This is a genomic window from Aeromonas sp. SCS5, assembly GCF_001887375.1.
In the GTDB taxonomy this organism is placed as follows: Bacteria; Pseudomonadota; Gammaproteobacteria; order Enterobacterales; family Aeromonadaceae; genus Aeromonas; species Aeromonas jandaei.
This window is the reverse complement of the sequence record NZ_LFCS01000003.1, coordinates 56887-171717: the sequence shown is the minus strand read 5'-3', so window position 1 is coordinate 171717 and position 114831 is coordinate 56887. Positions and strand designations below refer to the sequence as shown.

Annotated in this window: 113 protein-coding genes and 1 tRNA gene (2 of these 114 cut by a window edge); 35 read left to right on the top strand and 79 right to left on the bottom strand. The window is 58.2% G+C overall.

The features are described 5' to 3' along the window. On the bottom strand, nt 1-2592 hold the 5' portion of the coding sequence (locus tag BS300_RS03875; protein WP_071910898.1) for a DUF5107 domain-containing protein. It extends 696 nt beyond the left edge of the window; only the first 2592 of its 3288 coding nucleotides appear in the window; it begins with the start codon at nt 2590-2592; the stop codon falls past the left edge of the window. 119 nt (nt 2593-2711) lie between these two features. On the opposite strand from BS300_RS03875, the gene BS300_RS03870 reads away from it, so the two are divergent. Continuing rightward, nucleotides 2712-3914 (top strand): ROK family protein, encoded by a 1203-nt coding sequence (locus BS300_RS03870; protein ID WP_071910896.1) that lies wholly within the window; start codon nt 2712-2714, stop codon nt 3912-3914. 430 nt (nt 3915-4344) lie between these two features. Then, complete coding sequence (gene fdhF / locus BS300_RS03865; protein ID WP_071910894.1) at nt 4345-8535, top strand: formate dehydrogenase subunit alpha; 4191 nt, start codon at nt 4345-4347, stop codon at nt 8533-8535. Nucleotides 8536-8693: 158 nt separating this feature from the next. On the opposite strand, the gene BS300_RS03860 is transcribed toward fdhF, so the two are convergent. Together BS300_RS03860 and BS300_RS03855 are read right to left on the bottom strand one after the other, a co-directional pair. Then, nucleotides 8694-8769, bottom strand: a tRNA-Thr gene (locus BS300_RS03860). An 89-nt stretch (nt 8770-8858) separates the two neighbouring features. Further along, a complete protein-coding gene (locus BS300_RS03855; protein ID WP_071910892.1) occupies nt 8859-9599 on the bottom strand; it encodes a phosphatase in 741 nt (246 codons plus the stop codon). Nucleotides 9600-10072: 473 nt separating this feature from the next. On the opposite strand from BS300_RS03855, the gene BS300_RS03850 reads away from it, so the two are divergent. The 3 genes from BS300_RS03850 to ruvC all read left to right on the top strand — a co-directional run bounded on the left by BS300_RS03850 (nt 10073) and on the right by ruvC (nt 13767). After that, nucleotides 10073-10726, top strand: a complete 654-nt coding sequence (locus BS300_RS03850) for a TetR/AcrR family transcriptional regulator (protein WP_005334507.1) — start codon at nt 10073-10075, stop codon at nt 10724-10726. 48 nt (nt 10727-10774) lie between these two features. Further along, a complete protein-coding gene (locus tag BS300_RS03845; RefSeq protein ID WP_071910890.1) occupies nt 10775-13099 on the top strand; it encodes an acyl-CoA dehydrogenase in 2325 nt (774 codons plus the stop codon). A gap of 146 nt (nt 13100-13245) precedes the next feature. Next, nucleotides 13246-13767 (top strand): crossover junction endodeoxyribonuclease RuvC, encoded by a 522-nt coding sequence (gene ruvC / locus BS300_RS03840; RefSeq protein ID WP_043850424.1) that lies wholly within the window; start codon nt 13246-13248, stop codon nt 13765-13767. Nucleotides 13768-13911: 144 nt separating this feature from the next. Here ruvC and BS300_RS03835 read toward each other — a convergent pair whose 3' ends face one another. The 30 genes from BS300_RS03835 to sctW form a co-directional block, all read right to left on the bottom strand. Continuing rightward, nucleotides 13912-14310, bottom strand: a complete 399-nt coding sequence (locus BS300_RS03835; RefSeq protein WP_071910887.1) for a hypothetical protein — start codon at nt 14308-14310, stop codon at nt 13912-13914. A 2-nt stretch (nt 14311-14312) separates the two neighbouring features. Next, on the bottom strand, nt 14313-16322 hold the full coding sequence (locus tag BS300_RS03830; RefSeq protein ID WP_083593374.1) for a patatin-like phospholipase family protein: 2010 nt from the start codon (nt 16320-16322) through the stop codon (nt 14313-14315). A gap of 95 nt (nt 16323-16417) precedes the next feature. Continuing rightward, entirely contained in the window at nt 16418-17056 is a 639-nt protein-coding gene (locus tag BS300_RS03825; RefSeq protein WP_042031481.1) for an HrpE/YscL family type III secretion apparatus protein, read from the bottom strand. Further along, nucleotides 17035-17661, bottom strand: coding sequence for a SctK family type III secretion system sorting platform protein (locus tag BS300_RS03820; protein ID WP_071910885.1), 627 nt, complete (start codon nt 17659-17661; stop codon nt 17035-17037). The genes BS300_RS03825 and BS300_RS03820 overlap by 22 nt, the downstream gene beginning before the upstream one ends. Then, a complete protein-coding gene (sctJ, locus tag BS300_RS03815; protein WP_185430698.1) occupies nt 17661-18398 on the bottom strand; it encodes a type III secretion inner membrane ring lipoprotein SctJ in 738 nt (245 codons plus the stop codon). The genes BS300_RS03820 and sctJ overlap by 1 nt, the downstream gene beginning before the upstream one ends. 6 nt (nt 18399-18404) lie before the next feature. Continuing rightward, a complete protein-coding gene (gene sctI / locus BS300_RS03810) occupies nt 18405-18743 on the bottom strand; it encodes a type III secretion system inner rod subunit SctI (RefSeq protein ID WP_033113156.1) in 339 nt (112 codons plus the stop codon). Continuing rightward, complete coding sequence (locus BS300_RS03805; RefSeq protein ID WP_071910883.1) at nt 18743-19294, bottom strand: YopR family T3SS polymerization control protein; 552 nt, start codon at nt 19292-19294, stop codon at nt 18743-18745. Before BS300_RS03805 ends, sctI begins: the two co-directional genes overlap by 1 nt. Then, nucleotides 19291-19641, bottom strand: coding sequence for a YscG family type III secretion system chaperone (locus tag BS300_RS03800; protein WP_071910881.1), 351 nt, complete (start codon nt 19639-19641; stop codon nt 19291-19293). Before BS300_RS03800 ends, BS300_RS03805 begins: the two co-directional genes overlap by 4 nt. A gap of 2 nt (nt 19642-19643) precedes the next feature. Next, nucleotides 19644-19892, bottom strand: coding sequence for a type III secretion system needle filament subunit SctF (sctF, locus tag BS300_RS03795; RefSeq protein ID WP_071910879.1), 249 nt, complete (start codon nt 19890-19892; stop codon nt 19644-19646). Nucleotides 19893-19895: 3 nt separating this feature from the next. After that, on the bottom strand, nt 19896-20099 hold the full coding sequence (locus BS300_RS03790; protein ID WP_033113160.1) for an EscE/YscE/SsaE family type III secretion system needle protein co-chaperone: 204 nt from the start codon (nt 20097-20099) through the stop codon (nt 19896-19898). After that, entirely contained in the window at nt 20062-21363 is a 1302-nt protein-coding gene (sctD, locus tag BS300_RS03785) for a type III secretion system inner membrane ring subunit SctD (protein ID WP_071911346.1), read from the bottom strand. The genes BS300_RS03790 and sctD overlap by 38 nt, the downstream gene beginning before the upstream one ends. Further along, nucleotides 21360-23213 carry a type III secretion system outer membrane ring subunit SctC gene (sctC, locus tag BS300_RS03780; RefSeq protein ID WP_192849731.1) on the bottom strand — a complete coding sequence of 618 codons (1854 nt, stop codon included), beginning with the start codon at nt 23211-23213 and terminating at the stop codon, nt 21360-21362. Before sctC ends, sctD begins: the two co-directional genes overlap by 4 nt. Further along, nucleotides 23186-23611, bottom strand: coding sequence for a YscB family type III secretion system chaperone (locus BS300_RS03775; RefSeq protein ID WP_071910874.1), 426 nt, complete (start codon nt 23609-23611; stop codon nt 23186-23188). Before BS300_RS03775 ends, sctC begins: the two co-directional genes overlap by 28 nt. A 15-nt stretch (nt 23612-23626) precedes the next feature. Continuing rightward, nucleotides 23627-24442 (bottom strand): T3SS regulon anti-activator ExsD domain-containing protein, encoded by an 816-nt coding sequence (locus tag BS300_RS03770; RefSeq protein ID WP_071910872.1) that lies wholly within the window; start codon nt 24440-24442, stop codon nt 23627-23629. Nucleotides 24443-24562: 120 nt separating this feature from the next. Beyond that, nucleotides 24563-25378 (bottom strand): AraC family transcriptional regulator, encoded by an 816-nt coding sequence (locus BS300_RS03765; protein ID WP_042031490.1) that lies wholly within the window; start codon nt 25376-25378, stop codon nt 24563-24565. A 344-nt stretch (nt 25379-25722) separates the two neighbouring features. Further along, nucleotides 25723-26121: a YscW family type III secretion system pilotin gene (locus BS300_RS03760; protein ID WP_041208846.1), complete on the bottom strand. Its 399-nt coding sequence runs from the start codon at nt 26119-26121 to the stop codon at nt 25723-25725. Beyond that, complete coding sequence (locus BS300_RS03755) at nt 26118-26351, bottom strand: T3SS regulon translocated regulator ExsE family protein (RefSeq protein ID WP_071910870.1); 234 nt, start codon at nt 26349-26351, stop codon at nt 26118-26120. The genes BS300_RS03760 and BS300_RS03755 overlap by 4 nt, the downstream gene beginning before the upstream one ends. A 2-nt stretch (nt 26352-26353) precedes the next feature. Continuing rightward, on the bottom strand, nt 26354-26797 hold the full coding sequence (locus BS300_RS03750; RefSeq protein ID WP_033113167.1) for a type III secretion system chaperone: 444 nt from the start codon (nt 26795-26797) through the stop codon (nt 26354-26356). A 134-nt stretch (nt 26798-26931) separates the two neighbouring features. Then, nucleotides 26932-27822 carry a YopD family type III secretion system translocon subunit gene (locus BS300_RS03745; RefSeq protein ID WP_071910868.1) on the bottom strand — a complete coding sequence of 297 codons (891 nt, stop codon included), beginning with the start codon at nt 27820-27822 and terminating at the stop codon, nt 26932-26934. 12 nt (nt 27823-27834) lie between these two features. Continuing rightward, nucleotides 27835-29007, bottom strand: a complete 1173-nt coding sequence (gene aopB / locus BS300_RS03740) for a type III secretion system translocon subunit AopB (RefSeq protein WP_071910866.1) — start codon at nt 29005-29007, stop codon at nt 27835-27837. After that, on the bottom strand, nt 28988-29491 hold the full coding sequence (locus BS300_RS03735; protein ID WP_043850411.1) for a SycD/LcrH family type III secretion system chaperone: 504 nt from the start codon (nt 29489-29491) through the stop codon (nt 28988-28990). Before BS300_RS03735 ends, aopB begins: the two co-directional genes overlap by 20 nt. Before the next feature lie 9 nt (nt 29492-29500). Next, entirely contained in the window at nt 29501-30361 is an 861-nt protein-coding gene (locus tag BS300_RS03730) for a virulence-associated V antigen (protein WP_071910864.1), read from the bottom strand. Nucleotides 30362-30370: 9 nt separating this feature from the next. After that, nucleotides 30371-30658 carry a type III secretion protein gene (locus BS300_RS03725; protein ID WP_269319547.1) on the bottom strand — a complete coding sequence of 96 codons (288 nt, stop codon included), beginning with the start codon at nt 30656-30658 and terminating at the stop codon, nt 30371-30373. Between the two features lie 36 nt (nt 30659-30694). Beyond that, entirely contained in the window at nt 30695-31135 is a 441-nt protein-coding gene (locus BS300_RS03720; protein ID WP_071910861.1) for an LcrR family type III secretion system chaperone, read from the bottom strand. Continuing rightward, nucleotides 31132-33297: a SctV family type III secretion system export apparatus subunit AscV gene (gene ascV / locus BS300_RS03715; protein ID WP_275654872.1), complete on the bottom strand. Its 2166-nt coding sequence runs from the start codon at nt 33295-33297 to the stop codon at nt 31132-31134. The genes BS300_RS03720 and ascV overlap by 4 nt, the downstream gene beginning before the upstream one ends. Beyond that, nucleotides 33230-33574: a type III secretion system chaperone AscY gene (gene ascY / locus BS300_RS03710; protein WP_071910857.1), complete on the bottom strand. Its 345-nt coding sequence runs from the start codon at nt 33572-33574 to the stop codon at nt 33230-33232. The genes ascV and ascY overlap by 68 nt, the downstream gene beginning before the upstream one ends. Before the next feature lie 2 nt (nt 33575-33576). Further along, on the bottom strand, nt 33577-33942 hold the full coding sequence (gene ascX / locus BS300_RS03705; protein ID WP_071910855.1) for a type III secretion system protein AscX: 366 nt from the start codon (nt 33940-33942) through the stop codon (nt 33577-33579). After that, nucleotides 33939-34310, bottom strand: a complete 372-nt coding sequence (acr2, locus tag BS300_RS03700; RefSeq protein WP_071910853.1) for a SycN family type III secretion system chaperone Acr2 — start codon at nt 34308-34310, stop codon at nt 33939-33941. Before acr2 ends, ascX begins: the two co-directional genes overlap by 4 nt. Then, the gene (locus tag BS300_RS03695; RefSeq protein ID WP_033113178.1) at nt 34307-34588 is read right to left on the bottom strand and encodes a TyeA family type III secretion system gatekeeper subunit; all 282 of its coding nucleotides are present in this window, start codon (nt 34586-34588) and stop codon (nt 34307-34309) included. Before BS300_RS03695 ends, acr2 begins: the two co-directional genes overlap by 4 nt. Beyond that, nucleotides 34569-35447 (bottom strand): type III secretion system gatekeeper subunit SctW, encoded by an 879-nt coding sequence (gene sctW, locus BS300_RS03690; RefSeq protein ID WP_042031505.1) that lies wholly within the window; start codon nt 35445-35447, stop codon nt 34569-34571. The genes BS300_RS03695 and sctW overlap by 20 nt, the downstream gene beginning before the upstream one ends. 191 nt (nt 35448-35638) lie before the next feature. Between sctW and ascN the strand changes: the two genes are divergently transcribed. From ascN to BS300_RS21570, 12 genes are all read left to right on the top strand, one after another. Next, complete coding sequence (gene ascN, locus BS300_RS03685; protein ID WP_071910851.1) at nt 35639-36961, top strand: SctN family type III secretion system ATPase AscN; 1323 nt, start codon at nt 35639-35641, stop codon at nt 36959-36961. Continuing rightward, on the top strand, nt 36958-37419 hold the full coding sequence (locus BS300_RS03680; protein WP_071910849.1) for a YscO family type III secretion system apparatus protein: 462 nt from the start codon (nt 36958-36960) through the stop codon (nt 37417-37419). Before ascN ends, BS300_RS03680 begins: the two co-directional genes overlap by 4 nt. Nucleotides 37420-37425: 6 nt before the next feature. Then, nucleotides 37426-38679: a type III secretion system needle length determinant gene (locus BS300_RS21475; RefSeq protein ID WP_239693793.1), complete on the top strand. Its 1254-nt coding sequence runs from the start codon at nt 37426-37428 to the stop codon at nt 38677-38679. Then, nucleotides 38676-39602, top strand: coding sequence for a type III secretion system cytoplasmic ring protein SctQ (gene sctQ / locus BS300_RS03670; RefSeq protein WP_071910847.1), 927 nt, complete (start codon nt 38676-38678; stop codon nt 39600-39602). Before BS300_RS21475 ends, sctQ begins: the two co-directional genes overlap by 4 nt. After that, nucleotides 39599-40252 carry a SctR family type III secretion system export apparatus subunit AscR gene (gene ascR / locus BS300_RS03665; RefSeq protein WP_029302711.1) on the top strand — a complete coding sequence of 218 codons (654 nt, stop codon included), beginning with the start codon at nt 39599-39601 and terminating at the stop codon, nt 40250-40252. The genes sctQ and ascR overlap by 4 nt, the downstream gene beginning before the upstream one ends. 1 nt (nt 40253) lies before the next feature. Continuing rightward, nucleotides 40254-40520: a SctS family type III secretion system export apparatus subunit AscS gene (gene ascS, locus BS300_RS03660; protein WP_033113185.1), complete on the top strand. Its 267-nt coding sequence runs from the start codon at nt 40254-40256 to the stop codon at nt 40518-40520. Further along, nucleotides 40517-41305, top strand: a complete 789-nt coding sequence (gene sctT / locus BS300_RS03655; protein ID WP_033113186.1) for a type III secretion system export apparatus subunit SctT — start codon at nt 40517-40519, stop codon at nt 41303-41305. The genes ascS and sctT overlap by 4 nt, the downstream gene beginning before the upstream one ends. Further along, nucleotides 41302-42360, top strand: a complete 1059-nt coding sequence (ascU, locus tag BS300_RS03650) for a SctU family type III secretion system export apparatus subunit AscU (protein ID WP_071910845.1) — start codon at nt 41302-41304, stop codon at nt 42358-42360. The genes sctT and ascU overlap by 4 nt, the downstream gene beginning before the upstream one ends. Nucleotides 42361-42476: 116 nt before the next feature. After that, on the top strand, nt 42477-42905 hold the full coding sequence (locus BS300_RS03645) for a CesT family type III secretion system chaperone (protein WP_071910844.1): 429 nt from the start codon (nt 42477-42479) through the stop codon (nt 42903-42905). A 3-nt stretch (nt 42906-42908) separates the two neighbouring features. Further along, nucleotides 42909-44090, top strand: a complete 1182-nt coding sequence (locus BS300_RS03640; protein WP_071910842.1) for a hypothetical protein — start codon at nt 42909-42911, stop codon at nt 44088-44090. Between the two features lie 208 nt (nt 44091-44298). Next, entirely contained in the window at nt 44299-46431 is a 2133-nt protein-coding gene (locus tag BS300_RS03635) for a hypothetical protein (protein ID WP_071910840.1), read from the top strand. Nucleotides 46432-46686: 255 nt separating this feature from the next. Then, a complete protein-coding gene (locus tag BS300_RS21570) occupies nt 46687-47142 on the top strand; it encodes a DUF3142 domain-containing protein (protein WP_318528137.1) in 456 nt (151 codons plus the stop codon). A gap of 13 nt (nt 47143-47155) precedes the next feature. Here the strand turns inward: BS300_RS21570 and BS300_RS03625 are convergent, their stop codons facing one another. Both BS300_RS03625 and malX read right to left on the bottom strand, forming a co-directional pair. Continuing rightward, on the bottom strand, nt 47156-48346 hold the full coding sequence (locus BS300_RS03625; protein ID WP_071910838.1) for a MalY/PatB family protein: 1191 nt from the start codon (nt 48344-48346) through the stop codon (nt 47156-47158). A gap of 87 nt (nt 48347-48433) precedes the next feature. After that, complete coding sequence (gene malX, locus BS300_RS03620) at nt 48434-50005, bottom strand: maltose/glucose-specific PTS transporter subunit IIBC (RefSeq protein WP_071910836.1); 1572 nt, start codon at nt 50003-50005, stop codon at nt 48434-48436. Nucleotides 50006-50286: 281 nt separating this feature from the next. Here malX and BS300_RS03615 point away from each other — a divergent pair, with 281 nt between their 5' ends. Next, nucleotides 50287-51324 (top strand): Mal regulon transcriptional regulator MalI, encoded by a 1038-nt coding sequence (locus BS300_RS03615; RefSeq protein ID WP_005344074.1) that lies wholly within the window; start codon nt 50287-50289, stop codon nt 51322-51324. Between the two features lie 203 nt (nt 51325-51527). After that, on the top strand, nt 51528-51791 hold the full coding sequence (locus BS300_RS03610; RefSeq protein ID WP_005334591.1) for a hypothetical protein: 264 nt from the start codon (nt 51528-51530) through the stop codon (nt 51789-51791). A 323-nt stretch (nt 51792-52114) separates the two neighbouring features. Here the strand turns inward: BS300_RS03610 and BS300_RS03605 are convergent, their stop codons facing one another. After that, nucleotides 52115-53290, bottom strand: a complete 1176-nt coding sequence (locus BS300_RS03605) for an ATP-binding protein (protein WP_071910834.1) — start codon at nt 53288-53290, stop codon at nt 52115-52117. A 171-nt stretch (nt 53291-53461) separates the two neighbouring features. Further along, a complete protein-coding gene (locus tag BS300_RS03600; RefSeq protein WP_071910832.1) occupies nt 53462-54220 on the bottom strand; it encodes a hypothetical protein in 759 nt (252 codons plus the stop codon). A 727-nt stretch (nt 54221-54947) separates the two neighbouring features. On the opposite strand from BS300_RS03600, the gene BS300_RS03595 reads away from it, so the two are divergent. The 10 genes from BS300_RS03595 (at nt 54948) to BS300_RS03550 (ending at nt 66324) form a co-directional block, all read left to right on the top strand. Next, nucleotides 54948-56858 (top strand): fructose-specific PTS transporter subunit EIIC, encoded by a 1911-nt coding sequence (locus BS300_RS03595; RefSeq protein WP_040065284.1) that lies wholly within the window; start codon nt 54948-54950, stop codon nt 56856-56858. 502 nt (nt 56859-57360) lie between these two features. After that, a complete protein-coding gene (gene uhpT, locus BS300_RS03590; RefSeq protein WP_041208873.1) occupies nt 57361-58767 on the top strand; it encodes a hexose-6-phosphate:phosphate antiporter in 1407 nt (468 codons plus the stop codon). Nucleotides 58768-58973: 206 nt separating this feature from the next. Next, a complete protein-coding gene (locus tag BS300_RS03585) occupies nt 58974-59279 on the top strand; it encodes a fructose PTS transporter subunit IIB (protein WP_033114409.1) in 306 nt (101 codons plus the stop codon). Beyond that, complete coding sequence (locus BS300_RS03580) at nt 59279-60046, top strand: PTS sugar transporter subunit IIA (RefSeq protein ID WP_071910830.1); 768 nt, start codon at nt 59279-59281, stop codon at nt 60044-60046. The genes BS300_RS03585 and BS300_RS03580 overlap by 1 nt, the downstream gene beginning before the upstream one ends. Before the next feature lie 117 nt (nt 60047-60163). Next, nucleotides 60164-61042: a pseudouridine synthase gene (locus BS300_RS03575; protein WP_071910828.1), complete on the top strand. Its 879-nt coding sequence runs from the start codon at nt 60164-60166 to the stop codon at nt 61040-61042. Nucleotides 61043-61137: 95 nt separating this feature from the next. Beyond that, nucleotides 61138-61641 carry an NUDIX hydrolase gene (locus BS300_RS03570; RefSeq protein ID WP_043850389.1) on the top strand — a complete coding sequence of 168 codons (504 nt, stop codon included), beginning with the start codon at nt 61138-61140 and terminating at the stop codon, nt 61639-61641. A 150-nt stretch (nt 61642-61791) separates the two neighbouring features. Continuing rightward, entirely contained in the window at nt 61792-62898 is a 1107-nt protein-coding gene (gene mnmA / locus BS300_RS03565) for a tRNA 2-thiouridine(34) synthase MnmA (protein ID WP_005353619.1), read from the top strand. 23 nt (nt 62899-62921) lie between these two features. Beyond that, nucleotides 62922-63536 carry a high frequency lysogenization protein HflD gene (hflD, locus tag BS300_RS03560; protein ID WP_041208876.1) on the top strand — a complete coding sequence of 205 codons (615 nt, stop codon included), beginning with the start codon at nt 62922-62924 and terminating at the stop codon, nt 63534-63536. A gap of 121 nt (nt 63537-63657) precedes the next feature. Further along, on the top strand, nt 63658-65028 hold the full coding sequence (purB, locus tag BS300_RS03555; RefSeq protein ID WP_041208877.1) for an adenylosuccinate lyase: 1371 nt from the start codon (nt 63658-63660) through the stop codon (nt 65026-65028). 165 nt (nt 65029-65193) lie between these two features. Beyond that, a complete protein-coding gene (locus tag BS300_RS03550; RefSeq protein WP_071910825.1) occupies nt 65194-66324 on the top strand; it encodes a cupin domain-containing protein in 1131 nt (376 codons plus the stop codon). Nucleotides 66325-66393: 69 nt separating this feature from the next. On the opposite strand, the gene BS300_RS03545 is transcribed toward BS300_RS03550, so the two are convergent. From BS300_RS03545 to BS300_RS03525, 5 genes are all read right to left on the bottom strand, one after another. Further along, nucleotides 66394-67536: a heparan-alpha-glucosaminide N-acetyltransferase domain-containing protein gene (locus BS300_RS03545; RefSeq protein WP_071910823.1), complete on the bottom strand. Its 1143-nt coding sequence runs from the start codon at nt 67534-67536 to the stop codon at nt 66394-66396. A 117-nt stretch (nt 67537-67653) separates the two neighbouring features. After that, nucleotides 67654-67980, bottom strand: a complete 327-nt coding sequence (locus BS300_RS03540; protein WP_104014220.1) for a hypothetical protein — start codon at nt 67978-67980, stop codon at nt 67654-67656. Nucleotides 67981-68140: 160 nt separating this feature from the next. After that, nucleotides 68141-69688, bottom strand: coding sequence for an FAD-dependent oxidoreductase (locus BS300_RS03535; protein ID WP_071910821.1), 1548 nt, complete (start codon nt 69686-69688; stop codon nt 68141-68143). A gap of 10 nt (nt 69689-69698) precedes the next feature. Beyond that, complete coding sequence (locus BS300_RS03530; RefSeq protein WP_083593358.1) at nt 69699-71030, bottom strand: FAD-dependent oxidoreductase; 1332 nt, start codon at nt 71028-71030, stop codon at nt 69699-69701. A 414-nt stretch (nt 71031-71444) separates the two neighbouring features. Beyond that, nucleotides 71445-72203: a GntR family transcriptional regulator gene (locus tag BS300_RS03525; protein WP_041208882.1), complete on the bottom strand. Its 759-nt coding sequence runs from the start codon at nt 72201-72203 to the stop codon at nt 71445-71447. A 152-nt stretch (nt 72204-72355) separates the two neighbouring features. Between BS300_RS03525 and BS300_RS03520 the strand changes: the two genes are divergently transcribed. From BS300_RS03520 to BS300_RS03505, 4 genes are all read left to right on the top strand, one after another. Next, on the top strand, nt 72356-73378 hold the full coding sequence (locus BS300_RS03520; RefSeq protein ID WP_071910817.1) for an ADP-ribosylglycohydrolase family protein: 1023 nt from the start codon (nt 72356-72358) through the stop codon (nt 73376-73378). Nucleotides 73379-73380: 2 nt separating this feature from the next. Further along, nucleotides 73381-74763, top strand: coding sequence for a cytosine permease (locus BS300_RS03515; protein ID WP_071910815.1), 1383 nt, complete (start codon nt 73381-73383; stop codon nt 74761-74763). Between the two features lies 1 nt (nt 74764). Continuing rightward, on the top strand, nt 74765-75709 hold the full coding sequence (locus BS300_RS03510) for a PfkB family carbohydrate kinase (RefSeq protein ID WP_071910813.1): 945 nt from the start codon (nt 74765-74767) through the stop codon (nt 75707-75709). Between the two features lie 202 nt (nt 75710-75911). Next, nucleotides 75912-76331, top strand: coding sequence for a hypothetical protein (locus BS300_RS03505; RefSeq protein ID WP_071910811.1), 420 nt, complete (start codon nt 75912-75914; stop codon nt 76329-76331). 51 nt (nt 76332-76382) lie between these two features. Here BS300_RS03505 and BS300_RS03500 read toward each other — a convergent pair whose 3' ends face one another. From BS300_RS03500 to BS300_RS03475, 6 genes are all read right to left on the bottom strand, one after another. Further along, nucleotides 76383-76907, bottom strand: a complete 525-nt coding sequence (locus BS300_RS03500; RefSeq protein WP_071910809.1) for an N-acetyltransferase — start codon at nt 76905-76907, stop codon at nt 76383-76385. Between the two features lie 32 nt (nt 76908-76939). Beyond that, nucleotides 76940-78544: a GNAT family N-acetyltransferase gene (locus BS300_RS03495; protein ID WP_143241697.1), complete on the bottom strand. Its 1605-nt coding sequence runs from the start codon at nt 78542-78544 to the stop codon at nt 76940-76942. Further along, nucleotides 78544-79158, bottom strand: a complete 615-nt coding sequence (locus BS300_RS03490) for a glutathione S-transferase family protein (RefSeq protein WP_071910806.1) — start codon at nt 79156-79158, stop codon at nt 78544-78546. Before BS300_RS03490 ends, BS300_RS03495 begins: the two co-directional genes overlap by 1 nt. Before the next feature lie 36 nt (nt 79159-79194). Then, nucleotides 79195-79833 carry a pyridoxamine 5'-phosphate oxidase gene (gene pdxH, locus BS300_RS03485; RefSeq protein ID WP_071910804.1) on the bottom strand — a complete coding sequence of 213 codons (639 nt, stop codon included), beginning with the start codon at nt 79831-79833 and terminating at the stop codon, nt 79195-79197. A gap of 144 nt (nt 79834-79977) precedes the next feature. Continuing rightward, nucleotides 79978-80307 carry a hypothetical protein gene (locus BS300_RS03480; RefSeq protein ID WP_143241696.1) on the bottom strand — a complete coding sequence of 110 codons (330 nt, stop codon included), beginning with the start codon at nt 80305-80307 and terminating at the stop codon, nt 79978-79980. After that, a complete protein-coding gene (locus tag BS300_RS03475) occupies nt 80286-82262 on the bottom strand; it encodes a reprolysin-like metallopeptidase (RefSeq protein WP_071910802.1) in 1977 nt (658 codons plus the stop codon). The genes BS300_RS03480 and BS300_RS03475 overlap by 22 nt, the downstream gene beginning before the upstream one ends. A gap of 171 nt (nt 82263-82433) precedes the next feature. Between BS300_RS03475 and BS300_RS03470 the strand changes: the two genes are divergently transcribed. Continuing rightward, a complete protein-coding gene (locus BS300_RS03470; protein ID WP_043850373.1) occupies nt 82434-83645 on the top strand; it encodes a methyltransferase domain-containing protein in 1212 nt (403 codons plus the stop codon). A 106-nt stretch (nt 83646-83751) separates the two neighbouring features. Here BS300_RS03470 and BS300_RS03465 read toward each other — a convergent pair whose 3' ends face one another. From BS300_RS03465 to BS300_RS03440, 6 genes are all read right to left on the bottom strand, one after another. Further along, a complete protein-coding gene (locus BS300_RS03465; protein WP_071910800.1) occupies nt 83752-84141 on the bottom strand; it encodes a RidA family protein in 390 nt (129 codons plus the stop codon). A 69-nt stretch (nt 84142-84210) separates the two neighbouring features. Continuing rightward, nucleotides 84211-86505, bottom strand: coding sequence for a formate C-acetyltransferase (gene pflB, locus BS300_RS03460; protein ID WP_071910798.1), 2295 nt, complete (start codon nt 86503-86505; stop codon nt 84211-84213). Nucleotides 86506-86549: 44 nt separating this feature from the next. Next, the gene (gene tdcD / locus BS300_RS03455; protein ID WP_071910796.1) at nt 86550-87758 is read right to left on the bottom strand and encodes a propionate kinase; all 1209 of its coding nucleotides are present in this window, start codon (nt 87756-87758) and stop codon (nt 86550-86552) included. 206 nt (nt 87759-87964) lie between these two features. Beyond that, nucleotides 87965-89296, bottom strand: a complete 1332-nt coding sequence (gene tdcC / locus BS300_RS03450) for a threonine/serine transporter TdcC (RefSeq protein WP_041208894.1) — start codon at nt 89294-89296, stop codon at nt 87965-87967. An 11-nt stretch (nt 89297-89307) separates the two neighbouring features. Beyond that, complete coding sequence (tdcB, locus tag BS300_RS03445; protein WP_041208895.1) at nt 89308-90312, bottom strand: bifunctional threonine ammonia-lyase/L-serine ammonia-lyase TdcB; 1005 nt, start codon at nt 90310-90312, stop codon at nt 89308-89310. Nucleotides 90313-90671: 359 nt separating this feature from the next. Continuing rightward, nucleotides 90672-91016, bottom strand: coding sequence for a Grx4 family monothiol glutaredoxin (locus BS300_RS03440; protein WP_005353650.1), 345 nt, complete (start codon nt 91014-91016; stop codon nt 90672-90674). Between the two features lie 287 nt (nt 91017-91303). Here BS300_RS03440 and sodB point away from each other — a divergent pair, with 287 nt between their 5' ends. Further along, nucleotides 91304-91888 (top strand): superoxide dismutase [Fe], encoded by a 585-nt coding sequence (sodB, locus tag BS300_RS03435; protein WP_005331469.1) that lies wholly within the window; start codon nt 91304-91306, stop codon nt 91886-91888. Nucleotides 91889-92012: 124 nt separating this feature from the next. Here sodB and BS300_RS03430 read toward each other — a convergent pair whose 3' ends face one another. The 25 genes from BS300_RS03430 to flhB all read right to left on the bottom strand — a co-directional run. After that, complete coding sequence (locus BS300_RS03430) at nt 92013-92828, bottom strand: VacJ family lipoprotein (RefSeq protein ID WP_071910794.1); 816 nt, start codon at nt 92826-92828, stop codon at nt 92013-92015. 85 nt (nt 92829-92913) lie between these two features. Next, nucleotides 92914-94182 (bottom strand): c-type cytochrome biogenesis protein CcmI, encoded by a 1269-nt coding sequence (gene ccmI, locus BS300_RS03425; protein ID WP_071910792.1) that lies wholly within the window; start codon nt 94180-94182, stop codon nt 92914-92916. After that, entirely contained in the window at nt 94179-94658 is a 480-nt protein-coding gene (locus BS300_RS03420) for a cytochrome c-type biogenesis protein (protein ID WP_071911337.1), read from the bottom strand. The genes ccmI and BS300_RS03420 overlap by 4 nt, the downstream gene beginning before the upstream one ends. 11 nt (nt 94659-94669) lie before the next feature. Then, nucleotides 94670-95200 (bottom strand): DsbE family thiol:disulfide interchange protein, encoded by a 531-nt coding sequence (locus BS300_RS03415; RefSeq protein ID WP_071910790.1) that lies wholly within the window; start codon nt 95198-95200, stop codon nt 94670-94672. Then, nucleotides 95197-97152, bottom strand: coding sequence for a heme lyase CcmF/NrfE family subunit (locus BS300_RS03410; RefSeq protein ID WP_071910787.1), 1956 nt, complete (start codon nt 97150-97152; stop codon nt 95197-95199). The genes BS300_RS03415 and BS300_RS03410 overlap by 4 nt, the downstream gene beginning before the upstream one ends. Next, nucleotides 97149-97640, bottom strand: coding sequence for a cytochrome c maturation protein CcmE (gene ccmE / locus BS300_RS03405; protein ID WP_033114435.1), 492 nt, complete (start codon nt 97638-97640; stop codon nt 97149-97151). The genes BS300_RS03410 and ccmE overlap by 4 nt, the downstream gene beginning before the upstream one ends. Next, the gene (gene ccmD / locus BS300_RS03400) at nt 97637-97843 is read right to left on the bottom strand and encodes a heme exporter protein CcmD (RefSeq protein ID WP_071910785.1); all 207 of its coding nucleotides are present in this window, start codon (nt 97841-97843) and stop codon (nt 97637-97639) included. The genes ccmE and ccmD overlap by 4 nt, the downstream gene beginning before the upstream one ends. 2 nt (nt 97844-97845) lie before the next feature. After that, nucleotides 97846-98586, bottom strand: a complete 741-nt coding sequence (locus BS300_RS03395) for a heme ABC transporter permease (RefSeq protein ID WP_041208901.1) — start codon at nt 98584-98586, stop codon at nt 97846-97848. Nucleotides 98587-98754: 168 nt separating this feature from the next. Further along, nucleotides 98755-99423 carry a heme exporter protein CcmB gene (ccmB, locus tag BS300_RS03390; RefSeq protein ID WP_071910783.1) on the bottom strand — a complete coding sequence of 223 codons (669 nt, stop codon included), beginning with the start codon at nt 99421-99423 and terminating at the stop codon, nt 98755-98757. A 4-nt stretch (nt 99424-99427) separates the two neighbouring features. Next, a complete protein-coding gene (ccmA, locus tag BS300_RS03385) occupies nt 99428-100063 on the bottom strand; it encodes a cytochrome c biogenesis heme-transporting ATPase CcmA (RefSeq protein ID WP_071910781.1) in 636 nt (211 codons plus the stop codon). Between the two features lie 192 nt (nt 100064-100255). Further along, nucleotides 100256-100642: a DUF2802 domain-containing protein gene (locus tag BS300_RS03380; RefSeq protein WP_104014990.1), complete on the bottom strand. Its 387-nt coding sequence runs from the start codon at nt 100640-100642 to the stop codon at nt 100256-100258. Between the two features lie 18 nt (nt 100643-100660). Beyond that, nucleotides 100661-101149, bottom strand: coding sequence for a chemotaxis protein CheW (locus tag BS300_RS03375; RefSeq protein WP_033114441.1), 489 nt, complete (start codon nt 101147-101149; stop codon nt 100661-100663). A gap of 69 nt (nt 101150-101218) precedes the next feature. Further along, nucleotides 101219-102091: a chemotaxis protein CheW gene (locus BS300_RS03370; protein ID WP_042031556.1), complete on the bottom strand. Its 873-nt coding sequence runs from the start codon at nt 102089-102091 to the stop codon at nt 101219-101221. Then, nucleotides 102088-102882: a ParA family protein gene (locus BS300_RS03365; RefSeq protein WP_033114443.1), complete on the bottom strand. Its 795-nt coding sequence runs from the start codon at nt 102880-102882 to the stop codon at nt 102088-102090. Before BS300_RS03365 ends, BS300_RS03370 begins: the two co-directional genes overlap by 4 nt. Nucleotides 102883-102886: 4 nt before the next feature. After that, complete coding sequence (locus tag BS300_RS03360) at nt 102887-103804, bottom strand: flagellar motor protein MotB (RefSeq protein WP_071910779.1); 918 nt, start codon at nt 103802-103804, stop codon at nt 102887-102889. A 2-nt stretch (nt 103805-103806) separates the two neighbouring features. Then, complete coding sequence (locus BS300_RS03355) at nt 103807-104544, bottom strand: flagellar motor protein (protein ID WP_071910777.1); 738 nt, start codon at nt 104542-104544, stop codon at nt 103807-103809. 2 nt (nt 104545-104546) lie between these two features. Then, nucleotides 104547-105662, bottom strand: a complete 1116-nt coding sequence (locus BS300_RS03350; RefSeq protein ID WP_071910775.1) for a chemotaxis response regulator protein-glutamate methylesterase — start codon at nt 105660-105662, stop codon at nt 104547-104549. A 32-nt stretch (nt 105663-105694) separates the two neighbouring features. Next, the gene (locus BS300_RS21345) at nt 105695-108199 is read right to left on the bottom strand and encodes a chemotaxis protein CheA (protein ID WP_083593355.1); all 2505 of its coding nucleotides are present in this window, start codon (nt 108197-108199) and stop codon (nt 105695-105697) included. 11 nt (nt 108200-108210) lie between these two features. Further along, nucleotides 108211-108951 (bottom strand): protein phosphatase CheZ, encoded by a 741-nt coding sequence (locus BS300_RS03330; RefSeq protein ID WP_033114448.1) that lies wholly within the window; start codon nt 108949-108951, stop codon nt 108211-108213. A 12-nt stretch (nt 108952-108963) separates the two neighbouring features. After that, nucleotides 108964-109347 (bottom strand): chemotaxis response regulator CheY, encoded by a 384-nt coding sequence (cheY, locus tag BS300_RS03325; RefSeq protein ID WP_010634617.1) that lies wholly within the window; start codon nt 109345-109347, stop codon nt 108964-108966. Nucleotides 109348-109458: 111 nt separating this feature from the next. Beyond that, nucleotides 109459-110178, bottom strand: a complete 720-nt coding sequence (locus BS300_RS03320; protein ID WP_041208910.1) for an RNA polymerase sigma factor FliA — start codon at nt 110176-110178, stop codon at nt 109459-109461. Continuing rightward, entirely contained in the window at nt 110171-111046 is an 876-nt protein-coding gene (locus BS300_RS03315; RefSeq protein WP_033114450.1) for a MinD/ParA family protein, read from the bottom strand. Before BS300_RS03315 ends, BS300_RS03320 begins: the two co-directional genes overlap by 8 nt. Nucleotide 111047: 1 nt before the next feature. Further along, entirely contained in the window at nt 111048-112469 is a 1422-nt protein-coding gene (flhF, locus tag BS300_RS03310; RefSeq protein ID WP_071910771.1) for a flagellar biosynthesis protein FlhF, read from the bottom strand. Between the two features lie 16 nt (nt 112470-112485). Beyond that, complete coding sequence (flhA, locus tag BS300_RS03305; protein WP_071910769.1) at nt 112486-114591, bottom strand: flagellar biosynthesis protein FlhA; 2106 nt, start codon at nt 114589-114591, stop codon at nt 112486-112488. A gap of 107 nt (nt 114592-114698) precedes the next feature. Then, nucleotides 114699-114831: the 3' end of a flagellar biosynthesis protein FlhB gene (flhB, locus tag BS300_RS03300; protein ID WP_071910766.1), read on the bottom strand. The gene runs 998 nt beyond the window's last position; the window shows 133 of its 1131 coding nt (coding positions 999-1131); its start codon lies off the right edge, out of view; its stop codon occupies nt 114699-114701.

The window sequence follows — 114831 nt, the reverse complement described above, 5'->3', positions numbered from 1 at the left end:
CAGCTGACCGGTGATGTGATAGAGGCTGAGCAGTTCGGCGGTCAGGTCATCGCGCTTGAGGGCCACCTCACGATGCGCCTCCAGCAGCGCCAACCGCTCGCTTGGCGCCATAGCGCAGCGCTTGTGCAGTTGATCCAGCTCGAACAGCAGTCGCGCATCGTCCGGCTTGAGAGCAAAGGCCCGATGGAGGCACTGCTCGGCCGCCGCCATATCACCCGCCTTGTTGAAGTGGTGAATACCGAGGTTGCGCCAGACCGGGGCAAAGTCCGGTGCCTGCTCGCACACCCGCTGCCACAAGGCAATCGCCTGCACATAGTTGCGCTTGCTGTAGTGAAAGCAGCCCAGCAGGTAGCTGGCAAACCAGCTGTGTGGCAGTTGCCCCAGCATGGCCACCTCGCCTAGGGTGTTGGGGAAGCGCACCTTGCGGCCAAACGCCTGCTCGGCTCGCGCCAGCAGGGCATCCTGCGCTTCACCTTCCGGCAACAATGCAGCCTCGAACAGCAGCGGCAGGGTCTCCTCCATCGGCAGGGCTGCCAGCAGCTTGCTGGCCAGCTCGGGGCGACCCCAGCTCAGCAGTTCGCTGGTGAGGAAGCAGAGGTTGGTGCCACGCCCGTTGCACAGGGTGCGCAGCGCTTCAAGATCGTTCGGCTGCTCGCTTGCCAGCCAGCGCAAGAAGGCCAGCTGATAGTGAAGTGGATAACGAACGCGCTGCTCGTCGATATAGGCGATGGCCGCCTCCTGCTCACCAGACTCCAGCAGGGCCAACCCCTTGAGGGCGATAGCGCCGTAGTGGGTACCGTTGACGGCGAGGCTGCGCTCGACAAATTGCAGCGCTTGCGAGGCGTCGCGGCGCCCCATGGCGATACGGGCCAGCCCGAGGAAACCGCCATCGCGGCAGTTGCCGCTCCAGGTCGCCTTGTAGAAGTCATCGAAGGCGGCATCGAACTCGCCCAAACGTTCCTCAATATGGGCCCGCAGCAAGCTCGCCTTGCCACACTGGGGGTTCTTGTTGAGGCGATGGGCACGGGTCAGCGCCTGATTGACGTAGACCTGCGCCTGCTCATAGTTGGCGCGGTTGTACTCCAGTGTTGCCAGCGCCAGGTTGCAGCGATAGTCGCCGCCATCGAGCTCCAGCCCCCGCAGGTAGTAATCAAAGGGCGAGCGGCTGGCGTGCAGATACTGCTCCAGATGCTGACCGATAAAGTAGAGCTCGTCGACCGAGTCGAGATTGACGGCGGGCTCCGGCGCGGTGGCGGGATCTGGCAAGGCTTCGCCAGCGGGCTGATGCTCGAGGTAACTCAGCACGCACTGACCCTGCTCATCCAGCAGACGAACCTGTAAACGCCCCTCACTGGTGATGGCGAACGGCTCCAGCCAAGCCTGACCCGGCTGCAGATCCAGAGGTTGCGTAAACAGTTCGCCGCCTTCGTCGCTTACCTCGAAGCTGGCCCCGCGAAGTGGCGCTACCGCATAGACCCCGCAGACAAGGCCGTCATCGCTGCGCTCCAGCTTGATGGCGGCGCGGGTGTTGGCGTTTTGCAGAGTGCCGAGGGTGTTGTAGGGCAGGAAGTTTTGCACGAACACTTTCTCCTCCCCCGCATCCAGCCAGGTGAAGTCGGGCTGGTTATCGGTATAGACCCCGGTCATCAGCTCGATGTAGGGGCCGTTTTCGTCGGTCAGGTTTCGATCCCAGGCCAGACCGAAGTCACAATTGCCCCAGCTCCACTGCTTTTTGCCGGGCGAGACGTGGTGATCCGCCACATGCAACAGGCCACCCTGCTCGTCATGGCAGTAGGCGCCGACAAAGTCGTAGTCGGACTGGTCCGCCATGTAGGAGGTAGGCACCGGAATATTGCGATAGCGGGAGATATCGACCCCGGCGGAGTAGTCCACCTTGTAGTAGGTGCCGCGGGCGATGGGGAAGGCACTAACATCGCGCTTGCCGTGGTCATAGACGGCTGTCACATCGGGCGGGAAGACGCTCTGGTGGGCATCGCCTCCTTTCACCGCCGGGTTGGACCACCAGAGGAAATGGCGCGGCGTGTCATTGCCGTTGAACACCTTGCCGGTGATCTCGATAAGCGCCTTGTCGGGATAGAGGGTAAAGCCCGCCATCACCTGCAAACCGCGCATCGGCTCCACCTCGCCCAGCCAGACGGTCTTGGCGCCGCCCTCATGCTCCGCGATGGTGAAATCCACCGGCATGAAAGTAGTGGGTCTGTGATGCTGCGGCCAGTTGAACTCGATGCCGCCGGAGATCCAGGGGCCTACCAGCCCCACCAGCGCCGGCTTGATCACCTCGTTGTAATAGACGAAGTCGCGATTCATCACCTTGTCGTAGGCACGGTGGATGCGACCGCCCAGCTCCGGCAGCAGCATCACCTTGATGAAGTCGTTCTCCAGCCAGACCGCCCGATAGGACTTCATCTGCTTCTGACCGGTGAGGGTATCGATCACGCCATAGGGATAGACGGCCCCCGAGGAGCCCTGATAGACCCGCTTCTCGAGAAACATGGGGTTGGGATCTTCGGCGCCCACCTCGTAGGTCGGCAGGGTGATGGTTTCGACCCAGACCTTGACATCAGCTCTCATCAATCTCGCCTCACTTAATACTTGTTAGTAAAAATTTCAGTGAGACCAGATTAGAATGGTTAAACCACTATTAATTGCCGAAAGATCACGCAATACAGTAAGCGGAGTTTAGTGAAGTAATGAGCACAGGGTTGAACAACCAGAAGGTACGCCACCACAACAAGCAGGTGCTGCTGGCCCTGCTCTACCAGCTCAAGGAGGCGAGCAAGTCCACCCTGGCGCGCCACTGCGAGCTCTCCATCCCGGCGGTCAGCAAGATCCTCGACGAGCTGGTGGCCGAAAGGGCCATCAGCCACAGCGAACAGAACCTCTCCCAGCGCGGCATCAATGGCGGCAGCTACCGCATTGCCAGCGGCCAGGGGGCGATCCTCTGCCTCAATATCAGTCCCACCAGCCTGGAGAGCATTCTGGTGGACAACCTGATCACCCCCCTCGACGACTACGCCGGCCAGAAAATTGCGCCACAAACCCCGGACGAGCTGCTGCGCCTGATCGAGGCCTGCTACTACCAGCACAAGCGCCGCCACAAGGGGCTAGCGATCCGGCTGGCCATCGCGGTACACGGTCAGGTCAACCCGGCGACCGGGGTGTCACAGACCATGCCCCAAGCTCCCTGGCACGCGCCGGTCGAGCTCAAGTATCTGCTGGAAGAGCGCCTCGGCTGCGAGGTGATGGTGGACAACGACTGCATCATGCTGGCGCTGGCCCAGAAGTGGCAGGGAGCGGAAAACGTCGGCGATTTTTGCGTCATCAACGTCGACTACGGCATCGGTTCAGCCTTCATCATCAACGGCCAGATCTATCGAGGTGCCCTGTTTGGCAGCGGCCAGATCGGCCACACCATCATCAACCCGGATGGCAGCGCCTGTGCCTGCGGCCGTTACGGCTGTCTGGAAACGGTCGCCTCCCTCTCGGCCATCAAGAAGCGGGCCCGGGTCTTTCTCAAGCAGCAGGGGGCAGATCCCGCTGCGCTGGCGGAGGGGCGTGTCGGCACAGCCCAGCTGCTGGCACGCTATCAGCAGGGAGAACCCATGATCCGTGCCATGGTGGACGAAGGAGCCCGCGCCATTGGCCTGAGCCTCTACAACTTTCTCAACATCCTCAACATCAACCGTATCTGGCTCTATGGTCGCAGCTGCGGTTTTGGCGAGGAGTGGCTGCAGACCATCATTCACCAGACCGGAGCCAACCCGTTCGACTGCAGCGATGCCGTCAATGCCACCCACATCCGTTTTGGCCAGCTCAGCCGCGCCCAGCAAGTGATGGGGATTGGCTATCTCTACGTTGAGCGCGAGCTGGGGGCGAGTCAGCCCGCCAGATAGCGCTACACCCACGCAGCGAGTTGAATGCAGGAAAAAAGGAGTAGCCAGCACTGCCTGTTCGGCTGCTCCCGATGTCGTTTGCCTAGCCTACAAACCGAAACAAAAGTTGCACGCTTTATGATGTACTTCACCATTCCACCACGGATAAGCGCCATCAAAAATACAGTTTAAAGCTGCTTGAATAGCAATAAACATCAATACAACACCATGTTTTAACTCGACATAGGTAGCCAGCATCGGGTTATCGTTCCACAGAGTACGCAGCAGTGAAATCGTTTTCTTTTTAGACAAATAACCTGAGTTAAATCAAATAAAGTTGCATATCATCTTTGGTATGGTGAGGAGATACCAAGCGATCCTCCCTGTCGCTTCCCCTGCTGGCTCCGCCAGATGCAGCATTTTCTGCGCCTTGAAAGCGAGTTATGACGCCATGATCACCATCACCCTCGATGGGGCTCAGTTGACGGTTGACCCGACCAGAACCCTGCTCCAGATAGCCAAACAGCACCAGATCGACATCCCCTCCCTGTGCGGTGACAACACCAGCGCCCCCAAGACGCCGTGCGATCTCTGCGTGGTCGAGATTGCCGGTCTCGGCATCCGGCGCGCCTGCGAGACGCACCCCGAGGCAGGGATGGTGATCACGACCCAAAGCGATGCCCTGCACGCACACCGCCAGCAGGCGCTCGGCCGCATCCTCGCAGATCACTACGCCGATTGCGAAGCCCCCTGCCAGCGCGCCTGTCCGGCCGGAGTGGACATTCAATCCTATCTGCACCACATCGCTATGGGGGAGCACGAGGCAGCCATGGCCGTCATCAAGCAGACCCTGCCGATGCCCCTTTCCATTGGCCGGGTCTGCCCCGCTTTTTGTGAAGCAGAGTGCCGCCGCGCGCTGGTGGATGAGCCGCTGGCCATTCGTCAGCTCAAGCGCCATGCCGCCGATCTCGATCTGGCCGAGATTGCCCCCTATCAACCGGCAAAGAAGCCCGCCAAGGGCAAGCGGGTGGCCATTATCGGCAGCGGCCCGGGCGGTCTCACCTGCGGTTATTATCTGGGTTACGAGGGGTTCGAGGTCGATCTGTTCGAGGCGATGCCCGAAGCGGGTGGCTGGCTGCGCTACGGCATCCCTGAATACCGGCTGCCCAAGGCGATCCTCGATCAGGAGATCGACCTGATGTGCCAAAGTGGCATGCGGATCCACACCAGGCAGCGACTGGGCCACCAAATCACCCTCTCGGAGCTGTGCCGCGACTATGATGCGGTCTGTCTGGCGGTTGGCGCTTCCAAGGCGGTGCCGATGGATTACCCGGGCAGCACCTTGGCCGGTTGCTATCTCGGGGTCGATTACCTCAAGGATCGGATGCTGGCCAAGCGGCTCACCACCGGCAAGAAAGTCGCGGTGATCGGGGGTGGCAACACGGCCATCGATTGCGCCCGCACGGCGGTACGCCTCGGCGCCGAAACAACCCTTATCTATCGCCGCACCCGTGCCGAGATGCCCGCCGAAGCCTACGAAATCGACGAGGCGGAGCATGAAGGGGTGCGCTTCATGATGCTGACCAATCCGGTGGAGAACCTGCCGGACAGCCGTGGTCGCGTCTGTCAGGTGCGCCTCGAGAAGATGGCCCTCGGCGAGCCGGACGCCTCCGGTCGCCGCCGCCCGGAGCCTACTGGCGAGTACCTCATTGAAGAGTTCGATACCGTGATTGCGGCAGTGTCACAGCAGCCGGATCTCAGCTTTATGGAAGGGGAACCCCTCACCCTCCCCTTCACCCGCTGGCAGACGCTGGAGTCCCACCCCGACACCATGCACAGCGGCCACGGCAACCTGTTCGCCATCGGCGATCTGCGCCGCGGGCCCGCCACCGCCATCGAAGCGGTTGCCGATGGCCGCAAGGCCGCTCTGGCCATCGATCAGTTCCTCCACGGTGACATGATCGATCCGGTTCGTCCTTTCAACGCCTGCAAGGCCCCCACACTCAAGCAGGTCGATCCCGCTCAGTTTGCTCACCTGAAAAAAGTCGCCCGCACCATCATGCCTCATTTGGCAGATAAGGATCGCGAGGGCAGCTTTGCCGAGGTGGAGCGTGGGTTGAGTGATGCCGATGCCCGCAGCGAAGCCAGCCGCTGCCTCGAGTGCGGCTGTCAGGCCAACACCGATTGCGCACTGCGCGACTACGCCACCGAATACAAGGTCGAACAGAGCGCTCTCGATACCAGCCAGTGCCAGAAGTTTGCAGTGGATAACAGCAGCGAATTTATCGTGTTCGATGCCAACCGCTGCATCGGCTGCGGCCAGTGCGTGCAGACCTGTGGTGAGCAAGCGGTGCAGGGAGTGCTGCACTTTGCCAAGCACAGCGATGGCACCCTCTCGAACCGCCCCCAGTTCGACACGGGACTCTCGATGGGCGACTCCCACTACGTGCAGTGCGGCGCCTGCGTACAGGTCTGCCCCACCGGCGCCCTGGTGGATGCCCGCGACAAGTCGCAGGGGCGCACCGAGCTGCTCACGCCGGTCAATACCATCTGCACCTACTGCGGAGTTGGCTGCGGCGTCACCCTCTATGTCGATGAGGCGCACAACCGCATCCGCTATGTGGAGGGAAATCGCAACTCGCCGGTCAATCAGGGGCTGCTCTGCGTCAAGGGACGCTTCGGCTTTGACTTTATCCAGAGCGAGGAGCGCCTCACCACCCCGCTTGTCCGTAAAAATGGCGAGCTGGTGCCTGCCAGCTGGCAAGAGGCCATTGAGTTGGTTGCAGAACGCTTCACCGCCCAGCGCCAGCGCTATGGCAGCGATGCGCTGGCGGGTTTCTCTTCGGCCAAAACCACCAACGAAGAGAACTACCTGTTCCAGAAGTTCATGCGCCGGGAGCTGGGCACCAACAACGTGGATCACTGCGCGCGGCTCTGCCACGCCTCCACCGTTACCGGGCTGGAGGCGTCACTCGGCAGCGGCGCCATGACCAACGACATCCCGAGCATCGAGCACTCGGACCTCATCTTAATCATCGGCTCCGACACCTCGGCCGCCCACCCCATCATCGGCTCCCATATCAAGCGGGCAGTCACCACAGGCAAGGCTCGGCTGGTGGTGGCCGATCCGAAACGGATCGAGATGGCGGACCATGCCAGCCTCTATCTGGCCCACCGCCCCGGCACCGACGTGATGTTGCTCAACGGCCTGATGCAGCAGATCATCCAGAACGACTGGCACGACAAGGCCTATATTGCCGCACGAGTGGAAGGGTTCGAGGTGCTGCAAGCAGAGGTGCTCTCCCCGGCCTATGCCCCGGACAAGGTGGCCCTTGTCACCGGCGTACCGGCCGAGCAGGTGATCGAGCTCGCGCGCCTCATCGGCACCGCCGAACGCACCGCCATCTACTACTCGATGGGGATCACCCAGCACACCACCGGCCACGACAACGTGCGCGCCATCGCAAACCTGCAACTGCTGTGCGGCAACATCGGCATCGAAGGGGGCGGCATCAACCCGCTGCGGGGCCAGTCCAACGTGCAGGGAGCCTGTGACATGGGGGCGCTGCCCAACTGCCTTCCCGGCTATCAGAAGGTGGCCAACCCCGAGGTTCATGCCCGCTTCGCAACCGTCTGGCAGCAGCCAGATTTGCCGCGCACTCCCGGCCTTACCCTCACCGAGACCATAGATGCCGCCTGTGCAGGCAGCATCAAGGGGCTCTATGTGATGGGTGAAAACCCGGTACTGAGCGATCCGGATCAGCATCACGTCATCGAGGGGCTCAAGCAGCTGGAGTTTCTGGTGGTGCAGGATATCTTCCTCTCCGAAACTGCCCAGCTGGCCGATGTGGTGCTCCCCTCCTGCTCCTTTGCCGAGAAGAGCGGCCACTTCACCAACACCGAGCGGCGGGTGCAGCGCATCTCCCCCGCCCTCAAGGCGCCGGGTGAAGCACGGGAGGATTGGTGGATCATCCAGCAGATCGCCAACGCCATGGGTGGCAACTGGCGCTATCAAAACCCGCAGGAGATCACCGCCGAGATCTGCCTGGTTACCCCGCAATACGCCGGCATCCAGTGGGACAAGGTGGGAGCGCAAGGGCTGCAGTGGCCTTGCAACGATGTGGCGCCCGAAGGCACTCGCCTGCTCCACGGCAAGCAGTTCACCCGCGGTAAGGGGGAGATGGTCGCGACCCCGTTCCGCTATGCCGCCGAACTGCCCGACGAGACCTATCCCATCGTGCTCACTACCGGCCGCCTGCTGGAGCAGTTCCACACCGGCACCATGACCCGCAAGACCAGGGGGCTCGACAAGCTGGCTGGCCCGCGGGTGATGATGAGCGTGGCGGACGCCCAGCGGTTGGGGATCAGCAACAGTGAGCGGGTGAAGGTCACCAGCCGCCGCGGCCATATCGAACTGCCCGCCTTCGTCACCAAGCGGATGCAGCCGGGCGTGGTCTTTATCCCGTTCCACTTTGCCGAAGCACCGGCCAACCGGCTCACCATCAATGCCACCGACCCTCACGCCAAGATCCCCGAGTTCAAGGTGGCGGCGGTGCGCATCGACAAGCTGGAATCCCCGTCGCAAGCTGGAGATCTATCCATGCAGAAGGAGCCAGCCAAGCCAGACATCGAGGTTGCCTGAGGGGAATAGCAAAACCTGAGTAGCCGCCTGCCGGAAGGGTTGGCCCACTGCCCCTTCCCCCTTGGTTTTGCGAGAGCAAAAGAGCGATATGAGAAGGGGCCACCAACCCAAAAGCACAAAGGGTTAGCTTCACTGCGAAGCTAACCCTTTGTTTTATATGGTGCCGATAAGGGGAATCGAACTCCTGACCTTCGCATTACGAATGCGCTGCTCTACCAACTGAGCTATACCGGCTTGTTGCCAGTCAGATTCATGAAAAATGGCTGGCGTGTCAATCGAACCAACTCAATTTTATGAGTTGGCTCATGGTGTTAGCGCCCGATCTACAGATCGGTAAACTCGGGAATATGGGCGCGGCCGCGACTCTCGAGGAAATCGAGCAGGGCACGGGGGGAGCGCACCAGGATCCGCTCCAGCGGAAAGCCCGCTTCGGTCACCAGACGGTGGCAATGGTCAAAATCGCCGAGGCTGAAAGCGACATGGGAATCGGAGCCGAAGGTGAGGTAGGCCCCCAGATCTCGCGCGGCTTCAACGATGGAGCGGCAGTTGCCTTCGCTCCCCGGGCGCGAGTGAATGAAGGAGGAGTTGTTGATCTCCAGCGCCACCCGATAGTCCGCAGCCGCCTTGACCACCGCCTGAATGTCGATGGGAAATGAGGGGTTGCCCGGGTGGCTGATCATATCGACCCGGCCGCTCTTGATGGCGTTGATCATCGCCTGGGTGTGGGTTGCCTGATCGCAGGGAGGGAATACCTGCTCATGAAAACCCGCCATGATCATGTCGAGACGCGACTCATAGCGCTCTGGGAAATCGATCTCCCCGTCGAGGTTTTTGATGTTGGCCTCGATACCCCGCAGGATCCCCACCCCGTCCACCACTCTTGGCAGTATTGGCAAGTTGGCAAAATGCCAGACATGAGGGGCATCGGCCATCTCGGGGCCGTGATCCGTGGTGGCGAACAGCTTGATCCCTTTGGCTCTGGCAACGGGCAGATAGTCGTGGATGGTGCTGTAGGCGTGGGTGCTGGCAATGGTGTGAGTGTGGGTATCGACCGGGTACTTCATCTTCTCTCCCCTCATATTTTGAAGGGGCAGCATAACAAAGTAGGGGGAATTGGGCCACGCCGGCACTTGCCACACTTTGTCACAAAATACCGAGGAACTGACATAGTCTGAGCCGGACTGACTGGCATACTGGCTCCCGTCGATACATGCCTGAACTCGCATCGACAGTTTGTCATCAGGATGATGCAAACTCACTTTCCCCACCGTCGCTCCCCGCGGCGGTTTTTTTTGCCTGTTTGTTACCCTCTACCACCGTCCACCGGGCAAAAAAATGCCCAACTAGCAAGAAGCAGGTTGGGCGAGACTTAATGTTTAATTGCAGTGGCATAGATATAGAGTCTCGCGCTGTGGAGTTAGTTCCGACCTTTTTGCGCTTTTTCACAAAAAACATTCTGCTAACACCCGTTCACAATCTCTTGACACCTCGCGTTATGAAACGTACTTTTTAAACATTCGTTTAAGTGAGGTGTCCAGTGAGTAAAATCGATACCAAAAACCGTATTCTCGACGCCGCTGAAGTGCTGTTTGCCGAGCGGGGATTCGCCGATACCTCTTTGCGTCTGATCACCAGTGAGGCCGATGTCAATCTGGCTTCCGTGAACTATCACTTCGGATCCAAGAAGGAGCTGATCCAGGCGGTGCTCGACCGCTATCTGAGCCTGTTCATGCCGGATCTGGATGCCCGCCTGCGGGTGCTGATGGAGCAGGAGCAGCTCACCCTGCTGCAACTCTTTGAAAGCTTTGTCGAACCGCTGATGAAGCTCTCGGCGGTGCGGGCCAATGGCCCGGCCATCTTCATGCAGCTGCTGGGGCGCGGCTATATCGACAGCCAGGGTCACCTGCGCCGCTTTATCACCGCCCACTATGGCCCCATTTTGCAGCGGATCACCCAGGCTATCTCCAAGGCCAACCCGGCCCTCTCGCCAGCGGATCTTTTCTGGCGCCTGCACTTCACCCTGGGCACCGTCGTCTTCACCATGGCCTCTGCCGATGCCCTGCGCGACATCGCCCTGGCCGATTTTGGCCAGCAGCTCGATGTCGAGGGACTGGTACGCAACGTCATTCCTTATCTGGCGTCCGGAGTCGGGGCACCAGTGGAGTCGACCAGGCTCTCCCTGGCCGTGTAACAACCAACAATAAATCAACGGAAACAGTGAAATAGAAGGAACTTCGGTATGATCACATTGCTTATCCTGCTGGTGCTGGCGATTGCCGTTGTGCTCGGCGTCCCCTCACTGCGCAAACAGTGGGTAACCCGTCCTGTGTTCGGCATCTTCAAGAAGATATTGCCGCCCTTGTCGGCCACCGAGCGGGAGGCCATGGAAGCTGGCTCCGTCTGGTGGGATGGCGAGTTGTTTCGCGGCAATCCCGACTGGAAAAAACTGCACGGCTACGGCAAGGCCGAGCTGACCGCAGAGGAGCAGGCCTTTATCGACAATCAGGTCGAAACCCTGCTCGCCATGGTTGATGACTTCAAGATAGTCAACGAAACCAAAGACCTGCCGGAGCCGGTGTGGGACTATCTGAAGAAGGAAGGCTTCTTCTCCCTGATCATCCCGAAATCCTATGGCGGCCGCGAATTCTCGGCGATCGCCAACTCCACCATCGTTACCCGCATTGCCACCAAGAGCCTGAGCGTGGCGGTTACCGTCATGGTGCCGAACTCCCTCGGCCCGGGCGAGCTGCTGATGCACTACGGCACCCAGGCCCAGAAAGATTTCTGGCTGCCGGGGCTGGCCAGTGGCAAAGAGGTGCCCTGCTTCGCCCTGACCGGGCCGGAAGCGGGCTCCGATGCAGGCGCCATTCCTGACAAGGGGATTGTCTGCAAGGGGATGCACAAGGGTGAAGAGGTGCTGGGTATTCGCCTCAACTGGAACAAGCGCTACATCACCCTGGCGCCGCGCGCCACCGTGCTGGGACTGGCGTTCAAACTCTATGACCCGGAAAAACTGCTGGGGGACAAGGAAGAGCTGGGCATCACCTGCGCGCTCATCCCCACCAGCCACCCGGGCGTGCGCGTCGGCGATCGCCACTACCCCATGGGTCTGGCGTTCCTGAACGGCCCGACCTTCGGCAAGGATGTGTTCATTCCGCTCGACTGGATCATCGGTGGCCCGGATTACGCCGGCCGCGGCTGGCGCATGCTGGTGGAGTGCCTCTCCGCCGGTCGCGGCATCTCGCTGCCTGCTCTGGGCACCGCTTGCGGTCACATGGCGAGCCGCACCGTGGGCGCCTACTCCTATGTGCGCAAGCAGTTCGGCATGTCCATCGGCAAGTTTGAAGGAGTGCAAGAGGCGCTGGCCCGCATCGGTGGCCTCACCTATCAGCTGGAAGGGGCTCGCCGCATGACCGCCGGTTCCCTGGACTTGGGGCAGGCGCCGGCCATCGTCACTGCGATTTCCAAGTACCACATGACCGAGATGGCGCGCCAGATCATGGATGATTCCATGGACATCCACGCCGGTCGTGCCATCCAGCTGGGCCCGAAAAACTACACCGGCTACGCCTACATGGGGATTCCGGTAGCCATCACGGTGGAAGGGGCCAACATCCTGACCCGCAACCTGATGATCTTCGGGCAAGGGGCCACCCGCTGCCACCCGTACGTCTTTGACGAGCTGGAAGCGGCGGCTGATACCGACGTGGAGCGCGGTCTCGAGAAGTTTGACGCCCTGCTGATGAAACACATCGCCTTTGGCGCCGGCAACTTCTTCGGTTCCCTGTTCCAGGGGTTGACTCTGGGTCAATTCAACAGCGCGCCGGTGGCCGGCGAAACCGCCCGTTACTACAAGCAGTTGTCTCGCATGAGTAAAGGACTGGCACTGTGCGCCGACGTCTCCATGCTGATGCTGGGTGGCGATCTCAAGCGCAAGGAGATGATCTCCGCCCGTCTGGGGGACGTGCTGAGCCACCTCTATCTGGCCTCCGCAACCCTCAAGCACTACGAGGATCAGGGCCGCATGGTCTCCGATCTGCCGTTCGTGCAGTACGCGGTGGAGCGCAACCTCTACCTGATTGGCAAGGCGTTCGAGGGCTTCTTCCAGAACTTCCCGAACAAGGTGGTGGGTGCCGTGCTCAAGCGCGTGGTGTTCCCGTTCGGCGTCGGTTACAAGATGCCGGCCGACGATCGTTGCCACGCCATCTGTCTGGCCATGATGAAGCCGGGCGAGTTCCGCGACCGTCTGACCGCCCTCTGCTATGTAGGCAAGGACGAGGCGGATCCGGTCGGCCTGATGGAGCGTGCCTTCCAGGCCATGGTCGCCGTGCAGCCCTACGAGAAGAAACTGGTGCAGGCCCAGAAAGAGGGCAAACTGCCCCGCAAACTGGCGCTGCCGGAACTGGTGGAAGCTGCGCTGGCCAAATCGGTGCTGAGCAAGGACGAGGCAGACAAGCTGCTGGCCGCCGATGCCCTGCGCTACGAAGCCATTCAGGTAGACAACTTCGCCCCGGGCGAGCTGGAGGGAATGGCGCAGGCCAACCCCATCCATCACGCCGCCTGACAAGCGATAATCAAAAAGGCCCTTTTCGGGGCCTTTTTTTTATGGCAATCGCCACGCACTGACCGTTCGCACATCCTGCGTACAGCCAAGCTGGCCGGAGTTTGCTATCTTGCGGCCATCATTTGCGTTTAGAGCAAGCACAACCCATGAGCATTATTTTGGGCATAGACCCAGGATCGCGGATCACCGGTTACGGGGTTATCCGGGTCGTCGGCGGCAAGGCCGAATATCTGGGGTCGGGCTGTATCCGCACCGATTGCGGCGAGCTGCCAGAGCGCCTCAAGCAGGTCTATGACGGGGTATGCGAGATCATCACCCAGTTCAAGCCCACCGAATTTGCCATCGAACGGGTCTTTATGGCCCGCAACGCCGACTCGGCCCTGAAACTGGGGCAGGCCCGCGGCAGCGCCATCGTCGCCGCAGTCAACGCCTATCTGCCAGTGAGCGAATACTCCGCCACCCAGATCAAACAGGCGGTGGTCGGCACCGGCGGCGCCAGCAAGGAGCAGGTGCAGCATATGGTGACCCATCTGCTGAAACTCTCCGCCACCCCGCAGGCGGATGCGGCGGATGCCCTCGGTGTGGCGCTCTGCCACCTGCACACCCGCCAGAGCCTGATCAAGATGGCAGGGCGCGCCAGCAGCTCGGTACGCGGCCGCTATCGCTGAACCTTGTTCACCCGCCCCGATAACCTTGGGATCGCCAAATAAAAAAACCGCCCCGGATATCCGGGGCGGTTTTGTTTGGCCCATCCGCAAGCCGGGACGTCGCTAAAGACGAAATCGCTCGGCTTGGTGGCACTCTGCGTTTGGCTAGACGAACAGGCTACCCGAGCGTACCGGAATACTCTCCTCCTGAGCCTGCAATAAAGGCAGCAGTTCGTTGTAACCGGCATGCAGCTTGTCGCAGGCAGCTTGGCATACTTCTGGATCCGCATGCTCATCCAGAGTGCACCACAACAGCAAATGCCCTCGACCATCCGCCGTCAGTCTGGCCGGTTGCAAGGTAGAGAGTGGGCTGTTGACCTGCAACAACAGCAACATGACGCCGGAAAGCATTCTGGTGGGAAGCGGGGCGAGCGGCAGTGCCAGCACATATTGTCCGTCGATCTTCTCGAACCATAGCTCTGGCGCATCCTCAAACCGGATCACCCGGCTCTCGCCCGCGGCGGGTAGAGCCAATCCCAGTGAACCCAACCAATCAATCAGCATATTTACTCCTTCATCATCCAGGAGCGAGCCTGAGTCACAGTGGTAGAGGAGAGAGGCTTGCTCCACGGTTTATTGCGGGCCCCATAGTTATCAGCCAGCTCCCGCAGGGCCTCATTGACCTCGGCCGATGTGGTCGCGCCGACGAGTGCGTGCTCGGTTTTACGCAGGAGTGCCACATTGCTGTCCGGCTGACCGGGACGGAACAGGGAGGGGTAGATCACCTCATGAATGATGTTGTTCGCGACCGTTGCCACCTGACGACGGCTGGCCTCTTCCTTGCCCAGATCCAGCGCGGCGAAACGCCCTGCCGGGCTCGGTGTATCGAGCAACCTGGCCAGCGCAGGGTTGTCTGCCTGATTGAGCTGCGCGGCAAGCCACTGCTGCCGGGCCGGCGAGTCAGCGAGTGTGCCGAGCTGCTCCAGAGCCTGCGCCAGCGAGCCAGAGAGATCGAGTCGCGCCGAGGGATCCTGATCCAGCACAGATGCAACCAGCACAGAGAGCTGATCCTGAACTTCCTGACGAAAAAGGGCCGTTGCCTGGACATCCGGGGTGCGCTCTTCGGCCACCGCGGCAAAGTCCCGATCCGGGAGTGCCAGCAGCGCCGACTCCAGATCCTGGAACTGATAATCCTTGCGGCTGCTCTCCCGTCCTTCCAGATGCTGCCCGACCACATCGGCCAGCCTCTCCTGCAGATGCTGCTTGTCCGCATCGCTCATGGTGAAATTGAGGGTGCCACTTAACGTGCCGCTGAAATCACCGCGCTCTGATTTGAGCGGTACTGTCACCACTTGATCGGTCAACCCGTCAAGCCCTCTGGTTTGCAACGCCGAGCGTGCGCCAACGGGAGCCCCAACTACCCAGTCTGCAATCGCCCCCTTGCGAGTACCGCGATCGGCCGGTTTCCCGCCCTCCTCTTCAAACTTGAGGATCAGGTTCTCGTGCTCGGCGATGGTGGCCCCCCTGGCCTCGGGATGGATAAGCTCGGGCACCGGGACGTTGAGCATGACGCCACCATCTTGCAATGACAGCTTCTCTCCCTGTGCCAGGAAAGGTTGATGCTGCTCCTCCGGGCGACTGAACACCACCGGGAATGAGCCCGAAATGTGTGCGGCGCGGGCAATCTCCATGTCTGGCGTCAGGCGGGCGTTAAACAGGATCATCTGGGGACGACCATCAAACATGCCGGTCCCCGTGATGTTCAGCTCCTTGATAGCCGGAATATGGCGACCAAGCAGAGCCAGATCGCCGAAGGTCACACCGCCCCCCTGTTCGAGGCGCTGACGAATGGCTACGACGTCGGGTCTGCTGGCCAGCTCGGGGTGAGCCTTCAATTGCGCCAGAACCGAACTGCGTGACTCCTGCTTGAGTATCCTTTCGAGCGGGACGGCATCCGACTGCAGACGCGGAAAGATGTTGCTCAGCAGTTGTACGAAGCTGCCAAGTTTACCCAGCTTGAGTTTTTCGAGCACGCTGGCAATCGCTTTGCCTGCTTCGCCACTCATGTGCTGGGCCAGGCTGATCTTTTTAACCGGCGAATCAAGCAGGCTGATGAAGTCCATCTCGTCAGAGAGCGCCTTGAACTCGTTCGCATTCATACCGGCAGCAAGCAGTGCGGCGGTAATGGCGCCGGCCGAGGAGCCAGAGAGTGTGCGGATCCCCTCCAGTTTCCCCTGCGCCTCCAGCGCCTGGATGGCCCCCGGATAGGCAGCCCCTTTGGCGCCGCCACCACTGAGCACCAGGCTGGTGATGGGTGGCCGGGCCAGAGTAACGGATGCCGAGCCATCCTGCTGGCGGGTGATGGTCACCTGACGCGGGCCGCAGCCCTCACAGATCACATCGCTCTTGGCAGAAGCCGCCAACGGGGCATGGCTCACACTCTCCAGCCGGGGACCGGATACGCCACCCAGAGTCGCGACAAGGCTGGGTGCACTCTCCTGCGGTCGGCCAGGTTGCGGCTCGACAGCAGGCGTGTGGGTCGATGGTGAAAGACTGGGGGCTTGCTGAATCTGCATGGCGCTTCTCCTGTTACGATGGAATTGTCCCCATTCTAGGGATGCAACCCATGGTCGTTTGGCAACAGAAGCCGCGATTTTGTCAATGGGGGGATTTATTTTCTCTCGTGAACATCGGCGCGCTCCAGCGTCACCGCCATCGCCCGCGAGAGCGCGTCGAGCTGGCCATCGAGACTGGCATCGATGATCCCCACCTCGGTTTCGAGGATGCAGCCACCCTGATCGAGGCGGGCATCGGCAGAGATCTCGAGATACCCGATCTCGGGGAAATCCTTGTGTACCCGGGCAATCTGATCGCGTACCGCCTGCACCTGCTCGGGATTGACCCGCACCGTCACCTGCTTCTGGTTGCTCACCAGCGAGAGCGCCTCGCGCACCACCTTGAGGGTGAGCGCCACCTGATCGTAATCGTGCAGGATCTTGCGCACCGCCTGCAGCACCACCTCGCTCATCTGTTGTTCCACCGTGCGGTAGTATTGCTGGCACTGCAGCTGGGTCTGGTGCACCAGCACGGCCTGCTCGCGGCGAGCCTCCTCGATGCCGGCCTGCCAACCGAGCTGCTTCTGCTCCTCATAAACGGCACGCGCCTCCTCGACGATATCGGCAGCCTGTGCCCGGGCGGCATCGACCAGCGCCTGAGCACTCAGATAGGCCTGATAGTCGTGACTGCGCAGGATCCGCTGACCGGGAGCCAGTTGTAGGTGTTCACTCTTTATTTCAACAAATGGCAGCATTGTGGCGTTACCTGTTTGGCAATTTTGAGACAGAGTGCGCGAGCGAGTGGCAGCTCGGCATCAGCCAGTGACCAGCCTGGGCGCTGGGGTGATACCGGTAGTCGTAGCACAAGGCGACGGGCCCATGCGGGATGAGCAGCCCCCGCCGCAGCCAGCCAGAATCCCAAGCCTGCCGCCTCCAGCGAGGCGCTATCGAGCGTGGCGGGCAGCGGTTGCTGCCAGCCGGCAGGCCAGGGGCCGATCAGGAGGTCGAGGCGAGCAAGCAGCGACCTGTGCCCCTCCTCCCCCAACACCGCGATGATTTGGCGCAGCACAGGCGCTTGCAGGCAGTGGCGGATCGCCTCGCTATGGAGCACGGCGCCAAGCTGGCGCAGCACGGACGCCAATGCCTCGGCCGGAAAGAGCGCCAGCCCGCCAAGCTGCGCGGGCAGTTCGTAGTCGATAGCCAGTGCCAGCTCGTCGAGCAGGGCCTGATTGCAGGCTGGCAGAGTGCGCCACTCGGGTACACTCGCCTGCAGCCAGCGCCACGAGGCGGGGAAGTGCTCCTCGTGCAGATAGCTGGCCGGACAAAAGCGCAGTTGATAGGGGGTAAGGCCGACCGCCATCAACGACTCCGACGCCGGTGCCACATGAATTGGGCTAGATTGGTGGTCACCACCAGCGCCAGCAGGAGCGCGATCAGTCCACCCAGCCGCCATCTGGAGCCTTCACTCACCTCGATGGAGAAGAGGGTGGTATTGCGCGGCATCAGGGGACTCTGGCGTACATCGGCCGAGGGCACCAGCACCACGCTGATCCGGTCGTAGGCAAGCCCTTCAATGCTGTTGTTGACCAGCTGCTTGATCTGCGGGATGTAGGTATCGAGCTGGATATCCGCCGCATGTTTGATAAAGACCGAGGCCGAGGCGGGCGATGGCTTCTTGCTGATCCCCTCGTTCCCTTCGGGCAATACCACATGGACGCGGGCCACCAGCACGCCGTCGATCTCCGAGAGGGTGTGGGAGATCTCCTGCGCCTTGGCATAGTTGAGGCGAGCCCGCTCCTCGGTGGGCGAGGAGATGAGGCCATCCTTGGGAAAGACATCCTGCAGGGTGGAGAAGCTCTCGCGCGGATACCCCTTGCGCTTGAGCAGTTCAACCGCCTGCGCCACATCGGACTCCTCGACCAGCAGCTTGATATTGCCATCCTTGTCAGGCTGCTTGTCCGAGGAGATCCCCTCGGTACGCAGCAGCGCCAGCATCTCGTTGCCCTCTTTCTGGTTCACCCCGGTATAGAGCTCCACCTTGCAGCCACTGAGCAGCAGGGAGGTGCACAGCACCCCCATCAGCATCGATCTCTTCACACTACCTCACTGGGTCTTCAACAGGGTTTCTACGTTCTGGCTCATCTTGCCCACGGTCTTGGCAATGAGCTCCTCCTGCATGGTGATCCGCATCAGCGACCACTGCATCTGCATCAAACTGTTGGGATCATCGCCCGGCGTTGCCAGTTCGGCCTGCAGGCTCTGCTTGGCCTCGACAAACTGCTGCTTGATCTCGCCGATTTCGCCAAGCAATGTACCGCCGATCCCCTGAGCGCTGCCGCCCATCGCCTGCTCGAAGGTGGCGATCTGGGCACCGGGAACATCCGCCGCTTTCAGCTCATCCAGGCTGGTCACCACGGCCTGCGCGCTTTGTGCTATCTCCATCACTCCTCCAGATCCAGTTTGTGTGCGTGACGCACCAGATTGTTGACCATGCCGTTGTGCGGGATCAGGGTCATCAGTTCGCGTCGGGCCAGCTCGGCCAGATAGTCGCTACCGGACAATGCCCCCTGCCCCCGCAGCTCTGCCATCACCTTGAGCAGCACCGTCTCCCGCCGTGACGAGAGCGGGTCAAACTCCCGCATCAGGGCACGCAGCTCTGGCAGGTCGATGGCCGCCACCACTGGCAGCTGGCGCTCGCCAAAGCGCTCAATCAGCTTGCTCGCAACCGGCTTGAAGAGCAGGTCGGCTACCCCGGCCGTTTTCTCATCCTGCTGATAGACCTGCCAGAGCAGCTCGCGCCGGGTGGCGGGAGAGTGCCCCTCCAGCAGCGCTTCCAGTGGCGTCCCCTCTTTCCAGCGCGTCAACAGGGCACTGCTCTCCTCTTTGGCCAGCAGCCGCTCAAAATGTTGCCGCTCTGCCGCTGCAGGCGGGGGCAAGCCAGGCGGCGTTACTACCAGCGGACGGATGCCCTGCTCGTTACCATCGACCTTCATGAGGCAATCTGTTCGCGCATGCCGGCGGCAAACTGCTGCAAGGAGGAGAGCTCGCTCTGCTCAAGCCGGGCCAACCGGCTCTGCAGTGCATCCAGCCGCGTCAGCCGCCATTCGCACAGGGCGAGCCAGGGTTCCAGTTCGGGGGTATCGCCCCCTTTGCCCAGCGCCAGAGCCCCCTCGTAATCTCCCCGGTTCATCAGGGAGGAGAGGCGGATCAGGGTGACACACTCGCTCATCTGCGGATCGCTTGCGAGCCAGTCGGCGATGGCGGCGGCCTGCGAGTGACAATGATGACCTGTGCCGGCCAGTGCCAGTTCGGCCAGTTGCCGTTTCAGTTGGCGATCCATCGTCACACCTTCTGCAAGATGCCCTGCATCAAATCTTTCATGCTGCGGGTCACGGTAGAGTTGATGTTGTAGATCACCGACCACTTGTTGATCTTGTGCTGCAGCTCGGCCAGCAAGGCCGGATCATCGGGGCTGGTTTTCAGAGCCTCAATGGCCTTCTTGACCTCGTCATTGGCTTTATTGGCCTGCTCCTTCAGGTTCTCGGCGACGTTATCCAGGGTATTCCCCGGGTTAAAAATGGGTTCTGCCATCTCTTATGCTCCTTTGATCTGCTCAAGTATCTGCATGCCCGCCTCGATGGCGTCCGCTTCCTGTTGCCACTGCCGGTACTGCTGCGGAGATCCCCCGCGCATCAGCTGGCGCTTGACCTCCCCCAACGCCTGCACCAGCTGCTCCTGCAGCGCGCGGGCGAAGGCGGGATCAGCGCCGGACAGTCGCGTTTCCAAACTGGTCATCATGGCTTTCGCCCCCTTTCAATCTGACGATGTATTGCTGCTTGCCCTTGCTCACCACCACCGCATCGCGCTGGATAGAGAGGATGCGAACTCCGTTGGCTGTCGCCCCTCCGACCGGGTAGCGGCGGTTGTCGGCCAGGGTGACGTAGGGCACCCGACCGAGGGAGACACTGCGCACCTCGAACTCCAGCTCATCCTGACGGGGCGTTCGGCTCTGGTTGATCAGCTCCAGCATGGGGTGAGAGCCGAACTCGCGGCGAAACTGCAACTGCAGTTGCTGAAATTGCGCCAATCTCGCCTCATCCAGCTGACCTGACAGCTCGATCCGGTCGCGCGATTCACTCACCCGCAGCAAACCGGCCAGTCCCTGCTCCTGCAACATGGCATCGAGTCGCTTGCGATGTGCTCCGGCTACCTGCACCCGGTTTTCGATGCCGAGTAGCCCCGGCACCTCCTGCTTGAGCAGGGATTCAATGCTGTTCCAGCGTTCATCCTGCGCACTGATGGCTCCGCTCAAGCGCAGCCAGCCTGGCTCCTTGCCATTGCGGATCTGCAACTGCTCGTAACCGAGTTTTTGCAGGATGAACCCGGCGCCCTGACGCAGATCCTCCATGGTGCGCAGGTCGAGGCGATAGCTGAGCCCCTTGCCATCGAGATACTGCTGCAGGGCGAGGCGGTTGCCGTTTTCATCCACATAACCAGAGAGCAGCCATAGTTCGGGGTCACTGCTGTTGAGCACCACCTGGCGATAGGCTGGCGCGGCCAGAAAGCGCTTGAGCTCCTGCTCATTGCGAGCGGTATCGCTCTCGCTGCTCCCCTGCCACCAGCCGTGGCCAAGCATCACAACCACCGCCATGACCAGCGACAGGCAGAGGCCAACCAGCCACCACTCGGCACTGCCGGCACGCCGTCGTGGTCGCGCCGGTGCCGCCATGGCAGGCAACGCTTCCAGCTGTTCGGGCAGAGATCGGCTGCTGTCGCAAAAACTCCAGAGCAGGGGGCCAGCCTCCAGCCGGGTACCGGCCATCAGCTGGGCACCTGCCTCCAGTGCCGCGCCATCCTGAGTTGGCGTGATGCCCTCAGCCCAACCCTGCAGGTTGATCCCTTCGGCCGACACCAGCAGCACCAGATGCTCGGCAGCCATCCCCTCGTCCACCAGCACCAGATCGGCCAGCAGCGGATCGGAGCCGATGACCAGACGCCCTTCGGGCAGGGCTACCTCTACCCCGCGGTTAAGCCCGCGATATACGCGGCACTTCCAGCTCATCGACCAGCTCCGGTCGGGGACGCCTGCATGCACCAGCTGGCCGCCGGGGTGCATTTTTGATCCTTCGCCATCTCGACCAGACGCCAGCCCAGCTCATTGCCCATCCGGCACTGGGTAAGGGCGGAGCTCTTGCCCCCCTGACGCAGCAGTTTCTGCACATCCCGCGCTGCTGCCAGCGGCTGGCACTGGGCGCCGCCCAGCACCTTGCCAAGGGAGAGGCTCTGGTTGGAAATCTCGTCGACACCCAGCACTCCGGCGCGCAGATCCTGGCCATTGCCCAGCGCCAGATAGTGGGCGATACCGTCATCGATCAGACGAGGCTCAATGATAAAGAGCCGCACAGAACGACGGGTCTGGGTCTCCTTGCTGCGAAACAGCGCTCCCAGATAGGGGATGTCGCCGAGGAAAGGCACCTTGCTCAGGTTTTCACTCATCTCGTCGCGGTAGATACCGCCGATCAGCAGGCTCTGGCCGTGGCCGACCCGGGCGATGGTGTCCACCACGGTACGGCTGATGGTCGGGATGCCGTCGATGCCGGAGCTGTTTGGCTTCTGATTGCCATCCTCGATATGGAGGCTCAGGCTGATCTCGGGCTTGTCGCCCATCTGGATCACCCGTGGCGTCATCCGCAACATGGTGCCGTAGGTAATGTCCTTCAGTTCTGCCACCCGCTCCCCACTGATCTTGACGTAGTAGGTTTCGCTGTGGTCGATCACCGCCTGGGTATTCTCCTGGGTCAGCAGGGTCGGGCGGGAGACCACCTGGGCATTGCCCTCGTTCTCCAGCAGATTGACCCGGGCCAGCAGATAATCGAGCCCTTTGGAATCCACCAGACTGCCGAGAGCGGCGCCCCCTTCAATGCCCTTGCGATCGCCGGTGGTCTTGATGATCACCTGCTGGTTGGATCCGGTGCGGATCCCCACACGCCAGTCCACCCCGAGCTGGGAGAGATCCTCGGCATTGATGTCGATGATGGAGAGGGCCACTTCGATGCGGGCCGCCGGTTTGTCTAGCGCCGCAATCAGCTTGCCGTACATCGCCATCCGCTCCGGTGCATCGCGCACAATCACGGCGTTGAGAGAGGGGTCGGCCTGTACGATGGCCTGACCGGAGGCAACTTGCCCCCCCTTGCTCCCCTCGCCGTTCACCATCTGTACACCCGCATCGGAGAGCAGTCGGGAAAGGATGGTTGCCACGCCGGGGGCATCGACGCTGGTGTCGCGATACTGGATGGAGCGATCGGTAGCGGAGGCATATTTGAGCGGGAAGATCTCGATGGCGAGCGGCCCGGTCTTCTCGCTGCGCAGTTGGGACTGCTGCTCCAGTGCCACCGCCGTCTGCTCGATGAGTTCGAGATAGCGCGGCGGGCCCGAGACATAGACCAGCCGGTTATCGGCATCGGGTCGCCAGCCAAAGCGGGGTTCCCAGATTCCGGCCCTCTGCAGCGCCTGTTTCAGCTCGGCGGCACCGGTCTGTTCCAGATTGATGAGGCGAGACTGCACTTCGCTGTTCTTGAAGACGTAGAGCACGTTGCCGTCGTAGTACCAGACCAGGTTGTAAAGAGAAGCAAGTTGCTGCAGGAAGGTGAGCGGCTCGTCGTGCTCGAACTGGCCGTTGACCTGATCGTTGACCTTGTCGCTGACGACCACGGAGACCTCATAGTTGGCCCCGAAGTTGACCAGCACATCCCGCAGGCTCTCCCCCTCCGCCACATAGCTGTAGGGCATGGGCACCCAGTCGAGCTCCTGCGCCACCAGCGGACGCTGCCAGGCCATACAGACCAGCACCAGCCAGCAGAGCGGGCGGATCACTCTTTGCACGCTCAAGGGTGCCATATCATCTGTCTCCATTGCGGGGCCAGCGCAGCCTCGGTCAGCTGGGGCTCCAGCCGCTCCAGCAGGGTGATGTGCTGGCTAATCCTGAGCTCCAGTTGTGCTTCGTCGAGCCACTCCAGCGCCAACCTGGCTTCCAGCTGCAGGTTGCCCAGCTCATCCAGCACCAGGGCATGCGGGGTGTGACGCCCCCAGGCCACTACCTGTTGCAACAGGTGCTTGAGCAGGGCCGGATCATGGCTCTCCCCCTCACGGTGACGGGTTGAGGTGAGAGGGGTGCTGAGCAGCAACTCGCTCGCTCCGGGGGTCAAAAAGAGGGGATAACCATCGAGTCGCAGATGGTATCTACCCTGTACGTCGGCAACAAAAGGCCCTTGGCCAAGTTTTGTGGCCAATCGATTCAGTAGCGTTTGCATAGTTCCTCGGGCTATCTAGGGCGCGGGAGGCTGCCAGTAGAAGTGATCCTGAGCGAGGGCGATGCCCCGGCCCGCCAGCCACTCATGCAGTGTGTCGCCAGCAACGGCATCGTCGGGCAGTGCCTGCAGGGCTTGCCAGCAGGTGCCAAGCTCAAGCGGCACCGGCAGCAGCCGCTCAAAGGGGACCTGCTGCCCCTGCTCTGCGTACCAGGCCGGCCAGGCCTGTTGCAACCGCGCTTCACACTGCACCTGCAACTGCGCCAGCTCCTGCTCGCGTTCGCTCACGCTGGCGAGCTGTTCGGCAATCCGGCGCTCGAGGCCGGATGGTACATCGACCACAGTTTGCCAGAAGATGGACTGGGCATGGAGCTGACGGCGCATCAACTGCAGTTGATCCAGCTCATTGAGCCAGGCGCCATACAGCGGCTCCAGACGCTGTACCCACCAGCGGTGGAGGGGATAAAGCACCCAGTGCCACAGCCGCTGCGGATCAGCCAGATTGATGTTATCCCCCAGTTGCTGCAACCAGTCATCACGCTCACTGCCAGCAAGGCGCAGCAGCTGTTGCAGCTCATCACGGGAGACGGCCAGCGCAATATCGAGACGACGCTGAAACCAGATGGACCCGAGCAGGCGCTCCAGACGGGTCCTTGGCAGCAGACGCTGCAGCAACGCCATCTGCTGGGAGCTGATCACGCCGGCGTCCTGATAACGGAGCACGGACTGTCGTCCCACCAGCTGGGCCAGGTTGAGGCTCTCTGGCTGGACAACGGCAACCCGGCGACCTGCAAAGAGGCCCTGATTGGGTGATGTGTGATCTTGCTGACTCATGCTATGCCTTGCTCATCTTGCTGCGGGCAATTTATGGAATAATGTTTCGGTATGCTGGCTATTCTACCCATGGCGATGCCCTGCGACTTATAAAAAACGTCAGATTATTTTAGTCCGGCGTTAATCTTTGCCATGACGGGCACGGCTAGGAGTACAGCCAAAACGGCGCCGATAACTCTGGGTGAAATAGGACTGGCTGGAGAATCCCGCCTCCATCGCAATATCGACGATGCTCATCTCGCTATTGAGTAATAACTGATGAGCGTAGAGGATCCGCTGTTCGCTGATCCAGGCTCGGGGTGATACGCCATATATTGCGCCAAACAACTCCTTGAATGTAGTCAGCCCCATGCCGAACTCTTTGGCAAATTCGCTGAGCTTCCACTCCATCAGATAATGTTTTTCCATGAACTGCTGCAACCGCTCGACCTGGCGATTGCTCAGCTGGCGCAAAATAGACATCAATTGCGGTCCCTGTTCGCCAAAGGCGAGCAGAAAAAGCAGCTCTTCGGTTCGCAACCGGGCCAATTCGGGAGGATGTTCATGCTCGATCAACCCCTGCAAGCCCTGGATGGACTGGTTGATCAGAGGGGATGCATGAAACGGCAGCAGGCTGGGAGCAATCCCCTCAACCCGGCTGACCTCGCTCAGCAGTGAACCGAAACGCTGCAGAAAACCCTGCAAAAAGGAGTTGGAAAGGGGGATCCAGAGCAAGTGGCAAGGCTCGTCGCCAGTCGCAACCGCATAGCTGCCACGGCGCACGAATATCAATTCGTTGGGGGATAACTCATAGGTATCGGTGCAGTCCTGCCAGCTCATCGCGCCATCCAGGAGAACATATATTCCCTCCTGGCGGTGTTCAATGACGCTGAAAGCAGACATGCACCACTGGAGCAGGGCCATATCGCCCTTCTCTGTGGTTGTAATGCCCTTCATTTTTGTTTTCCTGAATCTGCGTGTATTGCAAGTAGCACCTCGGCAGCAAAAGGCTCCGTCCGGGTGGTTTATTATTGGTGTTTATTTTTCTTAGTTATGAATGTCATCATTAAGTGATGACCATGAATTTAATCAACACTTAAATCAGAAGAAAATCCTACAACAATCACCAGCATAAAAACCAGCCAAAAATTAGAGTCATGACACTACTGATACAATTGATAACGCATTTATCAGGCCTTTTTCTTACGTCATTAAATAGTTCGTTACAGAAAGAAACGCTGCAACCCAGCTGATAAATTAATAACCAGTTGATTTCCAGCTTGTTTATTAGATACGGCTTATTATTGACACAATGGATAACAAGGGCGTGGCTGCAATGAAATTACCAATGGGCGACTATTTAAAACCTTAAAAACTTTTTGCTGAGCCGTTGCCTGAATCGCGCCATTGCCAATAAACCGCAACCGGGTACGCACATAGAGTTCACCCTCTCCCCACTGCAGAGGCGTCAGCCGCATATCAAAAACCAGAGGCAGCATGGTCAGCTCATAACGGGTTGAGGCTACCTGCAATGGCCGTCCTTCCATCACGCTCAGAACGGTCACCTCCACGGTGGCAGGGCGAGGTAAATCGGCATTGAGGTGCACCTCCCCTGTCAGGCTCTGCGACACAGGAGGGACAACTGTGGTGCTGACGCAGCCACCGAGAGTCAGCAGCGCGAGCAAGAGCAGCGTTCTCATAACAACCGGATCCTTCTCTCGGTCAGCGGCTTGTGCTCGCCCTGCTGCAGGCGATCCAGCATCTGCTCCTGCGCTCTGCTCAGTGCAAGAGTGCGGCGCAATGCCGCCGCCAGCGGCACAGGTTCAACCAACGCATCACGGCCGCTCACGGCCCTACCGGCAAAGCAACCCGTCGCAGAGCGTTCTGCCGCAGATGCCAGCTGGCTGGTGCTCGATTCCTGGATCTTCATGGTCACACCCGTACTCCCATCACCTCGTCACTCTTGCTGACCGGACCAGGTCGTGGCTGCAGCAGCTCCTGCCAGAATTCGGCGTGCTCCAGCATGCTGGCCAGACTCTCTTCCAGCTGGGTCAGGGTCAGCCGCGAGGCCGACATCTGGCGGTAGAGTTGCACCGTCAGGCTCTCTTCATCAAAACCAAAGTGGAGATTGAACTGATACCAGTTGCGGTTGAAGCTGGCCAACTGGCGAAAGATCCCCTCACCCACCTGATGCAATTCGGCCACATCGACCTGCATCACCAGGTGATCCCGTTCGGGCACCAGAATGAGAGAGAGCTGCAAGTGCTCGTCAAAACAGAGTGCTGCCACCCCCTCCCGGTTCAGGGTCAGGGAGGGCAAACCATATTTGGTGGCAAACTCGGCGAGCAGCCGATTGATGATGACAGTGGCGTCCATGATTTCCTCCAGCAGAGAGGAGAGGATGGTAGCTCGCCATCCCGATGGCGGCTGTCACTCAGAGGCGGCTCTTTTAAGAAAAGTGGTCGGCACACGAAAAAGGCGCCCGTCGGGCGCCTTGCTGCCTGCTCGCGTCAAGCAACCCCGAAGGCTGCCTTGAGCGTCTGGTTGAGGGTCTGGGAGTACTGCTGCATCAGCTGCAGCACATCCTTCATGAAGTTGGCGTTGAAGGCCATGTTGTCTTCAATCTTCTGCTTCTCGGTCTGGCTGATGGTCGCCTTGACTTCATCTTCCTTGGCCGTCGCCTGGCTCTCGCCCTGGGCAACCTGCACCGCCGAGTTGCTCATCTGCCCGATGGACTGGATCACGGTACTGGCAATCTGTTGTCGGCTGTTATTGGCATCAAACGACTTGTTCAGCGTCTTGAGAGTGGCCTTGTCGTTTTTGATCCTTGCCGTCAGTTCTTGTCCCGCGTCCCCCATCTCGAGGCCAGCAGACTTCTTGATATCCCCTATCTGCTTCAGCTCCTGCTGGCGCCCGGCAATATTGGCATTGAGCGCCTTGTCCTGCTTGATCGCCTTGGCAGACTTGCTCAGGGAGAATCCTCCGGTAATGGCCGAAAAACCGGCCATTACACCGGATACCACCGCCATGACGATCATCAACTTGGCGCCGCTGCGCATCTCGGCGACCTGCGCTTTCTGGCTGTCGATCACCTGCTGGTTCTCCATGTCGCGCTGGGTCAGTCCCATCTGGCGCGCCAGACGAGCGAGCTGGAAGAGCTGCGACATCAGGTCGAGAGTATCGTTGAGCACCGCTCGGGCCTGTTCCAGCTTGGCACCGTCCAGACGCTGGGTCGGGGCAGGCAACTCGGGGCCGCCCTGACGCTTGACCTCACTGCCGGAGGTGACATTGCCGGCCGCATGGGTCGTCTCACTACGGCCTGTTGCAAGGGGCTGCTCGATCCCTTCACTCAACAGGGAATTTGTACGAATCGGATTGAAAGTGCTCTCGTTAATGCTCATAGATCCATCTCCTTATATGGCGGCTGGTCTGCGGGCAAGATTGCTCATCATCTCGCCTCTGGCACTGATCATCTCGAAGATCATCTCCATGGTCTGCTGGAACGCCTCCATGATCTGTGAGATAGCCTCCTTGAGCTTGTCGATCACCGCCTGCAACTGGGTCATCTCGCTCTTGCTCTGTTGCAAATCGGCCTGCGCATAAAGCGCAGCAGACTCTTTGGATGACTGAACCGATTTGGTCACCCCACCGCTCACATCGAGCAACACGTCGGTACCCTGGGTGCCCATCTTCATCACCTTGGCCGTATTGCCTGCCAGTTTCATCGCCTCGACTGACCCCTTGGCCGCAAATCGACCAGCCAGATCACCCACTTTGGTCACCAGCTTGGCGCTCATCTCCGCAGCCGTCCCGCCAATTTTCGCCCCCACCTTGGTAATGAGGCTACCGATGGAGGAACCGAAGCTGGCCACCATGGAAATGACGGCAAGGGCTATTTCGATCCCCATCAGAGCAGGCCCCAGCTTCTCCATCACCTCCTTGGAGATCAGGCCTGCTTCGGCGGCATGCTGCACAGCCATATTGACCATGCCGACCACGCCGGCGGCGATCATCAGGGCGCCAGCGGCAGCACCCACCCCGGTCGCCACCATGATGGCGCCGATAACCACAGATGCGATGGCGCTGAGCCAGCCAAAAATCTTGCCGAAGATGCCCGCTTTCTTGGCCTCCTTGGCACTCTCCTCAGCCTCTTTGATCTTCTCCTGGTTCTCGCCAATCTTCTTCTCGTTCAATTCACGAGCGCGCTTGATATCGTCGAGCTTCAGCTTGGTCTGGGTCCGCTCCAGATCGCTGGTGAGCTTGCCCAGCTCAATCTCGAAGGCGGCCGGCGAGGTAAAGGCCGCCGTCACCAGAGCGCCGACGCGGGGCAACAGCTTGCCGCTGTTCTCCACGGTCTCGCGAACCAGCCGGCTGATCTCTGCCAGCACTTTCTGGCCGGGACGATCATTACTTGCCGCCAGCGGCGGAGTCAGAGCGACACCGGCGGTGCGGGCTGCACCGCTCGCCTGCGTAACCGCGGCATCGAGCCGGGTTTCACTGCGCGGCTCGGCAGCTGGCTGCAAGCCAGCTACATTACCGATGTTTCCCAGCGGGGAAACGCTTCTTTCATTGCTGATCGGGTTCATCTTGCTGATCCCTTCTGATTGCGATGGCTTCCAACATGACCTTGGCGCTTGCTGCCAGATCAGCCAGCTGCGGGTCGCTGCCCGCCAGCAGGTGGGCCGAGTGGAAGCCACTCTCGGCCCCTGTCAAATCCCCCTGTTGCAACCGGCACTCGGCTGCATGAAACGGGAAACGGGGATCTTTCAAATCGAGCATGGCGCCGAAGCTGTAGCTCTGAACTGCCGTTTCGTACTCACCCATCGCCTGACGGCAGGCACCGAGCCCGAGGAAATAACGCGGCTCGTAGTGATCCAGCATGCAGAGGGCCTGGAAAATCTTGTGGGCATCTTGCCACTTGCCTGACTGGTACTGCCCGAATGCCAGCGCATAGAGCTGCTCCAGGGTATCGCCGGAGATATCCTTCAACATGGCGATGGTGCCGCCATCGGCAAGGAAGGACTCCAGTTCGGCTTCATACTCCGGGGTCAGGGTGGTGTCGGTCTGCATGTAATCTCCTTAAAGGGCGGCAAGAATGTCGCGCATGATGCTGTCGTATTTCTGGATAAAACGGTTGAGGGCTTCGATGGCCGAGTTGTAGCGGGAGCTGACATCGTTGAGCCGGGTGGTCTTCTCGCTCACCTGATCGTTGAGCGGACGTGAGCGGTCACTCACGCTGGTGGCAAAGTTGCCCAGCTTGTTGTTGTCCTTGTCGTACTTGTACTCGTTCTCGACCCCTGCCATCGACCCACTCTGCTTCTTGTCGCTCTCGAGGAATGTCTTGACCGACACATGACCCGAGGCGTCCTTGGGCATCTGATCCAGCAGCTTGAACTCGGGTCCCTCGCGGAACTTGGCGTCGTTCTCATAGCCATAAAGCTTGTAATCCATCAGATTGAAATCTGTCTTGAAGGTCTGGCTGGATGAGGAAGAGAGCGCCTTGTTGATCTCTGACTGGATAACCCCGTAGATCTTCAGCTCTGCGGTGAGCGCCTTGAGCTCTTCGTTGATACCGGTACGCTTGTTGTTCTGGGTAAACATCACCCAGGTGAAGGCGTCGATGACCTCCTGATCGATACGATCATCGGTATAGCGACTGATCTGCGCCACGACATCGGGGAGCGCCACCGGTAGCACCAGCGTGTCGACTTGCTTGCTGACCTCATCGAGCACGTCATCGTTGCTCAGGTAGCGGGCAACCAGCCTCTCCAGTTGTGCCCGGGTCAGCCTGGTCGAATCCTCCTTGCTGATGGAGACGTTGTCTTTCAGCTTGTCGACCAGTGCCCGCTGTTTTGCATTGAGGGTGCCTGACTCGCTGGTTAGCCACTGATCAATCTGGATATGATTTTTGTTGCGGGTGTAATCAGAGATAATGCTCATCACGTCTCCTTAAATCATCAGTCCACGCATCATGGTGGGGCGCCGGCTCTTGCGGCTCTCCCCCTGCTGTTCCGGCAACATCGCCTGCCTGCGGCGAAACTCTGCCAGCAACTCCTGTTCGGCCACGGCGACCTGTTCGCCGGGTGCATTGAACAGCAGCTGGCAGGTCTGCTCCGAGAGCGCAAGGCCGGCCAGCATCTCCTGCAGCAGGGCATTGCGCTGCTCGCTGTCGGCGATGGCCTGTTCGGCTCGCTCGATCACATCGCTATGGTGGGCAAAACGGGGTTGTTTCATCATGGCTCCTATTCTATGAGGCCCTTTTGGGCATGCCTGTCACGCAAGGCCGTCCTTTTGTCGTTTTCGCATCTCACGCAGGGAGCAGACCTGCTCGGCCGCAAGCGCAAACCAGCCAGGTTCGGGTTCGCTGGCGCCGGTCCAGTGGCGATAGAAGCGGCCCAGCCGCTCAGCGCTGAGGGTGCTGCCACGAAACACATCGACGTTGCCATAGAGCTCGTAACCCGCCCCCAGCACCGCCAGCGTCGCCTCCGCCAGCAGGTAGAGGGCGGCAAAGGGGTTGGCAAGACCATCCCGCTCGCCCTCACGGCGCACCAGCAGGATCCAGACCCGGCGCGTGTCGCTATCGACCCGCCAGGCGAGAGAGATGTGGCGATAGTGCAGGGCATGGCCGAGCTGGATCGGGGTCCCCCCCAGATGGTGAGGAGTCACTGTCACGCCGCGGGCCTGTAGCCAGGGGATGAGCGGATCGCCGTTCACAGGCAGACCCTGCCAAGCGGCTGGATATTGATCTGCTGGGTCAGCTCCTGATAGGAGAGTACCGGCAGGGCGTGGTAATCCCCTTCGATGAGCTTGCGCACATAGCGGCGGATATCCATGGAGACGATGAGCACCGGCTTGTTCTGCATCCGGGCCAGATCCCCCACTGTGTGGCGCACCTGATCAAGGAAGCCCTGGGTCACAGCGGGATCGAGGGCAAGATAGCTGCCGGCGCTGGTCTGGCGAATGCCACCGCGGATCTGCTCCTCCACCTGCTGATCGAGCAGATAGGCGGGCAGGATGTTGTTGCCGTTGGCGTACTTGTAGCAGATGTAGCGCTTGAGGCTGCTGCGGATGTACTCGGTGAGCTGCACCACATCCTTCTCCTTCTGGCCCCACTCCACCATGGCCTCAAGAATGGCGCGCATGTTGCGGATCGAGATATCCTCCCCCACCAGCCGCTGCAGGATCTCGGTCATCCGTTGCAGCGGAATGATCCGTTGCGCCTCCTTCACCAGCTCGCCATAGCTCCCCTCCATCTGCTCCAGCAGATAGCGGGTCTCCTGAATACCGATGAAGTCCTCGGCGTATTCGCGCAGCACATGGGAGAGGTGCCAGGTCATCACCTGATCCGGGGTGAGCGCCGCAAGGCGAGAGGTGTCGAGCCGAGCCTGATGTTCGCTGGCCACCCAAAGCGTGGGTTGCCCCGGCAACAGCGGCGTCCCCTCCTCGTAGGCGAGTCCCAGCAGATCGAGCTGGGAGGCGCTCTCCTGCACCAGCAGATGGCCCGGCCGCAACTGGCCGCGGGCCACCGGCACCTCCTGCAGCTGGATCAGGTATTCGCCCGCCCCCATCCCCTCGTTGAAACGCAGGTGAATGCCTGGGAACGGCACCCCGAGATCGAGATAGAGGGCACGGCGCACCCGCACCAGCTCGTCGTTGAGGGCGATGGCCTCCAGCTCGGCCTGCAGGGCGGCATCCACATCGATCAGCAGAGGCACCGTCATGGCAAACTCCTCCTTTTCACCCAGCTTGCCACGCGGTTTGCTGCCCGCCTTCGGCTTGCTGCGGGCGGCAGGGGCACCGGCCCCCTGTGCCAGCATGGTGGGCAGATCCTGGCTCTGCTGACTCTGCGCCTTGTGCTGGCGCAGGCCGATAAAGTAGCCCCCCGCCGTCACCACAGCAGCCAGCGAGAAGAAGGTGAGCATGGGGAAGCCCGGGATCAGGCCAAACAGCACCAGCAGCAGACCGCCGATCAGCATCGCCTTGGGCTGGGCCACCACCTGGGCACCGATATCGGAACCGAGATCAGAGGACTCTTCGGACGACACCCGGGTCACGATAATGCCCGCGGTGATGGCGATCAGCAGGGCCGGCACCTGGGAGACCATGCCATCCCCCACCGTCAGGATGGAGTAGAGCTGCAGCGCATCGGCCGCCGACAACCCCTTCTGGGTCACCCCTATGGTGACCCCGCCGAGGATGTTGACGAAGATGATGATGAGGCCCGCGATGGCGTCCCCCTTCACGAACTTCATGGCGCCATCCATGGAGCCGAACATCTGGCTCTCTTTCTCGATGACACTGCGCCGCTCGCGCGCCTCGTTGACGTCGATCACTCCGGCGCGCATGTCGCCATCGATGCTCATCTGCTTGCCGGGCATGGCATCGAGAGAGAAGCGGGCACTTACCTCTGCCACCCGCTCCGAGCCCTTGGTGATGACCAGAAACTGGACGATGGTGATGATGAGGAAGATGACGATCCCCACCACCAGATTGCCCCCCACCACGAAGTTGCCGAAGGTGTAGACGATCTGGCCCGCATCAGCCTGCAGCAGGATCATCCGGGTGGTGCTCACCGAGAGGGCAAGCCGGAACAGGGTGGTGATGAGCAGCACCGCCGGGAAGGCGGAGAACTGCAGCGGCGAGTTGATATAGACCGCCATCATCAGCAACACCACCGAGATGGTCATGTTGATGGCGATCAGAATATCGAGGGCCACCGGTGGCAGCGGCAACACCATCATGAAGACGATGGCCAGCAGCAGTACCGCCAGCATGATGTCCTTGCGCTCGCCGATCCGGCGCAGCAGCTCAAGGGAGCGTTGGTTCATTCTGCTCTTCCAGTTCGAGATATTGTTGATAGGCGAAACGGGCTTCATCCAGCCGGCCTGCCAGCTGGCAGGCGCGGCTGCGGCAGAGCCAGAGCGGGCCGTCGGCCTCCCCCTCTGCCATCAGCAGATCGGCATGACCGAGCGCCTCTTCGCCAAACCCCAGCCTGAGCAGGGCCACCAGCAAAGTGCGGCGGGCCGCCTGATTGGCGGGGTGCAGCTGCAACAACGCCACCAGCAGGGTGCTGGCACGATCGGGGTGACCATACTGCAGGTGCAGCCAGCCGGTGAGCAGCAGCGCATCCTGCTGCTGTGACGAGAGGATCATGGTCATACCTTGTGCAGCAGATGGAGGGTCATCTGCATCAGTTGTTCACCCCCGTGCAGCTGCTCGAGCAGCTCACTGGCCGCCTGCAGCTCGGGGGTGGTTCCTTCGACCAGCACGGCCCGCAGCCCCGCCATCGCCTGCGCAAAATCGCGCGGGCGCAGCAGATCGTGAAAGCCGCGATCCGGGGTGGCGAAGTCGAGCAGGGTGCGCTCCGCCAGATTGGCGGGATAAAGTCTGCTGATGTGAGGTTCGATGGAGTGGCCATCCGGCAGCAGGGCATAGCGCCCCGGCAGGCTCTGCTCCTGCTCGTCGAGGCGGATGGCGCTGAGCTGCTCAATCCCGATATGGGCCGCGGTGATCCGGCTCATGGCGCTACCACGTCATGTTGCAATCGGGTCAGGGTGCGTAGCGCCTGATGGAGCAGCGGCAGGGTCACGGCCCGCTCATCGAGGGTAACGAAGAGGATCAGCCGCTCCTCCCCGAGCCAACCGCAGCGCACCGGCAGGGCGGGCGCCTGGGCGGCGGCTGTGAAACTCATGGCGCGGCGAATGGCCTCGCCGCTCTGGTGCCACGGCAGCGTGCGGGCCAGCCAGAGCGTCAGTTGCCCCTGATGGCGCTCCAGTTGCAGGGTACCGCTCTGCTCCAGCTCAAGCTGGATCAGGTAGTGGGGGTTATCCCCGATGGTGATGCCCAGATCCTGGCAAAACTGCACCAGCTGGGGTTCAATCCAGTTCATGACGACTCTCCGGACAACTCATCCTCTTCCCGCTCGATGGCGTTATCGAGCGCCCCCTGACAGCACTGCAGCAGGTTCTGGCGCTGATCCTCCTCGCTGAACAGCTCCACCGGCAGCAGGCGGATCAACCGCTTGAGCTCCTGGTAGAGCTGCACCTGCTGATGTGTTTGCGTCAGCTCCAGAGCGACACCGATCTGCTCCACGTCGTGCACCGAAGACCAGCGTTTCTCCACCAGCGCAATGAGATCGCCCATCAGATCAGAAGGCCCGTATGCCATGGGCCGCCCCCTCCTTCACCCGCAGCCACAACTCGTCCACTTGGGCCGAGAGGGTGTTGAGCAGCCGCAGCTTGTGCATGTCGCTCATCACCCGCTCCAGCTTGACCGGGTCGAGCCAGCGCTGCTGACTGTCGAGATCGGCGCTTAAGGCCTTCATCATGAAGCCGGTCACCTTCTCCAGCGCACCGTTGCCAAAACGGCTATGAATATCGCGCCAGGCGGTGGAGAGGGCGCGATAGTCCTGCACCGCATCGCGATAGAGATCCCGCAGATCCTGCACCTGACCGAGCCCCTCACGGGCAGCCTCCTGAGCCGGGCCGGTAATGCGGGCGCCCAGCACGATGGCGCTGCCCTGCTCGTCGGCCAGTTTGGCCAGCGCCTGTTCAACAAGTGCCAACGTACCCCGCATTTCGGGGCGCCCGGCAAGGGCCTTGCGTGCCTGGGTAAGTGCCTCGAACTGCTCGCTAACCTCCCCCGAGTAGCTCTCGAGGTAGGCCAGCAGCTGGGAGAGGTTGGCCAGCCGGCCGCTGCCGAGGTGGCTGATCATCTCCTTGATCTTCTGCTGGCGCTCGAGCTCCGGCACCTTGTCGAGGTAGTCCCCCACCAGCGCCTCTATCTCGCTGATGCGGGCCTGACTGTCACTCAGCTTGCGCTTGGCAAGGGAGAGTTCGGAGCGCTCGGAAAAGACGAAGGTGAGCTCTTCTGCCATGTCGCCCAGCGACTGGGTCGCGCTGGCCAGCACGACCTGCTCCCCCTGAAACTGTCCTCCCTGCAGGGGCACCTGACGGGGGGCATTCTCGGCGCCACGGGCTTCAGGTTGAGCGGTGGGGAGATAGGGATTGCTCTGGATAGTGGCCATGGCGGCTCCCGTAATGAGTGGATTGACGAGGATGGCATTATAAAAATCGCCCTCGGGCGCCTATGCCAAAATCGGCCGTGAATTTTTAGCCAGCTCGCAACGCTTTTCTAAAAAGTCCCGACTCGCGCTGAAATCCCCGCGTGCGCCCATCGCCTATAGTGGCCACCGTTTTTAATGGTGCAGATCTCCCGATGTCCCTCTCCCTCGATCACATTCCCGGCCAGCTGCGTCACGCCATCGACGAGTGCCGCCTGATCCAGATCCGTGGCCGGGTCACCCAGGTGACCGGCACCCTGCTCAAGGCGGTGGTGCCCGGCGTGCGGATCGGCGAGCTCTGCCATCTGCGCAATCCCGACAACACTCTCTCCCTGCAGGCAGAGGTGATCGGCTTTGCCCAGCATCAGGCGCTGCTCACCCCGCTGGGGGAGATGTTCGGCATCTCCTCCAACACCGAGGTGAGCCCGACCGGTGCCATGCATCAGGTCGGGGTTGGTGAGCACCTGCTCGGTCAGGTGCTCGATGGCCTTGGCAACCCCTTTGGCGGCGGCCAGCAGCAGGAGCCAGCTGCCTGGTATCCGGTCTATCGCGATGCCCCCGCTCCCATGAGTCGCAAGCGGATTGAGCAGCCCATTTCGCTGGGCATTCGCGCCATCGACGGTCTGCTCACCTGTGGCGAGGGGCAACGGATGGGGATCTTCGCGGCCGCCGGTGGCGGCAAAAGTACCCTGCTGGCGTCGCTTATTCGCAGCGCCGAGGTGGATGTCACCGTGCTGGCGCTGATCGGTGAACGGGGCCGCGAGGTGCGGGAGTTTATCGAAGCAGATCTGGGGGAAGAGGGGCTCAAGAAGGCGGTGCTGGTGGTGGCCACCTCGGATCGCCCCGCCATGGAGCGCGCCAAGGCGGGCTTTGTCGCCACCTCCATCGCCGAATATTTCCGGGATCAGGGCAAGCGGGTGTTGCTGTTGATGGACTCCGTCACCCGTTTTGCCCGTGCCCAGCGCGAGATTGGTCTGGCCGCCGGCGAACCGCCGACCCGACGGGGCTATCCGCCCTCGGTGTTTGCCGCCCTGCCCCGCCTGATGGAGCGGGCCGGTCAGTCGGACAAGGGCTCCATCACCGCCCTCTATACCGTGCTGGTGGAGGGGGATGACATGACCGAACCGGTGGCCGACGAGACCCGCTCGATCCTCGATGGCCACATCATCCTCTCGCGCAAGCTGGCGGCGGCCAACCACTACCCGGCCATCGACGTACTGCGCTCTGCCAGTCGGGTGATGAACCAGATCATCGCGCCCGAGCATCAGGCGCAAGCCGGTCGCCTGCGCAGCTGGCTGGCCAAGTACGAAGAGGTCGAACTGCTGCTGCAGATCGGCGAATACCAGAAGGGACAGGACAAGGTGGCCGATGAGGCGATCACCCGTATCGAAGCCATTCGCCAGTGGCTGAAACAGGGCACCCATGAGCCGAGTTCACTGCCCGAGGCTCTCGCCACCCTGGAGGCGCTGACCCGATGATTGGCCGCCTGCAACGGATCAAAGACCTGCGGCTGGAGCGAGCCGAGCAACAGCTCGCCGCGCAACAGGCCCGGCTGCAACTCGCCCGCATCCGCCAGCGCGAAGCGGAGCAGGAGAGTCTCGACTACCGCCAGTGGCGGCAGGCCGAAGAAGATCGGCTATTTGCCATCTGTCAGGCGGAGCAACTCGATCGCAAGGGGCTCAAGGCGTGGCAACAACAGGTTGCCCTGTTGCGGGAGAAAGAGGCCCACCTTGAGCAACTGGCCGCCGAACAGGGCGAACGGGTGGCTGAAGAGCGCATCCGCTTGCAGGAGCGCCAGCAGGCGGTACACCGCGCCCGCCAGCAGCAACAGAAATTTGCCGAATTACACCGTCAGGAGCTGGCCTCACAGCAAGCCCTGCGCGACTACAACGAAGAGCAGGAACAGGAAGAGTTCCGCCAGCAGATCAGGATGTAACCAGAGATGAACCGACTCACCGCCCCCCGCGCAGAACCCCGGGTTGCTGACGAACAACAAGGCTTGCCGCGCGAACCGCACAAGGCGGATCTGGCGCAGCAGCAGCGCTTCGAGCAGGCTCTGCGCCTCGAGTCCGCACAACAGAAGAGAGCACGGGACCACAAAGCGCTGACCGGCAACCCCATCGGCAAACGGGATGAGCACCGCCGGACAAAGCCGGATGCCCCCCTTGCCAGCAACAAAGTGGCGGACAAGGAGAAGGAGCTGGCTGAGAGAAGGCTGACACGCCCGGCCCCGCGCAGCAAAAACCAGCATGACAAGCCGGAGGGAAACGATCGGCAGGAACTCCAGCCGCTCCCCGCTATCTTGCCGCAGATACGTGAGGGCATGCAGGCCCCCACTGCGCAGCAAGGGCGTGAAACCGCACCGGTTGATCTGGCCTGGATGTTACCGCGTGATGTCGCTGGCGGTCGGGAGTTTCTGAGCGCAACCGAGCCTGAGACCAAAGAGTGCTTTGATGAAAATCCCGCAGAGCTACCAATGGAGCGTCCTCCTCTGGCCAATAGCGACAGACGACCCATAGCTACCGAACCAAGCACTCAAGAGCGTGCCGATGAACATACCGTTGACCTGCCACAGGCTATGCCAAACGAAGCACTCATCAGACGAGAGCAGAGTGAACAGCCAATGGAGAGCAGCCAGCTGACCGATAGCCACAAGCTGCTGGAGCACAGCGAGCTGGTCGCCCGGTTTGAGGTGGGGGAACGGCTGCAGATAGCAGACGAGCCTACCGAACAACGACCTGCGACCAGCGAGGAGGAGTTGCTTGTGCAAGAGAGCTTTGCCAGCTCGGCCATCCGGGTTCCCCCTCTCGCGGCAACACCGGGGGATCTGCTGCTGGCACGGGTTGCCCCCCGCGTCGATCATCACGAGCTGGGTCAACTACTCAGCCGACTGGCGGTGGATATTCACCTTGAGCTGGGTCGCCCGGAGCGTCCCCCCATGCTCCAGCTCACCCTGCCCGCACTCGGGGAGCTTGCCATCCGCATCGAGCACCATCAGGGCTCGCTGCAGGTGGAGATGCTGGCCAGCGAGCAGGGTTCCCAGCTGCTCAATCAGGGACGCGGCGAGCTGATCGACCGCCTGCAACGGCTCTACCCCGGCGAGCGGATCGCCTTTGACCTCTTTACCCGGGGCGACAGCGAACAGGGGTCGCGCCAGAAACGATCCATCTATGACGAGTGGGATGCCGACGCATGACATCGATAGTCTTTCCCTCTGCCTCGACGGCGGAGCTGACCCTGCAGCAGCGGCTCAGCCAGTGCCGTCATCACTATGGCTGGAGTGGTGGCGAACTGACGCTCGCCATCGCGCCGCTGCCAGCGTCCCTCGACTGCCGGTTGCAACTGCAGTGGCAGGGGCTCTCCCTGCCGCTGTTTTGCCATGGCGCCGAGCTGGCCCGCTGGCTTGCGCCAGACCTGCAACAGGCTGCCCTGTTCAGTCTGCCAGCGTCGTTGCAACTGGCGCTGATCGAGCGCCTCGGGCAACCCCTTGGCGGCCTCAGCTGCTCGGCGCTGACACCGAACGCCACCTGCGAAGCGGCCGGTAGCGCCGCACTGCAACTGCAGCTCAAGCGGGAGGATACAACCCTCGCCCTCTGGCTGGCCGAGCCGGAGCCGCTGCTTGGCAAGTTGCCTGCGCGACCCGGCCAGCAACGCCTGGCGCTGCCTCTCACCCTCTCCTTGCAGTGGGGGGCGATGGGCGTTGCCATCAGCGAGCTCGAGACACTGGCCTGTGGCGATGTGCTGCTGCCGCCGCCCCACCCTCGGCTCGGCCAGCAGCTGCTGGTCTGCATCGAGGGACGCCCCTATGCCTACTGCCAACCCCATCCACAACATCTGGAACTGACCGCCATGCACAACGCCGCCCCCGATGATGCCCTCGACGCCACTATGCTTGAGCACCTGCCGGTGCAGGTCACCTTTGAAGTGGGCCGCCAGACTCTGGACTGGCACACCCTCACCACCCTGCAACCGGGCTCACTTATCGATCTCGGCGCCCCCATCGATGGCGAGGTGCGGATCATCAGCAACGGCCATCTGCTCGGCAACGGTCGGCTGGTGGAGATCCAGGGACGACTCGGGGTGCGGGTCGAGAGCCTCAAGAGCGAGTCGCCGTCATGATCCAGCTGCCGGACGAGCTAAACCTGATCGTCGGGCTGGCGCTGCTGGCCCTGCTTCCCTTTATCGCCGTGATGGCCACCTCCTTCGTCAAGCTGGCGGTGGTCTTCTCGCTGCTGCGCAACGCCCTCGGGGTGCAGCAGATCCCCCCCAACATGGCGATGTACGGGTTGGCCATCATCCTCAGCATCTATGTGATGGCACCGGTCGGTTTTGCCACCCAGGATTACCTGCGCCAGAACGAAGTGTCGCTGGCCAAGTCCGAGTCGGTGGAGAAGTTTCTCGATGAGGGGATGGCCCCCTACCGCGCCTTTCTGAAAAAGCAGATCAAGCCGCGGGAGCACGCCTTCTTCATCGACAGCACCAAGCAGCTCTGGCCCAGCGAATATGCCGACCGGCTGGAGCCCGACAGCCTGCTGATCCTGCTGCCCGCCTTTACCGTGAGCGAGCTGAGCCGCGCCTTCGAGATCGGGTTTCTCATCTATCTGCCCTTTATCGCCATCGACCTCATCATCTCCAACATTCTGCTGGCGATGGGGATGATGATGGTCTCCCCCATGACCATCTCGCTCCCCTTCAAGCTGCTGCTGTTCGTGCTGCTCGATGGCTGGGCCCGCCTCACCCACGGGCTGGTCACCAGTTACGGAGGCTAGGATGAGTCACGCCGATATTCTCCACTTCACCAGCCAGACCCTCTGGCTGGTGCTGATCCTTTCGATGCCGCCGGTGCTGGTGGCGGCACTGGTGGGCACCCTTGTCTCTTTGCTGCAGGCACTGACCCAGATCCAGGAGCAGACGCTGGGCTTTGTCGCCAAGCTCATCGCCGTGGTGATCACCCTGTTTGCCACCACCGCCTGGCTTGGCAACGAGCTCTACAGCTTTGCCGATATGGTGCTGCTCAAGGTGCCGCAGATCCAATGACCCTCGAGAGCCTGCAGGGCCAGATGCTGGCCTACACCCTGCTGCTGCCGCGCTTTATCAGCTGCTTCGTCATGCTGCCGGTACTGAGCAAGCAGATGCTGGGGGGGGCGATGATCCGCAACGGCGTGGTCTGCTCGCTGGCGCTGTTCGCCTACCCCATGGTGGCCGACACCCTGCCCCCCGCCATCGATGCCCTCGATCTGGCGCTCCTGGTGGCCAAGGAGGTGCTGCTCGGCCTGCTGATCGGCTTTGTCGCTGCAATCCCCTTCTGGGCCGTCGAGGCAAGCGGCTTTCTGGTGGATAACCAGCGCGGCGCAGCCATGGCGTCCCTGTTCAACCCGAGCCTCGCCAGCCAGACCAGCCCCACCGGTCTGCTGCTGACCCAGACGCTTATCACCCTCTTCTTTTCCGGCGGCGCCTTTCTCGCCCTGCTCTCGGCCCTGTTCCAGAGCTATGCCAGCTGGCCGGTGACCCGTTTCTTTCCCGCTATCGGAGATCTCTGGGTGAGCTTTTTCTACAGCCAGTTCAGCCAGATGCTGCTGCTCTGCGCCCTGTTGGCGGCCCCCCTGCTGATCGCCATGTTTCTGGCGGAGTTCGGGCTGGCCCTTATCAGCCGCTTCGCCCCCTCTCTCAACGTCTTTGTGCTGGCAATGCCGATAAAAAGCGCCGTCGCCAGCCTGCTGCTGGTCATCTACATCAAGCTGATGATGGATCACGCCTACCGCCAAGTGCTGGCGGTTATGGATCCGCTGCAACTGCTCGCCCCCATTCTGGAGGCGCGATGAGCGGCGAGAAGACCGAACAGCCCACCGCCAAAAAATTGCGCGATGCCCGCAAGAAGGGGCAGGTGGTCAAGAGCAAGGAGGTGGTCTCCACCGCCATCATCCTCAGTCTGGTGGGTATGCTGATGGCGATGTCCGACTACTACCTCGAACATCTGGGCAAGCTGATGCTGATCCCGGAATCCCACCTCAACCTCCCCTTTGCCCAAGCCCTCAACCATGTGGTGGAGAACCTGATGCAGGAGATGGCCTACCTCTGCATCCCGATCCTGGCGGTGTCGGCGCTGGTGGTGCTCGCCTCCCATATCGCCCAGTACGGTTTTCTGCTGAGTGGCGAGTCGATCAAGCCCGACATCAAGCATGTCAATCCGGTGGAGGGGGCCAAGAAGATCTTCTCCATCAAGAGCCTGATGGAGTTCGTCAAATCCCTGCTCAAGGTGAGCCTCCTGAGCCTGCTGGTATGGGTCACCATCGAAGGCAACCTGCAGGCGATGCTGCAACTGCCCGGCTGCGGCATGAGCTGTATCACTCCGGTACTGGGGGGCATGCTGGGCCAGCTGATGGCGGTCTGCGCCATGGGGTTTGTGGTGATCGCCATCGCCGACTACGCCTTCGAACACTACCAGCACATCAAGCAGCTCAAGATGAGCAAGGACGAGGTGAAGCGGGAGTACAAGGAGATGGAGGGGAGCCCGGAGATCAAGAGCAAGCGCCGCCAGTTCCATCAGGAGCTGCAATCAAGCAACATGCGTGCCGACGTGAAGCGCTCCTCGGTCATCGTCGCCAACCCGACCCATATCGCCATCGGCATTCGCTACGAGCGGGGAGAAACCCCGCTGCCGGTGGTCACCCTCAAATTCACCGATGCCCAGGCAATGCTGGTGCGCAAGATTGCCGAAGAGGAGGGTATTCCGGTGCTGCAGCGCATCCCGCTGGCCCGCGCCCTCTATCGCGATGCGCTGATCAACAACTACATCCCCGCCGACCAGATCGAGGCGACCGCCGAGGTACTGCGCTGGCTGGAGCAGTGGCGCCAGAGCGAAGGGCCGCAGTGGTAACCGCTTGCGGGAGATCACCAGAGCGCGTCACCTAAAAAACCGCGACCCGGGTTAATATCCGGCCGATCCCTCTTTTTGCGATCCTGTGCATCACAATCATCAACCCAGAGATGTGCATGGATCTCGATACTCTACTGACCCGGCTTGCCCGACAGCTCGATGCCGACCAGCTCAATCAGCTCTCTGCCGACGAGTGGCTGCTGCTTGCCGCGGATGGCCTCGCCCTGCAAATCACCCGGACCGACACCGGCATGGTGCTGGCTTGCCGCCCTGATGACCGGGAGCTGGATCCCCGCTGGATGCCGCTGCTGCTCAGCTATAACGGCCTGCTGACCACCACGGGAGGCATGGTGATGGGATTGACCGGCAACCAGCGCCTGCTGATGCAGTTACCGGTCGCCATCGCAGATGCCGATGCACTGGCCAGCGTGACCCTCAACTTCCTGCAACTGGTACGGGAGTGGCAGTTGCGACTGCTGGCGCCGTGCCAGCCAACCCTCTCCGAACCCGGCTCTCTTAATATGCTGTCTGCCATCAAGGGATAACTCATGAATACCACCTCAGCGACCTCATTGACGTCACTCTATCGTGACCTCCACTTATCCTCCGCCGGCAGCCAGCAGGAGCTGCGTGCCAGCAATGGCAATCTCTACCTCAAGGAGGGCAAGGGGCTGGTCTCCGTCGAGAGCCACAGGCTGGCTCACCGGGATGCCGCCATTGCCCGGGTGATCACCGCCATGAGCCGGGAATATGGCATGAGCACGGAAGAGGCTGGCAGCCTGCTGCGCAGCGTACAGGCAGATAGCGGCAAAGTGACGGTGGCGGATGTGCGTCAGCTGCACAACGAACTCACCCTCGGGGCCCGGCACCAGAGCGAACGCTCGCAAGAGTTGCAGCAAGTCGCCGACCTGCGCAAACAGCAGCTCGTCTCAGCTACCCGCGCTCAGGGGCTCGCCCCCGATATTCGCACCCATGAGCAGCTGCGCAGCGCCATCACCCGGCAACATGGCGAACAAACGCTCGCCCTGCTCGACGAGAAACTCCCCTCTTTCATGCACAGCAAAGGGATGCTGACTCCGCGCCATATCGAGACCATCGGCCAGCTGCTCAACTCCGGCGAAGTGGCCCGCTTCCAGCAAGCCATCACCATGGTCACGCTCAACGCCAAGAGCCCGGTCGACAGTCAGGCAGCCCGCGCCGTTGCCATCGAACTGGCCAAGCTGCCCATGAACCTGCTCAAGCAGGCCGATGCCGAAGGGCTGACGATCCGGGTCACCCATGACAATGTGACCACCTACCATACCCATCTGGCCGGAACGAGCGCCCGTGGTCATGGTGGTGGCGGGTGGGACAAGCTGCCGGGCGTCGGTGCCTTCGGCGGCAGTAAAGAGACCGTTATTGCGATGGAGCAGGATCGCTCGGGCAAATGGCAAGTGGGTAGCCATCACGGCTCGGCCAATCTGGTGTTGCACGAATTTGGCCACTCCATCGATCGTCTGGTGGGTGCCAGCACCACAGGCGCCAACCTGAGTCAGGACAGCTCCTTCTATGCGGCCTGGTACAACGACTATCACAAGCTGGGGGATGCCTACTTTCAGCAGGCGGGCCCAAAAGGGAACTACGAACCGGGACTGGAGGAGAGCTTTGCCGAAGGTCTGGCACGTCTTTATGGCGACAACAATGCCTTCGCTCACTGGAGCCATATCGAGGCACAACTGTTGACACTCTGACAGGATTCCACTGTCCCGCAGACCCGCCAACAACAACGGGGCCATCACTGATGGTCCCGTTGTTGTCATCAGCTTGATGACCCCCGTCAATCACTGCCAGGTTGTCGATTGCGGCCCATTTACGTACTATTGCCAGCCATTGTGCTTCAGGCTTCTTGGCTCGTGATTCAAGGAGTTGTCACTCGGCAGATAGTGGATACCGCCTCTTATGAAGATCTTGAAATACTGTTCGGCACTGGCACTCACGCTTGCTGCTTTTCCTTCGGTTGCCTCATTCGACCAAGACGGGTGCAGTTTCTGGCTGACAGATTGTCCATTGCCAGCCTATCCAATATTCCTTTCCGACAATGACACCAAGAGCAACTTGCTGATGCTGCTGGCTGACAAGCAGCGACTCTCCCTCCCCTTTATGCTTCCGGCCGATCCGGCCAACGAACGCGATATGGAGCTCTTCTCTCTGCAACGCCTGCCACTTCCAGACGAGATGGAAAGCCCGGAACTGCGTGAACAGCTGGTTAGCCGGCTCACAGCCCATGATGCCTCGCTCCCGGCTTTGCTGGAACACTATGCTGGTCGGGATGCCCTTTACGGCCGAGCCATTTCCAACTCGCTGCAATCTGTCAGTCAATTTCTCGATGCCCTTGAGCAGAGTGACCTGTCATCTACCGAGCGCACGCTTCTGCTCAAAACCCGCTTACAGCTCCTTGGTCAACAGGAAGATAGCCCCCAGTCTTCCGAAATCACAATGAGCGAGTCTGCCAGGGAGTGGCAGGCTTATCTGGATGCGGCACGCCACTTCTACCAAGGTCATTTCTCAGAGGCATTGACCGGCTTTATGGCTCTGCAAGGGGCAAAAGCGCCGTGGGTTGCCGAAACCGCGAACTATATGGTGATCCGAACACACCTTAATGCAGCGGTGAAAGATGCACAGAGCGAGTATGGTGATACCGATTTTACCAAGAGTGATAAAGAGGCGCTGAAACAGGCCATGACGCAGGGGCAGGCGTATCTGGCCGCCTATCCGCAAGGCCGTTACGTCAGCTCGACCAAGGGGATGTTCAGACGCATCAACTGGATGGCGGGTGACCAGGCTTCATTGCGCGATAACTATAGCGAAGCGATAGCCGCTGACCACTCCCTGCCGGAACTTGAGGCGCTGGTTAACGAAATAGATCTCTCTTTGCTGAGCGCAGATGCTTATCGAAATGAACTCGCCTACGAGGATAAAACTCAGCCTGAGCTGCTGTTTATCAATGCACTGCGTGGCCTCAGAACTGGCTATGACCAGAAACGCAACTGGAGTGACGAGCAGATCGATGACGCCATCCAACAGCTGCAAGAGACGGGTAAAACGGAAGAGGCTACCTATCTGCAAGCTTATCGATTGCTGCAGAACCAACAGTTTGATGCTGTACTGGCGCTGTTGCCCAAAACAGAAGGACAAAACGCATCAACCCTGGCGTTTAGCCGCCAGTTGCTGCGCATCTGGGCACAGCAAGGAATGAAGGCGTTTGACCAGGCAGAGCAAGCCCTGATGACGCTCGTAGCGGCACCTCTCACTCAAGCCCAACAGGCATTCGTGGAAAACATGCTGGCAGATCAGTGGGTACGTACCGGCAATACTGCGGCCATTTTCAACAAAGAGAGCCCTGTCACTCAGTTGCGGATACGCACCGTCGTGTTAAAACAGTCGGCAGATCCGGACGTGCTTCGTCAGCAGGCTCGGCAGGCCACAAGCGCCTTGGAAAGACAAATCGCCCTGCATACCTTGCTGGTGAGAGACCTGATTGCAGAGGATTACGCAACGTTCCTGAAAGACGTGACACTTATTCCGGCCGACTACAAGGAGGCTACCCCACCCAAGGATGAACCATGGCAACCGGTACCCAACAGAGATGTGCTCTTGTCAGCATTCAAGTGGGGAGGTGAAGGCACACCGCAGGGCTATTACTGCCGTGATTTGGCCTCCACTCTCGGCACACTGCTGCAACACCCCGGAGACGGACACGCACTCAACTGCCTGGGTGAATATCTGCGCAACAAGGATCCCGCGATCAATTTGTGGCAAGGAAAAGAGATGGTTTGGGGATTGTCAAAACCTGAGTCAGCCACCGCACCAAGCAGGCTAAAGCTATATCAGGCCGTCATGGCCAACCCTAAAGCCGAGCCCGAAGACAAGAGCTATGCCCTTTATAGAGCCATCAACTGCTACGCACCATCAGGCTACAACGGGTGTGACGATCAGGAGCTCCCCAAGAGCATGCGGCAAGCCTGGTTCAACACGCTCAAGCAACGTTATGGCAACTCGGTATGGGCCAAATCACTCAAATACTACTGGTAAACCATGCCGCAGCCCCTCGTGCCTAGCCTGCTAATTCTGTTATCGACACTTGCTGCGCCACTTAAGGCAAATGTCGATGCCAACAGCTATGACGCATTCTGGCTCTGGTCTGCCACCCGACATCAGCCAGTCCTGGCACAGGCAACCACCCTCTATTTGCATCAGGGGGAGATCCTGAACAGGCCATCCGGCCCCCGTTTTATCAAACTGGGGCGCGCTCCAACGCCACTTCAGACCGAACAACTCTGGCTTGTCGTGAGAGTGAATACGCTGCCGCTCTCTGCCGATCACAAGAAGTTGCTGGTCAAGCTGTATCAGGAGTGGCGCAAGGCCGGAGCCAAAGTAACGGGTATTCAGATCGACTTTGATGCAGCCACCCGCCAACTGGATCGTTACGCCACCTCTTTGCAGCAGTTGCGACAAGTGTTGCCGGCAGAGTGCAAGCTCAGCGTAACGGGCCTGCTCGACTGGGCCAAGACGGGGGATGTGGCGCAACTCAACAGCCTTCCGGTTGATGAGATAGTGATCCAGACCTATCAGGGAAAACATACGGTACCGGGTTACAGCTCCTATCTACCCGCCATGATGCAGCTCACCATTCCATTCAAGGTTGGTCTGGTGCAGGAGGGCGAGTGGGAACCCTCGTGGCAGGCAAAGCTTGCGACCTCCCCCCACTACCGGGGGGAGGTCGTCTTCTTGATCAATCGCTAGTTCAGGATATCCCTTACTCCACCTCCCCCAGCGCGCTGATAAGAGCGTCGAGCCCTTGGTCAACCTTTGAGCGCGGGCAGCCGACGTTGAGGCGGATATAGCCTGTGCCTTCCGGGCCGTAGGTGTCGCCGCGCATGATGGCGACCCGATATTTCTCCACCAGCAAGGCTTGCAGCGCATCCATCCGCTCGGTCGTGTCGATGCCAAGACCGCGCAGGTCAATCCAGGCGAGATAGGTTCCCTCTGGCACCCGATAGTCGATGGCGGGGAAGGCGGCGTTGAGTCGCGCCGCCACATGGGCGAGATTGCCGTGCAGATAGCTTTTCAGGGCATCGAGCCAGGCTGCGCCGTCCCGATAGGCGCTGATATGGGCCAGCACCCCGAGAATGGGGGGCGATGAGAGGCCATGGGCCGCCTTGAGCCGCTGCAGATAGGCGGCCCGCGCCGCATCGTTGGCAATAAAGGCATAGGCGCCGCCAAGGGCGGGAATATTGAAGGATTTGGAGCCCGAGCTCACCAGCGCCCAGCCATCGTCCGGTGCCACCTCGCTCCACGGCAGATAGCGGGCAAAGCTCACATCCATATGGATGTCGTCCGAGATGACCTTGACCCCGTGGCGCTGGCAGATAGCGGCCATCCGGCCCAGTTCATCCCGCGTCCAGACCCGCCCAGTGGGGTTGTGGGGGCTGCAGAGCAGCAAAATCCGGCAATCGGGGCGGGCCGCCTGTTGCTCGAAACAGGCCCAGTCGATCTGATAACTCCCCCCCTCTTTTTTAAGCGGACAGGGCAGCAGCACCCTGTCGTTGGCAGCCAGCATATTGCCGAAGGCGTCGTAGGCAGGGGTGTGCACCAGCACCCCCTCCCCCGGCGCCGACCAGAGGCTCACCAGCTGGGCAATCACATAGATGACCGAGGGGCCGTAAACCAGCGTCTCGGGGTCGAGGCTCGCGCCGTAGCGGTGGGCAAACCAGTCGCTCACAGCCCCTTTAAAGTCATCGTGATTCCAGCGGCTGTAGCCAAATACCCCGTGCTCAAGGCGGGTGGCCAACGTCTGGCGAATGCAGGGGGCGGTCTCGAAATCCATGTCGGAGATGGTAAAGGGGAGCAGATCGGCATGGCCAAAACGGTCGGCTACATAGTCCCACTGAGTGCAGTAGGTGCCGTGGCGGTCGACCACGCGGTCGAAGTCATAAATATCGTGCATGAAGTTTCTCCCTCCATAAACAGGAGACATATTGGGAGAGGCAAACAAGGGGGGCTTGCGCCCCCCGTTCGGATTTTATTGGCCGGTTCAGGCCCCCATCAGGCTCTGCAGCTGGTTTTTCACCAGATGCACCTGCGGGCCGATCACCACCTGCAGGTTGTGCTCGTCGAGCTTGATCACCCCGATGGCGCCGTTTGCTTTCAATACCTTGTCATCGACCCGGCTCATGTCCTGCACCGACATCCGCAGGCGGGTGATGCAGTTATCGAGCGCGAGGATGTTATCGGCGCCGCCCAGGGCGTTAAGGATGATTTCACCGTTGTAACCGCTGTTGCCTGCCTTCTTGCCTGCGGGCTGGGCAGTCTCGCTGGTTTCGATTTCACGGCCGGGGGTTTTCAGGTTAAAGCGCACGATGGCGAAGCGGAACACGCTGTAGTAGATGGCAAACCAGATGGCGGCCGCGACCGGCACCAGATACCACTTGGTGGCGGTACCTTGCAGCACGCCGAACACCAGAAAATCGATGAGGTTGCCGTCGGTGTTGCCAATGGTAACGCCGAGCAGCCCCATGGTCATAAAGCCCAGACCCGTCAGGATGGCGTGAATGACGTAGAGCACCGGTGCCACGAACAGGAACAGGAACTCCAGCGGCTCTGTGATACCGCCGATGACGCAGGCCACCACGCCGGAGACCAGCAGCGCCTTGATCTTGCCGCGATTTTCCGGGCGGGCGCAGTGATACATGGCGAGCGCCGCGCCCGGCAGGCCGCCGAGGAAGGCAGGCATCTTGCCTTGAGAGAGGAACGAAGTGGCAGAGACCGAGAAGCCGGAAGTGTCGGCGCAGGAGAGCTCGGCGTAGAAGATATTGAGGGCGCCGCTCACCTCGTGACCGCACACCAGCTGGGTGCCGCCCGCTTCGGTAAAGCGGATCAGCGCCACCAGAATATGGTGCAGACCGAGTGGCAGCAGCAGACGCTCACCGGTACCGAACAGGAAGGGGCCGAAGGGACCAGCGTGGGAGATGAGCGCCCCGATGCCGTTAATACCGGCAGCAAACCAGGGCCAGACGAACGGCACGACCAAGCCGACCACACCCAGCACCAGCGCGGTGATGATGGGCACGAAGCGGGCACCGCCGAAGAAAGCGAGCGCATCGGGCATCTTGTAGGTGTAGAAACGGGCGTGGAGCTTCGCGACGATCACACCGACGATGATGGCCCCCAGAATACCGGTATCGATGGAGCTGATACCGATGATCGATTTCACCCCGTAGGCCTTCTCCGCCGCCGCGTCACCGATGACGTTGGCCACGGTGAGGTAGAAGTTGATGGAGAGGTTGAGCGCCGCATAGCCGACGAAACCGGCAAAGGCCGCGACCCCCTTCTCTTCTCGCGCCAGCCCCAGCGGAATGGCCACCGCAAACATCACCGGCAGATAGATAAAGGCCACCAGCCCCACCTTGGTCATCCAGAGGAACAGCAGTTGCAGCACGGTATTGTCGAGGAAGGGCATGCTCTGCTTGACCGCATCGCTGGTGAGCGAGCTGCCGACACCGAGCAGGATGCCCGAGAAGGCCAGCAGGGCGACCGGCAACATAAAGGTCTTGCCGAGGCTCTGCAGGAACTCCCAGATGGTGGATTTGGCTTGAGTCTTGGCCATGAAACGGCTCCTTGTGAATAGACAGCAATATCTGCGGCTTTCCCCGTGGCTGCTCGTAGCAATCTCGACGCAGAGGCGCGGGTCAGCATCAGGTTTTGCTGAATGATAAAACGTTTTATCAATTTACAAGTGCCGACAGGATCACAGAATCAGGGGGCTGGCTGGCAGCAGGATCAAAATTTGTGAGCCGGATCGGCCAGATGGTGATGTAACGTTTCACTTGGCAACCCAAGCAGGTATGCTGGGGCCTCGCTTTCAACTGTCCGTCGTCCATTCGCCCTATGTCGCCCAAATCCCTCTCTGCCAAAGCCACCAAGATCACCGATGTCGCCCAGCGGGCGGGAGTGTCGGTCACCACCGTCTCCATGGTGCTCAACGGCAAGGGGCGCATCTCCCCGGCCACCGCCGAGCGGGTGCAGCAGGCGATAAAAGAGCTCGACTACGTGCCCAACAGCGCCGCCGCCAATCTGCGCAGCCAGCAATCCAATCTGGTGGGGCTGATCCTGCGCGACATCACCGACCCCTTCTATACCGAGGTGACCGCCGGGGTGAGCGAGGTGCTGGAGCAGCAGGGCTATCTGCTGTTTCTGACCCAGTGCGGCCACAGCCCGGAGCGGCTGCAGCAGAGCATCCACTCCCTGTCACGGCAGGGGGTGGCGGGCATCATCTTCAATCCGGTGCGCGGCGCGGCGGCCAAAACCCTGGAGACCCTGCTCGACTCCGAACTGCCGGTGGTGTGCGCCGCCCGCTCCTACTATCGCGATGACGTGGACTTCATCGGCCCTGACAACACCCACGCCGCCAAGCAGGCCACCACCTATCTTATCGAGCAGGGCCACCGCCATATCGCCTACGTCGGCGGGCGGGCCGACTCCCTCACCCGCGCCGAGCGGATCGGCGGCTACTGCGCCAGCCTGCTGCAATATGGCCTCCCCTTCAAACCGGAGTGGGTACTGGAGTGCGAGCGCACCCAGCGCAGCGCCGCCGACACCATCGCCCAGCTGCTGCACCAGCACCCCAAGGTGACCGCCGTGCTCTGCCACTACCCCGAGGTGGCGCTCGGCGCCATCTATGGCGTCGAGGCGAGCGGCCGCACCGTGGGCAAGGACAACTACATCGGCCAGCAGGTGGCCCTGCTCGGCTTTGACGATGTGGCGGAGGCCGAACTCACCTCCCCCGCCCTCACCTTCGTCAGCTCACCGGCCCGCGAAATCGGCCGTCAGGCGGCAAGGCGACTGCTGACCCGGATGCAGCAACCCGAGCTCGCCCCCAACCGCCATATCATCACCCCCAATCTGCAAAAACGGGAGTCGGCCTGAACTGGCTGGACTGCCCGAGCTCGCCCCACCCGCCATATCATCACCGCTCACCAGCAAACCGCAGAAGCGGGCATCGGCCTGAGCTGGCTGGGCAAGCCTGTAGCAGCGCAAACGTGAGCCTGCTCACTGCGCTGGCAAGGAGAGATTGAGAGCCAAGTGAAGAGGAATATGATGGGCGCCTGCCTCACTTCACGAGCCCCTTTATGAGCAACCCGCACGACCAGAACCCGCCGAGTGAAATCCATCGCTGTGACAAATGCAGGGAGCGTACCCGCCATATCGTGGTGCTGGTCGCCCGCGATCACAGCCAGGACATCATGCCCAAGGATCCGCGCAAAGCCTTCTGGCAAGCCTTTACTTCCAGCAGCATCACCAACTGGGCGTTTGGTGAAACACTGGCCTACCAGACCACCCATGTAAAACATCTAATTTGCGAGCGCTGCGGGGAGAAGTTTCTGGAGTATTGAGTGGCGGTAGCACCCGGCAAGAGGTGACGCTCAGCTTGCGGTCGCCGCGCCAAGCGGTCAGATAACACCCGCTTAGTGAGCAATTTATTGATCTCTGGCAGGTTTTTGCCCGACTGCGGTTTTACCCTGCCTCTCTCTCGATTAATATGCCCCACTTGGCAACCACTCTTGCAGAGATAACCCTGTGCAGCCGTTTCGCCATCCATCACATCGTCGGATAACCGCAGCAGACTGGAGGCTGTAATCCACGTGCGATAGCGTGGTGTTTGTAGGTTGGCGCAGAGCGAAACTCAACAAGCGAGATATTGATAGTCATTTGATGATCATTTTGTTAACCCTGTTAATTCAATGATGTCATTGACTGAATAAAACTTTTTTGTGCTAACCACATTTATTTCCAGCATTGATTTTTCGGGCTTATCTAAATCATCAGAATAAATAGTTACATCAATTGATATTTTACAGGTCTTTGGCACTTTCAGACATACATATTCGTCACATTTAATTGACTCATGGGCTTGCACCTTCCCGAATTTAATTATCACTTGGTATCCAAAGTGAGTTTTAATTATTTTCAAATCATCTTGTATAATTTTATTGTGTATATCAGCGAAATCCACACCATTAAATTCAATATCTTTTTTGGGAGCTTTTGGTATGTCTTGTAGATGAAAAACATTGCTGTTTTCAGGTAATCCATGCAGGTCCAACAAAACTTTTACATCTCTGGCAACCGAGTTGCCACTGTTTTCAACTCCAAACATAACTCCAAGCATTTGTTTTGTTTTTTGCAAATACTCGGCGTATTCATAATAGTAATCTTGATTTTTAAAGTTTAAAAAAGACTGATGAGTATATAACCCGCCCAAGTTGGAATGATTACTTACACCATATAAAGGAAAGTCATCTTTTTCAGGAATAATCAGATTCTCTCTTTCAAAACTTTTTTCATCCGACTTTATTTCATTGTGTTCACCACTGGCCATGAACACGTTTAATATTGGCGACTTCTTAGGTTCGATATTATGGTTTGCCCCCATTTGAGCAATCTCTTCTGGCAATGCGACCGCAGTAGATGAGCCTCTTCTCAAATAAACTGTATTGGCTTTAAGACTGGCAAAATCCTTCTTAAGATAAAATGGTCTATCTTGTACTGGAATAGAAATAACACCAACCTTTTTCCCTTCTACGTCAACTGTGGCGTAAGAGAAACGAATTGGTTTGTTGACTTTATATTGTATGAATTCTTGTATCTGAGCATCATCAAGATGTTCAGTTATCCCTTCAACTACAGCCTTATCTCCCTTGACCTCTCGAACTCCTATCAATATATAAGCATCGGAACGTCTCCAAGAATTTGAAAATGCGATTATATCTTTTAATAACTCAGCTTTTTCATGATCGCTTGCTTTTATAAATCTATATTGTTCAGACTTAAAATCGAGAGTAGTACTTTCTTCTTCATAAAGCAGTGTGTTTATTAGATCTTCATTGCTCATAGATGACAACCCCATAGTTTAACTATGCATACAGGTTACCCGCAGCAGCGATTCCGGTCACGCATTGTGAATGCGTGACCGCTCACATTACCAGTTATTCCCTATGAATTATCGGCATAGGTGGGAAACCAACTTGGGCCTGTTGCAGTCACACGTGGGTATCGGGGTGTTTCAGGACTTCTTGGTCTCATGTGAAGGGAGATATGTTCGCTCTACTTGGTCATGGCGCAGGATGATAGTACCAGTCTTGTTCCAATAGGCACAGTGAGTCGCATTGCAGACGACGCGTAGATACGGTGGTTCAATCAGCAGTTTTGAGGTGTTCTGAGTTTTTGGCGTTGACTGTTGATAAAGATCATTCTGATCCTTTTCTGCATCTGATAAGCCGCGTTTCATTGAAAGTACCCCCAAGAAAATGACCAACATGAGTTGTATTAACAACACAGTAAATCGTGCGTAAAGAGCGGCACTTTTATCGACCAATTGAGTGGTTACCTTGGCTTTGGCCAAGGTTTCTTTTTGCTTTTTTTGTGAGTTGGTGTTCTTTAGTTTTTTGAAGAATATAGTCAGTTTTTCTCTAGCCCTTCGAGCAAAAACTAGAAATGTTAGTAGGAGGAAAAAAATAACAAAGAAAGCTAGGGCATAGTCTAAATGTGATAAAGACATGCTGATCAAGGAGAATCCCCCCTGGAGCATTGTGAGGTCTGTTGCTAATGGATATTCATCAGGTCCCAATCGAAATGCACTCAGATACCCAATGTGATAGAACATACCAATCAAATAGATTACTGCATAAATGATAGGTAAAAACAGCAATGCATCTTGCCAGAACCTCAACGCTGAGTTAACGAGGTCTGTGGGGCTCTGGCTGGTTATAGATCGATGAATGTGCTTCTGGATTCTTTGTCTTAGCTCGGCTTGCCTATCCATTTGTCTTTTTCCATGACAATTGATATCGCAGAGTATCGTATAAGTCTCAGTCTCGATGAACAAGCCTCACTTGATGAGGTGGATCAGCAGCCCGTAGTCCGTAGGTTCGAATAGCGGAGCGTATTCGGACGTTCGCATTATCACCTCTATCTTTTCAGCCATCCCCTCTCTTACCACCCAGCCTGTACAAACAAGCGGTGCAATTCACTTTGTTCATTGCACCCTACGGTGCCCTCATGGCTGTGGTTTCATTCGCCCGTTGTGGTGAGCTGTCTGGCACCGATGGTGCAACTCATTTATCCAGCTTGTTCTGCTTACGCCTCCCCTGCGCCCCCTCTCGCTTCCCGCCAGCGGGGCCATTTCTGTGCGTTGGCTCACATCCAGCAGCCGTTTTTTACCTCACAAATTTATAGAAAGAGTGCTCCTATTCACTGAGTAAAAACTCACCTCACGGCCAAGGAGCGGAACCGCTGACAAACACAACCAATTGATTTTAATCATCAATAAAAATATGAGCGATTCAATTCGCTCCCGTTCCAGCAGCTGTTCAGCTTTGCGATCAGGGTCACACTCAAGGTGATAGCGCACAAAAATCCAGTTATTCGCACATTTGTCCGATAGGGTGACCTCTGCCCCGGCGCGATAATAGTCGGGTCAATTTTGTCCGCATGCCGGCCTGCAAGGGCGGCATGCCAACAGGCTCCGGCAACGGAGCGGGGAGAGCGCCATGATAACCACCTTGATCAATGAACATCTGATCAATCTCGATTTGAAAGCGACACGCAAGGAGGAGGTCTTCACCGAGATGGCCCGCCTGCTGGTCGCGCAAGGCAAGGTCAGCGACGAGCAGCAGTTCGTCAAGGATCTGTGGGCCCGTGAAGAGCTGGACAACACCGGCTTTGAAGAGGGTGTTGCTCTGCCCCACGCCAAGAGTGCGGCGGTCAGCACCCCGGCAGTCGCCATCGGCATCAGCCGCAACGGCATCGACTACGGCGCCGAAGATGGCAAGCCGTCCAAGCTGTTCTTCATGATTGCCTCCCCTGCCGGTGGCGCCAACCACCATATCGAGGTGCTGGCCGAGCTTTCCGCCAAGCTGATTGAAGAGGGCTTTATCGATGCCCTGCTGGCAGCCAAAACCCCGGCCGATGCGCTGGCACTGCTGCTGGCCAAGAAAGAGGAAGCGGCTGCCGCTCCTGCGGCCAACAAGGGGCTGATCATCGGTGTCACCGGCTGCCCGGCCGGTATCGCCCACACCTATCTGGCGGCCGAGTCGCTGGAGCGCGCCGCCAAGGAGCTGGGTTATGAGGTGAAGGTGGAGACCAACGGCTCCATCGGCGTCAAGAACAGCCCGACTGCGGACGAGATCGCCCGCGCCACCGCCATCGTGGTGGCCTGTGACAAGCAGGTGGACATGGCCCGCTTTGCCGGCAAACCCCTCATCAAGACCGGCGTAAAAGCCCCCATCAAGGATGGCAAGGGTCTGATTGAGCAGGCGCTGAAAGCCCCCGCCTATGTGGCGGACAAGGATGAGAAGAAGGGTGACGAGAAGCGCGCCAGCGGCGGCAGCTCGGATCTCTACCGCTACCTGATGAACGGCGTATCGCACATGATCCCGTTCGTAGTGACCGGTGGTCTGCTTATCGCCCTGTCACTGGCCATCGGCGGCAACCCGACCCCGAGCGGCATGCAGATCCCGGAAGGGAGCATGTGGAACCAGATCCTCAACGTGGGCGTGGCCGCCTTCACCCTGATGATCCCCATTCTGGCGGGCTATATCGCCTACGCCATCGGTGACCGTCCGGCTCTGGCCCCGGGCTTTATCGGCGGCTGGATCGCCAACAACGGCAGCTTCTACGGCGCTGATGCCGGTACCGGCTTTATCGGTGCCATCATTGCAGGCCTGTTGGTCGGCTATCTGGTGCGCTGGATTGCCACCCGTCAGTACCACAAGATGGTGCAACCGCTGGTACCGATCCTGATCGCCCCCATCGTCGGTTCCCTGTTTATCGCTGCGGTCTTTATCTTCATCATCGGCGCCCCGATTGCCGACATGATGACCGGCCTCAACGCCATGCTGCTCTCCATGAGCGGTGGCAGTCTGGTGCTGCTGGGTATCGTGCTGGGTGGTATGGCGGGCTTTGATATGGGTGGCCCGGTCAACAAGGTGGCCTTCCTCTTCTCCGTCGGCATGATCGCCTCCGGTCAGACCCAGTTTATGGGTGCCATGGCTTGCGCCATCCCGGCTGCGCCTCTTGGCATGTCGCTGGCTACCGTGCTCGGTCGCAAGCTCGGCATCTTTGACGAGTCTGAAATCGAAGCGGGCAAAGCCGCTGGCGCAATGGGTCTGGTGGGTATCTCCGAAGGTGCGATTCCGTTCGCCGCCCGTGACCCGCTCGCCGTCATTCCGGCCAACGTGCTGGGCAGCATGACCGCAGCCGTGATGGCCTTCCTGTTCGGCATCACCAACAGCGTTGCCCACGGTGGCCCCATCGTGGCCCTGCTGGGTGCCGTCAACAAGCCGCTGCTGGCTCTGCTCTGCATGATCTGCGGTGCCATCGTCACCGGCGTGGTCGCGGTTGCCCTGAAAAAGCTGCGGGTAAAAAAGAGTGACGAGGTGACCCTGGCCAAGGCGGCCTGAGTTCCTCCTCCCCGAGCTGTTCACGCTCGCGAACCATAGCAATGAGGCCACCCCGGGGTGGCCTCTGCTTTTCCTTGTCGTTTTCCTTGTCGGCCTCAGCACCCTCTCTTGCCACGCCAAAGCAGCGCTTCGTTTGCCGCGCTATTCCCTCTCCCCCCGCCCCGATACCGGCGGAAATATCGCCAATCCTGGGTCAGCTCTGTGATTGCTCTCACGCTTTGCCCGCGAAATTGCAAAAACTAGGAAATTTTCCTAATTGCCCTAGGGATGGCTCTCAAGCCATTTTTTCCGCCCCTGATTAGAGTCACCCCACCTGATGTCGTGACCCGCACCACGACGGGCAACATGCCCCGTCCTTCGGCAGCGGGCCCGGGTTTACACGGGCAGAAGCAGGCCAGCCGGCTCCCCTTTTGCCCCCTTTCCGTGGCGTGACCTCCCATAACTGCACAACAACGCAAGGGGCGCGGCGGAATAGCGTCTATCTCGCAGAGGATGAACGAAAATGTTGAAATTTCTTGAACAGGTCCGGGTCCCCACCCTCGACCTGCCGGTAGAAGCCCGGCGCAAACTCTGGTTCAAGCCGTTTATGCAATCCTATCTGGTTGTATTTATTGGCTATCTGACCATGTATCTGATCCGCAAGAACTTCAACATTGCGCAGAATGACATGATCCAGTCCTACGGTCTCTCCATGACCGAGCTCGGCATGATCGGCCTTGGCTTCTCCATCACCTACGGGGTGGGCAAGACCATCGTCTCCTACTATGCCGACGGCAAGAACACCAAGCAGTTCCTGCCGCTGATGCTGATCCTCTCCGCTCTGTGCATGCTGGGCTTCAGTGCCAGCATGGGCGGCACCGGCTTCAGCCTCTACTTCATGATCTTCTTCTACGCCCTGAGCGGTTTCTTCCAGAGCTGTGGCGGCTCCTGCAGCTACTCCACCATCACCAAGTGGACTCCCCGCAACAAGCGCGGCACCTATCTGGGCATGTGGAACCTCTCCCACAACGTGGGCGGTGCCGGTGCGGCCGGTGTGGCACTGTTCGGTGCCAACTACCTGTTTGATGGTCACGTGCTCGGCATGTTCATCTTCCCCTCCATCATTGCGCTGATCGTCGGTTTTATCGGCCTGCGCTTTGGTAGCGATTCGCCGGAAGCCTATGGCCTTGGCAAAGTGGAAGAGCTGTTTGACGAAGTGGCGAGCGAAGAGGATATCGCCACCGAGGAGCAGAAGCTGACCAAGTGGCAGATCTTCGTGAAGTACGTGCTGCTCAACAAGGTGATCTGGCTGCTCTGCTTTGCCAACATCTTCCTCTACGTGGTGCGTATCGGTATCGACCAGTGGTCTACCGTCTATGCCCACCAGGAGCTGGGCTTCTCCAAAGACGTGGCCATTCAGGGCTTTACCTTCTTTGAAGTGGGCGCTCTGGTCGGCACCCTGATGTGGGGCTACCTCTCCGATCTGGCCAACGGCCGTCGTGGTCTGGTTGCCTGCGTGGCACTGGCGCTCATCATCGCCACTCTGGGTCTCTACCAACATGCCACCACCCAGTTCATGTTCCTGGGCTCCCTGTTCACCCTGGGCTTCCTGGTGTTCGGTCCGCAACTGCTGATCGGCGTCGCCGCCGTGGGCTTCGTACCCAAGCAGGGCATCAGCGTGGCAGATGGCGTCAAGGGCACCTTCGCTTATCTGATTGGTGACAGCTTCGCCAAACTGGGTCTGGGCATGATTGCCGATGGTACCCCCATCTTCGGCCTGACCGGCTGGACCGGCACCTTCGCGGCGCTGGACATGGCAGCAGCCGCCTGTCTGGTACTGATGGCCTGCGTGGCGATTGCCGAAGAGCGCAAGATCCGCCGCATCAAGCGCGAGCTGAAAGCCGCCGAACTGGCGACCCAGACCGCCTGATAGTCATCACAACAGACGCAGATTGTTCAGGGCTACCCACACGGGTAGCCCTTTTTGTTTAGCCAAACTAAATACTCAAGTGGCCCTTTTGCGCCATTTTTACGGCCCAAAGCCCTATCGAGATCCCACTTTTGGCCGGGGCTTTTGGCAAAAAATCCCCGCCGGCGTTATCTTGTTGGCCCCCCGTTTCGCACAGTTCAGAGCCAATGAAGATCATTGCCGTCACCGCCTGCCCGACCGGCATCGCCCACACCTATATGGCAGCCGAAGCGCTGCAAAAAGCCGCCGCCGCCCTCGGCCTCAAGATCAAGGTCGAAACCCAGGGCGCCATGGGGATGGAGAACTCCCTCACCGCCCGCGACATCGCCAGCGCCGATCTGGTGCTGATCGCCTCCGACATCGATATCGAGCAGAAGGAACGTTTCCTCGGCTGCCATATCCATCGGGTGAGCCTCGAAACCGTACTGCTCGATGCGCAGGCGGTGCTGAGATCACTGCCCCGGCCCAGCTGATGCTAAGCCGCGAGATCACCTTCTACTGCCATCAGGGGATGAGCATTGCCCGCACCAAGCAGCTGAGCCGGCTGGCGGGGATGTTCAAATCCTGCATTCGCTGCGCCAACCTCACCCGGCGCCAGACGGTTATCGCCAGCAACCAGCTCTCCCTGCTCACCCTCGCCACCCAGCCCGGCGATCTCTGCCAGTTGCAGATCGAGGGCAACGACGCCGAGCTGGCCCATATGGCCTTCACCTGCTGGTGCGGCGAGCTGGGTCAGCCGCTGGTGCGCCCCGCCAGCGCCGCGCTGGCCGAGCTGCGTCTGGCGAGCGCCCTGCCCGACTACCACTTCGCCCTGCGCCAGCTGGCTCACAGTCCCGCCCCCCTGACCAAGAGCGAGGCGCTCGAACACCTGATCGACCTGCTGCCCGCCGAACTGGTCGGCAACAGAGCCGCGCTGGAGGAGGCGATCAGTCGGCGCGAGCAGATCGCCGCCACCATCATCTGCCCCGGCCTTGCCATGCCTCACGTGCTTTGCGAGGGGATAAGCCAGCCGGCCCTGAGCCTGCTCAGCAGCCCGGCCCCCATCGAGTGGGGCTCGCAGCTCGGGCCGGTGCAGACCATCATCCTGCTGGCAGTGCCGACCGGCTGCGGGCGCGACACCCTGCTCCCCCTCACCCGGCTGGCCCGCGCCCTGATGGACGAAGTGATAAGCGGCGCCCTGCTGCAAGCAAGCTCGGCCCCCGCCAGACAAGCCATCGTGATTGAAAACCTGCTCGGTTGACTCCCGGCCGAAGCCGCCAATTTTCCCGGGATCTCTTTACCTACTCCTCCCATTCATCCTGCCGTCAGCCCCCTGTGGTACACTCGCTGCCATTCCCACTTGCCAATCCGCTATCCGATGAAATCTGCCCGCTCCCGACTCTCGCTGCCAAACCGTCCCGCCCGCGATGGCGCCACCCGCTCTGCTGCCCGACCAGCCGAACCCCGCCACGTTGCGGCGCGCAAGCCGGAGCTGGCCCCCGAGGATCGCAAGCTGCTGCTGTTGAACAAGCCCTACATGGTGCTCTGCCAGTTCACCGACGAGGCGGGTCGCGAGACTCTCAAGGATTACATCAAAGAGCCCGGCATCTACGCCGCAGGCCGGCTTGACCGCGACAGCGAGGGGCTGTTGCTGCTCACCAACGATGGCAAGCTACAGGCGCGCCTCACCCAGCCGGGGGAGAAGACCCCCAAGACCTACTGGGTGCAGGTGGAAGGTATTCCGAGCGAGGAGCAACTGGCCACCCTGCGCGCCGGTGTGGAGCTCAACGACGGCATGACCCTGCCCGCCGGGGCGCGCATCATGGATGAGCCTGTGGTGTGGCCGCGCAATCCACCCATTCGCGAGCGCAAGGAGATCCCCACCTGCTGGCTGGAGATCAAGATAGTGGAGGGGCGCAACCGGCAGGTGCGGCGGATGACCGCCCATATCGGCCACCCCACCCTACGCCTTATCCGCTACGCCATCGGTGACTGGACGTTAGATGGTCTGGCACCCGGCGAGAGCCGCGCCCTGCCCGCTCCCGAACTGGCGCCCGCCCCGCGCAGGACACAGACCCCAAGCAAACCGCGCGACCAAGGCACGGGCAGCAGCAATCAGCGCAACGCCCAATCGACCCGACGCCCGCATGGTCAGGGCCAAGGGCGCGACAGTCGCGACACGAGCCCGCGCCCGGCCAATCGCAGCGCCGGCCGTGGCACCGCGCGCCGACCGGCCCGCAGCAAACCCTCGGAATAACGTGCAGCCTGCTGGCAATCGAATTGTAAAGAACAGCGCTGAATCGAGCCCCTGCTTCGGCCGGGGCCAAACCGGTAACGAGACAAGGAGTCCTTATGAGCGATAACCTTCCTGCATCGCAGGAGAAAACGCCGCACGAGCGCATGCAGGCCAGATTGACGGTCGCAGCGCTGGTTCAGTGGCAGGGCCGCTTTCTGGTGGTGGAAGAGGAGATAAAAGGCCAGCGCCGCTTCAACCAGCCCGCCGGCCATGTGGAGGCCGGCGAAGATCTGCTCACCGCAGCCTGCCGCGAGCTGAAAGAGGAGACGGGGCTGACCGCCACGCCTACCGCCTGGCTTGGCACCTATCTCTACAAACCGGCCGACAGCGAGGCCACCTATGTGCGCACCGCCATCATCTTCGACCTTGAAAAAGCGCCGGGTCAGCACCATCCAGAGGATCCTGACGGCGATATCCTCGCCTGCCACTGGCTCACCCTGGAGGAGATCGCCGAGTGCAAAGCGGCCCTGAGAAGCCCGCTGGTGTGGCAGTGCATCGAGGATTATCTGGCGGGCACCCGCCTGCCGCTCTCGGCGCTCAAGGCCTTTATCCAGAGCTAGGGGCAGAGCAGGCATCCGCTGGCAATCGCCACAAGAAAAACGATTTCCTGCCGCAAGGTTCCTGATGGGGACAGTGGCATGGAGATGTGACCGGGGGCGCAAAACTCTGGTAGAATACGCCCCGTTTAAACGAACTGGTAACTTCGACTAATGACAGACAACAGCCAAATCAAGGTGATCGTCGGCATGTCCGGCGGCGTGGATTCTTCCGTCTCGGCCTACCTGCTCCAGCAGCAGGGCTATCAGGTCGAAGGCTTGTTCATGAAGAACTGGGAAGAAGACGACACGGACGAGTACTGCTCTGCCGCCCAGGATTTGGCTGATGCCAAGGCCGTCTGCGACAAGCTGGGGATGAAACTCCACACCATCAACTTCGCGGCCGAGTACTGGGACAATGTGTTCGAGCACTTCCTCGAAGAGTACAAGGCTGGCCGCACGCCGAACCCGGATATCCTGTGCAACAAGGAGATCAAGTTCAAGGCGTTCCTCGAATTTGCCGCCGAAGAGCTGGGTGCCACCTACATCGCCACCGGCCACTATGTGCGCCGTGACGACAGCACCGGCCGCCCGCGCCTGCTGCGCGGTCTCGATACCAACAAGGATCAGAGCTACTTCCTCTATACCCTGAGCGAGAAGCAAGTGGGTCAGAGCCTGTTCCCGGTTGGCGATCTGGAAAAGCCGGAGGTGCGCCGCATCGCCGAGCAGCTGGATCTCATCACCGCCAAGAAGAAAGACTCCACCGGTATCTGCTTTATCGGCGAGCGCAAGTTCAAGGACTTCCTGGCCAAGTTCCTGCCCGCCCAGCCCGGTAAGATCGAGACCGTGGATGGCAAGGTGATCGGCGAGCATCAGGGTCTGATGTATCACACCCTGGGCCAGCGCAAGGGGCTCGGTATCGGTGGTCGCAAAGATGCCACCGAAGAGGCCTGGTATGTGGTCGACAAAGAGGTCGAACGCAACGTGCTGGTGGTGGCGCAGGGCGAACATCCCCGCCTCTACTCCGATGGTTTGATTGCCAGCCAGCTGCACTGGGTGGATCGCACCCCCATTCGCGAGCCGCGTCGCTGCACCGTCAAGACCCGCTACCGCCAGCAGGATATCCCCTGCCTGATCCAGCCCATCGACGACGAGACCATCCGGGTCATCTTCGACGAGAAGCAGGCTGCGGTAACCCCGGGCCAATCCGCCGTTTTCTACGACGGGGAAGTGTGTCTGGGCGGCGGCATCATCGAACAGCGTTTCAGCCATCCGGTTTGAGCCAATAGCAGAAGGCAGCATACGTGAGCGATAAATTCCAAGACAGAACCATGGCCTTTGCCGGCATCTGCCAGGCGGCCGCGCTGGTCCAGAAGGTGGCCCGCGACGGCAGCTGTGACGAGGCCGCCCTGCGCGAGAGCCTCTCCAGCATTCTGGTAACCAACCCGAGCCACCCGCTCGAGGTGTTCAACAACACCCATCTGGCCATTCGCGACGGCTACCGTGCGCTGGTCGAGCAGCTGGGTGCCGACGGCAGCCAGAAGAATGCCGAGCTGACCCGCTACGTGGTGAGCCTGATTGCGCTGGAGCGCAAGCTGGCCAAGCGCAAAGACATTCTCAACATGCTGGGTGAGCGGATCAGCCAGATCGGTCGCCAGCAACAGCACTTCGATCTGCTCGACGAGCAGATCCTGGCCAACATGGCGAGCATCTACAGCGATCTTATCAGCCCCATCGGGCCGCGCATTCAGGTGGCCGGCACCCCGCTGTTCCTGCAGCAGCCGCTGGTGCAGCACAAGGTGCGCGCCCTGCTGCTGGCAGGCATCCGCGCCGTGGTGCTGTGGCGCCAGCTCGGTGGCAGCCGCACCCAGATCATCTTCGCTCGCAAGAAGATGGTGGAACTGGCCAAGCGTTACTAATCATTGGCTTGCGCGCAGGGAGAGGGAGACAAGGTGAACAGCCGCACATCAGCCTTGATAGACCCCGACCGGCGCGCAAGTGAATACGGATCCCCCACACCAATCATCAGGAGTTCACCCCATGGAGCTGTCCGCGCTGACTGCTGTTTCCCCGATTGACGGTCGTTATGGCGACAAGGCCGATGCCCTGCGCCCTATCTTCTCCGAATTCGGCCTGCTGCGTTTTCGCGTTGAAGTCGAGGTTCGCTGGTTGCAGAAACTGGCCAGCCACGCCGGGATCCCGGAAGTCCCTGCCCTGAGCGCGGCCGCCAACGCCCTGCTCGACGGCATCGTCAGCAACTTCAACGAGAGCGACGCCGCCCGCATCAAACAGATCGAGCGCACCACCAACCATGATGTGAAAGCGGTGGAGTACTTCCTCAAAGAGAAAGTCGAAGTGAACCCGGAGCTGGCGGCTGTCAGCGAGTTCATCCACTTCGCCTGCACCTCGGAAGACATCAACAACAACTCCCACGGTCTGATGCTGAAAACCGCCCGCGAAGAGGTCATCAAGCCTTATTGCGAGAAGCTGATCGGCGAGATCAAGCGTCTGGCCCACGAGTACCGTGACATGCCGCTGCTCTCCCGCACCCACGGCCAGCCGGCGACCCCGAGCACCATGGGCAAGGAGATGGCCAACGTCGCCTACCGTCTGGAGCGCCAGTACAAGCAGATCATGGCGGTGGAGATCCTCGGCAAGATCAACGGTGCGGTCGGCAACTACAACGCCCACATCAGCGCCTATCCGGAAGTGGACTGGCACCAGTTCTCCGAGGAGTTCGTTACCTCCCTGGGTCTGACCTGGAACCCCTACACCACCCAGATCGAACCGCACGACTATATCGCCGAGCTGTTCGATGCCATGGCCCGCTTCAACACCATCCTGATCGACTTCGACCGCGATGTGTGGGGTTACATCTCCCTGGGCCACTTCAAGCAGCGCACCATCGCCGGTGAAATCGGCTCCTCCACCATGCCGCACAAGGTCAACCCCATCGACTTCGAGAACTCTGAAGGCAATCTGGGTCTGGCCAACGCCGTGTTCCAGCATCTGGCGAGCAAGCTGCCCATCTCCCGCTGGCAGCGGGATCTGACCGACTCGACCGTGCTGCGCAATCTGGGCGTTGCCATCGGCTATTCCCTTATCGCCTATCAGTCCACCCTCAAGGGTATCTCCAAGCTGGAAGCCAACGACGCCGCCATGGCCGCCGATCTGGATGCCAACTGGGAAGTGCTGGCCGAGCCTATCCAGACCGTGATGCGCCGCTACGGCATCGAGAAGCCCTACGAGAAGCTCAAGGAGCTGACCCGTGGACGCCGCGTCGATGCCGAAGGGATGCGTACCTTTATCGACACCCTGGAGTTGCCGGAAGCGGTCAAGGTTGAGCTGAAAAAGCTGACCCCGGCCAACTACATCGGCGACGCCCAGCGTCTGGTTGATCTGCTGAAATAAGCGGATAAATGACACTACCGGGGCCCTGTGCATGATCTGCAACAGGGCCCCGGTTATTTTATGTGGCACCCTATACACGGTTTGCAAGAGGGCTTGCCCGAGGCCGGCAGCCGCCTCTGGCAAGACCTCTCCTGACCTTTGTCGAACCCTTTGACGAGAAGATCTATGTACGAACTCAATCTGGATATCGCTCACTTCCTCGAGCACTACTGGCAGAAGCGCCCGCTCCTTATCAAGGGCGGCTTCAAAGACTTTCAGGATCCCATCAGCCCGGACGAGCTGGCGGGTCTGGCCATGGAAGAGGTGGTAGAGTCCCGTCTGGTCACCCGTTTCGACGGCAAGTGGGATGCGGCCCACGGCCCCTTCGAATCCTACGACCATCTGGGCGAAGAGAACTGGACCATTCTGGTACAGGCCTGCAACCACTGGGCCCCCGAGGTGAACGAGCTGGCGGTACCGTTCCAGTTCATTCCGGGCTGGCGCTTTGACGATGTGATGGTGAGCTTCTCCACCCCTCACGCAGGTGTCGGCCCCCACATCGACAACTACGACGTGTTCATCACCCAGGGTATCGGCAAGCGTCACTGGCGGGTTGGCGATGCCAAGCCGCTCAACGAGTTTGCCGCCCATGCCGCCCTGCTGCACTGCGAGCCGTTCGAGGCGATCATCGACGTCATCATGGAGCCGGGTGACATCCTCTACATTCCGCCCGGATTCCCCCACGAAGGCTACGCCATCGAGCCCTCCATGAACTTCTCGGTGGGCTTCCGCGCGCCGGATGCCAAGGCGCTTATCTCCTCCTTTGCCGATCACCTGATCGACAACGAGGTGCGCACCGAGCGTTACGGCGATGCCGATCTCAAACCCAGTGCCCGTCACGGCGAGATCCAGCCCCACGAGCTGCACCGTCTGCGCGAGCTGATGCAACAGGCCCTCGATGACGAGACCCTGTTCAAGGAGTGGTTCGGCACCATGATCTCCGAAGCCAAGCACGATCTGGACGTCAATCCGGTCGAGCCGGACTACAGCGCCGAGGAGGTAGCAGACCTGCTGACCCAGGGCGAGCCTGCCATCAAGGTGCCGGGCCTGCGCAGCGTCTGGTTCAGCGGCGAGAGCCAGCAGTGCTATATCGATGGCGAAGCCTGGACCCTGCAGAGCGAAGATGCGGCAGCCATTTCGCTGTTGTGCGACAAGGACATCATCACTCAGGCCGATATGGTGGAGCTGGCCGATCAGGCCGGTTTCCTGCAACTGCTGACCCGACTGGTCAACCGCGGGTACTGGTTCTTCAACTGATCCGACAACCGTCGCGCAGAGATAAAAAAGGAGGGGTATCCCTCCTTTTTCTGTTTAATGCAGCGCACATCATTTATGAAAAAGAAAGAGCACCAGCATAGTCGCGAGCAGGGCTCCAACCAGGATCAGGGTCGTGGATGAGAAATGCCTCTGACCATCCCCCGCTTTCCAATTTGCATATATCGTTGCCAACACATCACTGACCACCACAATCCCTGCCGTCAGTACAATAAAGCTCGCCATGCTCAAACTTTGTCCCGGAATAGCCAAAGTCAGCCATGAAATGATCACCCAGTGAATGCAGTAAATCGGGGTAACATTTTTACTCCAGCGACCCGCGATATCCTTGATAAAACCAGGTACATAACGTACCAGATAACTCAATATAGCGAGTTCAAATATGACACCACCAGTAAAAGTGATATTATCCGTCAAGATATGATGGTAATAACCAGTCTCAAGATTCATACCTGTTGGAATAGAGAACAAAAAATTGAAAAGGTATATACCGAAGAAAAATACGACTGCCGCAACAACCCCCGATATCAGATAAAACTTTCTTTTATCAGTGCAGCGGATCAGATAATCGCCAAAAATATATCCGGCGATGGGGTAAAATGCCCACGTCAGGAATGGGAAATATGAACTTTCATTACTTCCCCAAAAAAGTCCAGCCAGAGAAGATACGGGCAGAGTCTGGGTTTGCACTGGCAATAGCAAGATATTTATCAAGGCAAACACCAATCCGGTGATACCGATAGCAATCTTGTTAAACTTGAAGAAATTGAAGCCAGCAAACATAATCATTGCCAACCCTGAAAATTGCAGGATATCCACGATCATCAGCTCATTGAATCCCTTGTAGAGATAGCTGATGTCTGCGCTATTGAATCCCATAATTACGTTTGGGATGAATCCACGTACAAAACTGAGCAGGTAGGCTGTACATAGCAGAGCAAGACCACGCCAGGCCATTGATGCCGGTTGATTCTTCCTGGAATAATTTATGCCGATACCAAGCAGAAACATGAACATAGGGGCTGCAGGAATATCCCCATTAAAATCATTTATATCAGCCAGTAGTGTGTCCCATACTCCTGAATTGGCAAAAACCAATTGTACATGGATGATAATCATAAATAGCACGGCTAAGCCTCTGGCTATATCTAGCTCGGGTTGCCGACCACTGTTTACTTTATCCGGAGAAAACATATCTCACCTGCCTTTAATTTATATCGCTGGTTACGGCATAGCCATGCAACAATATGGCATTGCTAACAATGCCATAACGTATCACCTCAAACTTATAGAGAAACTCGTCTTATATGGTCATTCCACCATAAACGTCATAAACATATCAAAGAACACACCAAAAAAGGCGATACTGATACCAAATATAAAAAGATAGAGAGTGTGTCTATAATAAGTCAGAGCATCATCATCCTGACGGACACTTAATATTCTGAACAATACAAAGATCATGCTCACTGTGCCAGAGAACACACACATGCCGATCAAATATGCCTGCCACGCAGAGCCAACATGTTCGACGTCACCACGCACCCATGTCGCCATATAATTGAGCAAAAAGCCCAAGATAATACCGTTGGCAGTTACCATTGGTGCTCGTAGATTGGTTATTTTATCATCTTTCATTTACTCCCCCTGAAACCGGAATTATATTCACATCACCATACTATCATCAGCGCTTATGAAATATAGATCCCGGTTGGTTACATGGCAAGAAGGAGCAATACCATGCAAGGTATTACTCCATCTCCAGATTTATATCTCCGTCTGCAGTTAAATTATTGTGTCAGTCGTGATCTGCCTCAAGGATTTTTTCTGCCGCATAGTAACCAGATTGCACTGCTGCCTCAAAAGTCGGGTAGATCATATAGTCGCCCGCCAACACTATCGAGTCATCATTACTGTTATTCAGTTTGAGCAATCTGTCATATGCCCCCAATGACATCACTGGATAGCCATATGGGAATCGCTCAATATCGTAACCTGTAATTTTTTTACTTGCTGCGGAAAATATTTTATCCAAATCACGATAGACATTCTTCAGCAACTCATGATCGCTCATGGTCAAAATTGACTGATCATGACTGGTCTTGGGAGCGATGTAGACAGAAATGATATTGGCTCGATCTTTTTTCTGCTGATCGTAAAACCGTTCAACCCAGGTAGCATCATAAACATCAGTGAAGAAGTAACTGTCTGGCACGGCCAAATCAAACGCCTTGTCAAATATCGGCGTATCAGAGAATAGTGCGACCGTAACATAAGGAGCGTAAGTTATCCCCTTCATGATCTCTTTACGCTCTGACGACAAAACAGCATCAGCGATCTTCAGAGTCACCGGAGCCGGGGTCGCAATGACAACTCTCCTGGCCAGAATAGTGGCTTGCTTGCCCCCTTTTTGGGTGTATACCACTGCATAATTTTCACCTTGTCTGGTAATACCGGTGACTGTACTCCCGGCTCTGAGCTTGCCATTCAACGCATGCCCCAACTTGTCAGTCAGCTCGGAGATACCCTTGGTAAAGGTGTAAGAGTTGGAACTCTCTTTTTTCGCCTCTGCATACTGCTCCGCAGCACTGCCAGGTTCATCATCCAGCACATAACCATGTTCGTCATCGTCATAATCAAATGCGACCTCGGGGATCAGACTCAGTGCAGATATCTCCTGCAGACCAGCCCCAAAAAGCCCACGGCTGGTCACATTGTATTTATCTATATAAACCTCAGGAATTCCATTCGCTGTTAACCAGCTTTTGGCATCCATATAATCCATTTTTTTCGTACGATCATTATATTCCGTATCAGGTATTTCATCGTAATGCTTATATTCTGATGAAATTAGCTTGATGAAATTATTATATGTTTCCAGATCACTATGCTTTATCAAATGTCTGGCAATACCATCACTACCATAACTGATAGATTCCCCATCATAAATAGCATCCATTGGTGAGGGGATTTCTTTCATTTCAAGACCGAGCTTGCTCACCATACCTGCCAGCACATCATCGGGCTCCCCCAGATATTCTGTACCTTTGGCATAGGTAAACTGTTTATGGTGTCCTGAAGAGGTACGCCCACCAACAGTGTCATTTTTTTCCAACAAGACAAGATCTTTATCTTTCAGAAAATATCCTGCGGTAAGACCTGATATACCGCCACCGACGATCACTATATCATGAAACTCAACTTGAGCTGGCTGCACGCCAGACTCACGAGCACAAAGAATAGTTACCGGCAGCAAACAACATATACCTATGAAGGCAACCTTCTTATTTAAACCATTTCTTATATTATTCTGCATAGTGTCACCTCTATCTTTTCCATCACCCATTTTACGTTCATTAAGGGATGCGATTTAGACCGGAGGAGATAACCTCATCAGCTGCCCTTACACCAGATAAATAGGCACCATGTACCGTCTGAAAGAAGTGTCTCTCGGTCGCCTCACCAGCAAAAAAGAGACGATGTGCAATACTCTTCGCCAAATCGTCCCTAGCCTTGGGAGTTGCGCCCAATCCGTTGTATGAATAAGCTCCCATAGCATAAGGATCCGCACTCCAGCGTGTAATCAAGTAGCTCACCGGGTCTGGAATATTTGCACCATATATGGCTCTCAATGCTGCCATCGCACTGGACACTGTATCCTGATCGTCCAGCTGTTCAACATGAAGCGCAAACTCGGCAGCATTAAAGCCAATCAAAACTGGCTGATTGGTATGTTTGGCCAAGCTGGCCCATTCAACCCATTGTCCTTTATTGCCAGTATCGGGGATATTGTTAATCCAGTCGTAGCGAGTATCCCAAAATGCGTAGGGGAAATGGAGGCAACATTTATTCAGCGTACCAACACCAAGTTTTTTAATTGCTTGTGCTTTCCTGCCTGGCAATGGTGGTTGAAATTCCACACGACCTGATTTCAAAACGCCCAGTGGTAAAGTGACTATTACTTGCGCAGCTTGATATGTCCGGCTTTTTGTTTTAACGATAACCTCTGCATTACTCTCATATTCAACTTTTATAATTTCCTGTTCAAGCCGGATATCTAAATCCTGAGCAAGGTACTCGACAACGGACTGATAGCCGTTATACAAAACCCATTCATCACCAGAAAAATCTTCATCACTATCAAACCAATATGAAGAGAGCTGTTCTATGGAACCGCCATACTCATGCTCTATGCTGCTACTTAAAACAAAATCGATAATTCGTTGTTCTTCTTCAGTGCGTGAGGAGTAGGAAAGGCGAGAGTAAATGCCATCCCGCAATGAGACATCACGTTCCGCATCCTGCAAAATCATTATTGCAGCAGATATTTCATCTTCAATCAAAGTAAGGCGTGCGTACTGGGATGAACTCAGTTTATGAGAACCACCATAAAAAATATCTGCGCTCTCCGAATCGGTGGAAAAGTGCTTGATACCCAGCTCATCAGCCAATCTTGAAACAGGATTTTGTGGCCCGGCACCGTGAATCCATGTTGCCCCAAGATCGATAGCAGGCCCCGCCCACTGCGAAGAGGTATGCAAACGCCCCCCAATACGATCCCGGGCTTCAAGTACCAATACGTGGTATCCGGCATCACGCAATTTTTTAGCCGCGACAAGACCTGCCACACCGGCGCCAATCACTATGATTTGCCATCTATCGGTAACCGCAGAATTCAACTCGCCCATGGTATTAGCGTCTCCTCTACTATGACCAAGTTGCCAGTAAACCGATTGGTTAGAGGCAATATTGTCACTGCAACCTGTGAAACATTTCAGACTATATTCACTCTATTTGAGCGACTGCTCAAAACTACTGTAAGGGCTTGCTACAAGTCAATAGCAACATCGCTATCAAACGCTGTTTCTTGAATCATGCAGTGAGAAGAATGGGGATGAGCCATTCAGCAAACAGCCGCATCCATGCAGTGAATATGATGGGGATACAGACAGGGGTAGAGGAAAAATACTATTTAAAATCAATAGTAATGCATGATTGAACATGACAGATGGCTCGTTTCACCATCACTACTGCCCTATGTGAAAACCTGTACGACAAAAGGCGCCTTATGGCGCCTTTTTTATTGCTATGTGCCCAACGGTTCAGCCGGGAATGGCGCCGCTGTTGAAGGTAAAGCTGTAGCTATCGCCGCGACAGAGGCTCTGGCTCACCTCGAGCAGCTCCCCCTGCGCCGTGTAACTGCGCTGCATCACTGCCAGCACCGGCATGCCGACCGGCAATCCCAGCATGGCGCTCTCGGTCTGGCTCGGCACCTGCTGGCGGATCTGGTACTGCTGGGCAACGGGCTCAATCCCCTCCTCCCGCCAGTGGGCGTAGAGCGAGCCCTCCAGCAGGTCGGGACGGGGCAGGAACTGGCGAGGGATATAGGTGGTCTCGATGGAAGTGGGGTCATCGTTGACGCAGCGTACCCGGCGGATCTTGGCGATCTCGGTGCCCTCAGCCACCCCCATCAGGGCGGCCTGCTCTGCGCTGGCGGCCACCAGCTCGCGCGCCAGCCAGCGATCGCTCAGAGCACCGAGCTGGCTCAGCTGGGCGGTAAAACTGCCACCGGCCAGGTTGTAGGTAAACGGAGCGTGCACGACGGTGCCCTTGCCCTGCTGCTTGATCACCAGCCCCTGCTCCGCCAGCAGGGAGATCCCCTTGACCACGGTGGCCCGAGAGAGGGCGAGGCTGTCGGAGAGCTGACGCTCGGAGGGGAGCACGCAGCCGTGGGGCAGCAGTTTGCGCTCGATAGCCTGCTGCAGCCCCTGCGCCAGAATGAGATAGAGCGGCTCATCCCCTGCACAGGCCAGCCGTTGTTTCAACTCGTCAAACAGGTGTTCAGCACTCTCTCTCTGCATGGCGCTCTCGTCTAAAGATGCAAAAACATAAACAAATGGGTCCAGTCCACTTTACTTTAAAATGCGTTATGGTTCACACTGGACTGACACTGGATGTGTATAATACCAACTGGACTGCAACTGGACTACACAAAAAGGTGATCGATATCGTCATGACCCCATCAAGCTCTACCTCACTTCAACAGCAGCGTATTCTGGGTTGTCTCTATGGACAAGCGGTGGGCGATGCCTTTGGCATGCCATCGGAGCTCTGGTCCCGCGAGAAGGTGCGTGCCTTCTTCGGCTGGATCCATGACTTCCTCGACGGCCCCGAGGAGAACATCGCTGCCAACGAATTCGTACGCGGCCAGTTTACCGATGATACCAGCCAGATGGTTGCCCTGATGGATGCCATCATCGAGGAGCAGGGGGAGATCAAACCACTGACCATCGCCCGCCACATCATGAAGTGGGCCGAGGGGATCGACGCCTTTAGCAAAAATATTCTGGGCCCTACCTCCAAGGGAGCCCTGATCGCCCTGCAGCAGGGGATCCCCCTTGAGGAGATCCAGGCCAACGGGGTGACCAACGGCGCCCCGATGCGTATCGCCCCCATCGGCTGCCTGATGCCGACCAGCGACAAGGAGGCCTTTATCGAGGCCGTGCGCCTTGCCTGCGTGCCGACCCACAAGTCGGATATCGCCATCGCTGGTTCAGTGGTGATTGCCTGGGCCATCAGCCGCGCCATCGAAGGGGCCAAGTGGGCAACCATTCGTACCGAACTGCCCCCCCTCGCGCAAGAGGTGCAGAGCCGTTTCGCCTCCACCTTCAGCGCCTCCCTTGGCCGCCGCATCGAACTCGCCTTCACCGCTGTCGACAAGGCACCGACCATCGAATCGGGTCTGGACGATATCTATGACCTGATCGGTTCCGGCATGGATGTGATTGAATCTATCCCCGCCGCGCTGGGCATAGTGGAGCTCTCCGAAGGGGATCCCATGCTCTGCGCCCAGCTGTGCGCCAACCTTGGCGGCGATACCGACACCATAGGTGCCATGGCCACCGCCATCTGCGGTGCCCTCTGCGGCATCTCGGCCCTGCCGCTGGCAGCGCGCCAACTGATTGATCAAGCAAACCGGATTGACTTCGGCCCCTATGCCGAAGCCCTTGCTCACTATCGGCAACAGGACGTATGACTATGAGCCAGCAAGCAACCGAGATGCAGCCGGAACAGGCTTCCAGCGGCATCGATCTTATCCCTCCCCACAAGCGAACCAAGCAACCGGCGGAGCTCTTCTTCGTCTGGTGTGCCGCCAATATCGGCATTCTGGGGGTCGTCTACGGCGCCGTGGTGGTCTCCTTTGGTCTCTCCTTCTGGCAATCGCTGCTGGCGGCGGTTGCCGGGGTCGCCTCCTTCGCGCTGGTAGGGATCACCAGCATGGCGGGCAAGCGTGGCCGCACCACCACCCTCACCCTCTCCCGCATCTGCTTTGGCAAGCGGGGCAATATCGCCCCCACCGCCTTCTGCTGGATCAACCTGATGGGCTGGGAAGCGGTCAATCTGGTCACCGGTACCCTGACGCTGGCGGCGCTGTTTGCCGCCATGGGGCTGGCGGAGTCCCACTGGATCACCGCCCTCTCCCTGCTGCTCTTTGGCGGCCTGACCGTGGTGGTCTCGCTGCTGGGGCAAAATACCGTGCTGATGATGCAGAAGTGGATCACCCGCACCTTCGGGGTGATGACCCTGATCGTGGTGCTCTATCTGATGGCCAACGCCAACTGGCAGGTGATCATGGCGCTCCCCTCCGGTGACTGGCTGACCGGCTTCCTGCCTGCCGTATCAGTCATCGCCGCCGGTACCGGCATCAGCTGGGCTATTGCCGGCGCCGACTACAGCCGCGATCAGAGCGAAAAATCGCTCCCCGGCGTCGTCTTCTCATCCGTGGTGGTGGGCGCCTCCCTGCCCCTCATCCTGCTGATGTTCGCCGGCATTCTGCTCACTGCCCAGATCCCCGATCTCGCCTCTACCGAGAACCCCATCGCGGCAATCGGCAAGCTGCTGCCTGCCTGGATGGCGATCCCCTATCTGGCCGCTGCGGTTGCCGGCATCGTCACCATCGCCGTGCTGAGCCTCTACTCCGCCAGCCTCAACCTGCTGAGCATGGGGGTCAAGCTGCGCCAGTCCCACGCCGTCATGCTGGATGCCGTGCTGGTCGTCGGCGTCGCGCTCTACGTGCTGTTTGTCTCCGGCGACTTCCTTGGCCCCTTTATCGCCTTCCTGATCTTCTGCGGCCTCTTCCTGGCCTCCTGGGCTGCCATCTTCATCCTCGATTATCTGGCGCTGCGCCGTCATCAGGGTTACGACTATCTGGCTCTCTACGGTGATACCGGGGTGCGCAAAGGGCCGCTGCTCTGCTGGCTCGCCGGCTCCATCAGCGGCCTGATGGTCACCAAGACCGGCTTTATCGACGGCCCGCTGGCCATCGGCGTCTTTGCCGACTCCAGCCTCGGTCTGTTTGTCTCGTTTGCCGTCAGTCTGGTGCTCTATGCCCTGCTACTGCCCCGCATGAGGAGCGTCTGAGATGACTCCGCCCGTCCCGACCATGCCGGTCATGGTGATTGGCGCCGCCTTTGGCGACGTGATGCTGGAGATGAACCGCCTCCCCGTCTCGGGCGGCGATGAAGTCGCCCGCGAGAGCGGCCGCCAGATCGGTGGCTGTGCCTTCAACGTGGCTCGCGCCCTCGCCCGGCTCGGCGCCCCGGTGATCAACGGCATTACCGTCGGTCAGGGCAGCTGGGGAACGGCGGTGGAAGCAGCGATGGCAGCGGAGTCGCTGCCAGTCCAGTTGCGCGATCCGGCTCACGACAATGGCTGGTGTCTGGCACTGGTCGAGCCCGATGGCGAGCGCACCTTCATCACGGTGGAAGGGTGCGAGCAGTACTGGGATACCGCGGCACTGAGTCGTCTTCTACCCGCAGGCACAGGTTGGGTCTATGCCTCCGGCTACGAGCTGACCGGCACCCAGGGGGCGCCGCTGCTGGAGTGGTTGCTCCAGCTGCCCGAGCGCATCACACCGTTTATCGATCCGGGCCCCCGCATCGGCGATCTGAGCGCTGACGAGATTGCCGCTCTGCTGGCCCGTGGCGCCCTCTTCTCCCTCAATCGTGAAGAGGCGGTCGTGCTGCTGGGGGCCCCCGCCAGCGCAGCAACCGTGGCCAGCTTCTGCCGGCAACACAGGGCTGCTCTTATCGTGCGGGAAGATAAAGAGGGAGCACTGGTCGGCACCCCGGATGGTCAATGCCGGCGGGTACATCCCGTTGCGGTTACCCTCTGCGATACCGTCGGGGCGGGCGATGCCCACGGCGGCGGCACCCTGATGGGGCTCGCCAGCGGCCTGCCGTTGGCAGAGGCTGTTCGCCTCGGCAATCTGGTGGCCGCCATCGTGGTCAGCCGTCCCGGCGCCGATGGTGCACCAACCCGCGCTGAACTGCTCAATTACGACTTGCCTGTGATCACCGCAGCGTGATCGCTTTGGCCCGCTCCGGCACCACCGGAGCGGGCATTTTTTCAATGGCAGCAACCACTTCCCCCACACTGTTCACATCCCCCCTCTGTCACAGACGATTTGCAAAGCTGAACCGGATCTTGACGGCACTTCACTTGGTGTTTTATTGACCAGTGGAGAGCTAGTATTATGAGCAGGTTCCCGATCAGTCAGAGAAGCGATCATGCAAATCAACTCAGCCTCCATGCCCATCATGCGCCCCGATTACGGCAAATATCCCTCTTATCCCGAGGTCACACCGGAGCAGATCAACCAGGCTCAAAACAAGGTGCTGGACAAGAAAGACGAGGTTGAAACTCAGCGTGAGGATCAGGCAACCGCCCGCCGCACCATGGCGGTCTCCTACTCGGCTGCGCAGCAGAACAAGGCAGTGGTCGAACGCTATATGGAAGCCAGCGATACAGAGAGCAACGAAAATAGCGGCCCGAGCGCCAGTGATGTCTATCAGGCGGCCAACCGCTACCAGCGCCAGCAGAACATGAGCGACTACCTGCAATTCCAGCAGAGCCCGCTCGGTCAGCAGATGGGCAGTATGGTCGGTGAGGAGAAGCCCAAGGGCTCCCTGCTCGATATCACTGCCTGACAGACCAACATCCGCGAATGAAAAAGCCCTCTTCATGAGGGCTTTTTGCTATCAGTGAGATCCTTCCGCCACCTCGTCTGGCAGCTCGTCAAAGAGAGGATGGTAGAGCACCTCGCCCGCCACATTGGCAAGGCCACCCGGCTGCAGCTCCATCGCCATAAAGCACTCTGCCGGCACCTCGTAGATGCAGCGCAGGCCAAATTCGCTGGCGGGACGGAAACCGAAGCGGCTGTAGTAGACCGGATCGCCGAGCACCACCACCCCTTTCCAGTCCATCTCGAGCGCCGTATCCAGCCCTTCACGGATGAGATCGGAGCCAATCCCCTGCCCCTGCCAATCGGGATGCACCGCAACCGGCGCCAGCCCAAGCCAGGGCCCCTCGACACCGTTAATGGTGATCGGGCTTAGCATCAGGTGGCCCATGAACTCGTACTCTTCCTCTTCGACCATGGTCACCACGGCGGCACCACACTCGCGCAGACGGTTAACCAGCTCGGCCTCATCGGTGCGGCCAAAAGCGGCAGTGACCAGCTCATAGACCGGCAGCATGTCACCGGGGCGCTCGGTTCTCAACATCAGGTATTACTCCTCGTACAGCAGAGCGGCCATTATTCCACAAACTGCCTCCGCTCCTGAGCACCTTTGTCCAGAAATGGGAGGGTGCACTCAGGAAAACGATCGGCAAACTGCTCTCGCAAGGCTCGCCAGTTATCCGGGGCGGGCTGGGCCAGCACCCTCTGATAGGCACTCAGCAAGGAGGGGGACTCCCGCGCCAGCCGCGCAAACGTCGGCTCCGGCCCCAGATGCCAGCGGCCATCCAGCTCATCCATCAGCTCCGGCAACTCCACCAGCAACCTTATCAGTCGATGGCGCAGGGGGAGCGCGCTCTCAGCCGTCACTCCATCCCCATCGGCAAGTAGCCGACTGATCCAGCCCAGCCGCTCGCGCCGCTCTGTCAGCGTCAGCGAAGTGGGCCCCTGGCGCAGCAGAGTAGCGAATTGCAGCAGCCACTCCAGCCCCATATCCCCCTCATCCTTTAGCAGCAGACCACCTGCATGGTGGAACAGCTCTGGCTCTGCTGCCTCAAGCCGGGAGAGGGGATAGCAGTGCAGCTGATATCCCTCGGCCTCCAGCTGCGGATCAGAAAATAGCCGAGCCTCGTCAGCATCCATGTCGGCCAGAAAGAGGGAGATAACTGGCAGCGTCGCTTCGCACACAGCAGGATCGCAGAGGATCACTACCGCGATCCGCTCATCCCGTTGCCATCTGACCAGCGCCTGCTGCAACGCTCCAGTAATGGCTGGACGGCGATCCAGCCGCCAGTAGCGCACCTCGCACGGCTGATGGCCGTCAATCAGACGCAGCCCCTGCTCAACCATGCCAAGCTTGGCCATCACCCGGCCGGAGGCCAGATTCTGCGGCATATGGCGAGCCGTGATGGCGGGCAGATGCAGCTGGTCAAAGGCGAATGCCTTGACCAGTCTGGCCGCCCGGGTGGCAATGCCGCGCCCCTGCCAGGGGACACCGACCCACCAGGCCAGCTCGCCATTCCAGTGCAGCGAGATGACGCCGACAAGGGGCAATTCAGCCTCCCCTTGCGGCAAGGTGATGGCCCAGCTCCAGCCAAGGCCAAGCGCCGCTCTGCGCCAACAAAGGGCCAGCCAGTCGCGGGCACTCTCCGGTGGATAGGGGTGGGGAATATTGAGGGTGTAGCGGGCGATCGCCTCATCACTGCAATAGCGCACGATCTCTTGTTCATCTCCGGCGTACAGTGCCCGCAGTTGCAGTGGAGCATCGCAATCTTGTTCCCGTAAAGAGGGTATCCGCAGGCGACGCGCAAGCAGACGATTGAGCAGAGCGCCCAGATCCGCGTGTGCATCCAGCGTCAGATCTGCGCCAACCGTCCCCAGCGTGAGCAGCCCCTGCTCCCGGGCCAGCGTCAGCAAGGAAGCAGAGCCACTGATCAAAATCTGGCGGGTAGGATCGGCATAATGTTGTGGCGACAGGTCGCCATCAAGCCAGACGGCCAGCAGGGCGCCGAGACAGATCACGCCATCAGGGGTCAGACCTGCCCAGGGGGCGCTCTGGTGATCGAGGGTGGCGGCAGCCTCCTTGCCCAAGAGCAGCTGCCAGCGATGGCCCTGCTGCTGCCAATGGCCCACCACCTCATTCCAGTGGGGCTGCCACAGGCTCCCCTCGATCAACAGCTCCATCAGCCCGCCTGACAGGCCGCTGGCAGGCTCATGTGATGTGGATGCGCCTCGATGCGGGCAATCCAGTCACGAATGGCGGGCCACCCCTGCAGGGAGAAGATCCCCTCCTCCGCCACATGGGTGTAGGCGTAGAGGGCGATATCGGCGATGGTCGGCACCTCGCCGCACAGATAGGGGCTTTTTTTCAGTTGTTGCTCCATCACCGCCAGCGCCTTCTCACCACCGGCCTTCAGCCCGTCGAGCCGCGCCTCCTGCGACTCGGGCCGCCCCAGATAACGGACGATAAAACGGGCCACTGCGATATAGGGCTCATGGCTGTACTGCTCGAAGAACATCCATTTGAGCACGTCGGCCTGCAGACGCGGCTCGGTCGGCCACAAAGGCGAGCCCTGCGCCAGATAGAAGAGGATGGCATTGGATTCGGCCAGCAAATCGCCGGGAGCAAGCTCCAGTACCGGGATCTTGCCGTTGGGGTTCATCGCCAGAAAATCGGGGGTTTGAGTCTCCCCCGCCGCGATATCGACCGCCACCCACTCGAGGGGCAGTTCAAGCCAGCGCGCCAGCAACCACGCCTTGTAGCAGTTGCCGGAGCGCAGATCGCCGTACAGGCGCATGCACACTCCTTGTGAAAAACAGATTTGAGAAACCGCTCAGGGAGCCAGACGCTCGATATGCCAGCCATCCCCTTCACGGGTGTAGTAGAAACGGTCGTGCAGACGGTGTTCACCCCCCTGCCAGAATTCGACCGTCTCGATCACCACCCGAAAGCCGCCCCAGAAGCTCGGCAGCGGCACTTCGCCGTTGGCAAACTTCTGTTTGAGCTCGAGAAACTTGGCCTCCAACACACCTCGCGCCGAGATGCGGGTCGACTGCTTGGAGACCCAGGCAGCGATCTGGCTATCCTTGGGACGGCTGTGGAAGTACTTCATCACCTCGAAGGTGCTCATCTTCTCCACCCGACCGGTCACATGCACCTGACGGTCGAGGGTGTGCCAGGGGAAGAGCAGGCTGATGCGGGGATTTTCCCCCAGCTGATGCGCCTTGCGACTGCCCATGTTGGTGTAAAAAACCATCCCCTGGGCATCGTAGTGCTTGAGCAGCACGGTACGCTGCCAGGGCTGGCCATCGGCATCCACAGTGGCAACCACCATGGCGGTGGGATCGGTCAGTTTGGCTTCGCAGGCCTGTGCCAACCACTTCTCGAACAGCTCGAGGGGCTCGGCGGGCAGATCGGCCCGATGCAGCCCGCCACGGGTATACTCCCGGCGCAGATCAGCAACATCCATCATCTTGATTTTCCTTCAAATAAATAATGGTTCCACGACCATCAAGAGAATGATTGCAGGCATTGTGCGCTGCCCTTTTGCCGGTGACAAGCCATAACGAACGGGGGAGGCTCCCGCCTCCCCCGTCCACTCTATGATGGGCTAACCCTACTTTTGTGACTTTTGACAGTACGGCAACATGCGCCGGTTATAGTCCGTGGCATAGGCTTCCAGCCTGGCATATTCCCCCTCCTTGCCCGGAGTGATCACATCGGCGAATCCTGTCAGATAACGCACTCCGCAACGACTTTTTGCCTGCGCCTGCTCACTCTCGGCGATGCCGGGCGCACTGCCGCCCCGCCCCGCCCGTACGATAAGCCGATAATCCTGCACTTTGAGGCTCTGCTCGACCGCCTGTTCGGCCACATCAGGTATGGCATGACAACCCGATATGTAGATCAGCAGCAAACCAGCCGCTACGCGCAACATCTGCGCCATAAAAGACCTCCTGCCATCAGCACCAGCCAAAGCGGATCAACACTGCCGCCACCTCCCCCGCCGCCAGAACTACCAGAGCTGACAGTGGTAGTGCTTCCTGTCGAACTACCGGAAGCTGAGCTCGCCCGCGCCGCCGTATTGAGAGCAAAAAAGATATTGTCGCTGCAAGAGAGCCGCAGCAAGGCCCCGCTCGCCAAAGGTGTTGGCAAAGTAATGCTGGCCGAGCCACTATTGGGTACACCGGCCACCAGCGTAGCCCAGTTGCTGCCGCTATCCTGGGTCAGGGCCACATCCACTTTCTGACAGTTGATAGGCGCCTGGTTCGTTCCCGCCACATTCCAGCTCAACGTCTGGGTTGCACCAGCCACCATCTTGCCAGCAAGGGGAGCAGTGATGGCAAAAATGGCTCCGGTGTTGACCACTTGTACTACCATCTCGTCGCTGCTGACAGCCCCTTGGCCATCACGTACCGCAAGGCGAAAGTGAAGGTCACGACTGGTGGTTGGCCAGGCCTCACCCTTGGCAAGCACACCCGCAATGAGTGAGCTCATCGCAGGCAAGCTGCGGCTGGGGGCTTGGGTTGGCGACAACATCCGAAACAGCGGCCGTGAACCGTCATCCACCATGGTGGCCGCACTGGTAGAGGCAGAGCCAAGATCCAGCTCCTCCCAGCTGTAGCTCAGCGGATTGCCATCAAGATCCACCGCACTGCCGCTCAGGGTGAAAGCGGTGTTGGCGGGGATCACCCGATCCACGCCAGCATCCACGACCGAGGCATTGTTGGAGAGCACCAGATTGGTTCCACAAGATGGCTGCGAGGCCATCTTGGTGCGGATCTGCTCTATCGACTTGCTGTGAAAGAAAGGAGAGCTGTTGCTCTGCAGATCTTCATCTCCACAGATCCCAGCATACGCCATGATAGAGGAACCGCTGCCAGGCTCCCAGGCCGAGCTTGCCTCACGCCCGCTACCACAGCTGCCCGACGTGCCGTTGAAAGAGTGCTCCGCCCCCATCTGATGGCCCAGTTCATGAGCCACGTAGTCGATATAGAAGGCATCACCTGTCGGCTGCGAGCTCCCCGTCATCCCCTGAGACCGGCTGAAGGGGTTGCAGAGCGCCCCGAGTGTAGCCAGCCCGCCTCCCGAAGTGGTCAATACGTGACCCACATCGAAACCAGGACTTAACAGCAAGGCTTGCTGGGTCTCGTTGATGGTCAGATCCTGAGTGGAGTTGGTGAAGGGATCGGTGGCCGGATCGGTAAAGATCACCTTGTCCGTATCCGCAGCCAATTGAAACTCGGCCCCTACATCGCGGCGATAGACCTCGTTGACTCGGTTAAGCAGGGTGGCAATGGCTGCCAGAGCTGCGGCTTTGGTGCCACCGTGAAACTGGGTATATTCCCCGGTCGCCGAGATAGCGATGGTATAGCGCTTGCGCTGGTTGCCGCTGACCAGCACCGAGCGGGCGGCCTGCGCCCCAAGCTGCGACGAGAGCACTTCATCATCATCCAGCCGGCGCCAACTCTCCTGCTGGGTATAAACGGCGTACGAGGTGCCATCAAAAAGCGGGTCTATGTAGAAGGTCTTCCCCCGATAGGTGAACATTCCGTGAAACCCCTGTGGCGTCAGGTCAAAGCGACCGCTGCTTCGGGGATCGTCTGCGGCGCTGCCCGAATAGGTTTTGATGGCGGGGTAACGCAGTGCCAACGTGGGTGGCAGCAGGGCATTGGGATGCAGGGAAAATGTGACAATACGACCATCGGTCAGCGGCAGACTAAGAGAAGATGGTAACTCCCCCGTAGCGAAAGGGGGTTCTGGCACTACCACCTTCACCTCATCGGCCCTCACATCAAAAGCGACGTTTGCAGCAGTTTTTGCATCCTGAAACAACCACTCCGGTGATGCCAGCACCGGCATTGCCAGGCAGGAGATAAACAGGGTCAGACCATACTTCATAGCGCCTCCATGCTCTATTGTTATCGCTGCAAGTATGGCCCAGCCCCACATGGCTCGCCGAATATCCACCTTGCACCGCATCCCCCTTCCACCTATCATTGCGCCGTTTGTCTGTTTCAGAATCATCCCGCTACCGGGGTGATTCATCTTTATCTGGCCAAGGTTAATCTCATGCTCAAATCCCCACTGTTGCCCCGTTTCGGGGATCTGGTCGTTGCCATTGTTGATGACGTGCTGGGCCAGGGTCTCACCCTGGATCGCGCCTATGCCCGTCACTTCTCCGGCATCGAACTCAAACCGCAAGAACAGGCAAGGATTGCCCTGGTCACCGGCGACCTGCTGCGTCGCCTGAGCCTCTACTGCGCCCTGACCGGTATTCAGGTGCGTCAGGCCGAGAAGAACGTCTGGCCGCTGCTGCACAGCTGGCATGCTTTCCACAAGATCCCCCAGCCCAACCATCCGACCCTGGATCGCTTCAACGAAGAGGCGTTCCGTCGCCGCCTGAACGAAGCCAAAAAGAACCCGGTGCTGATGGATGGCTGCCCGACCTGGCTGGAAAAACTCGGCAGCGAGCAGCTGGGCGAAGCCTGGCCGGCCGAGCGCGCAGCCCTGACCGCCATGCCCAAGCGCTACCTGCGGGTCAACACCCTCAAGTGCACCCGCGAGGAGCTGCAAGCCGCTCTGGCCAAAGAGCAGGTCAACACTGTGCCGGTAGCAGGGGTTGAGAGCGCTCTGGAAGTCACTTCCGATGCCGCCCTGTTTCGCACCAACGCCTTTGCCGACGGCTGGTTCGAGCAACAGGATGCCGGCTCCCAGCACATTGCTGCCGCACTCGACGTCGCGCCCGGCATGCGGGTGATCGACGCCTGCGCCGGTGCCGGTGGCAAGACCCTGCATCTGGCCGCCATGATGAAAGGCAAAGGCCGCCTGCTGGCGATGGATGTGGAAGAGTGGAAGCTGGAGAACCTCAAGCAGCGTGCCCGCCGCGCCGGTGCCCACAACGTGGAGACCCGGGTCATCACCAGCAGCAAGACCGTCAAGCGCCTCAAAGAGAGCGCAGATCGCCTGCTGCTGGACGTCCCCTGCTCCGGCCTTGGCGTGCTCAAGCGCAATCCGGATGCCAAGTGGCGCGATACCGCCGAACGTCTGCCGGTGCTGGTCGCTCTGCAGGAAGAGATCCTGCAGCGCTACAGCCAGATGGTGAAAGTGGGCGGCATGCTGGTTTACGCTACCTGCTCCATCCTGCCCGAGGAGAACCGCCAGCAGGTGGACAAGTTCCTCGCCGCCAACGAAAACTTCCGCCTGCTCGGTGATCACACAGTGAGTCCGGCAGCTACCGGTTTCGACGGTTTCTATCTGGCGCGCATCGAGCGGATCGCCTGATCCAGAATGACCTGCTCCTTGCGCCCTTATCGCGCACGGCGGGTGCGATGAAAAAGAGCGGCAGCCCTCGGGCTGCCGCTCTTTTTTATTGGCCGGGATCGCCGCGTCAAGACTCCAGTGCAGCAATCGCCTCTATCTCGATCTTCACATCCTTCGGCAGGCGGGCCACTTCCACGCAGGATCGCGCCGGATACATGGCATCGTGCTCGGTGAAGAAGTCGTTGTAGACCCGGTTGACCGCAGCAAAGTCGTTCAGATCGGAGACGAACACCGTGGTCTTGAAGATATTGCGCACCTCACCGCCTGCCGCCTCGACAATCGCCTTGACGTTTTGCAGGGAGCGCAGGGTTTGCGCTTCGATTCCCTCCGCAATATCGCCGGTCACCGGGTCCAGCGGGATCTGGCCGGAGGTGTAGAGGATGTTGCCAATCCGGCTGGCCTGCACATAGGGGCCGATGGCGCCCGGCGCCGCTTTGGTAGTGATAACCTGTCGCATCTGTTACTTCCTCGCGCTGACAAACAAAAAGTAGGCCCGGAGCAAGCCTGCTCACCCCGGGAATGAGAGTTACATCATGTTGGTGAAGGTTCTGGAGATGACGTCCTGCTGCTGCTCGCGGGTCAGGGCGTTGAAGCGCACCGCATAGCCGGAGACCCGGATGGTCAGGCTGGGGTACTTGTCCGGATTCTCGATGGCATCCAGCAGCATCTCGCGGTTCATCACGTTGACGTTGAGGTGCTGGCCTCCTTCCACATCCCGCTCATGATGGAAGTAGCCATCCATCAACCCCACCAGATTGTTCTCGCGATTGGCCGGCTCCTTGCCGAGCGCTCCCGGCACGATGGAGAAGGTGTAGGAGATCCCGTCCTTGGCATATTTGAACGGCAGTTTGGCCACCGAGGCGAGCGAAGCGACCGCCCCCTTGCGATCCCGACCGTGCATCGGGTTGGCCCCCGGTGCAAACGGGGCACCGGCGCGGCGGCCATCCGGGGTGTTGCCGGTCTTCTGGCCATACACCACGTTGGAGGTGATGGTCAGGATCGACTGGGTCGGCACCGCATTGCGGTAGGTCGGCAGCGCCTGGATCTTCTTCATGAAGCGCTCGACCAGATCGCAGGCGATGGAGTCGGCCCGCTCGTCGTTGTTGCCGTACTGGGGATACTCCCCCTCAATCACGAAATCGACCGCCAGCCCGTCAGCATCGCGCACCGGCTTGACCCGGGCGTACTTGATGGCCGCCAGTGAATCGACCGCTACCGACAGACCGGCAATGCCGCAGGCCATGGTGCGATAGACGTCGCGATCGTGCAGCGCCATCAGGGAGGCCTCGTAACTGTACTTGTCGTGCATGTAGTGAATAAGGTTGAGCGCGCTGATGTACTGCACCGCCAGCCAGTCCATAAAGCTGTCGAGGCTCGCCATGACAGTGGCGTAATCCAGCACCTCGTCCATGATGGGCGCCACTTTCGGGCCGACCTGGATCTTCAGCTTCTCGTCCACCCCGCCGTTGATGCAATAGAGCAGGGTTTTGGCGAGGTTGGCGCGGGCACCGAAGAACTGCATCTGCTTGCCGATCACCATGGGGCTCACGCAGCAGGCGATGGCGTAGTCATCGCTCTCGAAGTCGGTGCGCATCAGGTCATCGTTCTCATACTGCAGGGATGAGGTATCGATGGAGACGCGGGCCGCATAGGTCTTGAAGGCCCGCGGCAGCCCTTCCGCCCAGAGGATGGTGAGGTTGGGCTCGGGCGCCGGCCCCATGGTCTTGAGGGTGTGGAGGTAGCGGAAGGAGTTCTTGGTCACCAGAGTGCGACCATCCAGCCCCATGCCGCCGATCACCTCGGTCGCCCAAATGGGGTCGCCGGAGAAGAGGGAGTCAAACTCCGGAGTACGCAGGAAGCGTACCATGCGGATCTTCATGATGAAGTGATCGACCAGCTCCTGGGCATCCTGCTCGCTGATGAGCCCCGCCTTCAGATCGCGCTCGATATAGATGTCGAGGAAGGTGGCGGTACGACCGAGGGACATGGCGCCACCGTTTTGCGACTTCACCGCCGCCAGATAGGCAAAGTAGAGCCACTGCACTGCCTGCTGGGCTGTGCGTGCTGGCCCGGAGATGTCAAAGCCGTAGTTGGCCGCCATCTGCTTGATCTGCACCAGTGCCCGCTTGTGCTCGGCCAGCTCCTCGCGCTGGCGGATCACCTGCTCCAGCTGCTCTCCCCGCTCGAGAGCCGGTTGCAGATCGGCAAACTGCAGCTCCCGTTCACGGATTAGATAATCTATGCCATATAGCGCTACCCGACGATAATCTCCGATAATGCGACCACGGCCGTAACCATCCGGCAAACCGGTCAATACCCCTGACTTTCGGCAGCGCAACATCTCGGGAGAGTAGACGTCGAACACCCCCTGGTTATGGGTTTTGCGCAATTCGCTGAAGGTATATTCAAATTCGGGATCCATCTCTCGGCCATATGCTTCAAAAGAGCTGCGGATCATATTTACGCCACCAAACGGGTGCAGCGCTCTTTTAAGGGGCTTGTCGGTTTGCAGGCCAACGATTTTTTCCAGCCCCGGCTCGATATAACCCGGCCCGTGAGCGGTGATTGTGGTGGCAATATTGGTATCAAAATCAACAGGCGCGTGGGTGGCATTCTCGATGCGGATCCCCTCCATCACCTTGTTCCACAAGGTAGTGGTCGCTTCGGTCGCATCAGCTAAAAACTGTTCGTCACCTTCATAGGGGGTGTAGTTCTGCTGGATAAAATCACGGACGTTGATCTCGTGCTTCCAGTTCTCACCGGCAAACCCTTGCCATGCCTGACGGAATTTATCCTGATCCAATTGCATATCAACTTTCATCAAATAAACCTCATTCACTACTCATGACACTACAGTGGAAGATGTCAGACGCACTCGGCCTGACGAACCTGCTGCCCCAGACGAATGGCATCCAGCGCGATCATTTTCTCTTCATTGGTGGGAATAACCGCCGCCAGCACCATGGACTCTGCCGCCGAAATAACCCGGCAACCCTCGCTATTGGGACGCTGGTTAAACGGCTCGCTGATCGCTACGCCAAATACCTGAAGCCGTTCGCATACCAGCTTTCTGATAAAGGCCGAGTTCTCGCCGATCCCGCCGGTGAAAATAACGGCATCCAGCCGGCGCAATGAGGTGGCATGGCCGCCGATATGGCGGGCAATACGATGGACAAAAGCGTGAATGGCCAATTTTGCCCCGGGATGTCCTTCGTGGTAGGCCGCTTCCAATACCCGCATATCGGAGGAGAGCCCCGAAATACCCAGCAGGCCGGACTGCTTGTTCAATACCAGCTCGATATCCTCGATGGATTGCCCCGTCTTGCTGGCGATATAGGCCAGCGCGCCAAAATCGATATCACCGCTGCGGCTGCCCATGATCAGCCCCTCCAGCGGCGTCATCCCCATCGAGGTATCGACGCTCTTGCCATCCTGTACCGCACAAATAGAGGCGCCATTGCCCAGATGGGCGATGACCAAACCGGCATGCTGCTCATCCAGCCCCATGAATACGCAGGCCTGCTCGGCAACATAGCGATGGGAGGTGCCATGGAAGCCATAGCGGCGCACGCCGTAATCCTGCAGATATTGGTAAGGCAGCGCATAGATATAGGCTTCCGGCTTCAGGGTCTGGTGAAAGCCGGTATCAAATACCGCAATTTGGGGCTGGTCGGGAAATAGCTGGCGGGCGGCCATCACGCCGCTCAAATTGGCGTGGTTGTGCAGCGGGGCCAGTGGCGAGACCTGCCTTATTTTGGCCAGTACCCGCTCGTCAATGATGGCCGCTTCGCTGAACTCATTGCCGCCATGGGCAATGCGATGGCCCACCAGGGTGATAGCATCGAGCAAACCGCGCAGTTTCAGCGCTTCTGCAATCGCCGCCAGTGCACAGCTATGGTTGTTTTCCGGCAAGGGGGTGGCCGGGTTTTTATCAATTTTCAGCTGGGGATGTTCGGTCTCGATACCATCTGCCATGCCGGAGATCACCACCTCGCAGGTTTTACTATCCAGTACCGAGAATTTGACCGACGAAGAGCCGCAATTGATAACCAGAACCAACGAATCAAACTTCATTACATCGCCTCGATATTTATGATGTCGAGTCACTGCAGTCAGAACATATTTACCACTACTTGTGGTGGGCAAATAACGGATAGCCTTGCCCTGGGCCCAAATAAGTGGGCCAACCAAGTACCGGTTATTGCGCGCTTCTGACTGCGCCATGCAGACCCCGCCAAGGGGTCAGGGTCTGAATGGCTGATGACTTGCAGAAAAGGTTTTCAGAACAGCTTGGAAACAATATTCAGGATGGTCAGCACACCGATGATGGTGACAAACACGTTGCTGGCCTGGCCTTTATATTTGGCCAGCGCAGGTGTTTTGTTGACGGCATACATTGGCAGCAGACAGAGCAGGGAAGCGATGATCGGCGCCCCCATTGCCTCAATCAGGTCGAGGATGTTGGGGTTCACATAAGCGACCAGCCAGGTCGAGCCCATGATGAACAACATACTGACCATGTTGAGTTTTTTACTGGAAACCTTGCTCTTGTCGCCCTGGTATCCAAAGCGGAGGATGAGGCCGTTCAACCCTTCCAGCGTCCCCAGATAGTGGCCGAAGAAGGATTTGAAGATGGCAACCAGCGCAATGATGGAAGCGGCATACTCCAGGGTGGTGGCAAATGCAGACTTGCTGCCAGCCAGCGAGGAGAAGTGGTTGGCCAGATAGGAGAGCACCGGAATATTCTGGGCCTTGGCTTCCGCCATATTTTGCGGCGACAGGGTAAACAGGCAGCTGAAGGCAAAGAACATCACCACGGCCACCATCAGCATGCTGGCACCGGAGATAATCTTCGAGCAGCGCTTCTCGGTAAAATCACGACCGAACTCCTGCTCATACTCTTCCCGTTTGGAGACGATGAAAGAGGAGACAATCGGCGAGAAGTTGAAGGAGAAGACCATGATGGAGATCCCCAACCAGACGGTGACCAGAATACCGTCGTGACCAAACATGGATATTTCACTCAGGTTGACCTGATCAAAGACGGCACTGTTCCAGTAAGGAACGAGGGAGAGAGAGATAACCACCAGACTGGCGATGAAAGGAAATACCAGATAGCTCATCACGCGAACCATCAGATCCTTGCCGAAATAGATCACGAAGGCCATCAACAGCAGCAACCCAAGGGCGACAACACCCCGATTGAGCGGCGCCATTTGCAGTTGATGCTCCCAGAATGCCATGAAGGTATTGGTGATTGTCACACCATATATCCAAAGCAGTGGGCAGATGGCAAAGAAATAGAGGAAGGTAATTACCACCCCGCCCATTTTGCCAAAATGCTCTTCAACGGTCTCGGTGATATTTGCCGATGGATTGCTGCCAGAAAGACATAATCTTGCCAACGCCCTGTGGCAATAAAATGCAATAGGGTAAGCCAGCACCAACATGATTAATATTGGTATCAGGCCACCATATCCGGCCCGAATAGGGAAAAATAGAACACCTGCACCGATCGCTGTACCAAATAGACCGAGTCCCCAGGTTGTATCCGACTTACGCCATGCTTTAACACTCTCTTTACTGCTGCTAACGACACTATCCAATATCATGACTGTATTCCTTACAGGCTAAATTGACGGATATTGTTCTGTTCGATAATTTCGGCGATTCGGGTCAGGTCAATATTGCCACCCGAAATAATGCTGACGGTCTTTTTGCCTTCGACATAATGTTTCAGTTTGCCGCTCAGCAGCGCTGCCGAGGCCAGAGCTCCCGCCCCTTCGGTAATCACCTTGTTGCGCTGAATAAGGTCAACCATGCTGTGGCGAATATCATCTTCAGTGACCAGAACGATGTCATCGACCAGCTCTTTGACAATTTCATAGGTCAGGGTGCCGGGTCTTGCCACGTCACAGCCATCAGCCAGCGTGCTGCTGGTTCTGTGATTGGTAATGGTGCCTGCGTAGTATGAAGCCGCCATGCCGTGGACATTCTCCGACTGCACGCCAATCACCCGGATAGTCGGGTTGATGGATTTGATGGCCATGGCGACACCGGCAATCAGACCACCACCGCCAATCGGCACTATGATGTTGTCCACATCATAGAGATCCTCGATGATTTCCAGGCCAATGGTGCCCTGACCGGCAATCACTTTTGCATCGTCGAAGGGGGGGATAAATACGCGGCCTTCCATTTCCACGATTTCACTGACTTTGGCAATGGTGTCATTGAAACTATTGCCATGCAGAATAACTTCCGCCGAATAATCGCTGGTTGCAGCAATTTTTGATTTTGGTGCACAGCAAGGCATGACCACCTTGGCATCAATTCCCAGCATGGCACTGGACAAAGATACCCCCTGCGCGTGATTACCGGCAGAGCAGGCGACAACACCTTTTTGACGATCCTCCAGACTTAATGAACTGAGTTTGTTGAAGGCACCGCGAATTTTAAAAGAGCCTGTACGTTGCATGTTTTCAAGCTTGAGGTAAACCTCGCCATGGCAACGTTCGCTGATGTAGTTAGAGGGTAATTGCGCGGTCTTGTATATATGGTTGGTCAGTCTTTTTTTGGCTTCGGTAATATCATGAAGACCAATGGGCAGATTGCTATACATCTTCATCGCAAATCTCTTTTTATTTATTAATTTGTAGGGTTTTATTTCACTGGGCGAAGCGATACTAGGTTCTATCACTTGCAATTAATGTGAGCATAAACACAAAAAAATCTACAAAGAGACTGCGTTACGGTGAAATTATCAAAAAATGTGATGGCAGCAACACTTGAATCCAAATGGATTAAAAAAAGTAATCAGAGATTGGCGAACAATATAATTAACAACTCCAACACAAAGCCGCAAAGATTAGATTTTTCAGGGCAATTGCGTTGCTTTTTGCAACCGGCAATCAGTTGCTTGCCTGCCAGAACCGGGACAATAAAAAAGGGAGCCTGTGTGGCTCCCTCTCGACAACACCGGACCGATTACTCGGCTGCAGCATCATCTTTCTTGTACTTGGCAGCAGTCTCTTTGATCAGAGCCTGCAGCTCGCCAGCCTGGAACATCTCGATCATGATGTCGCAGCCACCAATCAGCTCGCCCTCAACCCACAGTTGCGGGAAGGTCGGCCAGTTGGCAAATTTCGGCAATTCAGCGCGGATATCCGGGTTTTGCAGGATATCAACATATGCAAACGGCTCACCGCAGGACATCAGCGCCTGGGAGGCCTGGGCAGAGAAGCCACAGCTGGGTAGCTTGGGAGAGCCCTTCATGTAGATGATGATGGGGTTGTCAGCCAGCTGCTGCTTGATCTTTTCGATAGTTTCCATAGATGCCTCACTAGAGCAATGATGGCGGCCATTCTACTGCAATCTGGCCCGATCACAACCGGACAAAGGGTAAGAACGGCACGAATCGCTGCCAGAATAGACAGATGATTGATCCTGATCATGGCGCCAATCAAGGGTTGTTAGCCCATCTTTGATACTGCTACAATCCCTTGGCTTTGGACTTTCCTGTCCCACCATTTTAAAAACAACTCTTTTCACATTGGAAAAGAGTACGCAATGTCTTGCAACCGTCGCGCTCGCACGGTCCAGCCAATGGAGAGTAGAAAATGGCATTCGAACTTCCCGCTCTGCCCTATGCAATCAATGCTCTGGAACCGCACATCTCCCAGGAGACCCTGGAATACCACCACGGCAAGCACCACAACACCTACGTGGTCAATCTGAACAATCTGGTGCCGGGTACCGAGTTTGAAGGCAAGTCTCTGGAAGAGATCATCAAGACCTCCACTGGTGGCGTCTTCAACAACGCAGCCCAGATCTGGAACCACACTTTCTACTGGCACTGCCTCTCCCCGAACGGCGGTGGCGAGCCGACTGGCGCACTGGCTGATGCCATCAACAAAGCATTCGGCTCCTTCGCCGAGTTCAAGGATGCCTTCACCAAGTCTGCCATCGGCAACTTCGGTTCAAGCTGGACCTGGCTGGTGAAGAAGGCTGACGGCTCTCTGGCCATCGTCAACACTTCCAACGCTGGCTGCCCGCTGACCGAAGCCGGTACTACCCCGCTGCTGACTGTTGACCTGTGGGAGCACGCCTACTACATCGACTTCCGCAACCTGCGTCCGAAGTACATGGAAACCTTCTGGGCTCTGGTTAACTGGGAATTCGTGGCCAAGAACCTGGCAGCCTGATAACGGCTCCTCTTCTTGCCAAAACGCCTCGCACCTGCGAGGCGTTTTTTATATCTGTGCTGTAGCACCGCAGAGATGGAAAAGGCGCCATAAGGCGCCTTTTCAAGGTCATCAGACAACCAGTCTACTGGTCATCTATCTCGTCCATATACTGGTCGAGATTGGCATCATCAGACTGCTCCTGCTTCGCCTCCTTGAGCTCGGCTTTCTTGCCCGTCACCTTGCTCTGGTTGTACTGCAGGTAGAAATCTTTGGTCAATGCATAAGGATCGAGCGAGTTGTCGATGATCCGTTCCTGATCGATCAGCTTGGAGCGGGAGCCAAGGCCATCGAGCGCCCAGTGCACCACTCGCAGTGGCAAGGTCAGCAAGGCATAGGGGAAGTAGATGGTATCGACCGTATCACCTACCAGCTTGCGGGTCGTGGTCGGGCCATAGACCGGCACCATCAGGTAGGCACCTTCGCCAATATCCGCCTTGCCCAGTACGGTATCCATCTCCAGCTTGTCGCGCTCAAGACCGGCATGTTTGGCTACATCGAAAATACCCAGCAGTCCGACCGTGGTGTTGAGGGTAAAACGACCCAGGTTGACCCCTGCCCCCTTCAAATCGCCGGTGATAAGGTGGTTGACCATGCTGCTCGGTTCGTTGAAGTTCTCCACCAGATTTTCGATGCCATCCTTCATCCCCTGCGGTACGTAACGGGCATAGCTGTGTACCACGGGCCGGGCGACATAGGGCTCCAGCACATCGTAGTTAACTGCCCACATGGCCCGGTTTGGCCCCTGGAAGGGGTCACGAGGATCTGCTGCTGTACTGGTCGCCCCCGGATGATTCATTCCAGGATTGAGATCAAGGCTCTCTGGCCCCGGTTTGGGTGGGCCACCGGCGCAGCCAGCCAGCAACAGGGCTGACAGCAAGGCCCCTGCACGAAGATACATATGGAAGTCCCGACGTTTTATTTTGATTTATCAGAAGTATAGATAACCCGGCCGCCCTCCGGTGGCCGGGTTATCAAAGGACATATTAGAGGGCGTGATCGATACGGATGTCAATCGGAGCGCTTGGAATATCTGCACTCTTGATCGGTGCTGATACCCCTTCAAAGGCCCCCTCCTTGTTCATGACATTGCCGCCACGGGAGAGACGAGCCTTGAATTGCAGCTCGGGATAGGAAGCCAGCTTGCTCCCTTCCATCATGGCATCGCCATCACCCAGCGAGAGCGTCACGGGCAGGGTGGGCCCTGCAATACGCTTGACGGCAATCGGCATGGGCGGCCCGTTGGGCACCACGGCAAACACGAAGAGATAGGCATCTTCCGGCATCTGAATGCCCGCCGCCAGCGAGATATGGAGCGGGAACTCACCCTGCTTCACCTCAAGCTGAGTTTGCTGGTTATCCCGAGCATCCACTGCGCCAGAAGGCGTCACTGCCATACCACGTTGCTTGAGCTGCGCCCTGGCATAATCCATGGAGCGCTCAACCATCACATAGCGGGGAGAGCCCTTCTCCATCAGCGGCAGCATCGCCTGCCAGCGAGCAAGGGCGGTCTGGAAGTCCTCTTTTTGCAGCGCCATGAACGCGTAGACAGAGCGCGCCTCGATGTTGCCCGGCTCCTGAGCGATGGCAGCCTGCAACAGGGCATCGGCTTGTGCCTCATCCCCCGTCATCATCAGCGCCTGTGCATAGGGAACTGCCACCAGCGATTTTTGCGGGGCCAGCTTGTAAGCTCGCTCCAGCGCATCGCTGGCCATCTCGGGATCGTTGCCATCCAGCGCCAGGCGCCCCAGCAGCAGCCAGCCACGGTAGTCGTTCGGTTCATCCTTGAGACGGGTGCGCAGCCCCAATGTAAAGTCGAGCAGATCCTGTTCGGTCACCTTGGCATCGCGCTCCACCAGAATACGGTTGCTCAGCTCGCCAAGACGGCTGTTGGCATCCTGCCAGCTGCTCACCTCTTGCCAGCTGCCCAGCTTGAAGTAGAGGCCCAGACTCACCACCACCAGCACCACAACACCCGGGATCCAGATCAGACTCTTGCCGCTGCGGGCGGTCTGCTCCACATCGGGAATGTCATCAAGCAGGCTGCGCTGCAACTCGATGAGCGAATCGGGCTCCTCGGCAAGCACACCCTGTTCGCGCTCCTCGCCGATCTCCAGCAGACGCTGGCGATAGAGCTGCTTGTTGAGGGCCGAACGGCTGATGCTCTGCTTGCCTTCACCACGCCACAACGGTACGACCAGCGCCAGACTCACCAATACCAGCAGGGCCGCAATCACAATCCAAAAAGCGGTCATTGTTTCTCTTCCTCTTTGAGCAGTTCGGCGAGCCGGCGCTGCTCCTCTTCGCTCAGGGCACTATCCACGGGCTTGGCTGCAGCCACTGGTCGCCGGCTGCGCATCACCACCACACCCAGGCCGATGACGATGACAAGCAGAGGACCAAGCCAGAGGATCAGGGTTGATGCCATCAACGGCGGGTTATAGAGGATAAAGTTGCCGTAGCGAGCCACCATGTAATCCACTATCTCATCCTTGTCCTTGCCCTGACGCACCATCTGGTAGGTCTTGTCGCGCAGATCCTTGGCCAGCCCGGCATTGGAGTCGGCAATATCCTGATTCTGACACTTGGGGCAACGCAGCTCCCTGGTCAGCTCCCGAAAGACCTGCTCCTGATTGTCGTTGTCGAAGGTATAGACATCGATGGCGGCCATAGCCGGCGCTTGTACCACCCATCCCAGCAACAGCAGCAGGGAAGCAATTAACACTCTCATCAGCACGCCCCTCACTTCATGGCATCAAAGATGGGTTTGAGGGTCGATGCCCAGTTTTCGGGGTTGATATCCCCGACGTGGCGATAACGGATGATCCCCTTGCTGTCGATGAAGAAGGTCTCCGGCGCGCCGTATACCCCCAAATCCAGCCCCAGCATGCCGTCCGGATCATAGAGATTGATCTGGTAGGGATTGCCCAGCTCCGCCAGCCACTTGATCGCCTTGTTGCGCTCATCCTTGTAGTTCATGCCGACGATGTAGATCCCCTGCCCCGCGAGCTCCTTGAGATAGGTGTGCTCGCCATAACAGGTCGGGCACCAGGTTGCCCAGACGTTGAGCAGCATGGGACGACCGGTCAGGATGCTGCGATCGTGCTGTTTGTTCAGATCGTAAATGTCCTGCAGGGTGAAGACAGGCACCTCTTTACCCACCATTACGGATTCGAGTTTGGTGGGGTCAGAATAAAGTCCCTTGAACAGAAAGACGGCGCCCAGCAGAAAGACGATAAAGGGAATTAAAAACAGCCAGGTCTTGCGAGTCATGCCTTGCTCTCCTCCTCACGACGGCCAAAACGGTAGCGCTTGTCCAGCATCGCCAGCACGCCGCCGATAGCCATTAAGACGCCGCCAAACCAGATCCAGCGCACGAAAGGCTTGTAGTAAATCCGCACCGCCCAGGCACCGTTGTCGAGCTGTTCGCCAAGGGCCGCGTAAAGGTCACGGGTAATACCGGCATCGATGGCCGCCTCGGTCATCGGCATCCGGGTCACCTTGTACATCCGCTTCTCCGGCTTGAGCAGGGCCACCTGCTTGCCATCCTTGTGCACTTCCAGCACGCCCTTGAAACCATCGTAGTTGGGGCCGTTCTTCTCCTTGATGCCGGTGAAGACAAACTCGTAATCGGCAAAATGGACTCGATCCCCCGCCTGCATCCGCAAATCTTTCTCGATGCTGTAGTTCTGGGTACAGGCGATGCCGATGATGCTGACTGCAAGTCCGACGTGACCCAGGATCATGGCCCAGTGGCTATTGCCCAGCTTGCGAACCCCGCTGGCAAAGCTGTGCTTGTGGGTAGCTCGCGCCCAGGTCTCCTGCGCACTGGTGACGATAATCCAGGCGCCAAGACCGATCCCCAATGCCGCCCACGGCTTGAATGTCTCGGCAAGGGTCAGCGGCAGCAGGAAGGCCGCAGCCAGACTCAGGAGCAGCGCAATCACGATCTTGCTCTTGAGCTCGCCCAGCTCCTGGCGGCGCCAGCGAAACAGCGGGCCAATCCCCAGCAGCAGGGCGAACGGAATGATGAGCCAGCTGTAGATGTGGTTGAAGAAGGGGGTACCGATGGAGATGCTGCCCAGTCCCAGCTCCTTGTGAACCAGCGGCAGCAGCGTGCCAAGCAGCACGGTCAACAGACCCGCTACCAGCATGATGTTGTTGCAAAGCAGCAGGGTCTCGCGGCTCCACAGCTCATGCTTGCCATGGCTCTTCACTTGCGAGCCCTTGAAGGCAAACAGCAGCAAGGATGAGCCGATTACCGCCAGCAGGAAGCCCAGAATGAACAAACCGCGGGTCGGGTCGGAGGCAAACGCATGCACCGACACCAGCACGCCGGAACGCACCAGGAAGGTACCAAGCAAGCTCAGGGAGAAAGCGGAAAGCGCCAGCAGCACGGTCCAGGCCTTGAAGGTGGCGCGCTTTTCACTCACCGCCAGCGAGTGCAGCAGGGCGGTCCCCGCCAGCCAGGGCATAAAGGAGGCGTTTTCTACCGGATCCCAGAACCACCAGCCACCCCAGCCGAGCTCGTAATAGGCCCACCAGGAGCCCAGCACGATCCCCAGCGTCAGGAAGACCCAGGCGGCCATGGTCCATGGACGGGACCAGCGCGCCCAGGTCGCATCGAGGCGACCGGTCATCAGGGACGCGATGGCAAAAGCAAAGGCAACCGAGAAGCCCACATACCCCATGTAGAGCATCGGCGGGTGGAAGATGAGACCCGGATCCTGCAACAACGGGTTGAGGTCGCGGCCATCTACCGGGAAGTAAGGCAAGGTGCGAATGAAGGGGTCGGAAGTAAACAGCACGAAGGCGGTAAAACCAACCGAGATGAGGCCCAGTACGCCGAGTACCCGCGCTACCGCGTCGAGAGGCAGACGACGGCTGAACATGGCGACGGCCGCAGTCCAGCCCCCCAGCGTCAGCACCCACAGCAGCAGAGAGCCCTCATGGGCCCCCCATACGGCAGAGATACGATAAGCGAGTGGCAGCAGGCTGTTGGAGTTGGTGGCCACATACTGCACGGTGAAGTCGTTATCGATAAATGCCCAGGTCAGGCAGAGGAACGACAGCAACAACAGCAGGAACTGGGCATAAGCAAGCGGACGGGCCGCCGACATCATGCCAAGGCGCCCCCAGCTGGCGCCAAGCAGCGGATAACTGCCCAGCAATATGGCGGTGGCAAAGGCCAGGATCAGTGCGAACTGTCCTAATTCCGGGATCATTGCTTGCTCCCCTTCAGCTGCGCCTCGGTATATTGCGGCTTGAAGTGCATGCCGTTGGTGGCATCGGCCACTTCCGGCGGCATGTATTTCTCATCGTGCTTGGCCAGCACCTCGAAGGCCTCGACTGTAGTGGCATCCTTCAGGGTGCCTTGTGCCACGATGCCCTGCCCTTCACGGAACAGATCCGGCAGGATGCCGTCATACTCCACCGTCACCAGATGACCGCCGTTATCCACCAGCTTGAAGGCAACCTTGAGGCTTTGTGGATCCCGTTGAACCGAGCCGGGCACAACCAGCCCACCGATGCGCAGACGCTGTCCCTCTTCCGGCTTGATCTTGTCCGGCCCCTTCCCTTCCACCAACTCGCTCGGCGTGTAGAAGAGATCGATGTTCTGACTCAGGGCATAGAGCACCAGCCCACAGACGGTCGCGAGCCCCAGCGTGATGGCCAGGATAATGGTGAGGCGTTTTTTACGTCTCGGATTCATAGGGTGTTCTCCATCTGCTGGGCTGCCTTGCGACGAGCCTCGCGTGCCTGCTTGCTGCGCAATTCGCCCAGCAGGCTGCGGGTTTTCATACGGGTGGAAATGACGATACCGATAAGGCAGATCAGCGTCAGGCCAAAGGAGAGCCAGACATAGAAGGCGTATCCGCCCATCGCCAGGAAGTCACTGAAAGAGGCAAAGTGCATGCTTACTTCTCCTGCTCGGCTATCTCTTTGACCCAGGGACGGTGCCACTCCCGCATCAAGAGCTCGTTTCTAAAGCGCATCAGGGTCAATGCCCCGAGGAAAGTGGCAAACGCCAGGATCATGACGAGCAACGGCCACAACATGTCGGAAGAGATGGAGGGCTTGGCAAACTTGGTGATGGTGGCCCCCTGATGCAGGGTGTTCCACCACTCCACCGAGTAGTGAATGATGGGCAGGTTGATCACCCCGACCAGCGCCAGAATGCCGGCCGCACGACCAGCCAGCACCTTGTCGCTAAAGGCGTTGTAGAGGGCGATGACGCCGAGGTAGAGGAACAGCAAAATCAGCTCGGAGGTGAGACGGGCATCCCACACCCACCAGGTTCCCCACATGGGCTTGCCCCAGGCCGCACCGGTAAAGAGAGCGATAAAGGTAAAGATGGCACCGACCGGAGCAATGGCGGCTACCGTCATGTCCGCCATCCGCAGCTGCCATACCAGTCCGATAAACGCAGCAATCGCCATGGTGGAGTAAGCCCCCATGGAGAGAATGGCGGCAGGAACATGGATATAGATGATCCGGAAGGAGTCACCCTGCTGATAATCTGCAGGGGCAAAGGCCAGCCCCCAGACAGAACCGATGATGAACGAAAGCAGACTAATCACTGCAAACCAGGGAAGCAGGGTACCAGCCAACTGATAAGCCCGCTCCGGTTTGGCATAAGGGTGCAACCATTTCCACATAGCTCACAAAACCTTTTTGTTATTAATCATTTGGCGAGGCCTACCATACCGACCGCAGGGCTGCATCAAATACCCCGAAAGCAATAAGCGGCGCTCTCCTTGATCCATCGCAACTTAATTTTTCCAACATTGCCCCATACGAGGCTTGTTACTCTTGCGCCAACACCATCAGTTGAGGCTGACTCGCAAAGCCGCCGACACCGCCAGCGGGGTCAACGTCAATGCCCCCACCAGCATGGCTGCCAGAATGGCAAGCTGACCCCCGTAAGGCAGCCCCATCCCGGCCGCATCGATTGCCGAGGTCGCAAAAATCAGTACCGGGATATAAAGCGGCAGGATCAACAGACTGAGCAATACCCCACCTTTACGCAGGCCAACTGTCAGGGCCACGCCGATGGCACCGAGCAGGCTCAATACCGGTGTCCCCAGCGCCAGTGTCGCCACCACCGCCAGATAACTCGGCATATCGAGGGAGAGCAGAATTGCGATAAGCGGCGAGATGAGCAACAGCGGCAAACCGGTCAGCAGCCAGTGAGCGACCACTTTCGCCAGCGCCAGCAGACCCAGAGGGTGAGGCATCAACATCATCTGCTCCAGCGAGCCATCACTGAAGTCATCGCGAAACAGCCGCTCCAGCGACAACATGGCCGCCAGCAAAGCGGCAACCCAGATGATACCGGGAGCGATACGAGCCAGCAGTTTCGGCTCTGGGCCTATACCCAGCGGGAAGAGCGTGATGACGATCAGGAAAAACCAGAGCGGGTTGAGAATATCGGAACGCTGGCGCAGCGCGATCAGCAGTTCACGTCGAATGAGATGGATGACAGCGCGCAGCATGGTGTCACTCCTGCATCATGGGGGTCAGTGACAGTGTCTTGAGGCGCCCCTGCATCAGGGTGAGATCCTGATGGGTAGTGAGGATCACCATGCCACCCCGATCGGCATGGGCAAGGAAGAGTTGCTCCAGCACCTTGACCCCCTGTTTATCGATAGCGGTGAAGGGCTCATCCAGGATCCAGAGCGAAGGCAGGTTGCAGAGCCACAAGCGGGCGAGAGCTACGCGTCGCTGCTGACCAGCTGAGAGCTGACCAGCGGGGTTATCCTCAAAACCGGCCAGACCAACTCGAGCCAAAATCTGCCACAAGTCGCTCTCAGTCTGCTCTGAATGATGAAGTTGCTGATAAAAAGTCAGATTTTCAAAGGGTGTCAGGGCTGCTTTTACCCCGGGTTGATGACCCAGATAGAGCAAACTGGCGTGATACTCGTCGCGGCCAGCGCGAATATTCTCCCCATTCCAGAGCACTTCACCAGAAAAGGGTTGCGAGAGGCCAGTCAGCAAACGCAGCAGACTGGTTTTGCCAACCCCGTTGGGGCCTTCTATTTGCACCAGATCGCCGGGTGAAACCGTAAAGGAGAGATGTTCAAACAGAGTGCGATCTTCACGCACGCAGCTCAGATTGTTGACTTGAAGCAGCATGAGGATGTTATCAAATAGAATTAAGCGGCCTGCATCTTAACACAGTATTGGGATACGTCGTTTCATAGATGCAACAATTGGCGCAAGTCGCGATGGGGATCGCGAAAAGAGGTAAAGGGGATGTCGATATGGCTCTGATCTGTTTCCGTCACTACATATAAAATAAAGGAAGGCATGAGCCTTCCTTCACTATCAAGAACGACCTTTTCGCAAGGATATCAAGAGTTCGGCTTCTGCCTTTGGCAACTCGCACTCGCTCATGACTTCATCCAGGTCGGCCCCCAATTCAACCATCTTGGCAGCACGGCTGTAGAGCCTGCGTTCTGGATCCTGCATGGTTAGCTCTTGCTGGCGATCGTTGATCTGTTGCATCGCCCCCTCCACAGCTTGCAGGCGTTGCCCCATACCAATGGCGCCGGTATGCAGCTCCATCATCTGTTTGCGCAAGCTTTCAAGTTGCCCCTGCAAGGTAGCTACGCTTGCCTCGGACTCCTGCTTGCTGCGCTTGCTTCTTGACCAGACATAAAAAGCAAACGCCAGTGCAATCAGGGACACCACCAAGGCAACTATCTCAATGATCAAAACATCACCTTATTGTTAGAGAGAACCAATTTCGTCCCACTCTTCATCAGAGAGCAACTTGTTCAGGTCAACCAGGATCAGCAGTTGACCATCGCGGTTGCTAACACCCTGGATGAACTTGGCGCTCTCTTCGGTACCCACTGCGGGAGCGGCATCGATCTCGGAGGAGCGCAGATAAACAACCTCGGCAACGCTATCAACCATGATGCCAATCACCTGCTTCTCGGCTTCGATGATGACGATGCGGGAGTTTTCACTCACATCACCGGAAGGCAGGCCGAAACGGGAACGGGTATCGATGACAGTCACCACATTACCACGCAAGTTGATGATCCCGAGTACATATTCGGGAGCACCCGGCACAGGCGCGATTTCGGTGTAGCGCAATACCTCCTGCACCTGCATCACGTTGATGCCATAGGTCTCATTTTCCAGTTGGAAGGTTACCCATTGCAGCACTTCATCTTCAGCCAGATTCTGTGCAATATTGCGCTTTTCTGTCATGTTTTTATTCCTTTTATGAAAACGTCTACTGCTAAAACTAGCAATAAAACAGCTCGATTGCAGAAGTTATCAGCGACCTTCTATGTTGACCCCACGCTCCAATAAAAGGAGCAATTCCCGAACATGCAACAGGGCGCACATTTTTTCTTTAACCATGCCCGCGAGCCAAGGGCGCTTGCCCTCTTGGTGGCGCCACTTGACCTGATCGCGGTGCAACAATTCAGTTCCTTTGAGGTGATGACATGCCAGTCCCCAAGGTGACTCTCCAAGCATAATCAGATATTTGTAAGGATCCATCTCCAAATGCTGCCCAGGCATCACCCACTGGGCGGTATCCACTACATTCATTTTTTGCTCGCGAGAAGTCATGATCCCCTTATACCAACCTGGCTGACCAAAAAGAGAGGTCACCTCTCCCAGCTGATGAATCCCGCCAAGATCGGTCAAGGGCACCGCAAACGTCACGCCAGACACTTCAAAGAAGAGAGCCTGGAACTCCTTGCCCGTCTCGATATTTTCCCAACTGACGGGAGACTCTGCTACTTCCGGTGCAACTTCTACCGCCGTCTCGGTTACGACCGTCGTAATCGGTTCTGCAATCTCAGGGCTCAATACCTCAGCAGGCCACTCAGGCTCTACTGGCGACAGAGACTCTTCAGCCACAATTTGCAGTGGCTCTGACACTGTTAGCTCATTGGTAAACGCGTCATTCTCAAATTGCACCTGCCCCACTTGAGCCAGCAATTCACTCAGTTGGGTAAGACGCGGGTCACTCTCCATGTAGGGAGGAGCAACTACCTCCGGCACACTTTGAGGTTGCCGCTGCAACTGCACTACTGGCGCAGCAGGAGCCTCTTCGATTTCATCAAGCCCTGACGGGTCATCAAGGAGCAGCGAATGGAAATAATCATCCATTGCCCGAACTTGAATGGTATCTCTCATGCCGTCACCTCATGAGTCCGCTGCCGCTCAAGCGCGTCAAGATATTTGAGCAGAGTTTCGTAGGCATAGGTTCCACGACTCCCGGGTGAATAAATGGAGGGGGGAATATGCAGCAAACTGGCGTCTCGGAATTTGGTATCGATAGGGATCACCGCGTTCCACACCGCATCACCGTACTGTTCCTTGATGGATTTCAACGTCATCAACGATGCTCGGGTACGCTTGTCAAACATGGTCGGAATAACGGTAAAACGAAATTTATCCCGTTTTGAGCGCTGCATGATTTCAAACGTCTTCATCATCCGCTCCAGCCCTTTCAGCGCTAGGAATTCGGTCTGTACGGGCACCAAGATGCGGTCACATGCAGCAAGCGCATTGACCATCATCACTCCCAATACTGGTGGACAGTCAATGAGCACGTAGTCGTACTGATCCTGAATACGCAGCAACGCGCGTTTGAGCACCAGCCCCATCCCTTCCCGGTTCCCCATGACCCGATCGAGCGTAGCCAGCGTGATAGATGCAGGCAGCAGATTGATATTGTCGAACTTGGTTTTGAGCGTCAGTTTATTGACAAGCTCGGTGGTCGGCTTGACTGCTTGAAAAAGCTCATAGAGCGTGCCATCAAGACGATCCGAATCGTAATCGAGATAAGCGGTCAACGAGGCATGCGGATCCGTATCAATCAGCAGCACTCGTTGGCCACGCTGAGCCAGGATCCCGGCGAGAGAGACCACTGTGGTGGTTTTCCCGACACCGCCTTTCTGGTTGGCAACCGTCCAAACAATCACTGTATCAATCCTGCCTTGTTGTTATACGCATGCCACCACCGGGTAGTGAGATCACCTTGACCTCACCAGCATCCGCCGCTTTTTGCACTTCCGGCACAGCCTCTGTGGCTGGCGGAGTTTTGACTACAGGTCTTGCAGGTACCCAGGCAAACTTGGAGATAGCGACCACCACTTTACGGTTCTGTAGCCGCCCCTCTTCGCTACCATTGTCTGCAAAAGGAGAAAACTCACCATATGCCTCGAATGCCAAGCGCTGAGGTGCAATGCCATTGGCAATCAAACCGTTTAGCACTGCCTCAGCCCGAGCCGCAGACAGAGCCCAGTTTGAGCGATAAATTTCATTATTAATCTGTTGGTTATCGGTATAACCCCTGACCCTTACATAGTTATCGACCGGTTTGAGAATACTTGAAAGAGTATTGATAACCGGTGCTGCATTGGGCCCCATAAATGCACTTCCACTGCCAAATAACAGCCCTGAACTCAACTCGATAGTCAGCCAGTTCTCATCTTGGGTCAGTTTGACTATCCCGGACTCAACCAATGATCCCATGCTTGCCTGTAGTTGTGTACCAAGCGTCGCAAGTGTTGTGCCATTTTGCAAAATAGGGACACCGGAAATAGGTGCAAGAGAGGGAGCCGGCCCGCTTGTTCCATCAAGTATTGAAGGTGCGGAAGAGGCCGAATTTTCCAATAGCGAATTACCTTGGCCATCCAGCAAACCGTCGCTGTGCGGCTGAATAACACTGAAAGCCTGACTCATACCGTCAATGACTGCACGATACTTGTCCTTGTTAACCAAGGCTACGGAATAGAGCACCACAAACAGGGCAAAGATGAGAGTCATGTAATCGGCGTAGGAGACCAGCCAGCGATCCAGATGCTCACGCCCTTGCAAGTGCAACCGATAACGCTTACGCATGGCTACTCTCCCTTCAGATATGCCTTGAGCCGCCGTTCTACCTGCAAACCATTTTCACCATGGGCAATCGCAATGAGCCCCTCCAGCGTCATCTCCTGGAAAAGCGCAGAATGGTAATGGAAAGCCCTTAATCTATTGGCAACAGGCAGATAAATCAGGTTGGCAAACCCCACTCCATAAATGGTTGCAACAAAGGCTACCGCAATTCCCGCGCCCAGTGCTGCAGGGTCTTCGAGATGGAACATCGCCTGGATAAGCCCCATCACGGCGCCAATGATCCCGATGGTGGGACTATAACCCCCCATGGATTCAAATACCCTGGCAGCATGCTCATTACGCTCTTGCTCGATGTCGATGTCGGCCTCCAGCAACATGCGGATATCTTCTGCCGACACACCATCAACAATCATGTTCAACCCTTGGCGGGTAAATTCATCTTCCTCTTGCTCCGCCTGATCTTCCAAAGCCAGCAGCCCTTGTTGCCGGGCAAACACAGCCCAGGATTGTAAACGCTCAGCCTGAAGCATCAGCTCCTGACGTGGGGGAACAAAAATCCAGAGTGCTTGCCTGAGCGCAAGCAAGATATATCTGACGGGGGTTTGCAGAGTAACGGCACCAAAGGTGCCGCCCAATACGATCAGAAAAGCGGGGCCATCAACCAGAGTGAGCAGGGAACCGCCATGCCACAATTGGGCAATGGCAATGGCTCCCAAAGCCAGGAGCAGGCCAAACAAGCCCATGATCAGCGCCCCAACTCAACCAGAATACGCTGTGCCACTTTGTCCAAAGGAAGTGATTCACTGGCAATACCGGCCTTGGCAACCGCTTGAGGCATCCCATATACCACACAAGATGCTTCATCCTGAGCCCAGATAGTAGAGCCTTGCTCTTTCAGCAACTTGGCTCCATCTCGGCCATCAGCCCCCATGCCCGTCAAGACTATTGCAAGCACCTTGTCAGCATAGGTTTTAGCTGCAGAGGCAAAGGTAATGTCAACACAAGGCTTGTAGTTAACTTTATCATTACCATCGATTATCCGGATACGAGCACCAACGCCACGCCCTTCAAGCAACATCTGTTTGCCACCTGGCGCCAGATAGGCATGACCGGGTTTGAGCACGTCACCATCCTCAGCTTCCTTGACACCGATCTGGCACAAACCATTGAGACGAGCCGCAAATGCTGCAGTAAAGGTTGCCGGCATATGCTGGATCAGCAAAATCGGGTGAGGGAAATCACCTGGCAGCTTGGTCAACACATTTTGCAATGCAACCGGTCCCCCAGTGGAGGTACCAATAGCAACCAATTGATAAGTTTTACCACTACGCTTGAATACCGGAGCAGGTGTTATGCGCGGTGTTTCTGGCACACGCTCAGCAGTTCGCGATGCTGCTGAGGAACTCAGTGGCGATCTGGCCATCGGCTCAGGGGCTTTGGGACGAGCAGAGCTCATCAAAAAGCGCTTGCGGGAAATCTCCTTCACCCGCTGCTGCAGCAATCTGACCGCTTCATCCTTGTCTCTGGCGATGTCTTCAAACTTTTTAGGTAAGAAATCGAGGGCCCCGGCATCCAGTGCATCCAGAGTCGCCTTTGCTCCTTCATGGGTCAGAGAGGAGAACATTAAAATAGGTGTTGGACATTTGGCCATAATCTCGCGCACAGCGCTGATGCCGTCGAGCACGGGCATTTCGATGTCCATGGTGATTACATCAGGGCGCAGTGAAATCGCCTTGTCCACGGCCTCACGTCCGTTTTGAGCGGTATCAATCACTGTCAGCATGGGATCCTGACTAATGATTTCACTTACCCGACGGCGGAAGAAACTCGAATCGTCGACAACTAATACCTTGACTGCCATTGTTATTTTTCTAACTCCTTGGGCCTGAGCTATTAATGTCTACGCGCATATGCTTTGAGCAGACTCGGCACATCCAAAATCAGGGCTATTCCACCATCACTGGTAATTGTTGCACCAGCCATACCTGGCGTTCCTTGCAGCAAGCTGTCAAGTGGCTTGATAACCACCTCTTCCTGGCCAATCAGGCTATCAACAACAAAACCAATTTGCTGTGTCCCAATCTGCACAATAACCACATGACCTGTATCTTGACGGGAGCGTTTGTTGGGACCACGCACCAGCCATTTATGCAGATAAAAGAGCGGAATTGCCTTCTCACGAACAATGATGGTGAGCTGACCGTCCACCATATTGGCCTTTTTCAGATCAAGGTGGAAAATCTCATTCACACAGCCAAGTGGCAGAGCAAAAGTTTGCTCTCCCACCTCTACCATCAGGGTCGGCAAAATCGCCAGAGTCAGAGGCACCTTGATTTCAAGACGCGTCCCTTTACCCCATGTGGAATCGATGTGTACTGAGCCATTGAGGCCAACAATGCTGGTTTTCACCACATCCATACCGACACCACGGCCTGATATATCCGAAATCTCTGACTTGGTAGAAAAACCCGGAGCAAAAATCAGGTTGTAGGCATCATTGTCACTCATGCGAGCAGCAGTATCTGCATCCAGCACACCACGGCTGATTGCTATAGACTTGAGTTTTTCTGGATCCATACCTGCACCATCATCTTCGATACAGAGCAGGATATGATCACCTTGCTGAGAAGCACTCAGGGTGATTGTTCCCTGACGTGGTTTGCCCGCTTTTTCACGGATCTCGGGCAACTCAACCCCATGGTCACAGGAGTTACGAACCAAGTGAACAAGGGGGTCAGCCAATGCTTCAACCAGGTTTTTATCAAGATCGGTCTCTTCACCGACCATGACCAATTCGATTTCTTTTTTGAGAGTACGAGCCAAATCACGAACAACGCGCGGGAATCGACCAAAGACCTTCTTGATCGGCTGCATCCGGGTCTTCATGACCGCCCCTTGCAGATCCGCAGTCACAACATCCAGGTTGGCAACAGCCTTTGACATCTCTTCATCATTGCTGGCAATACCAAGACTAACCAAGCGGTTACGCACCAATACCAACTCACCCACCATATTCATGATGACATCGAGCGTCTTGGTATCCACCCGAACAGTAGTATCACTTTGTACGGCACTGTTTTCAGTCGGAGCTGGAGCTGTAGACTTAGCTGCTGCAGGCGCTGCGGGCTTGGATGGCGACTCTGCAGGTTTTGCTGAGGCACTAGTCACGGGCTTGGAAGCAGGAGTAGGCACAGCAGGTTTGGACTGAGCTGGCACCGCGGCAGGTGCGGCAGGTGCGGCAGGTGCGGCAGGTGCGGCAGGTGCGGCAGGTGCGGCAGGTGCGGCAGGTGCGGCAGGTGCGGCAGGTGCGGCAGGTGCGGCAGGTGCGGCAGGTGCGGCAGGTGCGGCAGGTGCGGCAGGTGCGGCAGGTGCGGCAGGTGCGGCAGGTGCGGCAGGTGCGGCAGGTGCGGCAGGTGCGGCAGGTGCGGCAGGTGCGGCAGGTGCGGCAGGTGCGGCAGGTGCGGCAGGTGCGGCAGGTGCGGCAGGTGCGGCAGGTGCGGCAGGTGCGGCAGGTGCGGCAGGTGCGGCAGGTGCGGCAGGTGCCATTGTACTCTGCGGCCCTTGCCCACGACCATGAAGTTCGTCAAGCAAGCGTTCGAACTCATCATCATCGATCAGCTCATCTACTTCCTTCTGCACCGACTTAAGCGGATTAACTTCTGGTGCACCTATATGTTGTCCCTGGCCATGCAGCTGATCTAACAAAGCTTCGAACTCATCATCCGTAATGTCACCGGAATCTGTGGTCACAGATGTTGAAGCCGCTTTGGTTGGGGCTCCGCCAACGCCATGCAGCTCATCCAGTAAACGTTCGAACTCGTCAGCAGAGATCTCGTCAATAGAACCACCGCCATTAACAGCTGCTGGCTCAACGCTCTCTGCTGAAATAACAGCTTCTGGCACTTCAGGCTCAGCAACGAAAACGTCTACTTGAGGGGCCACTGGTTCGGGATCGGCAGCAACATCAGAGGCAGCACTGCTGGTTGCAGTCCTCAGTTGCTCTTCACCCTCAGGCTTGCACAGCTCATGAAGGTCATGTAGAAGATCTTCTGACGCAGGACTTGGCGCTTCACGATTTTGCACTTGGGCAAACATGACGTTGATGGCGTCCAGAGCCTGCAAGATTACATCCATCAATTCTGCAGTCACTGTACGCTTGCCGTTGCGCAAGATATCAAATACGTTCTCAGCACCGTGGCATACGTCAACCAGTTCGCCCAGCGACAAGAACCCAGCCCCGCCTTTCACGGTATGAAAGCCGCGAAAAATCGCGTTCAGCAAGTTCTTGTCATCGGGCCGCTTTTCCAAGTCGACCAGTTGCTCAGACAACTGTTCCAATATTTCGGATGCTTCGACCAGAAAGTCTTGCAGTATGTCTTCATCAACTTCGAAGGCCATGCGTCACTCCATTAGAATCCCAAGCTAGACAGCAGATCGTCCACATCATCCTGACCATTGACCACATCGGCGCGGGCCTCGGGGTTCATGATGGGGCCTTCAGCTTCAATCCCGTTGACAGGAAGGCTGCGAGTTGAATGCTCTGCAGAAGCCTCACCAAACATAGTCAGCATTTCTATTAATTTTGTTTCTACTTCCTGCACAAGTTTGATGACCTTGCGGATCATCTGCCCGGTCAGATCCTGAAAATCTTGCGCCATCAGGATCTCTGTCAGCAGTTGCCGTAATTTATCGGCATCAGACTCTGAAGCCTTAATAAAATCATCGAGTTGGTGACATAGCGATTTGAATTGCCCAACATTCATGTCGCGGGACATCAAGGCATTCCAGTTAGGCATAACCAGCTGGATATTGTCATTAAGACGATCTGCAATCGGCAGACTGGCTTCTACCGCATCCATGGTGCGGTTCGCAGCCTTGTCAGTCATATCGATAACGTAGCTAAGGCGTTCCCGAGCATCAGGGATATCATGCGTAGCCAGATCGGGAATCCGCGGATCAAGGCGAAATTCTTGTAGTGAATTATGCAGTTGTCTTGTCAGCTGACCGACCTTGTCAAACAGATCGGAGGCATTGGGGGCACATACTTCGGCAAGCAGATCATCGGCCAGTTCAAATTCACCTTGCTCAAGATGAGCAACAAGCATCCTTGCCTGGTCGAGCGAAATCATTGCTCTCGTTTTGGCCATCATCCCTGCAGCTCCTTAGCCGATTCGTTCAAAAATCTTGTCCAGTTTTTCTTTGAGCGTCGCTGCAGTGAAAGGCTTGACGATGTAGCCATTAACGCCAGCCTGTGCGGCCTCAATGATCTGTTCGCGTTTGGCTTCAGCTGTCACCATCAATACCGGAAGATGTTTGAGTTTGTCATCAACCCGAATGGCCTTGAGCAGGTCAATACCTTGCATGCCGGGCATGTTCCAGTCAGTTACTACAAACTGGAAATCACCATTTTTCAGCATCGGCAATGCTGTATTGCCATCATCCGCCTCGTGGGTGTTGTTGAATCCCAAGTCGCGCAGCAAGTTCTTGATAATCCGGCGCATCGTTGAAAAGTCATCAACAATGAGGATTTTCATGTTCTTGTCCAAAATTCCCTCCTAAATAGCCGCCTCGGCGGCTCACTTACATGATGCTAAAAACGGGTTGTGTCGTGCGGATTATGCCTTAGAGTTTAGTCTCAGTGTAGCCAGTACAAACACTTATAGATGCCAATCTCGCAAACGAGCACGTAATCTGTGCATTGCCTGACTGTGAATCTGACTCACCCGTGACTCACTGACATTCAAAACCTCGCCGATTTCGCGCAAATTCAGCTCTTCATCGTAGTAAAGAGAGAGAACCAGGGCTTCCCTCTCTGGTAAGCGACCAATTTGCTCGGCTAATGCAATCTGAAATCGTTCTGCTGCCAAATCATCGAAACCTGACCCGGAGGGTGCGTCATCAGGATGACCAATCACATCCTCACTGACCCCCAGATCCTCGATCCCGATAATTTTTCCGCAAGAAACATCCTGCAGCATGACATGATAGTCAGCAATCGAGACCCCCATCTGAGCCGCGACTTCCGTATCACGCGCATCTCGACCATTGGCTTGTTCAACATTTTCGATGGCTTCAGATATTGCACGGCTGTTGCGATGCACGGAACGAGGCACCCAGTCACCACGCCTAATTTCATCAAGCATGGCACCACGAATGCGGATCCCTGCGTAAGTCTCGAAACTGGCCCCCTTGCTGCCGTCAAAGTTACGAGAGGCTTCCAGCAGCCCAATCATACCTGCCTGGATCAGGTCATCCAGCAAGACACTGCTGGGCAGACGAGCCAGCAGATGCTGGGCTATTCGCTTGACCAGCGGAGCATGTCGCTCCACCAGCACATAGGAATCCTGATGACGCAAGTACGCTTGGGCTTTATTCACGGGAACCTTCCTGTGTTGTGGCCGGCTTTTGCAGCAAATTCTCCAGGAAAAACTCCAGATGACCACCTGGCTGATTGGGAACTGGCCAGCTTGCCGCCTTGTTGGCCAGCGCACGGAACGCCAGCGCAGCAGGAGATTTGGGGAATGCTTCGACAATCAGCTTCTGTTTGCGCACTGATGCCCGCAAATTGGTGTCGTAAGGCACGCAGGCTACCAGCTCAAGAGAAGTATCCAGGAAACGATCCGTTACCCGAGTCAGCTTGGCAAAGAGCTCCTGGCCCTCACGCAGGCTGCGTACCATATTGGCAACCACCTTGAAGCGGAACACCCCGTGCTCCTTGGAGAGGATCTTGATGAGAGCGTATGCATCGGTAATGGAAGTCGGCTCATCGCACACCACAACCATGATGTCTTGCGCAGCACGGGTGAAGCTCAGCACCATGTCGGAGATACCGGCGGCGGTATCTACAAGCAAAATATCGACCTGAGTCTTCATTTCGCTAAAAGCTCGGATAAGCTCGGCATGCTGTACGGGCGAGAGCTCGACCATCGACTGGGTACCGGAAGTTGCCGGCACTATCATCATGCCATACGGCCCCTCGACAATGATGTCGTCGATAGTGCATTCACCGGCCAGTACGTGGGATAGGTTGCGGTGTACCCGCAGCCCCAGCATGACATCCACGTTTGCCAGACCGAGGTCAGCATCCAGTACCATCACCCGTTTGCCCTGCGCAGCCATGGCACCTGCCACGTTCAGAGTGACGTTGGTCTTGCCAACGCCCCCCTTGCCTCCGGAAACGGCGATTACTTTAACTCGATTGTTTTGACGCATTTTGCGCAGACCACTCGCCTGATCCATATACATGTTACTCATAAAACTCCGAATCTTCGGCCTCGCCAAAGCCTGCACCCCAGAAATAGGGCTCTTCTGTTTCTCGCTCCAGCGACCCCATGGCGGCTCCAACGAGCTGCGCCGCATTGGCAACCTGAATATCTTCCGGAACCCTTTGTCCGTCAGTGATATAGCTGATGGGCAATGAATTCTGGATACACACGTTAATCACTTCGCCCAGATTCAGACTTTCATCCAATTTGGTAAGTATGCAGCCGCTAAGCGGAATACGCCGGAAATGGTCGACCGCCTCCTGCATCACCCGACGTTGGGAGGTTGCCGACATCACCAGATAACTGCGGATCCGTACTTTGGCATTCTTGACCAAGGTATCGAGCTGCTCGGTCAAGCGAATATCCCGCTGACCGACCCCTGCCGTATCGATCAATACCAACCGACGATGGCGGAACTGATAAAGTGCACTGGCCAGTTCCTCGGCATCGCGCACCTGACGAACCGGACATCCCATGATGCGACCATAAGTCTGCAACTGCTCATGGGCCCCGATCCGGTAATTGTCAGTGGTGATCAGCGCCACCTGCTCGGCACCATATTTCATGGCAAAGCGTGCTGCCAGTTTGGCAATGGTGGTGGTCTTGCCAACCCCAGTCGGACCGAGCAGGGCTACAGCCCCGCCCTGCCGCAAAATTTCATCTTCGCTGATCTTGAGTTGAGCTGTAAGCACTTCAGCCAGTTGAGCCATTCCCTGATGGATCGACATATCTTCCGGGATCATGCCTGCCAGCTGATCGGCAAAAGCATCGTCAAACCCCATCTTCTTGAGCTCTTTGATGAGCAGCGCACGCATCGGCTCCCGGCGCTCCACTTCCTGCCACATCAGACCGGAGATCTGATGCTCCAGCAGCTTGCGGATGCTGGCCATCTCCTTGCGCATCCCCTCCATCTCCTGATCTCGTTGATTGGACTGAGGGGCACGAGGAGAAGTTGATGTGGCACGAGCCCGAGGTTTGGCTGGTTCGGGAGCGGCCCCCCACTGTCCCTGTTCGGCAAGGGTTTTCGGCGCAGAAGTCGTGGCAGCTATTGCGGCTGGCTGAGCCCCCCCCATCCCAGCACCATTGCCCGGTTGGAGTTTTTGCTGGCGAGCAAGCAAGGCTGCCAGCGTATCGGCATAGTGTTCGTTCTGGCTGGGTGCTGGTTCAGGGCGCCCCATCTGCCGCGCGGCAGACGAAATATTGACGCTCTCATCGTTCAGCTGACGGCGAACCGGCGTATCTCTCGGCCCCGGAACCTGGGATTGATAGTCAACAGCGGCGACTATCTCGACCCCTCCGGTCACCTTCTTGTTGGACATGATGACGGCATCCGGCCCGAGAGTCTCCTTGACCTCGGCCAGAGCCGTTCGCATGTCCTTGGCAAAAAACCGCTTAATCTTCACCCGTCATCTCCGCTAACTAGTTCTGTCCGACTGCACTGACGATACGAATCTGCTTGTCATCAGGCACTTCCTGATACGACAGAACGCGCAATCCTGGAATGGCATTCTTCACAAATTTGGCCAGGGTATTGCGCAAGATCCCCGATGTCAGCAGCACGGCTGGTTGACCTTCCAACTCTTGCCGTTGTGTAGCCTCTACCAGTGAGCGCTGCATCCGCTCCGCCAGGCCCGGCTCAATACCGGCACCATCACCACCACCCGCCTGCAAAGATTGATGCAATATACGTTCCAGTTCTGGTGCCAAGGTAATAACCGGTAGCTCGGGATCCGGGCCGGCAATCTCCTGCACGATCAGACGGCGCAGAGCAATCCGGCAGGCGGCAGTCAGCACTTCGGGATCCGGGCTACGGGGTGCATACTCGACCAAGGTCTGCAGGATAGTGCGCATGTCACGAATTGGCACGCCTTCATTGAGCAAATTCTGCAATACCTTCACAAGGTTACCCATGCTGATAACTTCAGGCACCAATCCTTCAACCAGTTTACTCTGGTGCTTACCGATCATGTCGAGCAGCTGTTGCACTTCATCGTGACCGAGCAGCAGTGAGGCATGGTTGGTTAGGATCTGGCTAAGGTGGGTGGCAACCACAGTCGCCGTATCCACCACCGTATAGCCCAGTGTTTGAGCATGAGAGACCTGCTCCTTGGCAACCCAGACGGCTTCCAGCCCAAAGGCTGGGTCCCGTGCAGCAATCCCCTGCACCTGACCAAAGACCTGACCCGGATTAATGGCCATTTCCTTATCATGGTAAACATTGGCCTCGCCGGTACTGACCCCCATCAAGGTGATGCGATATTGGTTGGGAGCCAGCTCCAGGTTGTCACGAATGTGCACGGCAGGGATAAGAAAACCCAGCTCTTGGGAGAGTTTCTTGCGTACCCCTTTAATCCGGTTGAGCAACTCGCCTCCCTGGCTGCGATCCACCAGCGGAATGAGCTGATAGCCCACCTCCAGACCGATGATATCGACTGGCATCACGTCGTCCCAGCTCAGCTCTTTCTGCTCGTGAGCAGGTTGGTCGGCACTTGCCGGCATCAACTCCCCTTTGGCTACCTTGGCTGCAAGCAGTTTCTCGCGGCGCAGCAACCACCAGGCTCCGACCGCAGCTACGCCACCCAGACTCAGAAATGCCACATGTGGCATACCGGGCACACTGCCCATCATCAACAAGATACCGGCAGAAATGACTAACGCCTTGGGATTATCGAACAGCTGTCCCAATACCGCAGTACCCATATCCTGATCGGTATTTTGCCGGGTGACTATGATGGCGGCTGCGATAGAGAGCAGCAGGGAGGGGATCTGGGCAACCAAGCCATCACCGATAGCCAGCAAGGTGTAAATCTGAGCCGATTCGCTGAAGGTGAGCTGGTGTTGGGCCATGCCGATGATGAAGCCCCCCAGTATGTTGATAAAGAGGATCATGATGCCCGCAATCGCATCCCCTTTAACAAATTTGGACGCGCCGTCCATGGAACCGTAGAAATCGGCCTCCTGAGTCACATCCTGGCGGCGCTTTTTGGCCTCTTCCTGATTGATTAGGCCGGCGTTCAAATCGGCGTCGATGGCCATCTGCTTGCCAGGCATCGCATCAAGAGTAAAGCGGGCGCTCACCTCGGAGATGCGCCCTGCACCCTTGGTGACCACCACAAAGTTGATGATCATCAGGATCATGAAAACGATTATGCCGACCGCGTAGTTACCGCCGATCACTACGTTACCGAAGGCCTCAATTACATGTCCCGCAGCAGCGCTGCCGTTGTGGCCTTCCAGCAAAACAACTCGGGTAGAAGCAACGTTAAGCGCCAGACGAAGCAGAGTCGCGATAAGCAGTACGGTAGGAAAAGCGGCAAATTCGAGAGGGCGACGGGTGTAGACGGCAACCAGCAGCACCACGATGGAGAGCGCGATGTTGAAGGAGAAGAGGATATCCAGCATCAGAGGCGGAATGGGCAGAACCACCATTCCCATAGACGCCAGTACCAGCAGCGGGGTACCGACCCCTTTGCCAAGCAGCCATCTGTACTCTTTTAACCGGCCCAATGTTGCCTTGAATTCCATCGCTTTTCTCGATCTTTACTCGCTGGTTCCAGATTAAAGCAAACATCAAGCCAAGAATTCAATTTATTGATTTTTAATCATTTTATTTTGACTGTGTCAGAACTTTGTCATTTGCGATATTCAGGCGGAATAGGAAGATCTTTAGCCAGCGGCTGCGGGCGACGTCCATGTCCACGGCGGAACTTCTTGAGCTGGAACACATAGGCCAGCACCTGGGCCACGGCAGCAAATAGCCCTTCC

What these genes read in the sequence shown, in the direction of transcription:
- BS300_RS03870 (WP_071910896.1), top strand. Translation starts at nt 2,712, where the DNA reads ATGAGCACAGGGTTGAACAACCAGAAGGTACGCCACCACAACAAGCAG.
- fdhF (WP_071910894.1), top strand. Translation starts at nt 4,345, where the DNA reads ATGATCACCATCACCCTCGATGGGGCTCAGTTGACGGTTGACCCGACC.
- BS300_RS03855 (WP_071910892.1), bottom strand. Translation starts at nt 9,599, where the DNA reads ATGAAGTACCCGGTCGATACCCACACTCACACCATTGCCAGCACCCAC.
- BS300_RS03845 (WP_071910890.1), top strand. Translation starts at nt 10,775, where the DNA reads ATGATCACATTGCTTATCCTGCTGGTGCTGGCGATTGCCGTTGTGCTC.
- ruvC (WP_043850424.1), top strand. Translation starts at nt 13,246, where the DNA reads ATGAGCATTATTTTGGGCATAGACCCAGGATCGCGGATCACCGGTTAC.
- BS300_RS03835 (WP_071910887.1), bottom strand. Translation starts at nt 14,310, where the DNA reads ATGCTGATTGATTGGTTGGGTTCACTGGGATTGGCTCTACCCGCCGCG.
- BS300_RS03830 (WP_083593374.1), bottom strand. Translation starts at nt 16,322, where the DNA reads ATGCAGATTCAGCAAGCCCCCAGTCTTTCACCATCGACCCACACGCCT.
- BS300_RS03825 (WP_042031481.1), bottom strand. Translation starts at nt 17,056, where the DNA reads ATGCTGCCATTTGTTGAAATAAAGAGTGAACACCTACAACTGGCTCCC.
- BS300_RS03820 (WP_071910885.1), bottom strand. Translation starts at nt 17,661, where the DNA reads ATGGCGGTCGGCCTTACCCCCTATCAACTGCGCTTTTGTCCGGCCAGC.
- sctI (WP_033113156.1), bottom strand. Translation starts at nt 18,743, where the DNA reads ATGGAGATAGCACAAAGCGCGCAGGCCGTGGTGACCAGCCTGGATGAG.
- BS300_RS03805 (WP_071910883.1), bottom strand. Translation starts at nt 19,294, where the DNA reads ATGAAGGTCGATGGTAACGAGCAGGGCATCCGTCCGCTGGTAGTAACG.
- BS300_RS03800 (WP_071910881.1), bottom strand. Translation starts at nt 19,641, where the DNA reads ATGGATCGCCAACTGAAACGGCAACTGGCCGAACTGGCACTGGCCGGC.
- sctF (WP_071910879.1), bottom strand. Translation starts at nt 19,892, where the DNA reads ATGGCAGAACCCATTTTTAACCCGGGGAATACCCTGGATAACGTCGCC.
- BS300_RS03790 (WP_033113160.1), bottom strand. Translation starts at nt 20,099, where the DNA reads ATGATGACCAGTTTGGAAACGCGACTGTCCGGCGCTGATCCCGCCTTC.
- sctD (WP_071911346.1), bottom strand. Translation starts at nt 21,363, where the DNA reads ATGAGCTGGAAGTGCCGCGTATATCGCGGGCTTAACCGCGGGGTAGAG.
- sctC (WP_192849731.1), bottom strand. Translation starts at nt 23,213, where the DNA reads ATGGAGACAGATGATATGGCACCCTTGAGCGTGCAAAGAGTGATCCGC.
- BS300_RS03775 (WP_071910874.1), bottom strand. Translation starts at nt 23,611, where the DNA reads ATGCAAACGCTACTGAATCGATTGGCCACAAAACTTGGCCAAGGGCCT.
- BS300_RS03770 (WP_071910872.1), bottom strand. Translation starts at nt 24,442, where the DNA reads ATGAGTCAGCAAGATCACACATCACCCAATCAGGGCCTCTTTGCAGGT.
- BS300_RS03765 (WP_042031490.1), bottom strand. Translation starts at nt 25,378, where the DNA reads ATGAAGGGCATTACAACCACAGAGAAGGGCGATATGGCCCTGCTCCAG.
- BS300_RS03760 (WP_041208846.1), bottom strand. Translation starts at nt 26,121, where the DNA reads ATGAGAACGCTGCTCTTGCTCGCGCTGCTGACTCTCGGTGGCTGCGTC.
- BS300_RS03755 (WP_071910870.1), bottom strand. Translation starts at nt 26,351, where the DNA reads ATGAAGATCCAGGAATCGAGCACCAGCCAGCTGGCATCTGCGGCAGAA.
- BS300_RS03750 (WP_033113167.1), bottom strand. Translation starts at nt 26,797, where the DNA reads ATGGACGCCACTGTCATCATCAATCGGCTGCTCGCCGAGTTTGCCACC.
- BS300_RS03745 (WP_071910868.1), bottom strand. Translation starts at nt 27,822, where the DNA reads ATGAGCATTAACGAGAGCACTTTCAATCCGATTCGTACAAATTCCCTG.
- aopB (WP_071910866.1), bottom strand. Translation starts at nt 29,007, where the DNA reads ATGAACCCGATCAGCAATGAAAGAAGCGTTTCCCCGCTGGGAAACATC.
- BS300_RS03735 (WP_043850411.1), bottom strand. Translation starts at nt 29,491, where the DNA reads ATGCAGACCGACACCACCCTGACCCCGGAGTATGAAGCCGAACTGGAG.
- BS300_RS03730 (WP_071910864.1), bottom strand. Translation starts at nt 30,361, where the DNA reads ATGAGCATTATCTCTGATTACACCCGCAACAAAAATCATATCCAGATT.
- BS300_RS03725 (WP_269319547.1), bottom strand. Translation starts at nt 30,658, where the DNA reads ATGATGAAACAACCCCGTTTTGCCCACCATAGCGATGTGATCGAGCGA.
- ascV (WP_275654872.1), bottom strand. Translation starts at nt 33,297, where the DNA reads ATGAAGCCCGTTTCGCCTATCAACAATATCTCGAACTGGAAGAGCAGA.
- ascY (WP_071910857.1), bottom strand. Translation starts at nt 33,574, where the DNA reads ATGATCCTCTCGTCACAGCAGCAGGATGCGCTGCTGCTCACCGGCTGG.
- ascX (WP_071910855.1), bottom strand. Translation starts at nt 33,942, where the DNA reads ATGAGCCGGATCACCGCGGCCCATATCGGGATTGAGCAGCTCAGCGCC.
- acr2 (WP_071910853.1), bottom strand. Translation starts at nt 34,310, where the DNA reads ATGAACTGGATTGAACCCCAGCTGGTGCAGTTTTGCCAGGATCTGGGC.
- BS300_RS03695 (WP_033113178.1), bottom strand. Translation starts at nt 34,588, where the DNA reads ATGGCATACGGGCCTTCTGATCTGATGGGCGATCTCATTGCGCTGGTG.
- sctW (WP_042031505.1), bottom strand. Translation starts at nt 35,447, where the DNA reads ATGGCCACTATCCAGAGCAATCCCTATCTCCCCACCGCTCAACCTGAA.
- ascN (WP_071910851.1), top strand. Translation starts at nt 35,639, where the DNA reads ATGTCCCTCTCCCTCGATCACATTCCCGGCCAGCTGCGTCACGCCATC.
- BS300_RS03680 (WP_071910849.1), top strand. Translation starts at nt 36,958, where the DNA reads ATGATTGGCCGCCTGCAACGGATCAAAGACCTGCGGCTGGAGCGAGCC.
- BS300_RS21475 (WP_239693793.1), top strand. Translation starts at nt 37,426, where the DNA reads ATGAACCGACTCACCGCCCCCCGCGCAGAACCCCGGGTTGCTGACGAA.
- sctQ (WP_071910847.1), top strand. Translation starts at nt 38,676, where the DNA reads ATGACATCGATAGTCTTTCCCTCTGCCTCGACGGCGGAGCTGACCCTG.
- ascR (WP_029302711.1), top strand. Translation starts at nt 39,599, where the DNA reads ATGATCCAGCTGCCGGACGAGCTAAACCTGATCGTCGGGCTGGCGCTG.
- ascS (WP_033113185.1), top strand. Translation starts at nt 40,254, where the DNA reads ATGAGTCACGCCGATATTCTCCACTTCACCAGCCAGACCCTCTGGCTG.
- sctT (WP_033113186.1), top strand. Translation starts at nt 40,517, where the DNA reads ATGACCCTCGAGAGCCTGCAGGGCCAGATGCTGGCCTACACCCTGCTG.
- ascU (WP_071910845.1), top strand. Translation starts at nt 41,302, where the DNA reads ATGAGCGGCGAGAAGACCGAACAGCCCACCGCCAAAAAATTGCGCGAT.
- BS300_RS03645 (WP_071910844.1), top strand. Translation starts at nt 42,477, where the DNA reads ATGGATCTCGATACTCTACTGACCCGGCTTGCCCGACAGCTCGATGCC.
- BS300_RS03640 (WP_071910842.1), top strand. Translation starts at nt 42,909, where the DNA reads ATGAATACCACCTCAGCGACCTCATTGACGTCACTCTATCGTGACCTC.
- BS300_RS03635 (WP_071910840.1), top strand. Translation starts at nt 44,299, where the DNA reads ATGAAGATCTTGAAATACTGTTCGGCACTGGCACTCACGCTTGCTGCT.
- BS300_RS03625 (WP_071910838.1), bottom strand. Translation starts at nt 48,346, where the DNA reads ATGCACGATATTTATGACTTCGACCGCGTGGTCGACCGCCACGGCACC.
- malX (WP_071910836.1), bottom strand. Translation starts at nt 50,005, where the DNA reads ATGGCCAAGACTCAAGCCAAATCCACCATCTGGGAGTTCCTGCAGAGC.
- BS300_RS03615 (WP_005344074.1), top strand. Translation starts at nt 50,287, where the DNA reads ATGTCGCCCAAATCCCTCTCTGCCAAAGCCACCAAGATCACCGATGTC.
- BS300_RS03610 (WP_005334591.1), top strand. Translation starts at nt 51,528, where the DNA reads ATGAGCAACCCGCACGACCAGAACCCGCCGAGTGAAATCCATCGCTGT.
- BS300_RS03605 (WP_071910834.1), bottom strand. Translation starts at nt 53,290, where the DNA reads ATGAGCAATGAAGATCTAATAAACACACTGCTTTATGAAGAAGAAAGT.
- BS300_RS03600 (WP_071910832.1), bottom strand. Translation starts at nt 54,220, where the DNA reads ATGGATAGGCAAGCCGAGCTAAGACAAAGAATCCAGAAGCACATTCAT.
- BS300_RS03595 (WP_040065284.1), top strand. Translation starts at nt 54,948, where the DNA reads ATGATAACCACCTTGATCAATGAACATCTGATCAATCTCGATTTGAAA.
- uhpT (WP_041208873.1), top strand. Translation starts at nt 57,361, where the DNA reads ATGTTGAAATTTCTTGAACAGGTCCGGGTCCCCACCCTCGACCTGCCG.
- BS300_RS03585 (WP_033114409.1), top strand. Translation starts at nt 58,974, where the DNA reads ATGAAGATCATTGCCGTCACCGCCTGCCCGACCGGCATCGCCCACACC.
- BS300_RS03580 (WP_071910830.1), top strand. Translation starts at nt 59,279, where the DNA reads ATGCTAAGCCGCGAGATCACCTTCTACTGCCATCAGGGGATGAGCATT.
- BS300_RS03575 (WP_071910828.1), top strand. Translation starts at nt 60,164, where the DNA reads ATGAAATCTGCCCGCTCCCGACTCTCGCTGCCAAACCGTCCCGCCCGC.
- BS300_RS03570 (WP_043850389.1), top strand. Translation starts at nt 61,138, where the DNA reads ATGAGCGATAACCTTCCTGCATCGCAGGAGAAAACGCCGCACGAGCGC.
- mnmA (WP_005353619.1), top strand. Translation starts at nt 61,792, where the DNA reads ATGACAGACAACAGCCAAATCAAGGTGATCGTCGGCATGTCCGGCGGC.
- purB (WP_041208877.1), top strand. Translation starts at nt 63,658, where the DNA reads ATGGAGCTGTCCGCGCTGACTGCTGTTTCCCCGATTGACGGTCGTTAT.
- BS300_RS03550 (WP_071910825.1), top strand. Translation starts at nt 65,194, where the DNA reads ATGTACGAACTCAATCTGGATATCGCTCACTTCCTCGAGCACTACTGG.
- BS300_RS03545 (WP_071910823.1), bottom strand. Translation starts at nt 67,536, where the DNA reads ATGTTTTCTCCGGATAAAGTAAACAGTGGTCGGCAACCCGAGCTAGAT.
- BS300_RS03540 (WP_104014220.1), bottom strand. Translation starts at nt 67,980, where the DNA reads ATGAAAGATGATAAAATAACCAATCTACGAGCACCAATGGTAACTGCC.
- BS300_RS03535 (WP_071910821.1), bottom strand. Translation starts at nt 69,688, where the DNA reads ATGGGTGATGGAAAAGATAGAGGTGACACTATGCAGAATAATATAAGA.
- BS300_RS03530 (WP_083593358.1), bottom strand. Translation starts at nt 71,030, where the DNA reads ATGGGCGAGTTGAATTCTGCGGTTACCGATAGATGGCAAATCATAGTG.
- BS300_RS03525 (WP_041208882.1), bottom strand. Translation starts at nt 72,203, where the DNA reads ATGCAGAGAGAGAGTGCTGAACACCTGTTTGACGAGTTGAAACAACGG.
- BS300_RS03520 (WP_071910817.1), top strand. Translation starts at nt 72,356, where the DNA reads ATGACCCCATCAAGCTCTACCTCACTTCAACAGCAGCGTATTCTGGGT.
- BS300_RS03515 (WP_071910815.1), top strand. Translation starts at nt 73,381, where the DNA reads ATGAGCCAGCAAGCAACCGAGATGCAGCCGGAACAGGCTTCCAGCGGC.
- BS300_RS03510 (WP_071910813.1), top strand. Translation starts at nt 74,765, where the DNA reads ATGACTCCGCCCGTCCCGACCATGCCGGTCATGGTGATTGGCGCCGCC.
- BS300_RS03505 (WP_071910811.1), top strand. Translation starts at nt 75,912, where the DNA reads ATGCAAATCAACTCAGCCTCCATGCCCATCATGCGCCCCGATTACGGC.
- BS300_RS03500 (WP_071910809.1), bottom strand. Translation starts at nt 76,907, where the DNA reads ATGTTGAGAACCGAGCGCCCCGGTGACATGCTGCCGGTCTATGAGCTG.
- BS300_RS03495 (WP_143241697.1), bottom strand. Translation starts at nt 78,544, where the DNA reads ATGGAGCTGTTGATCGAGGGGAGCCTGTGGCAGCCCCACTGGAATGAG.
- BS300_RS03490 (WP_071910806.1), bottom strand. Translation starts at nt 79,158, where the DNA reads ATGCGCCTGTACGGCGATCTGCGCTCCGGCAACTGCTACAAGGCGTGG.
- pdxH (WP_071910804.1), bottom strand. Translation starts at nt 79,833, where the DNA reads ATGATGGATGTTGCTGATCTGCGCCGGGAGTATACCCGTGGCGGGCTG.
- BS300_RS03480 (WP_143241696.1), bottom strand. Translation starts at nt 80,307, where the DNA reads ATGGCGCAGATGTTGCGCGTAGCGGCTGGTTTGCTGCTGATCTACATA.
- BS300_RS03475 (WP_071910802.1), bottom strand. Translation starts at nt 82,262, where the DNA reads ATGAAGTATGGTCTGACCCTGTTTATCTCCTGCCTGGCAATGCCGGTG.
- BS300_RS03470 (WP_043850373.1), top strand. Translation starts at nt 82,434, where the DNA reads ATGCTCAAATCCCCACTGTTGCCCCGTTTCGGGGATCTGGTCGTTGCC.
- BS300_RS03465 (WP_071910800.1), bottom strand. Translation starts at nt 84,141, where the DNA reads ATGCGACAGGTTATCACTACCAAAGCGGCGCCGGGCGCCATCGGCCCC.
- pflB (WP_071910798.1), bottom strand. Translation starts at nt 86,505, where the DNA reads ATGAAAGTTGATATGCAATTGGATCAGGATAAATTCCGTCAGGCATGG.
- tdcD (WP_071910796.1), bottom strand. Translation starts at nt 87,758, where the DNA reads ATGAAGTTTGATTCGTTGGTTCTGGTTATCAATTGCGGCTCTTCGTCG.
- tdcC (WP_041208894.1), bottom strand. Translation starts at nt 89,296, where the DNA reads ATGATATTGGATAGTGTCGTTAGCAGCAGTAAAGAGAGTGTTAAAGCA.
- tdcB (WP_041208895.1), bottom strand. Translation starts at nt 90,312, where the DNA reads ATGAAGATGTATAGCAATCTGCCCATTGGTCTTCATGATATTACCGAA.
- BS300_RS03440 (WP_005353650.1), bottom strand. Translation starts at nt 91,016, where the DNA reads ATGGAAACTATCGAAAAGATCAAGCAGCAGCTGGCTGACAACCCCATC.
- sodB (WP_005331469.1), top strand. Translation starts at nt 91,304, where the DNA reads ATGGCATTCGAACTTCCCGCTCTGCCCTATGCAATCAATGCTCTGGAA.
- BS300_RS03430 (WP_071910794.1), bottom strand. Translation starts at nt 92,828, where the DNA reads ATGTATCTTCGTGCAGGGGCCTTGCTGTCAGCCCTGTTGCTGGCTGGC.
- ccmI (WP_071910792.1), bottom strand. Translation starts at nt 94,182, where the DNA reads ATGACCGCTTTTTGGATTGTGATTGCGGCCCTGCTGGTATTGGTGAGT.
- BS300_RS03420 (WP_071911337.1), bottom strand. Translation starts at nt 94,658, where the DNA reads ATGAGAGTGTTAATTGCTTCCCTGCTGCTGTTGCTGGGATGGGTGGTA.
- BS300_RS03415 (WP_071910790.1), bottom strand. Translation starts at nt 95,200, where the DNA reads ATGACTCGCAAGACCTGGCTGTTTTTAATTCCCTTTATCGTCTTTCTG.
- BS300_RS03410 (WP_071910787.1), bottom strand. Translation starts at nt 97,152, where the DNA reads ATGATCCCGGAATTAGGACAGTTCGCACTGATCCTGGCCTTTGCCACC.
- ccmE (WP_033114435.1), bottom strand. Translation starts at nt 97,640, where the DNA reads ATGAATCCGAGACGTAAAAAACGCCTCACCATTATCCTGGCCATCACG.
- ccmD (WP_071910785.1), bottom strand. Translation starts at nt 97,843, where the DNA reads ATGCACTTTGCCTCTTTCAGTGACTTCCTGGCGATGGGCGGATACGCC.
- BS300_RS03395 (WP_041208901.1), bottom strand. Translation starts at nt 98,586, where the DNA reads ATGTGGAAATGGTTGCACCCTTATGCCAAACCGGAGCGGGCTTATCAG.
- ccmB (WP_071910783.1), bottom strand. Translation starts at nt 99,423, where the DNA reads ATGCTGCGCGCTGTCATCCATCTCATTCGACGTGAACTGCTGATCGCG.
- ccmA (WP_071910781.1), bottom strand. Translation starts at nt 100,063, where the DNA reads ATGCTGCTTCAAGTCAACAATCTGAGCTGCGTGCGTGAAGATCGCACT.
- BS300_RS03375 (WP_033114441.1), bottom strand. Translation starts at nt 101,149, where the DNA reads ATGACAGAAAAGCGCAATATTGCACAGAATCTGGCTGAAGATGAAGTG.
- BS300_RS03370 (WP_042031556.1), bottom strand. Translation starts at nt 102,091, where the DNA reads ATGAGAGATACCATTCAAGTTCGGGCAATGGATGATTATTTCCATTCG.
- BS300_RS03360 (WP_071910779.1), bottom strand. Translation starts at nt 103,804, where the DNA reads ATGCGTAAGCGTTATCGGTTGCACTTGCAAGGGCGTGAGCATCTGGAT.
- BS300_RS03355 (WP_071910777.1), bottom strand. Translation starts at nt 104,544, where the DNA reads ATGGGCTTGTTTGGCCTGCTCCTGGCTTTGGGAGCCATTGCCATTGCC.
- BS300_RS03350 (WP_071910775.1), bottom strand. Translation starts at nt 105,662, where the DNA reads ATGGCAGTCAAGGTATTAGTTGTCGACGATTCGAGTTTCTTCCGCCGT.
- BS300_RS21345 (WP_083593355.1), bottom strand. Translation starts at nt 108,199, where the DNA reads ATGGCCTTCGAAGTTGATGAAGACATACTGCAAGACTTTCTGGTCGAA.
- BS300_RS03330 (WP_033114448.1), bottom strand. Translation starts at nt 108,951, where the DNA reads ATGATGGCCAAAACGAGAGCAATGATTTCGCTCGACCAGGCAAGGATG.
- BS300_RS03315 (WP_033114450.1), bottom strand. Translation starts at nt 111,046, where the DNA reads ATGTATATGGATCAGGCGAGTGGTCTGCGCAAAATGCGTCAAAACAAT.
- flhA (WP_071910769.1), bottom strand. Translation starts at nt 114,591, where the DNA reads ATGGAATTCAAGGCAACATTGGGCCGGTTAAAAGAGTACAGATGGCTG.